Annotated in this window: 112 protein-coding genes and 3 tRNA genes; 43 read left to right on the plus strand and 72 right to left on the minus strand. The window is 64.8% G+C overall.

The window, feature by feature from the left end; all coding sequences use genetic code 11:
- The 9 genes from G3574_RS18860 to G3574_RS18900 form a co-directional block, all read right to left on the minus strand.
- The coding region (locus G3574_RS18860; protein ID WP_233250791.1) for a GTP-binding protein at positions 1-121 on the minus strand (121 nt) is incomplete at its 3' end.
- A 69-nt stretch (positions 122-190) separates the two neighbouring features.
- Positions 191-265, minus strand: a tRNA-Thr gene (locus G3574_RS18865).
- A 35-nt stretch (positions 266-300) separates the two neighbouring features.
- Positions 301-374, minus strand: a tRNA-Gly gene (locus G3574_RS18870).
- A 39-nt stretch (positions 375-413) separates the two neighbouring features.
- Positions 414-499: transfer RNA gene (locus G3574_RS18875), tRNA-Tyr, on the minus strand.
- Positions 500-781: 282 nt separating this feature from the next.
- Positions 782-2,407: a response regulator gene (locus G3574_RS18880; RefSeq protein ID WP_163966654.1), complete on the minus strand. Its 1,626-nt coding sequence runs from the start codon at positions 2,405-2,407 to the stop codon at positions 782-784.
- A 185-nt stretch (positions 2,408-2,592) separates the two neighbouring features.
- A complete protein-coding gene (locus G3574_RS18885) occupies positions 2,593-4,041 on the minus strand; it encodes a DHA2 family efflux MFS transporter permease subunit (RefSeq protein ID WP_163966657.1) in 1,449 nt (482 codons plus the stop codon).
- A gap of 14 nt (positions 4,042-4,055) precedes the next feature.
- Positions 4,056-4,268 (minus strand): DUF2905 domain-containing protein, encoded by a 213-nt coding sequence (locus tag G3574_RS18890; protein ID WP_163966659.1) that lies wholly within the window; start codon positions 4,266-4,268, stop codon positions 4,056-4,058.
- A gap of 22 nt (positions 4,269-4,290) precedes the next feature.
- Positions 4,291-4,488, minus strand: coding sequence for a DUF2905 domain-containing protein (locus tag G3574_RS18895; RefSeq protein WP_163966662.1), 198 nt, complete (start codon positions 4,486-4,488; stop codon positions 4,291-4,293).
- 27 nt (positions 4,489-4,515) lie between these two features.
- Positions 4,516-5,700 carry a class I SAM-dependent methyltransferase gene (locus G3574_RS18900; protein ID WP_163966667.1) on the minus strand — a complete coding sequence of 395 codons (1,185 nt, stop codon included), beginning with the start codon at positions 5,698-5,700 and terminating at the stop codon, positions 4,516-4,518.
- Between the two features lie 86 nt (positions 5,701-5,786).
- Here G3574_RS18900 and G3574_RS18905 point away from each other — a divergent pair, with 86 nt between their 5' ends.
- The 3 genes from G3574_RS18905 to ttcA are packed head-to-tail and all read left to right on the plus strand — an operon-like array spanning position 5,787 to position 7,898.
- Positions 5,787-6,557 (plus strand): SDR family oxidoreductase, encoded by a 771-nt coding sequence (locus G3574_RS18905; protein WP_163966669.1) that lies wholly within the window; start codon positions 5,787-5,789, stop codon positions 6,555-6,557.
- Positions 6,558-6,567: 10 nt separating this feature from the next.
- Positions 6,568-6,960 (plus strand): dihydroneopterin aldolase, encoded by a 393-nt coding sequence (locus G3574_RS18910; protein ID WP_163966672.1) that lies wholly within the window; start codon positions 6,568-6,570, stop codon positions 6,958-6,960.
- A gap of 2 nt (positions 6,961-6,962) precedes the next feature.
- A complete protein-coding gene (gene ttcA / locus G3574_RS18915; protein WP_163966675.1) occupies positions 6,963-7,898 on the plus strand; it encodes a tRNA 2-thiocytidine(32) synthetase TtcA in 936 nt (311 codons plus the stop codon).
- Positions 7,899-7,922: 24 nt separating this feature from the next.
- On the opposite strand, the gene G3574_RS18920 is transcribed toward ttcA, so the two are convergent.
- On the minus strand, positions 7,923-8,801 hold the full coding sequence (locus tag G3574_RS18920; RefSeq protein ID WP_235953519.1) for a DUF6279 family lipoprotein: 879 nt from the start codon (positions 8,799-8,801) through the stop codon (positions 7,923-7,925).
- A 33-nt stretch (positions 8,802-8,834) separates the two neighbouring features.
- Here G3574_RS18920 and glmU point away from each other — a divergent pair, with 33 nt between their 5' ends.
- Positions 8,835-10,193, plus strand: a complete 1,359-nt coding sequence (gene glmU, locus G3574_RS18925; RefSeq protein WP_163966678.1) for a bifunctional UDP-N-acetylglucosamine diphosphorylase/glucosamine-1-phosphate N-acetyltransferase GlmU — start codon at positions 8,835-8,837, stop codon at positions 10,191-10,193.
- A gap of 23 nt (positions 10,194-10,216) precedes the next feature.
- On the opposite strand, the gene G3574_RS18930 is transcribed toward glmU, so the two are convergent.
- Positions 10,217-10,690, minus strand: coding sequence for an Lrp/AsnC family transcriptional regulator (locus G3574_RS18930; protein WP_163966681.1), 474 nt, complete (start codon positions 10,688-10,690; stop codon positions 10,217-10,219).
- A gap of 155 nt (positions 10,691-10,845) precedes the next feature.
- Here G3574_RS18930 and glmS point away from each other — a divergent pair, with 155 nt between their 5' ends.
- Positions 10,846-12,663 (plus strand): glutamine--fructose-6-phosphate transaminase (isomerizing), encoded by a 1,818-nt coding sequence (gene glmS / locus G3574_RS18935; RefSeq protein ID WP_163966683.1) that lies wholly within the window; start codon positions 10,846-10,848, stop codon positions 12,661-12,663.
- Positions 12,664-12,724: 61 nt separating this feature from the next.
- On the opposite strand, the gene G3574_RS18940 is transcribed toward glmS, so the two are convergent.
- Complete coding sequence (locus G3574_RS18940) at positions 12,725-13,531, minus strand: HDOD domain-containing protein (protein WP_163966686.1); 807 nt, start codon at positions 13,529-13,531, stop codon at positions 12,725-12,727.
- Between the two features lie 294 nt (positions 13,532-13,825).
- On the opposite strand from G3574_RS18940, the gene G3574_RS18945 reads away from it, so the two are divergent.
- Positions 13,826-15,448: a response regulator gene (locus tag G3574_RS18945; protein WP_163966689.1), complete on the plus strand. Its 1,623-nt coding sequence runs from the start codon at positions 13,826-13,828 to the stop codon at positions 15,446-15,448.
- Between the two features lie 43 nt (positions 15,449-15,491).
- Here the strand turns inward: G3574_RS18945 and G3574_RS18950 are convergent, their stop codons facing one another.
- The 4 genes from G3574_RS18950 to G3574_RS18965 all read right to left on the minus strand — a co-directional run bounded on the left by G3574_RS18950 (position 15,492) and on the right by G3574_RS18965 (position 19,900).
- Entirely contained in the window at positions 15,492-15,944 is a 453-nt protein-coding gene (locus G3574_RS18950; protein ID WP_163966691.1) for a response regulator, read from the minus strand.
- A 6-nt stretch (positions 15,945-15,950) separates the two neighbouring features.
- A complete protein-coding gene (locus G3574_RS18955) occupies positions 15,951-18,197 on the minus strand; it encodes an ATP-binding protein (protein ID WP_163966693.1) in 2,247 nt (748 codons plus the stop codon).
- Entirely contained in the window at positions 18,188-18,814 is a 627-nt protein-coding gene (locus G3574_RS18960; protein ID WP_163966695.1) for a biliverdin-producing heme oxygenase, read from the minus strand. The genes G3574_RS18955 and G3574_RS18960 overlap by 10 nt, the downstream gene beginning before the upstream one ends.
- A 267-nt stretch (positions 18,815-19,081) precedes the next feature.
- Positions 19,082-19,900 (minus strand): Crp/Fnr family transcriptional regulator, encoded by an 819-nt coding sequence (locus G3574_RS18965; protein WP_163967071.1) that lies wholly within the window; start codon positions 19,898-19,900, stop codon positions 19,082-19,084.
- Positions 19,901-20,467: 567 nt separating this feature from the next.
- On the opposite strand from G3574_RS18965, the gene G3574_RS18970 reads away from it, so the two are divergent.
- Positions 20,468-21,505 carry a GGDEF domain-containing protein gene (locus G3574_RS18970; protein ID WP_163966696.1) on the plus strand — a complete coding sequence of 346 codons (1,038 nt, stop codon included), beginning with the start codon at positions 20,468-20,470 and terminating at the stop codon, positions 21,503-21,505.
- A gap of 21 nt (positions 21,506-21,526) precedes the next feature.
- Here the strand turns inward: G3574_RS18970 and G3574_RS18975 are convergent, their stop codons facing one another.
- Together G3574_RS18975 and G3574_RS18980 are read right to left on the minus strand one after the other, a co-directional pair.
- Positions 21,527-22,285, minus strand: a complete 759-nt coding sequence (locus G3574_RS18975) for a substrate-binding periplasmic protein (RefSeq protein WP_235953520.1) — start codon at positions 22,283-22,285, stop codon at positions 21,527-21,529.
- Between the two features lie 94 nt (positions 22,286-22,379).
- A complete protein-coding gene (locus G3574_RS18980) occupies positions 22,380-23,012 on the minus strand; it encodes a LysE family translocator (protein ID WP_163966698.1) in 633 nt (210 codons plus the stop codon).
- Between the two features lie 125 nt (positions 23,013-23,137).
- Between G3574_RS18980 and G3574_RS18985 the strand changes: the two genes are divergently transcribed.
- From G3574_RS18985 to icmF, 4 genes are all read left to right on the plus strand, one after another.
- Positions 23,138-23,581, plus strand: a complete 444-nt coding sequence (locus tag G3574_RS18985; protein WP_163966701.1) for an Lrp/AsnC family transcriptional regulator — start codon at positions 23,138-23,140, stop codon at positions 23,579-23,581.
- 27 nt (positions 23,582-23,608) lie between these two features.
- Positions 23,609-24,547: a LysR substrate-binding domain-containing protein gene (locus G3574_RS18990; RefSeq protein ID WP_163966704.1), complete on the plus strand. Its 939-nt coding sequence runs from the start codon at positions 23,609-23,611 to the stop codon at positions 24,545-24,547.
- 207 nt (positions 24,548-24,754) lie between these two features.
- Positions 24,755-28,324, plus strand: a complete 3,570-nt coding sequence (locus G3574_RS18995; protein WP_163966707.1) for an indolepyruvate ferredoxin oxidoreductase family protein — start codon at positions 24,755-24,757, stop codon at positions 28,322-28,324.
- A 186-nt stretch (positions 28,325-28,510) separates the two neighbouring features.
- Positions 28,511-31,789, plus strand: coding sequence for a fused isobutyryl-CoA mutase/GTPase IcmF (icmF, locus tag G3574_RS19000; RefSeq protein WP_163966710.1), 3,279 nt, complete (start codon positions 28,511-28,513; stop codon positions 31,787-31,789).
- 46 nt (positions 31,790-31,835) lie between these two features.
- Here the strand turns inward: icmF and G3574_RS19005 are convergent, their stop codons facing one another.
- Entirely contained in the window at positions 31,836-32,537 is a 702-nt protein-coding gene (locus G3574_RS19005) for a Crp/Fnr family transcriptional regulator (protein WP_235953521.1), read from the minus strand.
- A 94-nt stretch (positions 32,538-32,631) separates the two neighbouring features.
- On the opposite strand from G3574_RS19005, the gene rarD reads away from it, so the two are divergent.
- Positions 32,632-33,516: an EamA family transporter RarD gene (gene rarD, locus G3574_RS19010; RefSeq protein WP_163966713.1), complete on the plus strand. Its 885-nt coding sequence runs from the start codon at positions 32,632-32,634 to the stop codon at positions 33,514-33,516.
- A gap of 83 nt (positions 33,517-33,599) precedes the next feature.
- Here rarD and G3574_RS19015 read toward each other — a convergent pair whose 3' ends face one another.
- Positions 33,600-34,217, minus strand: coding sequence for an OmpW/AlkL family protein (locus G3574_RS19015; RefSeq protein ID WP_163966716.1), 618 nt, complete (start codon positions 34,215-34,217; stop codon positions 33,600-33,602).
- A gap of 194 nt (positions 34,218-34,411) precedes the next feature.
- Between G3574_RS19015 and ettA the strand changes: the two genes are divergently transcribed.
- Positions 34,412-36,079, plus strand: coding sequence for an energy-dependent translational throttle protein EttA (ettA, locus tag G3574_RS19020; protein WP_163966718.1), 1,668 nt, complete (start codon positions 34,412-34,414; stop codon positions 36,077-36,079).
- A 79-nt stretch (positions 36,080-36,158) separates the two neighbouring features.
- On the opposite strand, the gene G3574_RS19025 is transcribed toward ettA, so the two are convergent.
- The 3 genes from G3574_RS19025 to G3574_RS19035 all read right to left on the minus strand — a co-directional run bounded on the left by G3574_RS19025 (position 36,159) and on the right by G3574_RS19035 (position 38,197).
- On the minus strand, positions 36,159-36,695 hold the full coding sequence (locus G3574_RS19025) for a superoxide dismutase family protein (RefSeq protein WP_163966721.1): 537 nt from the start codon (positions 36,693-36,695) through the stop codon (positions 36,159-36,161).
- A 123-nt stretch (positions 36,696-36,818) separates the two neighbouring features.
- Positions 36,819-37,625: a DUF4198 domain-containing protein gene (locus G3574_RS19030; RefSeq protein WP_163966723.1), complete on the minus strand. Its 807-nt coding sequence runs from the start codon at positions 37,623-37,625 to the stop codon at positions 36,819-36,821.
- A 74-nt stretch (positions 37,626-37,699) separates the two neighbouring features.
- The gene (locus G3574_RS19035; protein ID WP_163966726.1) at positions 37,700-38,197 is read right to left on the minus strand and encodes a GNAT family N-acetyltransferase; all 498 of its coding nucleotides are present in this window, start codon (positions 38,195-38,197) and stop codon (positions 37,700-37,702) included.
- Positions 38,198-38,475: 278 nt separating this feature from the next.
- On the opposite strand from G3574_RS19035, the gene G3574_RS19040 reads away from it, so the two are divergent.
- On the plus strand, positions 38,476-38,667 hold the full coding sequence (locus G3574_RS19040; RefSeq protein ID WP_163966729.1) for a hypothetical protein: 192 nt from the start codon (positions 38,476-38,478) through the stop codon (positions 38,665-38,667).
- A 273-nt stretch (positions 38,668-38,940) separates the two neighbouring features.
- The gene (locus G3574_RS19045) at positions 38,941-39,255 is read left to right on the plus strand and encodes a hypothetical protein (protein WP_163966732.1); all 315 of its coding nucleotides are present in this window, start codon (positions 38,941-38,943) and stop codon (positions 39,253-39,255) included.
- A gap of 1 nt (position 39,256) precedes the next feature.
- On the opposite strand, the gene G3574_RS19050 is transcribed toward G3574_RS19045, so the two are convergent.
- The 11 genes from G3574_RS19050 to G3574_RS19100 all read right to left on the minus strand — a co-directional run bounded on the left by G3574_RS19050 (position 39,257) and on the right by G3574_RS19100 (position 47,923).
- Entirely contained in the window at positions 39,257-39,682 is a 426-nt protein-coding gene (locus G3574_RS19050) for a response regulator (RefSeq protein WP_163966736.1), read from the minus strand.
- Entirely contained in the window at positions 39,675-40,184 is a 510-nt protein-coding gene (locus G3574_RS19055; protein ID WP_163966739.1) for a GAF domain-containing protein, read from the minus strand. Before G3574_RS19055 ends, G3574_RS19050 begins: the two co-directional genes overlap by 8 nt.
- A gap of 73 nt (positions 40,185-40,257) precedes the next feature.
- The gene (locus G3574_RS19060; protein ID WP_163966742.1) at positions 40,258-41,427 is read right to left on the minus strand and encodes a zinc-dependent alcohol dehydrogenase; all 1,170 of its coding nucleotides are present in this window, start codon (positions 41,425-41,427) and stop codon (positions 40,258-40,260) included.
- Entirely contained in the window at positions 41,424-42,488 is a 1,065-nt protein-coding gene (locus G3574_RS19065) for an SRPBCC family protein (protein WP_163966745.1), read from the minus strand. The genes G3574_RS19060 and G3574_RS19065 overlap by 4 nt, the downstream gene beginning before the upstream one ends.
- 174 nt (positions 42,489-42,662) lie before the next feature.
- Entirely contained in the window at positions 42,663-43,214 is a 552-nt protein-coding gene (gene speG, locus G3574_RS19070; protein ID WP_163966748.1) for a spermidine N1-acetyltransferase, read from the minus strand.
- 151 nt (positions 43,215-43,365) lie between these two features.
- Positions 43,366-43,872, minus strand: coding sequence for a hypothetical protein (locus tag G3574_RS19075; RefSeq protein WP_163966750.1), 507 nt, complete (start codon positions 43,870-43,872; stop codon positions 43,366-43,368).
- A gap of 124 nt (positions 43,873-43,996) precedes the next feature.
- Positions 43,997-44,311: an antibiotic biosynthesis monooxygenase family protein gene (locus tag G3574_RS19080; protein ID WP_163966753.1), complete on the minus strand. Its 315-nt coding sequence runs from the start codon at positions 44,309-44,311 to the stop codon at positions 43,997-43,999.
- A gap of 89 nt (positions 44,312-44,400) precedes the next feature.
- Positions 44,401-45,468 carry a DNA topoisomerase IB gene (locus tag G3574_RS19085; protein ID WP_328804815.1) on the minus strand — a complete coding sequence of 356 codons (1,068 nt, stop codon included), beginning with the start codon at positions 45,466-45,468 and terminating at the stop codon, positions 44,401-44,403.
- 3 nt (positions 45,469-45,471) lie between these two features.
- Positions 45,472-45,669 carry a hypothetical protein gene (locus tag G3574_RS19090; protein WP_163966755.1) on the minus strand — a complete coding sequence of 66 codons (198 nt, stop codon included), beginning with the start codon at positions 45,667-45,669 and terminating at the stop codon, positions 45,472-45,474.
- A 174-nt stretch (positions 45,670-45,843) separates the two neighbouring features.
- The gene (locus G3574_RS19095) at positions 45,844-46,968 is read right to left on the minus strand and encodes a branched-chain amino acid ABC transporter substrate-binding protein (protein ID WP_163966758.1); all 1,125 of its coding nucleotides are present in this window, start codon (positions 46,966-46,968) and stop codon (positions 45,844-45,846) included.
- A 268-nt stretch (positions 46,969-47,236) separates the two neighbouring features.
- A complete protein-coding gene (locus G3574_RS19100) occupies positions 47,237-47,923 on the minus strand; it encodes a FecR domain-containing protein (RefSeq protein ID WP_205609850.1) in 687 nt (228 codons plus the stop codon).
- Between the two features lie 96 nt (positions 47,924-48,019).
- On the opposite strand from G3574_RS19100, the gene G3574_RS19105 reads away from it, so the two are divergent.
- Positions 48,020-48,790 (plus strand): phytanoyl-CoA dioxygenase family protein, encoded by a 771-nt coding sequence (locus G3574_RS19105; protein ID WP_163966761.1) that lies wholly within the window; start codon positions 48,020-48,022, stop codon positions 48,788-48,790.
- Positions 48,791-48,808: 18 nt separating this feature from the next.
- On the opposite strand, the gene G3574_RS19110 is transcribed toward G3574_RS19105, so the two are convergent.
- The 4 genes from G3574_RS19110 to mobA all read right to left on the minus strand — a co-directional run bounded on the left by G3574_RS19110 (position 48,809) and on the right by mobA (position 53,682).
- Positions 48,809-49,123 (minus strand): hypothetical protein, encoded by a 315-nt coding sequence (locus G3574_RS19110; RefSeq protein ID WP_163966764.1) that lies wholly within the window; start codon positions 49,121-49,123, stop codon positions 48,809-48,811.
- Positions 49,124-49,175: 52 nt separating this feature from the next.
- Positions 49,176-51,524: an endopeptidase La gene (gene lon / locus G3574_RS19115; RefSeq protein ID WP_205609853.1), complete on the minus strand. Its 2,349-nt coding sequence runs from the start codon at positions 51,522-51,524 to the stop codon at positions 49,176-49,178.
- A 237-nt stretch (positions 51,525-51,761) separates the two neighbouring features.
- Positions 51,762-53,048: a molybdopterin molybdotransferase MoeA gene (gene moeA, locus G3574_RS19120; RefSeq protein WP_163966769.1), complete on the minus strand. Its 1,287-nt coding sequence runs from the start codon at positions 53,046-53,048 to the stop codon at positions 51,762-51,764.
- 37 nt (positions 53,049-53,085) lie between these two features.
- Positions 53,086-53,682, minus strand: a complete 597-nt coding sequence (gene mobA / locus G3574_RS19125; RefSeq protein ID WP_163966771.1) for a molybdenum cofactor guanylyltransferase MobA — start codon at positions 53,680-53,682, stop codon at positions 53,086-53,088.
- Positions 53,683-53,842: 160 nt separating this feature from the next.
- Between mobA and apbC the strand changes: the two genes are divergently transcribed.
- From apbC to G3574_RS19200, 15 genes are all read left to right on the plus strand, one after another.
- Positions 53,843-54,931 carry an iron-sulfur cluster carrier protein ApbC gene (gene apbC / locus G3574_RS19130; RefSeq protein ID WP_163966774.1) on the plus strand — a complete coding sequence of 363 codons (1,089 nt, stop codon included), beginning with the start codon at positions 53,843-53,845 and terminating at the stop codon, positions 54,929-54,931.
- Between the two features lie 187 nt (positions 54,932-55,118).
- Positions 55,119-55,637, plus strand: a complete 519-nt coding sequence (locus G3574_RS19135; protein ID WP_163966776.1) for a DUF3305 domain-containing protein — start codon at positions 55,119-55,121, stop codon at positions 55,635-55,637.
- Positions 55,627-56,274 carry a DUF3306 domain-containing protein gene (locus G3574_RS19140; RefSeq protein ID WP_163966779.1) on the plus strand — a complete coding sequence of 216 codons (648 nt, stop codon included), beginning with the start codon at positions 55,627-55,629 and terminating at the stop codon, positions 56,272-56,274. The genes G3574_RS19135 and G3574_RS19140 overlap by 11 nt, the downstream gene beginning before the upstream one ends.
- Positions 56,261-58,351 (plus strand): 4Fe-4S binding protein, encoded by a 2,091-nt coding sequence (locus G3574_RS19145; RefSeq protein WP_163966782.1) that lies wholly within the window; start codon positions 56,261-56,263, stop codon positions 58,349-58,351. Before G3574_RS19140 ends, G3574_RS19145 begins: the two co-directional genes overlap by 14 nt.
- A gap of 13 nt (positions 58,352-58,364) precedes the next feature.
- A complete protein-coding gene (locus G3574_RS19150; protein WP_163966785.1) occupies positions 58,365-58,979 on the plus strand; it encodes a TorD/DmsD family molecular chaperone in 615 nt (204 codons plus the stop codon).
- Between the two features lie 231 nt (positions 58,980-59,210).
- Complete coding sequence (locus G3574_RS19155; RefSeq protein ID WP_163966788.1) at positions 59,211-59,414, plus strand: hypothetical protein; 204 nt, start codon at positions 59,211-59,213, stop codon at positions 59,412-59,414.
- A gap of 16 nt (positions 59,415-59,430) precedes the next feature.
- Complete coding sequence (locus G3574_RS19160; RefSeq protein WP_163966791.1) at positions 59,431-62,397, plus strand: formate dehydrogenase subunit alpha; 2,967 nt, start codon at positions 59,431-59,433, stop codon at positions 62,395-62,397.
- A 21-nt stretch (positions 62,398-62,418) separates the two neighbouring features.
- Positions 62,419-63,072 carry a formate dehydrogenase FDH3 subunit beta gene (fdh3B, locus tag G3574_RS19165; RefSeq protein ID WP_163966794.1) on the plus strand — a complete coding sequence of 218 codons (654 nt, stop codon included), beginning with the start codon at positions 62,419-62,421 and terminating at the stop codon, positions 63,070-63,072.
- The gene (locus G3574_RS19170; RefSeq protein WP_163966797.1) at positions 63,069-63,302 is read left to right on the plus strand and encodes a hypothetical protein; all 234 of its coding nucleotides are present in this window, start codon (positions 63,069-63,071) and stop codon (positions 63,300-63,302) included. The genes fdh3B and G3574_RS19170 overlap by 4 nt, the downstream gene beginning before the upstream one ends.
- A 40-nt stretch (positions 63,303-63,342) precedes the next feature.
- A complete protein-coding gene (locus G3574_RS19175; RefSeq protein ID WP_163966800.1) occupies positions 63,343-64,464 on the plus strand; it encodes a formate dehydrogenase subunit gamma in 1,122 nt (373 codons plus the stop codon).
- A 32-nt stretch (positions 64,465-64,496) separates the two neighbouring features.
- The gene (locus tag G3574_RS19180; protein WP_163966803.1) at positions 64,497-64,847 is read left to right on the plus strand and encodes a hypothetical protein; all 351 of its coding nucleotides are present in this window, start codon (positions 64,497-64,499) and stop codon (positions 64,845-64,847) included.
- Between the two features lie 32 nt (positions 64,848-64,879).
- On the plus strand, positions 64,880-65,722 hold the full coding sequence (locus G3574_RS19185) for a formate dehydrogenase accessory sulfurtransferase FdhD (RefSeq protein ID WP_163966806.1): 843 nt from the start codon (positions 64,880-64,882) through the stop codon (positions 65,720-65,722).
- A 19-nt stretch (positions 65,723-65,741) separates the two neighbouring features.
- Positions 65,742-66,665, plus strand: coding sequence for a DMT family transporter (locus G3574_RS19190; RefSeq protein WP_163966808.1), 924 nt, complete (start codon positions 65,742-65,744; stop codon positions 66,663-66,665).
- Between the two features lie 21 nt (positions 66,666-66,686).
- A complete protein-coding gene (locus tag G3574_RS19195; protein WP_163966811.1) occupies positions 66,687-67,394 on the plus strand; it encodes an ABC transporter permease in 708 nt (235 codons plus the stop codon).
- Positions 67,391-68,065: an energy-coupling factor ABC transporter ATP-binding protein gene (locus G3574_RS19200; RefSeq protein WP_163966814.1), complete on the plus strand. Its 675-nt coding sequence runs from the start codon at positions 67,391-67,393 to the stop codon at positions 68,063-68,065. Before G3574_RS19195 ends, G3574_RS19200 begins: the two co-directional genes overlap by 4 nt.
- 36 nt (positions 68,066-68,101) lie before the next feature.
- On the opposite strand, the gene G3574_RS19205 is transcribed toward G3574_RS19200, so the two are convergent.
- Positions 68,102-68,461 (minus strand): hypothetical protein, encoded by a 360-nt coding sequence (locus G3574_RS19205; protein ID WP_163966818.1) that lies wholly within the window; start codon positions 68,459-68,461, stop codon positions 68,102-68,104.
- Positions 68,462-68,672: 211 nt separating this feature from the next.
- Here G3574_RS19205 and G3574_RS19210 point away from each other — a divergent pair, with 211 nt between their 5' ends.
- A complete protein-coding gene (locus tag G3574_RS19210) occupies positions 68,673-69,281 on the plus strand; it encodes a type 1 glutamine amidotransferase domain-containing protein (RefSeq protein WP_163966821.1) in 609 nt (202 codons plus the stop codon).
- 5 nt (positions 69,282-69,286) lie between these two features.
- Here G3574_RS19210 and G3574_RS19215 read toward each other — a convergent pair whose 3' ends face one another.
- Both G3574_RS19215 and G3574_RS19220 read right to left on the minus strand, forming a co-directional pair.
- Positions 69,287-70,051, minus strand: coding sequence for an MgtC/SapB family protein (locus tag G3574_RS19215; protein ID WP_163966824.1), 765 nt, complete (start codon positions 70,049-70,051; stop codon positions 69,287-69,289).
- A gap of 29 nt (positions 70,052-70,080) precedes the next feature.
- A complete protein-coding gene (locus tag G3574_RS19220) occupies positions 70,081-70,767 on the minus strand; it encodes a Crp/Fnr family transcriptional regulator (protein ID WP_163966828.1) in 687 nt (228 codons plus the stop codon).
- 306 nt (positions 70,768-71,073) lie between these two features.
- On the opposite strand from G3574_RS19220, the gene G3574_RS19225 reads away from it, so the two are divergent.
- From G3574_RS19225 to G3574_RS19255, 7 genes are all read left to right on the plus strand, one after another.
- On the plus strand, positions 71,074-73,044 hold the full coding sequence (locus G3574_RS19225) for an AMP-dependent synthetase/ligase (RefSeq protein WP_163966831.1): 1,971 nt from the start codon (positions 71,074-71,076) through the stop codon (positions 73,042-73,044).
- A 1-nt stretch (position 73,045) separates the two neighbouring features.
- Positions 73,046-73,840 (plus strand): ABC transporter ATP-binding protein, encoded by a 795-nt coding sequence (locus tag G3574_RS19230; protein ID WP_163966834.1) that lies wholly within the window; start codon positions 73,046-73,048, stop codon positions 73,838-73,840.
- 228 nt (positions 73,841-74,068) lie between these two features.
- Positions 74,069-74,965 carry a branched-chain amino acid ABC transporter permease gene (locus G3574_RS19235; protein WP_163967081.1) on the plus strand — a complete coding sequence of 299 codons (897 nt, stop codon included), beginning with the start codon at positions 74,069-74,071 and terminating at the stop codon, positions 74,963-74,965.
- A 219-nt stretch (positions 74,966-75,184) separates the two neighbouring features.
- Positions 75,185-76,243 (plus strand): branched-chain amino acid ABC transporter permease, encoded by a 1,059-nt coding sequence (locus G3574_RS19240; protein WP_163966837.1) that lies wholly within the window; start codon positions 75,185-75,187, stop codon positions 76,241-76,243.
- 65 nt (positions 76,244-76,308) lie between these two features.
- Entirely contained in the window at positions 76,309-77,622 is a 1,314-nt protein-coding gene (locus G3574_RS19245) for an ABC transporter substrate-binding protein (RefSeq protein ID WP_163966840.1), read from the plus strand.
- A 240-nt stretch (positions 77,623-77,862) separates the two neighbouring features.
- A complete protein-coding gene (locus G3574_RS19250) occupies positions 77,863-78,708 on the plus strand; it encodes an ABC transporter ATP-binding protein (protein WP_163966843.1) in 846 nt (281 codons plus the stop codon).
- 47 nt (positions 78,709-78,755) lie between these two features.
- The gene (locus G3574_RS19255) at positions 78,756-80,009 is read left to right on the plus strand and encodes a phenylacetate--CoA ligase family protein (protein ID WP_163966846.1); all 1,254 of its coding nucleotides are present in this window, start codon (positions 78,756-78,758) and stop codon (positions 80,007-80,009) included.
- Positions 80,010-80,050: 41 nt separating this feature from the next.
- Here G3574_RS19255 and G3574_RS19260 read toward each other — a convergent pair whose 3' ends face one another.
- Both G3574_RS19260 and G3574_RS19265 read right to left on the minus strand, forming a co-directional pair.
- Positions 80,051-80,338: a hypothetical protein gene (locus G3574_RS19260; RefSeq protein WP_163966850.1), complete on the minus strand. Its 288-nt coding sequence runs from the start codon at positions 80,336-80,338 to the stop codon at positions 80,051-80,053.
- An 85-nt stretch (positions 80,339-80,423) separates the two neighbouring features.
- Positions 80,424-80,726 carry a DUF1330 domain-containing protein gene (locus G3574_RS19265; RefSeq protein WP_163966853.1) on the minus strand — a complete coding sequence of 101 codons (303 nt, stop codon included), beginning with the start codon at positions 80,724-80,726 and terminating at the stop codon, positions 80,424-80,426.
- Positions 80,727-80,902: 176 nt separating this feature from the next.
- Between G3574_RS19265 and G3574_RS19270 the strand changes: the two genes are divergently transcribed.
- Complete coding sequence (locus G3574_RS19270; RefSeq protein WP_163966856.1) at positions 80,903-81,484, plus strand: hypoxanthine-guanine phosphoribosyltransferase; 582 nt, start codon at positions 80,903-80,905, stop codon at positions 81,482-81,484.
- Between the two features lie 8 nt (positions 81,485-81,492).
- Here the strand turns inward: G3574_RS19270 and G3574_RS19275 are convergent, their stop codons facing one another.
- Together G3574_RS19275 and G3574_RS19280 are read right to left on the minus strand one after the other, a co-directional pair.
- Positions 81,493-82,800, minus strand: coding sequence for an MFS transporter (locus tag G3574_RS19275; protein ID WP_163966859.1), 1,308 nt, complete (start codon positions 82,798-82,800; stop codon positions 81,493-81,495).
- Between the two features lie 351 nt (positions 82,801-83,151).
- Positions 83,152-84,123, minus strand: coding sequence for an NAD(P)H-dependent flavin oxidoreductase (locus G3574_RS19280; RefSeq protein ID WP_163966862.1), 972 nt, complete (start codon positions 84,121-84,123; stop codon positions 83,152-83,154).
- 149 nt (positions 84,124-84,272) lie between these two features.
- Here G3574_RS19280 and G3574_RS19285 point away from each other — a divergent pair, with 149 nt between their 5' ends.
- Genes G3574_RS19285 through G3574_RS19295 form a run of 3 tightly spaced genes read left to right on the plus strand, consistent with a single transcriptional unit; the run spans position 84,273 to position 86,732 of the window.
- Complete coding sequence (locus tag G3574_RS19285; RefSeq protein WP_163966864.1) at positions 84,273-84,926, plus strand: TetR/AcrR family transcriptional regulator; 654 nt, start codon at positions 84,273-84,275, stop codon at positions 84,924-84,926.
- 31 nt (positions 84,927-84,957) lie between these two features.
- Positions 84,958-85,815: an enoyl-CoA hydratase-related protein gene (locus G3574_RS19290; protein ID WP_163966866.1), complete on the plus strand. Its 858-nt coding sequence runs from the start codon at positions 84,958-84,960 to the stop codon at positions 85,813-85,815.
- 14 nt (positions 85,816-85,829) lie between these two features.
- Positions 85,830-86,732 carry an SDR family oxidoreductase gene (locus G3574_RS19295; RefSeq protein ID WP_163966869.1) on the plus strand — a complete coding sequence of 301 codons (903 nt, stop codon included), beginning with the start codon at positions 85,830-85,832 and terminating at the stop codon, positions 86,730-86,732.
- A gap of 76 nt (positions 86,733-86,808) precedes the next feature.
- Here G3574_RS19295 and G3574_RS19300 read toward each other — a convergent pair whose 3' ends face one another.
- The 27 genes from G3574_RS19300 to G3574_RS19430 form a co-directional block, all read right to left on the minus strand.
- On the minus strand, positions 86,809-87,549 hold the full coding sequence (locus G3574_RS19300) for a carbonic anhydrase (protein WP_163966872.1): 741 nt from the start codon (positions 87,547-87,549) through the stop codon (positions 86,809-86,811).
- A gap of 218 nt (positions 87,550-87,767) precedes the next feature.
- Positions 87,768-88,751, minus strand: a complete 984-nt coding sequence (locus tag G3574_RS19305; protein ID WP_235953522.1) for a GlxA family transcriptional regulator — start codon at positions 88,749-88,751, stop codon at positions 87,768-87,770.
- The gene (locus G3574_RS19310) at positions 88,654-89,394 is read right to left on the minus strand and encodes a DJ-1/PfpI family protein (RefSeq protein ID WP_163966877.1); all 741 of its coding nucleotides are present in this window, start codon (positions 89,392-89,394) and stop codon (positions 88,654-88,656) included. The genes G3574_RS19305 and G3574_RS19310 overlap by 98 nt, the downstream gene beginning before the upstream one ends.
- Before the next feature lie 116 nt (positions 89,395-89,510).
- Complete coding sequence (locus tag G3574_RS19315; protein WP_163966880.1) at positions 89,511-90,422, minus strand: MBL fold metallo-hydrolase; 912 nt, start codon at positions 90,420-90,422, stop codon at positions 89,511-89,513.
- Positions 90,419-90,868, minus strand: coding sequence for a hypothetical protein (locus G3574_RS19320; protein ID WP_163966883.1), 450 nt, complete (start codon positions 90,866-90,868; stop codon positions 90,419-90,421). The genes G3574_RS19315 and G3574_RS19320 overlap by 4 nt, the downstream gene beginning before the upstream one ends.
- A complete protein-coding gene (locus tag G3574_RS19325) occupies positions 90,865-91,524 on the minus strand; it encodes a 2-hydroxychromene-2-carboxylate isomerase (protein ID WP_163966886.1) in 660 nt (219 codons plus the stop codon). The genes G3574_RS19320 and G3574_RS19325 overlap by 4 nt, the downstream gene beginning before the upstream one ends.
- Before the next feature lie 34 nt (positions 91,525-91,558).
- Positions 91,559-91,762, minus strand: coding sequence for a DUF1289 domain-containing protein (locus G3574_RS19330; protein WP_328804817.1), 204 nt, complete (start codon positions 91,760-91,762; stop codon positions 91,559-91,561).
- Positions 91,759-92,280 (minus strand): DUF1569 domain-containing protein, encoded by a 522-nt coding sequence (locus tag G3574_RS19335; protein WP_163966889.1) that lies wholly within the window; start codon positions 92,278-92,280, stop codon positions 91,759-91,761. The genes G3574_RS19330 and G3574_RS19335 overlap by 4 nt, the downstream gene beginning before the upstream one ends.
- Before the next feature lie 46 nt (positions 92,281-92,326).
- The gene (locus G3574_RS19340; RefSeq protein ID WP_163966893.1) at positions 92,327-92,824 is read right to left on the minus strand and encodes a YbaK/EbsC family protein; all 498 of its coding nucleotides are present in this window, start codon (positions 92,822-92,824) and stop codon (positions 92,327-92,329) included.
- Between the two features lie 42 nt (positions 92,825-92,866).
- Positions 92,867-93,451: a uracil-DNA glycosylase family protein gene (locus G3574_RS19345; RefSeq protein ID WP_163966896.1), complete on the minus strand. Its 585-nt coding sequence runs from the start codon at positions 93,449-93,451 to the stop codon at positions 92,867-92,869.
- A gap of 42 nt (positions 93,452-93,493) precedes the next feature.
- Positions 93,494-94,402 carry a hydroxymethylglutaryl-CoA lyase gene (locus G3574_RS19350; protein ID WP_163966899.1) on the minus strand — a complete coding sequence of 303 codons (909 nt, stop codon included), beginning with the start codon at positions 94,400-94,402 and terminating at the stop codon, positions 93,494-93,496.
- Positions 94,403-94,422: 20 nt separating this feature from the next.
- Positions 94,423-96,441: an acetyl/propionyl/methylcrotonyl-CoA carboxylase subunit alpha gene (locus G3574_RS19355; protein WP_163966901.1), complete on the minus strand. Its 2,019-nt coding sequence runs from the start codon at positions 96,439-96,441 to the stop codon at positions 94,423-94,425.
- 114 nt (positions 96,442-96,555) lie between these two features.
- Entirely contained in the window at positions 96,556-97,587 is a 1,032-nt protein-coding gene (bioB, locus tag G3574_RS19360) for a biotin synthase BioB (protein ID WP_407941686.1), read from the minus strand.
- A 15-nt stretch (positions 97,588-97,602) separates the two neighbouring features.
- Positions 97,603-98,331 (minus strand): dethiobiotin synthase, encoded by a 729-nt coding sequence (bioD, locus tag G3574_RS19365; protein WP_163966903.1) that lies wholly within the window; start codon positions 98,329-98,331, stop codon positions 97,603-97,605.
- Positions 98,328-99,515, minus strand: coding sequence for an 8-amino-7-oxononanoate synthase (gene bioF / locus G3574_RS19370; RefSeq protein ID WP_163967087.1), 1,188 nt, complete (start codon positions 99,513-99,515; stop codon positions 98,328-98,330). The genes bioD and bioF overlap by 4 nt, the downstream gene beginning before the upstream one ends.
- Positions 99,515-100,876, minus strand: a complete 1,362-nt coding sequence (gene bioA / locus G3574_RS19375; protein ID WP_163966906.1) for an adenosylmethionine--8-amino-7-oxononanoate transaminase — start codon at positions 100,874-100,876, stop codon at positions 99,515-99,517. Before bioA ends, bioF begins: the two co-directional genes overlap by 1 nt.
- Positions 100,877-100,922: 46 nt before the next feature.
- A complete protein-coding gene (locus G3574_RS19380; protein ID WP_163966909.1) occupies positions 100,923-101,708 on the minus strand; it encodes an enoyl-CoA hydratase/isomerase family protein in 786 nt (261 codons plus the stop codon).
- Between the two features lie 73 nt (positions 101,709-101,781).
- Complete coding sequence (locus tag G3574_RS19385; RefSeq protein WP_163966912.1) at positions 101,782-103,389, minus strand: carboxyl transferase domain-containing protein; 1,608 nt, start codon at positions 103,387-103,389, stop codon at positions 101,782-101,784.
- Between the two features lie 123 nt (positions 103,390-103,512).
- Complete coding sequence (locus tag G3574_RS19390) at positions 103,513-103,908, minus strand: YchJ family protein (RefSeq protein WP_163966915.1); 396 nt, start codon at positions 103,906-103,908, stop codon at positions 103,513-103,515.
- Positions 103,908-104,561: an HAD family hydrolase gene (locus G3574_RS19395; protein ID WP_163966918.1), complete on the minus strand. Its 654-nt coding sequence runs from the start codon at positions 104,559-104,561 to the stop codon at positions 103,908-103,910. The genes G3574_RS19390 and G3574_RS19395 overlap by 1 nt, the downstream gene beginning before the upstream one ends.
- Entirely contained in the window at positions 104,558-104,959 is a 402-nt protein-coding gene (locus G3574_RS19400; protein WP_163966921.1) for a rhodanese-like domain-containing protein, read from the minus strand. The genes G3574_RS19395 and G3574_RS19400 overlap by 4 nt, the downstream gene beginning before the upstream one ends.
- 18 nt (positions 104,960-104,977) lie before the next feature.
- Positions 104,978-106,108 carry an acyl-CoA dehydrogenase family protein gene (locus G3574_RS19405; protein WP_163966924.1) on the minus strand — a complete coding sequence of 377 codons (1,131 nt, stop codon included), beginning with the start codon at positions 106,106-106,108 and terminating at the stop codon, positions 104,978-104,980.
- Between the two features lie 55 nt (positions 106,109-106,163).
- A complete protein-coding gene (locus tag G3574_RS19410; RefSeq protein WP_163966927.1) occupies positions 106,164-106,832 on the minus strand; it encodes an SDR family oxidoreductase in 669 nt (222 codons plus the stop codon).
- 83 nt (positions 106,833-106,915) lie between these two features.
- Entirely contained in the window at positions 106,916-108,097 is a 1,182-nt protein-coding gene (locus G3574_RS19415; RefSeq protein WP_163966930.1) for an acetyl-CoA C-acetyltransferase, read from the minus strand.
- Positions 108,098-108,126: 29 nt separating this feature from the next.
- Positions 108,127-109,917 (minus strand): bifunctional isocitrate dehydrogenase kinase/phosphatase, encoded by a 1,791-nt coding sequence (aceK, locus tag G3574_RS19420; protein ID WP_163966933.1) that lies wholly within the window; start codon positions 109,915-109,917, stop codon positions 108,127-108,129.
- Between the two features lie 2 nt (positions 109,918-109,919).
- The gene (locus tag G3574_RS19425) at positions 109,920-110,861 is read right to left on the minus strand and encodes a pyridoxal-phosphate dependent enzyme (RefSeq protein WP_163966937.1); all 942 of its coding nucleotides are present in this window, start codon (positions 110,859-110,861) and stop codon (positions 109,920-109,922) included.
- Between the two features lie 6 nt (positions 110,862-110,867).
- Complete coding sequence (locus G3574_RS19430; RefSeq protein ID WP_163966939.1) at positions 110,868-111,311, minus strand: PaaI family thioesterase; 444 nt, start codon at positions 111,309-111,311, stop codon at positions 110,868-110,870.
- Between the last annotated feature and the right edge of the window lie 51 nt (positions 111,312-111,362).

Genomic DNA, 111,362 nt, shown 5'->3' on the forward strand with positions numbered 1-111,362 from the left:
CAAACTTGGCCGACAGCACGGTTGCAATCGCTGCAGTCAGCGTGGTCTTGCCGTGGTCAACGTGACCAATCGTGCCTACGTTCACGTGCGGTTTCGTCCGCTCAAACTTGCCTTTTGCCATTTTGCACTCCTAACGATTTGATGAGAATGTCCAGGCACGTGCCCGACTGTCATGCTGATTCTAGAAACTTGGTGCCCTTGACGTGGATTGAACACGTGGCCTCTCCCTTACCAAGGGAGTGCTCTACCACTGAGCTACAAGGGCAATGTCGTCCGTATAGATACGTCCAACGAAAAACTTGGAGCGGGTGAAGGGAATCGAACCCTCGTCTTAAGCTTGGAAGGCTTCAGCTCTACCATTGAGCTACACCCGCAAGGACCGTCAACTTCAGCCGCTGTTTCAAATTTCCCACTGGTGGAGGGGGCTGGATTCGAACCAGCGTACTCGTAAGAGGGCAGATTTACAGTCTGCTGCCATTAACCACTCGGCCACCCCTCCGGGGAACCTCAAACTATAGTAGAGACCCCCGCCCCCTGTCAACAGAAAATTCTGTTTCGGCGGAAAAATTCGACCCGCCTGAACCTCGAAGTGCCGACCTGCCAATGGCACTTTGCGCGCGTGAAGCATCTGACCTCGCGGTCAAGCTCGTGTTTCTCGGACAGCGCTCAAAATCGTTCGGAACGGGGCGGAAGTCTAGCAGGTCTTGCAGCACCGCGCGAAGGATTTTTCGCGGATAGAAGACTTGATCGGAGAAGATTTCAGAGGAGAAAGAACCGCGGTTCAGGTTCCCGCGGCACTGACGTTGTATTTCTTCAAGATTCCAAGGTAGAGATCGGATAATGGCACCAGCCGGGGGTTGCTTGGATCCAACCGTCGTGCGGACTCGATGTAACCGCGTGCGCGATCACCAAGCCGTTGTTCCCAGCCGACGTTCTCGAGATATTTCAACACTGCAACGGCAGCGTTGAACACGACTTGGGGATTGTCGGGCAACTTGCGCACCGCAGCAGTCATGAGCTCGACCGCGCCCTTGAAATCGCCTTGTTTCGCTTTCTCGGCGCCGGAGGAGACCAGCTCGACCACATGCTTGCGGCTTTCCTTGGCCACGGTTTGCGCGAGCTCGGTGCGCCCCGCCCGCTCGAAAACCTCCATGGCTTTCGCGAAGGCGGCGTCGTCGGCGGCGTTGCTCATGACGTCGCGCATGACCTCCGAGGCACCGTCGTCCATGTTGTGGTCCAGGCAGTTCTTCGCCAGTTCCATCTTCATGTCGTTGGAAATCCCGTCCACGGACCGGCATGCCTCGACAGCGGCGGTGAGGTGGTGCATGGCCTGTTCGGCTTCGCCCTGTTCGGTATGCACCAGGGCCGATGACAAAGCCTTGCAGGCGCCGGTCTTGTCGATGTGCGACAGTGATTTTTCCATGTCGCGGATGACGGTGCCCGCCTGCTTGACATCGCCTTTCTTGACCAGGGTGCGAACCAGCCTGACGTGGTCTTCGGGGTCGCGGAATTCGGAATACTTGGCCTTGCTGACCACCTTTTGGAACGACTTCTCGGCCGTATCGATGTCGCCGGTTTCGAGCGCGACGTCACCCAGATGGCGCAGCCGCCTCACCGCATGCGGGGAAATGCCGACCGCTTCGGTGAGCACGTCCTTGGCCTGGGGCAGGTCGCCCATGGCCTCATGGGTCTTGGCGAGCCAGTCATAGGCGTCCATGTACCTGCTGTTTTCCTCGACCAGCGCCTTCAGCAAGAGTTCGGCCTCGCCGAACTTGTCCTGCATGAACAAGGTCTTGGCGAGCCCCAGCCGGGCCCAGGCGACCGCCTTGGTCTTCATCAGCTCCTGGTATATCTCTTCCGCAGGCGCCGGTTCGCCGAGGATCACATGCAGCTCGGCGCGCAGGCGCATGAAGTCGATGGCGTATTTCCGGTACTTGTCCTGGCCGACCTTGCAGATGTCGATGGCCTCGTTCAGGTTGCCGTGTTCCATCAAGTGGTAGACGGGCAGAAACGCCGTGCGTTTTTCGATGGCGCGCGCGATCCGTTCCAGCAAGGTGTCGGCGGTGAATGGCTTGAGGATGTAGTCGGTGGGGGCCAGCTCGGCGGCGCTCACGACTTTTTCGTAGGCGCGTTCGGCGGTCACGATGATGAAGATGGTCCAGAGCGGGATGAGCTTGTTGTGCCGCAGGTCTTCGAGCAGCTGCTGGCCGTCCTGCCCCTCTCCGAGGTCGTATTCGCACACGATCAGGTCGTAGGACTTGTTCTTGAGCGGGCGGATCGCCGTGCCCGAGCTGACGGCATGGTCGATCTTGTTGATGCCGCACAGGTTGAGCATGTTGTGCAGGTTCGCCCGCATTCCGGATTGCGGCTCGACGATCAGGGCGGTAAGACTACGAAGCGAACTCATCTGGAATTCTGTGCGTGCCAACGGTTTGGGGGCGAGCGGCCGGGATCGCGCATGGATTGGCTGCCATTAGCGCAAAAATACCATTGTCTTCGGGAAATGAAAACCGAAAGCCGTTCAATTCTGCCGCGGGACGGTACGGGTGTCTTGAACGCTTAGGAGGAGTTGCCAATCCTTAACAAATGTTGTCAGACTGCGCTCGCCGCCGGCTTTTCGCCGGCTTTCATGCGCCAGGCGGCGAAGATTGCCAGCGCGCACAGCGTGGCCACGAACAGGAACGTCTCGCTGAAAGGCAGGATCCGCTCCGCGGCGGCATTGCCGCCCGCTCCCAGGCCGACATGGTGCACCGCAAGGCGCCATTCGAGAACGATCCCGGACAGGCTGACGCCGATGGCGCCGCCAAGCTGGCGCAGGAAGTTGATGGTGCTCGATCCTTGGGCCACCATCTCCATGTCGATGCCGCGCATGGCGCCGAGGCTGAGCGAAGGCAATACGAACCCCAGGCCGATGCGGCCGATGATCGCCCATGTCATCAGGTAGAAGTAGCCGCTGACCAGCGAACCGGTCGCCATCAGCGCGAAGGACGCCGCCAGCAGGAACAGGCCGATGGAAACGAGCACGTTGGGGGCATGGCGGTCCGACAGCCTGCCAGCCAGGATGATTGTGACCGACAGCACCGCGCCCGCAGGCAGGAGGAGCAGGCCAGCCTCCGATGGCGCGTAGTGCAGCGCCGTCTGCATGTAGACCGGCACGAGGTAGGTCGAGCCGAACAGCCCCGCCCCGTAGATGAAAGCGACAAGCGCTCCCATCGCGAACTGGCGATGGCTGAACAGCCGCATGTCGACCAGCGGGAAGGGCGTGCGGCGCTGATAAGCAATGAATGCGGCCAGGCTGGTCAACGCGATGGTGATGAGGCTTGCCGCACCGACCCAGCCGTCGTGGAGATGGACGAGGCCGTTGATCAGGCTAATCGTCGACACGCCCGCCAGCAGCAGGCCCTTCCAGTCGAGCGGCTTGGCATCGCCGGCCATGGAGGAATTCACGGGCAGGAGGTAGCGCACCATGACCAGCACCGCCAGGCAAAAGGGCACGACCACGAAGAAGATGGAGCGCCAGCCGAAATGTTCGACCAGGAAGCCGCCCACGCTCGGCCCCACCGCTGGCGCGAACACGACGCCGAAGCCGAAGATGCCCATGGCCTTGCCCTGCTGCTCGCGCTCGAAGGCGCGCAGGATGACGATGGATGGAATCGGCTGCAGGATGCCCGCGGCCAGACCTTCGGCCACGCGCATCGCCAGCAGCATCGGGTAATTGAGGCTGAAGCCGCCGACGACGCCGCCCGCCAGAAGCAGCAGGATGGAGCCGGTATAGGTTCGCCGCAGCCCGAACCGCAGGAGGAACCATGGCGTCGTCAGCATCGACAGCGTCATGGCGAGCATGAAGCCGGCGGACACCCATTGCGCGCGCTCCTGGCCGAGAACGAAGTGATGGCTCAGGTCGGGCACCGCCACATTGACGATCGTTGACGACAGGATGGATGCCATGGTGCCGATCATGACTGTCAGCAGGACCAGCCATTTGTAGCGGTCGCCATGGCGGGCGCGAAGTTGCTCGAGCGTGGGCGGGGTGGAAATCATGGAAGGAAGTGAGATCAGGGCATGGCGGAAAGCTTGACGATTTCCGCGACGATCAGAGCGATGATGGACCACAGCACCGTGGAGCCGAACGGCAGGCAGAACACGATGCCGCGCACCTTGAAGCGTACATCACCCGGGAGCCGGCCGACCCGTAATGCATCAAGCTGCGGCAACAGCGGGTAGAACACGGCCAGGCCAAGGAAGATCACGGCAACCCAGCGGATCATGGCTTTCCTTTCGTGGCGCGGTTCAACGCAGCCATTTTGCGACGACCACCATCAGCATGGACATCAGCAGGGTGGAAGCGAATGGCAGGTGGATCTTCCTGCCGAAGAGGCTGAAGCGGAAATCGCCGGGCAGCCGTCCGATGCCGAGCTTCTCCAGCCAGGGCAGCAAGGTGGAAAAGATGACGAGCGCGATGAAGATGGTGAGAACCCAGCGGATCATGATGATTGCCCGTGTCTGTACAGCCACTCACAGGCGGTGGCTGCGGTCGTTGCGATGGAAGTTCGGCGGCAGGCCGGTCCCCTTGCCCACAACCAGCACCTTGAACAGTTCACCCATTTCAGCCGGTGAAATGAGGCGCTGCACGGCGTTGGCCTGGGGCAGGTAGCGCAGCTTGTCGTCCGGCGAAGTGCGCAGCAATGCCTCGCCGATGCCGGCGTCGAGCAGGAAGGCGGCGTGGCTGGCGTAGCCCAGGACATCTGCCCCTGCTTCGGCGGCGGCCGTCGCCATCGAGCTGAAATTGACGTGCGCGGTGACGTCCTGCAGTCCGGGAAGGTAGAACGCGTCGGGATGGGAATGATGGCGATAATGGCACATCAGGGTGCCCTGGGCGCGCTGCGGATGGTAATACTCCGCCGCCGGGAAACCATAGTCGATCAGGATCGCCGCGGCGCCCTGCCCGCCCTGCCCACTTTCGGCGCCCCTGGCCAGCATGGCGGACAGGCTGCGCATGAAGCCTTCGGCGACGGGATGGATTTCGGTGACGTAGCCGGCCGGCAGGCCGTCGGCATCGGGAATGGATGCCGCGATGTCCCAGGCCGACGGCCGGTCGCCGAAGGCGAACTGGAAGTCCTCCGCGCCCGCCGCTTCGGCCAGCAGCACGCCGCGCTCAAGCCAGCCATGCTCCGTCTTGACGACGAGGCTGACGGGCATGGCATCGAGCACTTCGTTGCCGACCGCCACCCCGGAAAATGCGTCCGGCATCCGTTCCAGCCAGCGTACCTGGGGAAAGGCGCGCAGGGTTTCCTGCTGGCGGGCGCGCAATTCGCCGGACAGGTCGATGATGTCGTAGCGCTCGACGGCCACGCCCAAGGCGGCGCATTCCGTCAGGATGTCGAAGGCCAGCTTGCCGGTGCCGGCGCCGAATTCCATGAGCCGGGGTCCGGTTTCCTGCATCATGGTGGCGACGACGCGCGCGATGGCGGCGCCAAAAAGCGGCGTGATTTCGGGGGCGGTTGTAAAATCTCCGTCTTTTCCCAGTTTGGCGGCGCCGCCGCTGTAGTAGCCGAGGTCCGGCGCGTACAGCAGCAGTTCCATGTAGCGGGAAAACGGGATCCAGCCGCCCTGCCGGCGAATGTCGTCGGCAATCAGCAGCCGGAGCCGGCGCGAGGCGGCCAGCGCGTCGGGCGAGGGAACGGGCAGTTGGAGTTGCATGGCCGTTATTGTAGTTTGTCGCGGCGTCCGGCGTGCGCCATCATGCGGGATGCTTCCCGGCGATCCATCAGGCAAGAGCAAGGCATATGACCCCAGAGACCGGAAAAGGCGTACTCGTGACCGGCGCGGCCAAACGCATCGGCCGCGTCATCGCGCTCGCGCTGGCGCGCCGCGGCTGGCATGTCGCGGTGCATTACCACCGATCCGCCGCCGAAGCGCAGGCGACGGTGGACGAGATCGTCGCGCTGGGCGTGCGCGCCGCGGCCGTCTGCTGCGACCTGGCCGACGAACCTGCCGTCAAGTCGCTCGTTCCCCAGGCGCAGGCGGCGCTCGGCGTGCCGCTGCGCGGCCTGGTCAACAATGCCTCGCTGTTCAGCCAGGACGATCCGGCCGACATGACACTGTCCTCGTTCGATGCCCACATGCATGCCAACGTGGCGGCGCCGGTCTGGCTGGCCCAGGCGCTGCACGCGGCCATCCCCGATGACGGCAGGGGCGCGGTGGTCAACCTGCTGGACCAGAAGCTGTTCAACATGAATCCCGATTTCCTTTCCTATACCTTGTCGAAGGCCGCCCTGCAGACCGCGACCACCATGCTGGCGCAAGCGCTGGCGCCCCGCTTGCGCGTGGTCGGCGTCGCGCCCGGCATCACCCTCGTGTCGGGCGACCAGACCGAGGAAGGCTTCGCGAAGGCGCATGCGAAAACCCCACTCGGCCGCTCCAGCACGCCGGAGGACGTGGCCGAAACGGTGTGTTTCGCCATGGACAATCCGGCAATCACCGGCACCACCATCCTTGTCGATGGCGGCCAGCACCTCATTCCCCTGCAACGCGATGTCATGTTCATCGCCAACTAAACTTACCGTCATGCTTACCGCTCTTTCTCACCCCCGTCTTGCCGATTGCCGGCGTCTTTTCCTGCGCAACTTCGAAGTGATGATCAACATCGGCGTCCATGAATTCGAGAAGAAAGGCGAACAGCGCGTGCTGGTCAATGTCGATCTTTTCATTCCGCTGGCGGAATCGACACCGCAGGAGGACCACCTGCACGAAGTGGTCGACTACGACTTCATGCGCGAAACCATCGCGCGCCGCATGGCGCAGGGGCACATCCACCTGCAGGAAACCCTGTGCGACGACGTGGTGCGCGCGATGCTGGCGCATCCCAAGGTGCGCGCGGTGCGCGTGTCCACCGAGAAGCCGGACGTCTATCCCGACTGCGACAGCGTCGGCGTGGAAGTCTTCCGGATCAAGGAGTAGGCATGGAACCGATGACCCTCGACGCCGCCGCGGCGGCCAAAAAGGCGGAAAAGATCGCCTACGAAAACAACAAGCTGCACAAGCGCCTTTGCCGCCTGGTCGGGCAGGCGATCGGCGACTTCAACATGATCGAGGACGGCGACAAGGTGATGGTCTGCCTGTCGGGCGGCAAGGACAGCTACGGCCTGCTGGACATCCTGCTGACCCTGCGGGAACGCGCGCCCATCCATTTCGACATCGTCGCGGTCAACCTCGACCAGAAGCAGCCGAATTTCCCGGAGCATGTGCTGCCCGATTATCTCGCGAAGATCGGCGTGCCTTTCCACATCGAGAACCAGGACACGTACAGCATCGTCAAGCGACTGATTCCCGAGGGGAAGACCACCTGCTCGCTGTGCTCGCGGCTGCGGCGCGGCATCCTGTACCGCGTGGCGGATGAACTGGGCGCGACCAAGATCGCGCTCGGCCATCATCGCGACGACATCCTCGAAACCTTTTTCCTGAACATGTTCTTCGGCTCGAAGCTCAAGGGCATGCCGCCCAAGCTGCAGTCGGACGACGGCCGGCACGTGGTGATCCGCCCGCTGGCCTACGTGAAGGAAATCGACATGGAACGCTACGCGCAGGTCAAGCAGTTTCCGATCATCCCCTGCGACCTGTGCGGCAGCCAGGAAAACCTGCAGCGCAAGCAGATCAAGGCGATGCTGCGCGAATGGGAAAAGAAACACCCCGGCCGGGTAGAAAACATCTTTTCTTCGCTGTCGACGGTCGTGCCTTCGCACCTCATGGACCGCGACCTGTTCGGTTTCGCCGACCTGAAGGCGGAGGGCATTGCCAGCAAGGATGGCGACATTGCCTTCGACGAGGAACCGTGCGCGCCGCCTTCCAGCGTCATTCGCTTCGGGGCCACGCCGCAGGATCCGGACGAGCAGGACTAACCATGCTCCCGGCACGCCGGGGCGTCACTTGGCCGCGAGCGAGTTGCAGTCGTCGATCAGCTTCTGCAAGCGCTCGGCCGCGTGCTGGCGCTGGGCCGGCGTCGTCATGTTGATCATGCCAGCAACCAGCTTCGCCATGCCGTCGCGGCTGCCATCGAAGAATTCCTTGTGCTCCTTGTAGGTCACGAACTCGAAGAGCGTCGCGGCATGGTTGCGCAGCATGCCCATGGCGGCTTCCTTCGAGGGCTTTTCCTGCTGGATGCGGCGCAGGATGGCGAGCATTTCCTTTTGCCGGGTCATCCGTTCGTTCATCCAGATCTCGTTGTCGAGCGGCCGCCCGTCGGACAGGGCGCGGATTTCCTTTTCCTGTTCGTCGCTGAAGTTGCCGAACCAGTACTCGGCCTGCTTCATGACTTTCTTGAACCGGAACTGTTGACGCTGCTCAAGATCGCCGCGGAGGTAGTCTTTACGATAAGAATCGTTGTTGGACGCAAACTTCTTCTCCAGCTTGCCAAGCTGTTCGGGTTCGAGCGCCAGCGCCAGGTCCGTCAAGTCGGGCAAGGCCTTGTCGATGACAAGCAGGCTCTTCTGCCGGATGATTCCATACTGTTCCAGGACTTCCGCGGCGGTGACCGGCGTCCCCTTCTGCAGGCGTTGCTGAACATGGGCGAACACCTGGGCGTAATCACGCAGCTGCGTCTTGCGATGCCAGTCGAAAAGCGTCCTGATGCGTTCCTTGACCCAGGGCTTCTGGTCATGCTGGAAGTCGACATAACCGTCCAGCCACCAATACACTACGCTTTCCCCGTTCGCATAGCCGACGCGGAGCGCGCTGCATGACATGAGCAGCAGCGCGGCGGCGACGATGAAAACTTTGGTGCATGCGTGGCGGACGGAGAGCATAATGAACTATTGCCTTAATTCAATCGATTATCTATGAACGTCGTGATTCTTGCTGCCGGCATGGGAAAGCGGATGCAATCCGCCCTGCCGAAAGTGCTGCATCCGCTTGCCGGGAAGCCCCTTCTTTCCCATGTGATCGACACTGCCCGGGCGCTGTCGCCCTCCACGCTGTGCGTGATCTACGGGCATGGCGGCGAGGTCGTTCCAGAGCGCGTAGGTGCGCCGGACCTGAAGTTCGCCAGGCAGGAACCCCAGCTTGGCACCGGCCATGCGGTGATGCAGGCCGTCCCTTATCTGAATGATGACGTTCCGACCCTCGTGCTGTACGGAGACGTGCCGCTGACAACCAGGGATTCGCTGCAGCAATTGTTGGACAGCGCCGGACAGGATAAGTTGGCAATTCTTACCGTAAAACTCGACGATCCGACCGGTTACGGTCGCATCGTGCGTGAGAACGGATCCATTACCGGCATCGTCGAGCAAAAGGATGCCAGCGCAGCCCAGCGCGAAATCCGCGAGGTCAACACCGGCATCATGGTCGTGCCGACACCGCGCCTCAAGCACTGGCTTGCCACCCTCTCCAACAACAATGCGCAAAAGGAATATTACCTGACCGACATCGTTGCCCGTGCGGTGGCGGATGGCGTGAGCGTCACTTCCGCCGAGCCGGCCGCCGTCTGGGAGACACTCGGCGTCAACAGCAAGGTGCAGCTTGCCGAACTGGAACGGATCCACCAACGCAACCTTGCAAACGACCTGCTCGAACGCGGTGTCACCCTGGCAGACCCGGCGCGCCTGGACATTCGCGGCACCCTGGACTGCGGACGGGACGTGAGCATCGACGTCAATTGCGTGTTCGAAGGCGCCGTGGTCATCGAGGACGGCGCGACGATCGGCGCGAATTGCGTGATCCGCAACGCGCGCATCGGCCGGGATGCCAGCATCAAGCCGTTCTGCCACATCGAGGAAGCCTCGGTCGGCAGCGCTTCCCAGATCGGGCCCTATGCCCGGCTGCGCCCGGGAACGGAACTCGGCGAGGACGTCCACATCGGCAACTTCGTGGAAGTGAAGAACAGCCAGATCGCCGCACACAGCAAGGCAAACCACCTCGCCTATGTCGGCGACGCGACGGTCGGATCGCGGGTCAACATCGGCGCCGGCACCATCACCTGCAACTACGACGGCGCCAACAAGTTCCGCACCGTGATCGAGGACGACGTTTTCATCGGCAGCGATACCCAGCTCGTCGCGCCGGTCACCGTCCGCAAGGGCGCCACGCTGGGCGCCGGGACCACGCTGACCAAGGAAGCGCCGGAGGGCAAGCTGACGATTTCCCGTGCCAAGCAATTGACCATCGACGGCTGGAAGCGGCCGGTCAAGGTCAAGAAATAAGGGCTTTCCCGCCCCGCATGCCGTCAGAGCGGAATGCGGGTGTCGAACTTGCTGCGATGCACCGAAAAGAAGGCGCGGACATTGCGCACGTTGGCATAGCTGCCAAAGACGCGATGCGCGAACGCATGGTAGGCCTGCATGTCGGCCAGTTGCAGGATGAGGATGAAGTCGGGACCGGGCGACACCCGGTAGCATTGCAGGATCGCCGGTTCCGGCTTCATCATCGCCTCGAATTCCGCGAGGCGTTCTGCCCCCTGGTGGTCGAGGGTGATTTCGACGATGGCGGTGAGCGCGGGGCCGAGCTTTTCCGGCGCCAGGATGGCGACCTGGCGCGAAATCACGCCAAGCTCGGTCAGACGCTTGACCCGGCGCAGGCAGGTCGGCGGCGACGCATGGACCGCTTCGGCAAGCTCGTTGTTGTTGCGTGATGCATCCTGCTGCAAGGCGTTCAGGATGCGCCTGTCCAGTTCATCGAGCTCCACCGTCCCGTTCTTCATGAAATTTTCTTTCAAAAATTTGCCATCCGAGAAATACTAATCCGTTTCTACCTCTGCGCGAAATAATCCTTCATCCAAACCGATATTTCGCAAACTTTTTTCACCTCGCCTCGCCTACGATTGTCCTATCGAAAGTTTTTCAATGGAGGCAGGTCATGTGCGGAATCGTTGGCGCCGTTTCTCAGCGGAATATCACTCCCATCCTGTTGCAAGGCCTGAAGCGGCTGGAATACCGCGGCTATGACTCCTGCGGCGTGGCGCTGCATGTCGATGGCGTCCTGAAGCGCGCGCGCAGCACGTCCCGCGTCGCTGACCTCGAGGAGCAAGTCGACAAATCCGGCCTTGCCGGCTTCACCGGCATTGCCCATACCCGCTGGGCAACGCATGGCGCGCCGGCATCCCACAATGCGCATCCCCACTTCTCCCGCGAACGCATCGCCCTGGTACACAACGGCATCATCGAGAACCATGACGAGTTGCGCGCCGAACTGACCGCCGCCGGCTACCACTTCGAAAGCCAGACCGATACCGAGGTCATCGCCCACCTGATCGACCACATGTACACCGGCGACCTGTTCGAGACGGTGCAGCAGGCGGTGCGCCGCCTGCACGGCGCCTATGCGATCGCCGTCTTCTGCCGCGACGAACCGCATCGCGTGGTCGGGGCGCGCCAGGGATCGCCCCTGATCGTGGGCGTGGGCAAGGGCGAAAACTTCCTGGCCTCGGATGCCATGGCACTGGCCGGCACGACCGACCAGATCATCTACCTCGAGGAAGGCGACGTGGTCGACCTGCAATTGCAGCGCTACTGGATCGTCGATGCCAACGGCACGCCGGCGACCCGGGAAGTGCGGACGGTGCTGGCCCATACCGGCCAGGCGGAACTCGGCCCCTACCGCCACTACATGCAGAAGGAAATCTTCGAGCAGCCGCGCGCCATCGGCGACACCCTGGAAGGCGTCACCGGCATCATGCCCGAACTGTTCGGCGACCAGGCCTACCAGGTGTTCAAGAAGATCGATTCGGTCCTGATCCTCGCCTGCGGCACCAGCTACTACGCTGGCCTCACCGCCAAGTACTGGATCGAATCGATTGCCTGCCTGCCGGTCAACGTCGAGATCGCCAGCGAATACCGCTACCGCGACAGCGTGCCGAATCCAAATTCGCTGGTCGTGACGATCTCACAGAGCGGCGAAACCGCCGACACGCTCGCCGCGCTCAAGCATGCGCGCTCCAAGGACATGGTGAACACGCTCACCATCTGCAATGTCGGCACCAGCGCCATGGTCCGCGAATGCATGCTGTCCTACATCACCCGGGCGGGCGTCGAAGTCGGGGTCGCGTCGACCAAGGCATTCACGACCCAGCTTGCCGCCCTCTTCCTGCTCACGCTGACCCTGGCCCAGGTACGCGGCCTGCTGCCGGAAGAAAAGGAAGTCGAACACCTGAAAGCCATGCGCCACCTGCCTTCCGCGATCAGCGCGGTGCTCGCGCTGGAACCGCAGATCATCGCCTGGGCGGAAGAATTCGCGCGCAAGGAAAACGCCCTCTTCCTCGGACGCGGCCTGCATTACCCGATCGCGCTCGAGGGCGCGCTCAAGCTCAAGGAAATCTCCTACATCCACGCGGAAGCCTATCCAGCCGGCGAGCTCAAGCATGGTCCGCTGGCGCTGGTGACGAATGAAATGCCGGTGGTGACGGTGGCGCCGAAGGACACCTTGCTGGAAAAGCTCAAGTCCAACATGCAGGAAGTGCGCGCCCGCGGCGGCCAGCTCTATGTCTTCGCCGATTCGGATTCCCGCATCGCGCCCAGCGAAGGCGTGCATGTCATCCGCCTGCCGGAGCACTACGGGCAGCTTTCTCCCATCCTGCACGTGGTGCCGCTGCAGCTCCTGGCCTACCACACCGCGCTGGCACGCGGCACGGACGTGGACAAGCCGCGCAACCTGGCGAAGTCGGTCACGGTGGAGTAAAGCACAACGCCGGTCACGCAAGCAGAACGGCCCGCGCGGGCCGTTTTGCTTTTCAGGGCAGTTACAGCGTCGAGATATCGAAAAAGGATTCGGGTTTCGGAAATTTCCGGCGCATCCAGTCCCGGTCCAGGCGCAGCGCATCCACCACGTCCTGCGGCAGGGTATCGAGCGTCGCGGCGTCAGTATCGGGCGTTTCCGCGAGCAGGCAGGCCAGGTGGACGACCGCACCGAGGCGGTTGAAGGGATGACTCTCCATCGGATCGGACGTGGCATTCAGCGCGGCGACGATCTCGGCCGGAAAATTCCAACGGCGCGCCAGTTCGGCGGAAAGATTGGCTTCGGAGAACCCGAGCAGTTCCTGCTCGCGCGACCAGCGGCCGCCCGGCAGATGGGGCTGCATCTCGATTCTTGCCAGCGCCGCCGGCTGGTTCTGGCCGATCAACAGTTCACCGAGGCGTTCCATCATGCCGACCAGCCAGGCTTGTTGTCCGTCGATGCCGAGGCTTGCGGCCAACCAGTTCGCATACCCCGCCGTCACCGTGCTGTTGCGCCAGAATTCCTTGCGGTCCAGTCCCGGGATGACCGGGAAGGCATCCGCCATGCAAGCCGCGAGGCCCAGGGTGCGCACCTGGGAAATGCCGACCACCATGATGGCGTCATCGATGCTGGCGATCGACCGGGTGACCCCGTAGCGCGCGCTGTTGGCGAGGCGGAGCAGCTTGGCGGTCAGGGCGGGATCCTTGGCGATCACACCCCGCAGTTCGCCGGAGGAGACGTCGTCATCGTTGAGCATGCCGATCAGGACATGCGCCACTTCCGACATCACGGGAAGTTTGACGGATTGGAAAAAATCTGCGACTTCGGACATGACGCCTCCCTTTGTAGTTGTTGGGGACTGACGCCTTCAATGTATCGCAAGTGTTTGCGATTGATCAGAAGTATTCAAGAAAGCTAAGCATTCTTTCCTTACATCAGGAATACTGTTGCGTTTTTGTTTTGAAATCATTGAGCTGGCTCATCGCGTGCCGCCAAGCCGGGCGTTACTTTCCTTTCTACCTTAGGTGATCGAAAACGACATACCCAACTTCATTCAAAATGTGCCTGTAAATAGAATTCAGTAAATCAAGTCCCTAAGCGGGCGTATCGAAGCGAACAAAAGAATATGGTTGCAGCGGGACCCAACGTACTACTGATCGATGATGAACGCCTGGCGGCGGAGTTTGTGCAGCATCTCCTGATGACGGAATACGATGTCGCGATCACGCACGAAAGCGAGCCGGAACGCTGCCTGGAAGCGGTTCGGGTGCTGCAGCCGACCATGGTGCTCGTCGACCTGCGCATGCCGACCATCGATGGTTTGGAAGTGATCCGCCGGCTCCGTGCCGACGCCATCGCTTCCCAGTTGCCCATCGTGCTGCTGTCCTCCGAGGACAGCCCGGATGTCAAGGCCCAGGCATTCGCCGCCGGCGCAAACGACTACCTCGTGAAGTGGCCCGACAAGCGCGAACTCATCGCCAGGGTGCGCTATCACTCCAATGCCTACCTGGCGCGGCGCGAGCGCGACGAGGCGTTCGATAGCCTGAGCCGCAGCCAGGCGGAACTCCTGGCCCGCACCCGCGAACTCGAGCAAAGCCGTGCGGCGCTGCATCACGCACAAAAGATGGAAGCGCTGGGCCAGCTGACGGGCGGGGTCGCGCACAACTTCAACAACTTCCTGCAGATCATCAGCAGCAATCTCGAGCTGATCCGCCTGATGTCGGACGGCGACCCTTACCTGGCCCCCCGGCTGGATGCCGCCTCGCTGGGCGTCGAACGCGCCGCCAAGCTGGCATCCCACCTGATGGCCTTCGCCCGCCGCCAGCCGCTGCAGCCTGCCGTGGTCGACGTGCGGCGCGTGATGCGGCTGATGGCCGAGCTGCTGAATTACGCGCTCGGCGACCTGATCGCCCTGGACCTTGAAATCGACGACGGCCTGTGGAACGTCATTGCCGATCCCGGCCAGCTGGAAAACGCCATCCTCAACCTTGCGATCAATGCGCGCGACGCCATGAACGGCCGAGGCAAGCTGCACATTCGCCTGCGCAACCTGCCTGCCGCGGAGCTTGTGGGTGCGCCGCCGGAATCGGCGAAGTCGGATCACGTGCAGATCGAAATCCAGGACAACGGCTGCGGCATTCCGTCCAACATCCTGGAGCGGGTGTTCGATCCCTTCTTCACCACCAAGCCCCTGGGCCAGGGCACGGGGCTGGGGTTGTCGATGGTGTATGGTTTCGTCAAGCAGAGCCAGGGTTTCATGACCATCGACAGCACGCCGGGGGCGGGCACCGCCGTCAAGATCCACCTGCCTCGCACGACCGGCGCGGCCGACGCCCAGTCAGCGATGAACTTGCCGGCCGCCAGGGGAAACCACGAAACGGTGCTCGTGGTGGAAGACGAGATGGAAGTGCGCGCATCTACCGTGGCGCTGCTGACCAGCCTCGGTTATCGCGCATTGCAGGCTGACGGTCCGGAAAGCGCATTGCAGGCGCTCAGGCAAGGCAAGGTCGACCTGCTGTTCTCCGACGTGCTCATGCCGGGCAAGGTGAACGTGTCGACCTTCCTGCAGCAGGCGCGCCTCCTGCATCCGGAGCTGAAGGTGCTCATGACGTCAGGCTTCTTCGAGGATTCAGAACAGGCGCGGCAGATGACACTGGACAACCATCTGCTCCGCAAGCCATATACCGTGGAATCGCTGTCGGCCGCGATCCGCAGGGCGCTGGCCACGGAACCGGCGCAACTCGACTAGAGACCATCCGGCGCCAGATTTCCCTCCGGAGGTCTGGATGCGTTCAGCGTTTCACGTAGCGCATCGAGCCGGGCGGCGGCTCGTTCAGCACCGCCCAGAAGATGCCGAGGTCGGCGATCGCGCGGACGAAGTCCTTGAAGTCGACCGGCTTGACGACATAAGCATTCACGCCCAGCTCATAGCTGCGCAGGAGATCCTGCTCTTCGCTGGACGACGTCAGCATCACCACGGGCATGCTCTTGAGTTTATCCTTGCTGCGGATGTGGCGCAGGACTTCGAGGCCATCCACCTTCGGCAGCTTGAGGTCGAGCAGTACGACCGCCGGATTTCCGGCCGGGCGGTTGAGCCAGTCGCCTTCGCCATTCAGGTAGTCGAGCGCTTCGGCGCCATCCCGCAGAACGATGACCTCATTGGCCAGGTTGCTGCGTTCCAGCGCGATGAGCGTGAGCTCAAGGTCGTTGGGGTTGTCTTCGACGAGAAGAATCGGTTTCAGCATGGCGTGTCAGGCAAATTGAGGTTGTTTCGGAAGGGCGAAGTAAAAGCGGGCGCCTTGTTGAACCGCGCCTTCCGCCCACACGCGTCCGCCATGACGCTCGATGATGCGCCTGACGTTCGCGAGGCCGATGCCGGTTCCCTGAAAATCTTCCATGCGGTGAAGACGCTGGAACACACCGAACAGCTTGTGCGTGTAGTCGGCGTTGAATCCGACGCCGTTGTCTTTCACGCAATAGACGACTTCCTCCGCATGGTCTTCCGCCGACACGCTGATTTCGGCCACCTCGCGGGGGCCGGTGTACTTGACGGCGTTCGACAAAAGATTGTACACGGCAAGCTGCAGGAAAGTTGGATCGGCGGTGATGTCGGGCAGCTCGCCGATGCGCCAGTCGATGCGGCGCGTCCCGGCATCCATGGCCAGCCTGTTGATGCATGAGTTGACCAGGTCCTTCATGTCCACCCGCGCCGGATGCAGCGATGCGCGGCCCATCTGCGAAAAACTCAGAAGGTCGTCCACCAGCTTGCCGGCGAACCGGGCCGAATCCTTGATGTTGCGGAGGAAGCGGGCATCCTTGCCGTCGACCTCGCTGGTTTCGAGGAGCAGGTCGGCATAACCGACGATGTGCCGCATCGGCGCGCGCAGGTCGTGGGACACGGAATACGAAAATGCCTCCAGTTCCTTGTTGGCCCGCGTCAGCTCTTCCGCCAGCGCGGCGACCGCCTCGGCGCGTTCGAGGACGATCTCCAGCAGCGCGCTGCGCAGCTCGAGCGCGGTTTCGACGTCGCTCGCCCGCCACGGCAGGCTGCAGCCGCGCACTTCCTCGTGCCAGGTCTCGAAACTCTTGCGCGGCGTGAGCTGGCCGGCAAAACCGGCTTGCATGACCTTGAGGTGGGGGTTGCCTGCCCAGTCGATGGTCTGGACCGTTTCCGGGCGAAACCAGACCAGGTAGTGGCGGTGCAGCCGCGACAGCGGGATTGCAAGCAAGCCGCTGGCATTCCGGGCGTGGAGCGCCGCATCGGGACACAGCTTGCCGAAGGAATCGGTATGAAAGCTGTCGCCGTGGCTGTTCGCGCCTATCCACTCGATCATCTTTGCCACGTCTTCCTGCGGCGGCGTGTCGCCGAACAGCTCCAGCCTGTCGTCGAACAGCAGCGCCGCCCCGGTCGCGCCGGCGAAACGCAGCAGCTCGGGTTCGACCGCCCGCACGCTTTCGATGAAATTCGGCCCGCGCGACAGCTTCGACAGCAGGCCGACGAGGGAGCGCCGCAGGTCCAGGCGGATGTCGTATTCGTCGACATCCTCCCGGGATTCGATGCGCAGCGCCAGCACCTGGGCGAGATGCTCGCAGGCGGCTCGGGTCTCGAAGGAAACGAAGCGCGGCTCGGCATGATGGCAGGAGATCAGTCCCCAGAGCTTTCCCTTGACGATCAGCGATACCGACATCGATGCCGGCGTGCCCATGTTGCGCATGTATTGCAGATGAATCGGCGAGACGCTGCGCAAGGTGGAATACGTGAGGTCGGTCGGCGCGCCGGACAGCGGATTCAGGCCGGGCACCAGGCGCGACGGCTGGTAATGGGCGTCGGGAATCAGCCGGATCCGGTTATGCAGGTAAAGCTCGCGCGCCTGACGCGGGACGTCCGATGCGGGGAAACGGTGGTTCAGGTAAGTGGCATAGCCCGGATCGCAGGATTCGGCCAGCACGTGGCCGTGGCCGTCGCTGTCGAAACGGTAGACCATGACCCGGCCGAAGCGGGTCAGGTCCTTGATTTCCTCGATGGCGTGCCGGCTCAGGTCTTCCACGTCGTCCTTGTCGGACAGGCGCGACAGGAAGCGGCTGATGAAGGTGTAGAGCAGGCGGAAGTCCGCGCTCTTGCGCGGCACCTGTTCGAAATCGAGGATGAGCAGGCCGTCGTTGCGATGGGCGAGGACGTCGAAGCAATCGCTCTCGCCGATGCTCGTCGTGCACAGGTAGATCACCTGCTGGCCGATGGCCAGCCGCGCCAGTTCGGCATGAACGAGCCGGGAAGCATGGTCGCCGATCGCTTCCGACAGCGGCCGGCCGGAAAGCGCTTCCGCGTCCAGCGCCGTTCCCGTCAGCTCGCCGATGTTGGCGCTGGCCTGCGCGATCTTGTCTGCGTCGTCATGCAAGGCCACCAGGAAACCGTGCTGCTGCACGCTGCCTGGGATGCGTATCGGTTCGCTGTCACAGCGTGACAGGTCCAGTTCCGGCTGGGGATCGGTCACCGCCATGCTGTCGGCCTCATCGTCATGTCATTCCTTCTCGCTTCACGCCGAATGGTGAACCACTCAAGAAGGGATGAAAAAGCCTGGCGGGCGTATTCGGCGGCCGCCTGCCGGGCTTGCGCGCCTTGAAGCTCGGCTTCGGCGCAGGCAACGAAAGTTTTCCACCGCAGGGAGGATTGTTCGCCATACCCCTGCAGCCAGACCGGCTCCCAACCATCCAGCGCCGGAGCCAGGCGCCTGGCGAGGACCCGCACGCCAAGCTGCGCGCCCTCGACCACGTAAGCAATGCCGTAGCGCGCCTCTGCCCGCTCGAAGGACGGGCGGAAATCGGCCACCGGCAGGCGATGTATTTCCTCGGACGACATCCCGGACCACCGGAGGTCGGCCTCGATGCGTTCGAGCTTGCCCGCCCGTTCCCGGGCGGCGACCACCGCCGGCCAGGGCATGTTCCAGAGCGCGGGTTCGACGGCCTTCAGCCAGCCCAGCATATCCTCGAGATAAGACAGGTATTCGTCGCGGCCCGCCCCTTCCCGATTAATGTCGAGCAGATTTTCCAGTTGCTCGTGCAGGCTGGAAGTGGCACGCCGCAGTTCCATCAAGGCGGGTGAGATCGATTCGGACATGAGCGGGGGACGAGCGCAAGGCTCTGGACGACAAGCCCCGTATTCTACGCGTTTCCGGGAAAGTCTTGCATGCCGCGAGACTTGCTGCCGCGGCAGATGCGCCGGCGCGGGCAAATGCGGGGCAATGCGTGGTGGCTTGCGCGGTCACCGCAGCCGCGTGATGCGGCGGCGAGGAAAACGGGATGGGACCGCGAAAGGAAAGGCGCCCGCCGGAAGGCAGGCGCCATGGCGCGGACGCGCCCGCGCGGGCGCGTCCATTCGTGCGGATCAGGCGGCGGCGAACTGCTGGGGAGCTGCGCCGGCTGCAGCGGCGGCCGCGGCAGCCTTGGCCAGCTTTTGCTTGTCGCGGGTGCGCGAAGGCGGCAGGCGGCGCAGGGTCTTCAGGGCATTGAAGTCCTTGATGTCGATGGCGCGCTGGTCCACCGAGATCAGCCCCATTTCATTGAACGCCGACAGCGTGCGGCTCACCGTCTCCAGCGTCAGGCCCAGGTAGCTGCCGATCTCGTGGCGCGTCATGCGCAGGTTGAACTGCTTGCCCGAGTAGCCCAGCTCGGAGAAACGCTCCGACAGGTTCACCAGGAAGCGCGCCACCCGTGCCTCGGCCGACAGCGAACCCAGCATGGTCACCATGGACTGTTCGCGGATGAGTTCGCGGCTCATGACGCCGTAGATGGCGGCTTCGAGCTCGGGATGGGCCTTGCCCAGGGCGGTGAACTTCTTGAACGGCACGAGGATGACGTCGCAGTTGGTCAGGGCAACGGCTTCGGACTCGTAGCGGCGGCCATGGATGCCGTCGACGCCGAACAGATCGCCCTTCATCGGAAAGCTCAGGATCTGTTCGTTGCCGAAGACGTCGATCATGACGGTCTTGAGGAAGCCGGAGTTGACGACGTACAGCACGTCGAAGGGCTGGCCGATGGTGTGGATGCGCTGGCCCGCCTTGAACTGCACGTGCTGGAACAGGGTGTCATGGTCGGCCACGGCGGCGGTCACGGGAATGCGCAGCAGGTCGCAGACTTCCTTGAGGGAGGACCAGAGCTTTCCCGTGCGCTGCCAGCCGGTATCGGTGATCGGACGGGGATCCATCATCGAAGACGTGGCGCGGGCTTCGGGCAAATGATTGTTCAGCAAGATATTCTCCTCTAGCGTAAAGCGTTGGTCGTCACTGTTTTTAAAACTGCTCAATGTCGATTGCGTTCTTTTATTCGTGTGCAATCCATGTCCGGCAGTATGTATTTCCAATGTCAAACCGACTATCCGCAGGAGGCTGAATCTCACCGTCAGAAACCGGGTACGCGTGTAGGAATGTTCCGATTTTGATACACGGAATGGTTTCCGGACCGAATGCCAGGCGCCGAACACCCCTCCTCCCGTACTTGGAACACCCGGCCCGGAAGGATTGTTGCCAGGAATCCTTAAGTCGATGCGCAACGCTTCAATTTCGTGAACCATTCGGGATAGAATAGAACAGAGGCAACAAAAATTAATGCCTGCCCTCCTTTCGATGGGATGACAAGGCATGATCGATCCTGTTTCTAGACGTAACAGTTACTTAACGGCAGAGAGAAACCAGATTTCATCGATCCCGGTCAGGCACCGTGCCCTTGGCACCCGTCCCGACCAGCCACGGTGAGATCGCTCGGATTTACGAACATGCAAGCTCTCCTGAAATGTCTGGTTGATATCACCTGCCAGCGCGATCACGCGTTGCTGGACAGCTCCGTGGTGTCGGCCCTGCATGAACTGGTGGGCGCCCAGCAGGTTCGGGTCCACGAACTGGTTCGCTTCCGCGAGGAATTGTTCGTCCGTCCCCGCGTATGGATCGCCAACGGCAAGATCGAATCCACGGAGGACGGCCTGACTGCCGAGCACCACGGGGAGCCGATAACCAGTTTTCCCGGCCTGGTGGAAAGCATCAGCCAGCGCAAGAACAGCGTGGAACAGGAAACACCGGATGGCCAGCATGTCTTGTGGCTCCCCGTCTGGCTCAACGACAAGGTCAACACCTGCCTCGAGGTGACTCATTCGCGCCCCTTCAACGGCGACATGCTGCGCGTCATCGAGGGCATCCTCTGCGTCTACCGCAATTACCAGAACATCCTCGACTACAGCGAGCGCGACTCGCTGACCGGCCTGCTCAACCGCAAGACCTTCGACGAAAAGTTTTCCCGCCTCCTGTCAAGCGCCGGCGCCGACAGCGCGCCGCAGGAGGAAGGCGACCGCCGGCAGGGTCCGCAGCAGGACATCGGGCAATGGCTGGCGGTGGTCGACATCGACCATTTCAAGCGGGTCAACGACCAGTATGGTCATCTTTACGGCGACGAGGTGCTGATCCTGGTTGCCAACCTGCTGCGGTCCTCGTTCCGTGCGCAGGACCGGGTGTTCCGCTTCGGCGGCGAAGAATTCGTGGTGCTGCTGCGCTCCACCACCCTGGCCGATGCCCACCGCATCTTTGAACGCTTCCGCACCAACGTCGAGAAGCATGTATTCCCGCAGGTCGGCACGGTGACGGTGAGCGTCGGATTCGCCCGCATCTCGATGGAAACGCCGGTGGTGATCCTCGGCCACGCCGACCAGGCGCTTTACTACGCCAAGGCCAACGGCCGCAACCGGGTGTGCCACTATGACGAACTCGTCAGCAGCGGCCAGCTGCATTCCGAGGTATCGAACGATACCGTGGAGTTTTTCTAGGCGCCGCTTGCAGCCCTTGCCTCAGGCGCCCTTCTTCGACTTGTTCATCGCATCGATCGCCTTGTTCAGGCGCTGCATCACGTCACGCGGCACGTCCTTGCTGCAGGTGATGTAGCGGTTCAGGCCCTGCGGCATGTCCGGCAGGTCCAGCTGGATGGTCTTGCGCATGTTGTCGTCGCGTTCGTTGAAGTATTCCCAGTCGGCGCGGTCGATGAACATGTACGACACCCGGCTGACGGCGACGCTGCGCGTCATGAGGGCGGGAGTGACGGTCTTGCGGTCGATCTGGTTCTGCGAGGCCTTGATCATCGCGTCGAGCTCCGGACCATAGGACACGCCATCGACCACGCCAAGCACCAGGTCCTTGTCCTTGAGCAGTGAGGCCAGCGTGCGATGCGCCTTGACCTGGGCCAGCGCGTTCGGCGCCACGAGCACGGTATGCGGCGGGTCGGTATGGAACGCCTCGCTGAACTGCACCATCGCCTCGCGCTCCGGCAGGCGATACCAGCCGATGGAACAATAGGACTGGGCTCCGGCGGCGAAATTGGCCCAGATGCGCTTCGCCGGCTCCTGCACGAATTCCGCCGGAACGCCGGCATTGTCGAAGATCTGCCTGGCGCGCTTGAGGAGGAAACCCTGTTCCACTCCGTTTTCGATGTAGTGATAGGGAGCCTTGTCGCGCCAGGCGACGGTGATCGTCGAGGCGGCAGCGGGCACGGCGGCAATGACCGCGAGGAAAGCGGCAACGACGCTGCACGACAGCATGAATCCGGTTTTCATCTACGGTTCTCCCTGGCAATCTTCACTATAACAGCCAAGAGCTTTTTGTCCATCGGAAAGCAGGCGCCGCTCGCGGCCGTTTTTCGGCTCTTTCTCAGTGCGCGACGCGCTTGACGGTCGCCATCAATGCGCCGGCCAGCATCAGCAGGCTGCCCGATGCACGGTTCCCGTTCCGCACCAGGGAAGCGCTCGCGGTGAAGCGGCGCGTCCGGCTGCCGAGCCAGGCATAGGTGCCATAGGTGATGGTGTCGAGCGCGACCGTGGTGGCGCCGTACACCAGCATCTGCATGCCCACCGGCCGGGACGGATCGACGAATTGTGGCAGCAGCGCGACGAAATACAGCAGAGCCTTCGGATTGGACAATTCCACCACGACGGCTTGCCACATCACGCGCGGGCCGCCGATTGCGCCGCCATCTTCCGCGCTGACCGTCATCGCGCTCGCCCGGCCGAGGAACGCGGACACGCCCAGGTAGAACAGGTAAGCCACGCCTGCCCACTTGATGACCGAGAACAGCGTGCCGCTGGCGACGATCAGAGCGGCGACGCCGGTGGCCGACAAGGCGAAATACGCCGCGTTGGCAATGGCGATGCCGGCGATCGCCCAGGCCGAATGTTGCAGGCCGCCGGAGATGCCCCGCGTGACAACCATCAACGCGGCGGGGCCCGGCGTCATGCAGACGACGGCGGTGGTGACGAAAAAGATGAGGTAGGTATCCCAGTTCATGGCAGGCTCCGCGCGGTTGAAAATGCATGACACAGTCTATGTTTGCCAACCCGGCTTTTGAATGGATAATGCAAGGCAAAACCAACCCGAAACCTTGGGTTTGAAGGAAAAAAGGGAGCTTTGCCATGAAAATCGAATTCGACGTCATGGATGCCCGCATCCTCGACATCCTGCAGGCGGATGCGCGGACCACGCTGGCGGAAATCGGCCGGCGCATCCACATGAGCCAGCCGGCGGTGGCCGAGCGGGTGAGGCGGATGGAAGCGGCCGGCGTCATCACCGGCTACCACGCCAAGGTCAGCCCGGCGGCCCTGGGATATGGCATCACGGCCTTCATCCGCGTGTCCAAGCGCAGCCATGAGACGCCAGTGGAAGTCGTGGCCAGCCAGGTGCCGCAGATCGTCGAATGCCACTCCATCACCGGGGACGACTGCAGCATCGTCAAGGTGGTGGCGGGCTCGGTGGGCGAGCTGGAAAAGGTGATCGTGGAACTGACGCGCTGCGGGGTCACCTCCACCTCGCTGATCTTGTCTTCCTCGATCGAACGCAAGCCGATCAAGCCGGCCTGACGGCCGTCGCATGTATCATTCGCTTCCATGGAACTGCGCCAGCTTCGCTACTTCGTCGCCATCGTCGACCACGGCTCGCTCTCGCGCGCGGCGCGTGCGCTGCACGTCGCGCAGCCGGCGTTGACCCAGCAGATCCGGCAGCTGGAGGAAGAACTCGGCGCCCAGCTGCTGCACCGTTCCGCGCAGGGCGTGGTGTCCACCGATGCCGGCAAGACCTTCCACGAACACGCCCAGGCCATCCTCAAGCAGGTCGAGGACGCGCGCTCCGCGGTCGCCCAGTCGGCGGACAAGCCGGCAGGCACCGTCGCGCTCGGCATCCCGCAAAGCGTCTCCAACGTGCTTGCCCTGCCCATGCTGACCGCGGTAAGGACAAGCTATCCGGACATTTCGCTCCAGATCACCGAAGAACTGACCGGAAACCTGACGGAGCAGCTCAAGTCCGGCCGCATCAATCTCGCCGTGCTGTTCGACGACGGCCAGCTCGGCGCCTTCGCCGGCGCACCGCTGGTGGAAGAGGACATGATGTTCATCACCCGCGCCGGCTCCCGCTTCGCGCCGAAGGGCAGGTCGATCGCCCTGCGCAAGGCGGCTGCCGTGCCCATGATCCTTCCCGGCCTGCAGCATGGCGTGCGTCCGCGCATCGAAAGCATCGTGCGCCGCGCCGGGCTGTCGCTGTCGCAGGTGATCGACATCAATTCCGTGGCCATCCTCAAGTCCGCCCTGCTGGCCGACATCGGCGCGACCATCCTGCCGGTGGCGCCGATGATGTCGGAGATCGAGCATGGCGAACTCCAGGCCTTCCCACTCAACGGCGCGGCAATCTCGCGCACCGTCGTCCTTTGCTGGTCGCGCAACATTCCCCTGACGAACGCGGGCAACGCCCTGAAGAACCTCGTCATGACCGTGTCCGGAGAACTGTGCGCCAGCGGAAGATGGCCGGGCGCGCGCTCCTTGCACGGGGCATAGGGATGGGGGTATAGGTTTTCCTTATACCCCCATCCGCATTCCCTATTTGCACCCCAAGCGCCGAGCCCCTACACTTCATCCATGGCGATTCTTTCAATGAACCGCCGTCAAGGCTGGTACCCCGGCCCTGCTTCCTGGCACGACTCCGCCCTACCCGGCGGCCGACCTGCCAGGCGCTATCTGAAATAACCTTTTGGAGACACCCTGATGACCGACACAGCAGTGGCCACTGCTGGGAAGGCCGATTCCGCATCCAGCGGCGCGCCTGCCCTCGCCCCCGTCAAGCTCGACGACAAGTACACCTCCACCACCGGCAAGATTTTTCTGTCCGGCATCCAGGCGCTGGTCCGCCTTCCCCTGATGCAGCGGCAACGCGACCTCGCGGTCGGCCTGAACACCGCCGGATTCATCTCCGGCTATCGCGGTTCGCCCCTCGGCGGACTCGACGAAACCCTCTGGAAGACGCAGAAGCTGCTTGAGGAAAATCATGTCCGCTTCGTACCGGGCGTGAACGAGGACCTCGCCGCCACCGCCGTCTGGGGAACGCAGACGGTCGACCTGATCGGCCCGGCCAAATACGATGGCGTGTTCGCCATGTGGTACGGCAAGGGCCCGGGCGTGGACCGCTGCGGCGACGTCTTCAAGCACATGAACCACGCCGGCACCGCGAAGCACGGCGGCGTGCTGCTGGTGGCCGGCGACGACCATGGCGCCTATTCATCCACCCTGCCCCACCAGTCCGACCACATCTTCGCCGCCTGCATGATCCCGGTGCTCTACCCGTGCAACGTGCAGGAATACCTCGACCTCGGGCTGCACGCCTGGGCCATGTCGCGCTATTCCGGCTGCGCGGTCGGCTTCAAGGCCCTGGCCGATACCGTCGAATCCACCGCCTCGGTCGACGCCGACCCGTTCCGCCTCCGGATCAGCTACCCCGACGATTTCGTCATGCCGGAAGGCGGCCTGAACACCCGCCTTTCCACCGATACCCTCGGCATCCAGGCGCGCAAGCAGGAAGCGCTGATGCAGGACTACAAGATCTACGCCGCGCTGGCCTATGCCCGCGCCAACAAGCTCAACCACGCCACCATCGACAGCCCGGATGCCCGATTGGGCATCATTGCCTCCGGCAAGTCCTACCTCGATGTGCTCGAAGCCATGGAGGAACTCGGCATCGACGAAACGATGGCGGCCGACATCGGCATCCGCGTCTACAAGGTGGCCATGCCCTGGCCGCTGGAACCGGACGGCGTGCGCGAGTTCGCCCAAGGCCTGGAGGAGATCCTGGTGGTCGAGGAAAAGCGCCAGATCGTCGAGTACCAGCTCAAGGAACAGCTCTACAACTGGCGCGACGACGTGCGCCCGCGCGTGATCGGCAAATTCGACGAGAAAGGCGAATGGGTGCATCCGCGCGGCGACTGGCTGCTGACCTCCAAGGCCGACTTTTCCGTGGCGCAGATCGCCCGGGTGATCTCCCAGCGCATCGCGCGCCTCGGCTTGCCGACGCATACCAGCGACCTGATCAAGGCGCGCCTCGCCTTCCTCGAAGCCAAGGACAAGGTGCTGACCAAGGCGGTCAATACGCCGCCGCGCCCGGCCTACTACTGCTCGGGCTGCCCGCACAACACCTCGACCAAGGTGCCGGAAGGCAGCTTCGCCCTGGCCGGCATCGGCTGCCACGTGATGGCCACGGCGATCTATCCGGAATTCAACAAGCTGACGACCCACATGGGCGGCGAAGGCGCGCCCTGGATCGGCCAGGCGGCGTTCTCCAAGGTGCCGCACGTATTCCAGAACCTGGGTGACGGCACCTATTTCCATTCCGGCTACCTTGCCATCCGGGCTGCCGTTGCCGCCAGGGTCGACATGACCTACAAGATCCTCTACAACGACGCGGTGGCCATGACCGGCGGCCAGCCGGTGGACGGCACGATCTCCGTGCCGATGATCGCGCAGCAGATGGCGGCCGAAGGCGTGCAGCGCATCGCGCTGGTGACGGAAGACCTGTCGCGCTACGCCGACCGTTCCGCCTTGCCGTCCGTCGTTACCTTGCACGACCGCAAGGACATGGACGCGGTGCAGCGCGAGCTGCGCGAGGTCAAGGGCGTGTCGGTGCTGATCTACGACCAGACCTGCGCCGCCGAGAAGCGCCGCCGGCGCAAGAAGGGCGAGTACCCCGACCCGGCCAAGCGCCTGTTCATCAACGACGCGGTGTGCGAAGGCTGCGGCGACTGCGGCGTGCAATCGAACTGCACCTCCATCCTGCCGCTGGAAACCGAATTCGGCCGCAAGCGCGCCATCGACCAGTCCTCGTGCAACAAGGACTATTCCTGCGTGAAGGGTTTCTGCCCCAGCTTCGTCACGGTGGAAGGCGGCACGCTGAAGAAGTCGAAGACCGGTACGGCGAAGGAAGACGATTTCGGCGCCTTGCCCGAACCCGTCATCCCGCCCTGCGACGCGCCCTACAACATCCTGCTCAACGGCATCGGCGGCACCGGCGTGATCACCATCGGCGCGCTGATCGGCATGGCGGCCCACCTCGAAGGCAAGGGCGTGTCGGTGCTCGACATGACCGGCATGTCGCAAAAGAATGGCTCGGTCACCTCGCACATCCGCATTTCCCGCGAACCCGGGCGCATCCGGGCGCAGCGCATCGCCACCGGCGAGGCCGACCTCGTGCTGGGCTGCGACATGCTGACCGCCGGTGCGCAGGACGCCATCGCCAAGATGCGGCCCGGCCGCACCCGGGCGGTGGTGAACACCCACCAGCAACCGACCGGGCACTTCGCGAAGCAACCGGACTGGCAGTTTCCCTTCGATGCCGTGCAGGCATTGATCAATGAATCCGTCGCTGAGCGCGCGGACTACATCGACGCCACCCGGCTTGCGACCGCGCTGATGGGCGACTCGATCGCCACCAACCTGTTCATGCTCGGCTTCGCCTGCCAGAAAGGCGCGCTGCCGGTTTCGGAAGCGGCCTTGCTGCGCGCCATCGAACTCAACGGCGTGGCCATCGAGGCCAACAAGAAAAGCTTCCTGTGGGGCCGCCGCGCGGCGGTCGACCTGGCACGGGTGGAGCGCATCGCCGTGCCGGGCACGCCGGTCGTCATGCACATGCCGGAAACCCTCGGCGGCCTGCTCAAGCGCCGCGTGGCTTTCCTGACGGATTACCAGGATGCCGCCTATGCCGCCCGGTACGCGGAGCTGGTGAACAAGGTCAGCGCCGTGGAAGCGGAGCGCAAGCTCGGCGACAAGCTGTCGAAGGCGGTGGCGAAATCTTATTTCAAGCTGCTGGCCGTCAAGGACGAGTACGAGGTGGCGCGCCTCTATACCGACGGCAAGTTCATGGACAAGCTGAAACAGCAGTTCGAAGGCGACTTCACCCTGAAATTCAACCTCGCCCCGCCGCTGCTGGCGAAGAAGGATGCCCAGGGCCACCTGGTGAAGGCCGAGTACGGGTCATGGATGTGGAAGGCCTTCGGCTTGCTGGCAAGGATGCGCCGGCTGCGCGGCACCGCCCTCGACGTCTTCGGCATGAGCGCCGAACGCCGCATGGAAAGGCGGCTGATCGCCGAATACCGCGACACGGTACTGGGCCTGCTCGACACGCTGTCGGCCGGCAATCATGCGCTCGCGGTCGAGATCGCGGCCTTGCCGGACAAGGTGCGCGGCTTTGGGCACGTCAAGGAGAAGGCGGTGCAAGCCTACCATGCCGAGCTTGCCGTCCTGCAAGCGAAATACCGGGAAGCCGGCGCCGGCCTGCCGCACGCCGCCTGAGCATTGCCCGCCATCAACGCCATCCTTACCGTCTCGCGGGGCGCGGAGGATGGCGTTATCATCTTTGTCGTCCGGATGACGAACTGGCATTTGACGCTGTGCTAGATTGACGTTAACGTAAACGTCATCGCCACCCGCCCCTGGCGCTCCACCATTCCCGAAACGAGACACCGCGAGACACCGCCCATGACCGATCTCTCCGAATCCAAGAAGCTTACCGAGTACAAGCCCGCCAACAAGGTCCGCTTCGTCACCGCCGCCTCGCTGTTCGACGGCCACGACGCCTCGATCAACATCATGCGGCGCATCCTGATGGCCAACGGCGCCGAAGTCATCCACCTCGGCCACAACCGCTCGGTCGACGAGATCGTCACCGCCGCTTTGCAGGAGGACGCGCAGGGCATCGCAATATCGTCCTACCAGGGCGGCCACGTCGAGTATTTCAAGTACATGATCGACCTGCTGCGCCAGCGCGGCGGCGAGCACATCAAGGTCTTCGGCGGCGGCGGCGGCGTGATCGTGCCGGCCGAGATCGCGGACCTGCACGCCTACGGCGTGACCCGCATCTTCAGCCCGGAGGATGGCCAGCGCATGGGCCTAGTGGGCATGATCCTTTCCATGATCGCCGCCTGCGACGTCGACCTGTCCGGCTACGCGCCCACCTCGCTGCAGGCTTTGACCGAGGGCGAGATGGCGCAGCGCCAGCGGCCGCTGGCACAGCTCATCACCGCGCTCGAAAACGACCGCGCCGACGCCGGGCTCAAGAAGGAACTGCACACCGCGGCCGACACACTCCAGACGCCGGTGCTGGGCATCACCGGCACCGGCGGCGCAGGCAAGTCGTCGCTGACCGACGAACTCATCCGCCGCATCCGCCTCGACCAGGACGACGCGCTCAACATCGCGGTGATTTCCATCGACCCGTCACGCCGCAAGTCCGGCGGCGCGCTGCTGGGCGACCGCATCCGCATGAACGCCATCAATCCGTGGAACGGCCAGTCGCGCGTGTTCATGCGTTCGCTCGCCACCCGCGAAGCCGGCTCCGAGATCTCGCAAGCCTTGCCGGACGTCGTTGCCGCCTGCAAGGTGGCGGGCTTCGACCTGGTGATCGTCGAGACTTCCGGCATCGGCCAGGGCGACGCCGCCATCGTGCCGCACGTGGACCTGTCGATGTACGTCATGACGCCGGAGTTCGGCGCGGCCTCGCAGCTCGAAAAGATCGACATGCTGGATTTCGCGGACTTCGTTGCCATCAACAAGTTCGACCGCAAGGGCGCGCAGGATGCGCTGCGCGACGTGGCCAAGCAGTACCAGCGCAACCGCGAGCTATGGAGCAAGCGCCCGGAGGAAATGCCGGTGTTCGGCACGCAGGCCTCGCGCTTCAACGACGACGGCGTGACCGCGCTCTACCAGGGCCTGCTGCCGGCCTTGAAGGAACACGGCCTGAAGGCAAGGCAAGGCAGGCTCGCGCCGGTGGACGTGCGCTACTCGTCGGGCAAGAACGCCATCGTGCCGCCGGCAAGGACGCGCTACCTGGCGGAGATCGCCGACACGGTGCGCGGCTACCACAAGCAGGTGCAGAAGCAGGTGACGCTGGCGCGCGAACGCCAGCAGCTGCAGGAGGCCAGGCGCATGCTGTCCGCCGCGGGCAAGAGCGCCGACTTCGACGACGTGATCGACGAGCGTGACGGCGCGATGGACCCGGCAGCGAAGAAGTTGCTGGCGATGTGGCCTGACATGCAGCAGGCCTATTCCGGCGACGACTACGTGGTGAAGATCCGCGACAAGGAAATCCGCACCCGCCTGACCTACAAAACGCTGTCCGGCAACACCATACGCAAGGTATCCCTGCCGAAGTACGCCGACCATGGCGAAGTGCTGCGCTGGCTGATGCTGGAAAACGTCCCCGGCTCCTTCCCCTACACCGCCGGCGTGTTCGCCTTCAAGCGCGAGAACGAAGACCCCACCCGCATGTTCGCCGGTGAGGGCGACGCCTTCCGCACCAACCGCCGCTTCAAGCTGGTGTCGGCCGGCATGGACGCCAAGCGCCTGTCCACCGCCTTCGATTCGGTGACGCTCTACGGCGCCGATCCGGCCCCGCGCCCGGACATCTACGGCAAGATCGGCAACTCCGGCGTGTCGATCGCCACGCTCGACGACATGAAGGTGCTGTACGACGGCTTCGACCTGTGCCATCCGGCGACCTCGGTATCGATGACCATCAACGGCCCGGCGCCCACCATCCTGGCGATGTTCATGAACACCGCCATCGACCAGCAGATGGAGAAGTTCCGCACCGACAACCACCGCGAGCCGACCGACGACGAAGCCGCCAAGATCCGCGCCTGGGTGCTGCAGAACGTGCGCGGCACGGTGCAGGCCGACATCCTCAAGGAAGACCAGGGCCAGAACACCTGCATCTTCTCCACCGAGTTCTCGCTCAAGGTCATGGGCGACATCCAGGAGTACTTCGTGCATCACCAGGTGCGCAACTTCTACTCGGTGTCGATCTCGGGCTACCACATCGCCGAGGCAGGAGCGAACCCGATCTCGCAGCTTGCCTTCACCTTGTCGAACGGCTTCACCTTCGTGGAGGCATACCTCGCCCGCGGCATGCACATCGATGACTTCGCGCCCAACCTGTCGTTCTTCTTCAGCAACGGCATGGACCCCGAATACACGGTGCTGGGCCGGGTGGCGAGGCGCATCTGGGCGGTGGCGATGCGCGACAAGTACGGCGCCAACGACCGCAGCCAGAAACTGAAGTACCACATCCAGACCTCGGGCCGCTCGCTGCACGCGCAAGAGATCGACTTCAACGACATCCGCACCACCCTGCAGGCGCTCATTGCCATCTACGACAACTGCAACTCGCTGCACACCAATGCGTATGACGAGGCGATCACCACGCCGACCGACGAATCGGTGCGCCGCGCGCTTGCCATCCAGCTCATCATCAACCGCGAGTGGGGGCTGGCGAAGAACGAGAATCCGAACCAGGGTTCGTTCATCATCGAGGAACTGACCGACCTGGTGGAAGAAGCGGTACTGCAGGAATTCGAGCGCATCGCCGAGCGCGGCGGGGTACTGGGAGCGATGGAGACGGGCTACCAGCGCGGCAAGATCCAGGAAGAGTCGATGTACTACGAGCACCTCAAGCATGACGGCACGCTGCCGATCATCGGGGTGAACACCTTCCGCAACCCGAAGGGCGATACGATTCCGCAGCAACTGGAACTGGCACGCTCGACGGAGGACGAGAAGCAGTCGCAGCTCGAGCGCCTTGCCGAATTCCAGGAGCGCAACGCGAAGGCCGCCCCGGCCGTGCTGGAACGCCTGCAGCAGGCCGTCATCAGCAACGGCAACGTGTTCGCGGTGCTGATGGATGCAGTGCGCGTGTGCTCGCTGGGCCAGATCAGCAATGCGCTGTTCGAGGTCGGCGGCCAGTACCGCCGCAACATGTGATCTCCGGCGCAGGGCCTTCGCGGCCCTGCGCTTCCCTCCAGCGCGATCAGCCCGTGAAGGTGCGCAGGCCGTCGAGGTCGAGCACCGTGATGCCGCCGTATTCCAGCCTCAGCAGTCCCGCCTCTTCCAACTTTCTCAATGCCCCGTTCACCCGCTGCCGCGACGCCGCCGCCAGCAGGCCGATCTCTTCCTGTGAAATCTTGAGCGAGAGGCTGATGCCCGGGTTCAGGTGCGGGTTGTAGAGCGCCGCCAGGCAGCGCGCCAGCCGGGCGTCGGTGTCGAGCATGCGGTCGTATTCCACCAGCGAGATGAACATGCCCAGCCTTTCGTTGAGCAGGGTCATGACGAAACGGTTGAAGCCGATGCTGCTGTCGAGCAGCCAGTGGAAGGTGGCGCGCGGCATGAGGGCGAGATGCGAATCGCGCAGGGCGACCACGTCGTACTGGCGCGGCCCCGGCTTCAGCAGCGAGCCTTCGCCGAACCAGGCGCCATCGAGCACACCGGTGAAGGTGATGGGCTTGCCCTCAGGCGAGACGCTGCTCATCTTCAGCAAGCCTTCGATGGTGCCGATCCAGAACTCGACCGGCTCGCCCTTGCGGCACACGGTCGCGCCCGCCGGCACGTGGCGTTCGACCATGTCCTGCTCGACGCGCGCCATCTGGTCGGAGGTGAGCGATTGCGCCCATGCCGACTGGCGGATCATGTTGATCATGGAGAGCGGCGCGGGCTTGGGAGACGTGGCGGTCATGAAAATCGATGTGGTGGAAACAAGTCCCATGCTACCCGAAACGGCCGCAGGGCACGTCGGGCAAGGAAGCGGCAATGCTGGGATAATTCCGCTCATGAACCAAGGCATACTCTTCGCGGCCGGCGCCTACGCGGCATGGGGGCTCTTTCCCCTCTACTTCAAGGCCCTGCAATCCATTCCTCCCGCCCAGATCCTCCTGCACCGCATGTTGTGGTCGCTGGTCTTCCTCGTGATCGTCCTGACGTGGCGCCGCCAATGGGCCTGGCTCGCCGACGTGATGCGCCGGCCCAAGGTGCTGGCAGGCTTCACCGCGAGCGCATTGCTGCTTTCCACCAACTGGTTCATCTACATCTGGGCGGTCAACAACGGCCGCGTGGTGGATTCCAGCCTGGGTTACTTCATCAATCCGCTGGTCAACGTGCTGCTCGGCTTCCTGCTGCTGCGCGAACGGCTGCGTCCGGTACAGTGGTTCGCGGTCGGGCTGGCCGCAGCCGGCGTGGCCTGGCTGACGTGGCAAACCGGCCAGCTGCCATGGGTCGCGCTGTCGCTCGCCGGCAGCTTCGGCCTGTATGGCCTGCTGCGCAAGACCGCGGCTCTGGGCGCGCTCGAAGGGCTTGCCCTGGAAACACTGCTGCTGTTTCCGCTGGCCCTGGGCTACCTGGCGGTGCTGACGATGGATGGAAGCAATGCCTTCCTCGGCGCATCGACGCCGCAGCAACTGCTGATGGCCGCGGCCGGGCCGATCACCGCGATTCCGCTCCTGATGTTTGCCGCCGGCGCGCGCCGCATCCCGCTGTCGCTGCTGGGCATGCTGCAGTACATCGGGCCGACGCTGCAATTGCTGCTGGGAGTGTGGCTGTACCATGAACCATTCGGCGGCGCGCGGCTGGTGGGGTTCGCGCTGATCTGGAGCGCGCTCGCGGTGTATTCGATGGAAGGCGTGTGGCGGACGTGGCGCGGCAGGGCGGGCGCTGCTTGATGGGGTAAGGTGGGAAAAATGGGATCCCCGCCTTCGCGGGGATGACAGAGGTTGACGGGGATGCCAACGCCCCCCGCTATCCATTAGAAGCGGTAGCCGACGCCCAAGCCGACCAGCAACGGATCAACCTTCACCCGGCTGATGGTAGCCCCACCCGAATACACGTCGCTGCGAATCTGCACTTTCTTCACGTCCAGGTTGAGCAACCAGTTCTTGTCGAGCTTGAAATCCACGCCAGCCTGCAGCGCAAGGCCGAAGCTGTGGTTGTCCAGCGTCGCGCCGCCATTGAGCAGGTTCACCTTGGAGATGTTGGTGTAGTTCACGCCGGCGCCGACGTAGGGGCTGAACTGCGCGGCCGGCGCGAAGTGGTATTGCACGGTCAGGGTCGGCGGCAGGTGCTTGAAAGTGCCGATCTTGCTGCCGCTCAGGTACACGTCATGCTCCTGCGGATAGGTCAGGATGAGTTCGGCGGCGATGTTCGGCGTCAGGAAGTAGGAAATGTCGACTTCGGGAATCGCCTTGCTGCTGACGGTGATGGCATTGGCGGGCAGGGCCAGCGGGCCGCCGGCGTCCGACTTGTTGGCCGGGTCGATGTTGACCACGCGGGCGCGCACCAGCCACGGACCCTGCTGCTGGGCCATGGCTTCGCCTGCGAGGGCGCCGAGTGTGGCAAGAACGAGAATGGCTGCGGCTTTCTTCATGGTGTGTCCTTCTTTTTGCTGTCGTTGAAAGTGCAGCAAGGTTAATTTTGCGTCGCAGCAAAATCGTTGATTCAGATCAAAAATTTCCATCCTGCAATCAGGGTTTTAACTTGCCTGGATCGGCGGCCTGAACCGGCATGGAAATCGGGTATCCTTGCACTCTTCCCATTTCCCGACCCATCACCGCATCCCCTATGGCTCAATACGTCTACACCATGAACCGCGTGGGCAAGATCGTCCCGCCCAAGCGCCAGATCCTCAAGGACATTTCGCTGTCGTTCTTTCCCGGCGCGAAGATCGGCGTGCTCGGCCTGAACGGCTCGGGCAAGTCCACGCTGCTGAAGATCATGGCCGGCATCGACAAGGAAATCGAAGGCGAGGCCGTGCCCATGCCGGGCCTCAACATCGGCTACCTGCCGCAGGAACCCCAGCTCGATCCGGAAATGACGGTGCGCCAGGCGGTCGAGTCCGGCCTCGGTGAAGTGGCCGAGGCGCAGTCCAAGCTGGATGCGGTGTACGCCGCCTATGCAGAACCCGACGCCGATTTCGATGCGCTGGCGGCCGAGCAGGCGCGCCTGGAAGCGCTGATCGCCACCGCCGGCGGCGGCAACCTCGACCAGCAGCTGGAACTGGCCGCCGATGCCTTGCGCCTGCCGCCCTGGGACGCGAAGATCGGCGTGCTGTCCGGCGGCGAAAAGCGCCGCGTCGCGCTGTGCAAGCTCTTGCTGTCCAAGCCCGACATGCTGCTGCTCGACGAGCCGACCAACCACCTCGACGCCGAATCGGTGGACTGGCTCGAACAGTTCTTGCAGCGCTTCCCCGGCACGGTGGTCGGCATCACCCACGACCGCTACTTCCTCGACAACGCCGCCGAATGGATCCTCGAACTCGACCGCGGCCACGGCATTCCCTGGAAGGGCAACTACAGTTCCTGGCTGGAGCAGAAGGAAGCCCGCCTGAAGCAGGAAGAGTCCACCGAATCCGCCCGCCAGAAGACCATCCAGAAGGAACTGGAATGGGTGCGCCAGAACCCCAAGGGCCGGCAGGCCAAGAGCAAGGCCCGTCTCGCCCGCTTCAACGAGCTGTCCGAGCACGAATACCAGAAGCGCAACGAAACGCAGGAAATCTTCATTCCGGTGGCCGAGCGCCTGGGCAATGAAGTGATCGAGTTCAAGAACGTGAGCAAGGCCTTCGGCGACCGCCTGCTGATCGACAACCTCAGCTTCAAGATCCCGGCGGGCGCCATCGTCGGCATCATCGGCCCCAACGGCGCGGGCAAATCCACGCTGTTCCGCATGATCGCCGGCCAGGACAAGCCGGACAGCGGCGAGATCGTGATCGGTTCGACGGTGAAGGTCTCGCTGGTCGACCAGTCGCGCGACGACCTGTCCAACAAGAAGACGGTATGGGAAGACGTGTCGAACGGCGCCGACATCCTGACCGTGGGCCGCTTCGAGATGCCGTCGCGCGCCTACCTGGGCCGCTTCAACTTCAAGGGCGGCGACCAGCAGAAGATCGTCGGCAACCTGTCAGGCGGCGAACGCGGCCGCCTGCACCTCGCCAAGACCCTGCTCATGGGCGGCAACGTGCTGCTTCTGGACGAACCCTCGAACGACCTCGACGTGGAAACCCTGCGCGCGCTGGAAGACGCCTTGCTGGAATTCGCGGGCAGCGTGATGGTGATTTCCCACGACCGCTGGTTCCTCGACCGCATCGCGACCCACATCCTCGCCTTCGAGGGCGAGTCCCAGGTGGTGTTCTTCGACGGCAACTACCAGGAGTACGAAGCCGACAAGAAGAAGCGTCTCGGCGAGGAAGGCGCGAAGCCCAAGCGGATCCGCTACAAGCCGATCACGCGCTGAACCGGGCGTACGGCCATGATGCGGAAAGGGGCGCTCGATGCGCCCCTTTTTCTTTGCCCAAGGATGTTTCGAACGCGAATCAGACCGGCTTGACGACGCCGCAGGCCACGCGCTTGCCGGAGTTGCCGGTGGGTTGGGTCTTGTAGTCATCCGGGTCGGCATGCACGATCAGCGCCTTGCCGATGATGCTGTTCGCATCGCCTTCCTTCATGCTGACCTGCTTGCCCGGCAAGGTGACCTGCAGGTTGGCCTTGCCGCTGCCGTCGGCCTCGACGTTGCCCAGGTCGCCGGCATGGTGGTTGTCATGCGAGGGACCGCCATGGTTCATGCTGCCAGGGTTGAAGTGACCGCCGGCGCTCATGCCGTCGGGCGCGCTGCAATCGCCCTTCTCATGCACGTGGAAGCCGTGCTGTCCCGGCGCGAGGCCATCGATGCGGGCATCCACCAGGATCTGGTCGCCCTTCTGGATGAAGCTCACCGTGCCGCCCGCGTTGTTGCCCTGGGTGGGCTTGAGGTCGGCGACGGCGATCGGCTTGGGGCCCGACATGCCGGCGCAGGCGGATAGCAGGATGGCGCTGGCGGCGATGCCGGCGGACGCGGCGAAGCGGATGTTCATGACTCCTCCTTCTGTGGATGCTGTGGATTTCGTTGATGTCGTTGGCCAGGATTCTTGGCATTGCGCCAAGAATGTCGCCGCATCATCGCATGTCCCGGAGGAATCCGTTTGTTCTAGCGCAGCTTATTTTTCCGGCAAGGCGAAGCTGAGGTTGGCCCAGAAGCTGTCCCAGTCCGCTTCCTTCGCCTCGGGGCCGGCCGGCAGCATGTGCACCGCGCTCAGCATCCACATGCCGGCGTAGGGCAGGCTGACGCTGGTCTTTCCCTGGGCATCGGTGGTGGCGCGGATCATGAGCACCTGCCGTTCGTGCCGGTGCCAGGCCTTGAGCAGGACGCCCGAAGCCGGCTTGCCATCGAACAGGAGTTGGAGGTGCAGCGTGCTCCCGGCCGGCAGGGTGGTCGGATCCTCCGCCGGCACGATCTCGAAGCGCTGCCCGGTCCGGGCCGCATGGGTGGTGGATGCCTGGCTGCCCGCGCGCATCATGATCTTGACGTTGCGGCGGTAGTGCTCCCGGCCCGGCTCGTTCTGCTTGCCGTCGGCTTCGCGCTTGCGGATGATGGCGTCGAGTCCTTCGTCATGCAGGTAGGCATGAAACTTTTCCGCGGGCAGGGTGATGCTGCTCGGGTAACTATCGAAGGCCAGCATCCAGGCGCCCTCCGCGGGCAGTGCAAGCTTCATCTCGGGCAGCGCGCGCTCGGCGGGCAATTGCTGGCGTATGTCGAACTCTTCGCCATCGTGGACCAGCTTGAGCATGGCCGCCTGCGGCCTGGCGATCGGAACGACGTCGCCGTTGAAGTATTCCCCGACGCGCAGGCGCACGGCGACCGGCTCGTTTGGTGCCGCGCGGAAGGGTTCGGCCTCGCCCCAGAACTCATGGGCGCCGGCGCTCCCCGCGAGGCAGGCAAGAAAAAGGAAAAGCAATGACTTCATGTGGGGCTCGCATGGACGAAGGGCTCGAAGCTTGTACGCGCGCCGCCGGACCGCGGATTCAGGCAATCGGCCAATCAGGCAGCCGGCGGCGCGCCGGCCATGTCCCGCAGGCTGTCCCCGGTCACCCGGCAGATGCGCCAGTCGGGCAGCACAGTCGCGCCCATGCCTTCGTAGAAGCGGATCGCGTTCACGTTCCAGTCCAGCACGGACCACTCGAAGCGCCCGCACTGGCGCTCGACCGCCAGCTGGGCGAGGCGCCGCAGCATGGCAGTGGCAATGCCTTTGCCGCGATGCGCCGGCTTCACGTACAAGTCTTCCAGGTACAGGCCCTTGCGGCCTAGGAAGGTCGAGAAGTTATGGAAGAACAAGGCGAAGGAAACCGGCGCGCCATCGATCTCGGCGACCAGGCATTCGCAGGACGGCCGCGCGCCGCACAAGGCGTCGCGCAGGCTGTCCTCGGTCGCCACCACGAGATGGGACAGCTGCTCGAAATCGGCAAGCTCGCGGATCATGCCGAAGACCGCGGGCACGTCGCCGGCCTGTGCCGGGCGGATCTGGAAAGGAAGCATCATGGTCACGAAAGATGGAGGTGTCCGATTGTAGCGGAAGGCATCCCTTCCCTCGCTGCCCTTCATGCCATGCAGGCAGTCGCTGCCGCCCGAAACGCGGACAAGAAACGGTAAGCATGGCCCCGCACCGGAACGATTCATCGGCCGCCCCATTCCAGCGCATTGTTTGAGAGCGCTCAACGAACGCCGCAATGCAGCATGGCTGCATTAGTAATCCAGGAACCGCGCCCTATGATGAATGGACTCAGGGGGGCAGTACTTTTTTACTCCAGGAGGCCAACATGAAAACAATCATCATCATCGCAAGCGCATTCCTCATGGCAGCTTGCGCCGGCACGGGCGGACGCACCAGTTCCGGCAGCAACATGGGATACGGCGCGAGCTCTTCCGGCAGCGAAGCGGGCACCAGCATGAGCGGCAACTACTACGGCAACCGGCATGACATGGCCGGCGATCCGTACTTCGGCGGATAAGCATGGTGGCGGGCAAGGCGAACGATTGAACGCATCGCCCGCATGGCCCGCCGCTGCGCGCGATGCACGGCGGCGGGCAGGCACAGCCAGCAACCACTGTGCTTGACTGACCTGCAATGGATATTTTGTCAGCGTTGCGGCAGCACGACTGACTTCCGCGCGATTCCGGTTTTTTTCCACGGCGAACGACAGCCCGGCGATTCCGATCGCTACAATTCCCCTTACTCCCGCTTCCATTCCGCCCGACGGCGGAACGCACCCTGGCTGTCATTCATGGAACACCTGCTCAGCGTCTTGTACGGCATTTCCGGCGTCATCGCGTCCGCCTTGTATATCCCGCAAATCCTTAAGTACCACCACAACCCCGATGCCAGGAAATCGATATCCCTGCTGTCGTGGAGCGGCTGGATCGCGATCGCCGTGGTCAGCATCCTGTATGCGCTGCTGGTGGTGAAGAACATGCTGTTCGCGGGTGTGGTGTCGCTCAACGTCGCCGCCCAGCTGACGGTGCTTGCCTACGGCTTGCGCGCGCGACTGGGATCGCCCGCGGGGCCGGCCGCGGGCGACGCAGCCAGCCAGCCCGCCTGAATCAGGCGGCCAGGGCGTCGCCCGATTGCTCCATGCCGCCGCAGAACTGCGCGAAGGTGTCGAGCAGCGACCGTGCGCGGAACGGCTTGAGGATCACCCGCTGCACGTTCCGCAGCCGCAGCTCATGGAAGAATGCCGCGTCGCAGTGATCGAGCATCACCGCGATGGGAATGTCCGGCTTGCTGGCGGAATCGCCGGTGCGGATATGGTCGAGCAGGGTCAGGTCGTACTGGTCGTATTTGCGGTCGCCGAAGTCGAGGGCCAGGATCACGCCGTCGAAGGCGCGTTCGCGCAGGAGGCGGCTTGCGATGCCGACGCTGCTGGCTTCGTTGATCTGAGCCAGCCCGATCGAGCGCGCGGTCATCACCACCGTGCGGCGCAGGAGCGGATCGGGTTCGAGCAGCAGCATGGCGTTCTGGTCAGACATCGGGCGCCTCCTCCACGGGAGCCGATGCCAACTCCTCCGCGAGCAGGTCGCGCAGGCTGGTCAGGATCGCCATGGACACCGCGTCGAGGCGGCGCGGCCGGGTGTCGATCAGGCACAGCGTGCCGACGGCATGGCCGCCGGGCATGAGCAGCGGCGCGCCGGCATAGAAACGGATGAAGGGATCGCCGGTCACCAGCGGATTGTCGGCGAAACGCGCATCCGCGTGCGCATCTTCCACCACCATGATGTCGGGCTGGAGGATGGCATGGCCGCAGAAGGAAATGTCGCGCCCGGTCTCGCAGGGTTCGAGGCCAACGCGCGCCTTGAACCACTGGCGCCGTTCGTCGACGAGCGAGATCAGGCAGATCGGCACGTCGAATTCCTGGCTGGCGAAAGCCACGATCTTGTCGAAGCGCTGTTCGGGAGGGGTGTCGAGGATGAGCAAGGCGCGCAAGGCTGCGAGGCGCTCGTTGTCATCGTCTGGAATGGGGGCGGCGAGCATGGCCGGACTCCGGATGCATGATGCCTGACACCTTATCATGACCGGAGCCGGAATGCCTATCCGCAAGACTCGCCTATGGCTTCAATACCACCTTGATGCAGTCGTTCTGCTTGTTGCAGAAAATATCATACGCGTAGGGCGCGTCGTCGAGCGAGAAGGTATGCGTGATGACGCAGGTCGGGTCGATCTCGCCGCGCTGTATCCGCTCGAGCAGGGGCTTCATGTAGCGGTGCACATGGGTCTGCCCGGTCTTGATGGTCAGCGACCGGTTCATGATCGAACCGAAGGGGATCTTGTCGAGGAAGCCGCCATAGACGCCGGGGATCGACACCACGCCGCCGTTGCGGCAGGACAGCAGGGCTTCGCGCAGGGCGACCGGCCGGTCGGTTTCCTGCATCATCGCCTGCTTGACCCGGTCATAGACGCCGACCGCGCCGGCGCCGTGCGCTTCCATGCCGACCGCGTCGATGCAGGCGTCCGGGCCGCGCCCGCCGGTCATCTGCTTCAAGGCGTCGATGACGTTCACTTCCTCATAGTCGATCGTTTCCGCCTTCGAGATCTCGCGCGCCATGCGCAGGCGCTCGGGGAAACGGTCGATCGCGATCACGCGCTCCGCGCCGAGCAGCCAGGCGCTCTGGATGGCGAACTGGCCGACCGGGCCGCAGCCCCACACCGCGACCACCGATCCCGGCTTGATGTCGCAGGCCTCGGCGGCCATGTAGCCGGTGGGCAGGATGTCGGACAGGAACAGCACCTGTTCGTCGGTCATGCCGTCGGGGATCTTGATCGGACCGACGTCGGCGAACGGCACGCGGGCGTATTCAGCCTGTCCGCCGGCATAGCCGCCGGTGAGGTGGGAATAGCCGAAGATGCCCGAGGGCGAATGGCCCCACATCTTTTCCGCCATCCAGGCATTCGGATTGGAGTTCTCGCACACCGAGGTCAGCTGTTCCTGGCAGAAGAAGCACTGGCCGCAGGCGATAGGGAACGGCACGACGACCCGGTCTCCGATCTTGAGGTTCTTGACTTCGGAACCGAGCTCAACGACCTCGCCCATGAATTCGTGGCCGATGATGTCGCCCTTCTCCATCGTCGGCACGAAGCCGTTGTACAGGTGCAGGTCGGAGCCGCAGATCGCGGTCGAGGTGATCTTGACGATGGCATCGCGCGGATTGAGGATGGTGGGATCGGGCACGTTCATGATCCGCACATCCTTCTTGCCCATCCAGCAGTTCGCTTTCATCCCGGTGCTCCTTTTCTCCATAACAGTCGGTTAAGAACGCCACGCGGACCGGAGGTCTGGCCGACCGTGGTCGGGATCTCGCCGGTCTCGATGAGCCACTTGAAGCGCCGCAGGTCTTCGTCGACCTGCATCTCGGGTTCCTCGCCGAACAGCTTGGCTACCAGCGCGCCGGCGGCGCCCATCGGCGGCCGGTACTGCAGCTCGACCCGCACCACGGTGCCGCGTCCGCCCGATGCGGGCTCGAAGTGCACCGTGCCTTCGTTGTCGACGTCGGCGCCTTCCAGCGAGCGCCATGCCAGGTAACGCCCCGGCTGGTCGGCGACGAGCTCCGCATCCCAGGCCACCGAGGTGCCGGCCGGTCCCTTGGCCACCCAGTGCATGCGGTTTTCGCCGGTGATCTCTACCGACTGCAGGTGCTTCATGAAGCGCGGGAAATTCTCGAAGTCATGCCAGAAGCGGTAGCACTCTTCCGCCGTGCGGTTGATGGTGATGGTCTTGAAGACATGGACCGCGCCGTCGGCGCTCACCAAAGTCTGGTTCTGCTGCGTATGCTCCACGCTCGTCAGCAGGTCGACGAGGGCGATGCCGGCCACCGCCGCCGCGGCCAGGGCGATGCGGTTGCGCTGCGCATTGCCGGAGCGGGCGGCCGCGCCGAGCAGGGCCAGGTCCATCGCGTCGCCCGCCACCCGCGCCCACAGGAAGCCGGTCGGCTTTTCCTTTTGCAGCAGGCCGACGCCGGCGGCAATCTCACGCGCGCCGAGGGCGCGCATGACCACCGGGCTGTCCGGCACGCCGATGGCCTGCGACAGGCGGCGCGGCACGAGCAGCTGGGCAAGGCCGAGGCCGATGCTGAACCAGCCCAGCGCATTCGCGAACTGGCTGGCGCGTGAAGCTTCCTGGCCTGGCGCGTTATAGGCCACGCCATGCACGGGCGCATGTCTGGGGGAACGGGAATCGGCATGGATGCCGGAAGGAGGGAAAGCGGTTTGCTGGCTGAGGAGCGGCTGGGAATCCGGCCGCCGGATACCTGGCGAGCCAGGGCTTGCTGCATGGTCTTGCATGATCTGTGCCTCCGTAGCGTTGCTGCAACAGGGGTTGGCGAGACGGCATGCCATGGCCTCCATGAATCATGGCGCCACGTAACATGTGTGAGCAAGTTAGTAAGTTATTTGTTGAGCAGGTTCCCCTGCGGGCCGGTATGCGCGGCGCCGCGGGAATGCCCTTCGGGAAGAACGTCAGCGAGAATGCGTGACTGCATGGCGGGCATCGAGGTAGGCCCGCTGGAACATGCACATGCGATAGGCGTCGCGATAGACGCCGTTGACGAAGAACTCGCCGATCAGTTCGCCCTCGCGCTGGAAGCCGCATTTCTCGTAGATGTGGATCGCGGCCTGGTTTTCCTTGTCGACCAGCAAGTAGAGCTTGTAGAGGTTGAGCACCGTGAACGCATACTCGATGGCGAGCTGCGTGGCGCGCTCCGCATAACGCTTTCCCTGCCAAGCGGGCGCGACGATGATCTGGAATTCGGCGCGGCGGTGGATGTAGTTGATCTCCACCAGCTCGACCAGGCCGACGAGGTCGCCGGCGTCGTTCTCGATGATGAAGCGGCGTTCGCTCTGGTCGTGGATGTGGCGGTCGTAGAGCTGCACCAGTTCGACGTAGGCCTCGTAGGGCTCTTCGAACCAGTAACGCATGATGTTGCTGTTGTTGTTGATCTGGTGGACGAAGTGCAGGTCGTTGCGCTCCAGCGGGCGCAGCTTGACATGGGGCTGGGTAAGCGTGGTCATGCCGGTGGCGGGACATGCCGGCGCCGGTCGTGCCGGCTCTTCATGCCCTTGAGTGAATCGTTTCCTCAGATTACGCCGCGCCCGGCAGGCTGGCAACCCGCGGCGGCGCGGGTGTTGCGCGCGGTCACATCACCGGCGCATCCGGAGCGGCTTACTTGCCGTCCTTCTTCAGTTCCTGCTCGAAATGCTCCCAGGAGAGTTCCTCGACGTCCGGCTTGGGAATGTGGCGGTAGTGCTCCAGCCCTTCGTTGATGTAGTCGTCGGAGTTCTGGTCCACCTTGGCTTGCGTGGCATCCTGGCCACCGCTGGCCTGCTTGACCGGGAAGCGCCAGAAGATCTTGTCGAGTTCCAGCCCGCTGCTCTTGCGCACGTGTTCGCGCAGGGTCATTTCGATGATGTGGGAAAGGCGGAACCGCTTCATCGGTTCGGATTCGACCATGGCGACGTAGTGCTCGCCGCCGAGCCGGGTACAGGTCACCGCCACCTCGACGCCGCTGCGGCGGAAATAATCGAGGATGGTGCTCCTGATGGCCTGGATGTTCTGCTTCTCGCGTCCGGCCCGCAGCTTGACGGCGACCGCGAAGGCAATGATCCCGGCCACGGTCAGGGCCAGCAGGACGAGGAGCGCCAGGACGACGGCATCAGCACTGAAAGACATGGATAAATGACCTCACTCCGGGTTGGGCGCATTGGGCAAGACGGAGGCAATGACAGCCCGCATCTTGCCATCCTTCAACATCATAACACTGCCGTCCCCCCGTCTGTCCAATGCCGTCAAGCCGTCAATCCGGTTTTTCCGCCGATTTCGCCAGCAGGGTGAAGTGCTCCACGCTCGGCGGCGACGCGAAGAAAGGCCCGACGATGGCGCGCCACTCGGTGAACGCGGGCGACTGGCGGAAATCGACGGTGTGGTTTTCCAGCGTTTCCCAGAAGATCATCAGGACGTAGCGCTCGGGCGACTCGATGCCCTTGTTGACCTTGTAGCCACAAAAGCCCTTGGCCTTGGAAATCACTTCCTCCACGCCGCGCTGGATGGCGGCGTCGAATTCGGCTTGCTTGCCCGGATGGATGCGGATGTCGGCGAGTTCTAGGATCATTGCGTCGTTTCCATGGTGGGGGGAAACCGGGATTATTGCATCTTCCCGGGCTGATATGGAAACGACAAGCCATCGGGCAGCGTCCCCCGTCAGGCGGCCAGCCTTTCCTGCAGCAAGGCGACGACCGCGGCCTCCTCGGGCCGCAGCGCATGCAGGTCGTTCTCCATTTCTTCCCGCGCCCGGCGGCGCAGGGCTTCGAGCATGGTGCCGTCCATGTAGGACTCGATCACCGCCGGATGCACATAGCATTTGCGGCAGATGCTGGGCGTGTTGCCGAGGCGCTCGGCGACGCTTTCGATGGCCCGCACGACGTTCTTCTTGGCCTGGGCTTCCGAATCGAACTTTTCATATTCCTGCAGGGCCAGCGCGGCCAGCAGGGTGCCGGACCAGGTGCGGAAATCCTTGGCGGTGAAATCCTCGCCGCTGATCTCGCGCAGGTAGTCGTTGACGTCGGACGAGCCGACCGTGCGCTGTTCGCCGTCGTCGTCGATGTACTGGAACAGTTCCTGCCCCGGCAGGTCGCGGGTGCTGCGCACGATGCGCGCCAAGCGCGGGTCGTCGAGCTTGATCGAATGGTAGACGCCGCTCTTGCCGCGGAAGCGGAATTCCACTTCGCTGCCATCGATGCGGACGTGCCTGTCGCGCAGCGTGGTCAATCCGAACGACTTGTTCTTGCGCGCGTATTCCTCGTTGCCGATGCGCATCATGGTGGCCTGCAGCAGGTAGACGATGGTGGCCAGCACCTTCTCGCGCGGCAGTCCGCGGCGCTTGAGGTCTTCCTCGACGCGCTTGCGCATCCCGGGCAGCGCCTTGCCGAACGCCACCATGCGGCCATACTTGGCTTCGTCGCGCACCATGCGCCACTTGGCGTGGTAGCGGTATTGCTTGCGTCCGCGGGCATCGCGCCCGGTGGCCTGGATGTGGCCCTTGTCGTGGGCGCAGATCCAGACCTCGGTCCAGGCCGGCGGAATGGCCAGCGCCTTGATGCGGGCCAGCGTCGCCTCGTCCCTGACCGGCTTGCCGTCGGCGTCGGCATAGCGGAAGCCGCTGCCCGCCGCCTGCCGCCGGATGCCATTCATGCTGTCGTTCACGTAACGCAGGCCGACCTGGCGCGCGGCGGCGCGGGCATCGTCGGCGGCGAGATCGGCGGCGGCCACCGGCTATTCCTTGACCACGCTGAGTTGCCCGCTCGGCCAGGCGACGAAGCGGTGCATCTTCACCTCGTCCAGCGCGGAGGCCTTTACCATGAAGCGCCGCTTGCCGGCCCCGGTGAGGAGCAGCGTGTAGATGAAGACGACGCAGGCGCGCAGCGCCATCTGCGCGGTGAGGTCTTGTCGGCGGCGGTCCGCGCCAGGCATGGAAATGATCCAGTCAATGGCATCCATCCTTCAGCATGGAGGAAATGAAAGATGGATCCAGCGTAGCGCGCCGGTTTGGCGGCGTCGTGACTCAACGCAAGGAGCGCGCCCCCTCCCCTTGCCCCCTGACAGGAAGGGGGCGGGGGTGGGGCGGCTGGAACGGAGGGGTGCGGCTTAGTAGCTGGTCAGCGGAACCGGCTGGCCGTTCTTGAAGGTGAAGATCGTCACCGGGGATTGCTGCATGTTGCCCTTCTCGTCGAAGGCATAGGTGCCGGCCACGCCCTTGTAGCTGTTCTTGGCGACTTCGGCACCCACCTTGGCGGGCTCGACCGAACCGGCCTTCTTCATGGCGTCGGCGTAGAGCATCACGCCGTCATAGAAGGAAGCGGCATAGACGTCCGGGTCCTGGCCGAAGCGCTTCTTGTACTTGGCCTTGAAGTCGGCGCCGCTGGCGGCCTTGTCGAGGATGGCGCCGCCCTGGGCGCACAGCACGTTCTCGCCCACGGCGTCGCCGCCGAGCTTGCCCATTTCCGGCGCGCAGATGGTGTCGCCGCCGAGCAGCTTGGCGTTCAGGCCGAGCTGCTTCATCTGGCGCGCCATCGGGCCGCCCTGGGGAGCGTAGCCGCCGAAGAAGATGGCATCGACCTTCTTGGCCTTCAGGTTGGTCAGGATCGGGGTGAAGTCAGAAGCCTTGTCGTTGGTGAATTCATGGCCGGCAACGGTCAGTCCGGAAACGCGCGCCTGCTTCTTGAATTCCTCGGCAACGCCCTGGCCGAAGGCGGTGCGGTCATCGACGACCGCCACGTTCTTGAGCTTGAGTTCCTTCGCGGCGTACAGCGCCATCTTGCCGCCGAGCTGCGTGTCGCTGGCATTGATGCGGTAGAGGTTCTTGTAGCCTTGCTCGGTGATCTTCGGATTGGAGCCGACGGTGGCGACCACCGCGCCGGCCTCGCTGTAGACGCGCGAGGCGGGGATGGCCACGCCGGAGTTGTAGGGGCCGACGATGAACTTCACGCCGCCGTCGACCAGCTTCTGCGCCACGCTCACGCCGGACTTCGGATCGCCCTGGTCGTCCTCGGAGACGAGTTCGAACTTGAGCTTCTTGCCGCCGACGGTGATCGGCTTGGCGTTGAGTTCCTCGACGGCGAGGCGCGCGCCGTTTTCATTGTCCTTGCCGGCGAAGGACTGGGAGCCCGACAGGGGGCCGCTGTGGCCGATGCGGACGACGGTTTCCTGGGCGCAGGCGGCGGCGGCCATGCCCATCAGGGCGGCGGCGCCGATCAGTTTGTTCAGTTGCATGCAGCTTCCTTTTGAGAGAGGTGGCCGGGCATGCTCATGGCAGGCGGCGGCCGTTGAACCCGTGACGCGGGAATGATTGAATCGATGGATCAATGGATCACGGGGCTGCATTATGAACAACTTGCCGCAAAATATTCTTGCGTTGTTGGCGTGATTTGGCGCATTCCCGTTCGGTCCGCGCCCCGCCGCGGCGCGGCGTTCGAATTTAATTCGGCATTCCCGGAATCGGGCACGGCCCGGCGGCTGCGCAAGGGCACCCTCGCGGGCATCAGTACCGTTCGCGCCTGCCTTTCCTGCCGCTTGCCGTAAAGGGCGGCACGCGGCCGGCCAGGGCTTCGAGCATCACCAGTTCGTCATCGCGGTGGTTGTCGACCGCGGCCTTGCTGTACGGCGCCTGCGCGTCGGCGCCGATGTAGAGCGGACTTTCATGGTGCCGGGTGCGTATCGTGCGCTGCTTCGACGGCGCATGGACCGGCGTGATCGCAGCGGTGCCGTAGCAGAGGCAGAAATAGGTGTTGTGTTCCCCGGCCTCGATGTAGCAGGCGGTGCCGCGGATGCCGATGGTCGCGGTCGGCGTGATCAGCCGCTTGCGGCCCTTGCCGAAGACGCTGAGCACGCGGCCGGTGAGGTAGCGCAGGACCGTCACGCCGGCGCCCTGCTCGATGCGCATCGCGCTGTCGCCGCGCAGCAGGAAGGCATGGCTGTCGTGCACCAGCACGGCTTCGCTTTCGGGGCCGGTCTCGATCTTCTGGCCCATGCGCAGGCGCTGTCCGGAGGCGGCGGGCTCGCCATCGATGCGAACGTCTCCCTTGATCGTGTGCAGGCCCTGCGGCGCGGCGGCGAGCGCGTCGGTGAGCAGCGCCGCCATGCCGCCCATGCCCAGCGCCCCGCCCGCGGCGAGCCGCGCCAGTCTGGCCAGGGCGCGGCGCCGTGCCAGGTCAGTGAAATCGTCCATGCCAGTACGCCGGAAAAATGCGATGCGTCATTGTAAGTCGGCATGCAGGCAGGGGCAATTTGCGTTAACGTATGCGAATACCACACCCTCACCGCCATGACGCTCTCCGACATCGAACTCGAACAATTCCAGCGCGACGGCTTCCTCGTCTTCCGCAAGATGGCCACGCCCGTGGCGTGCGACCTGATGCGCGCGGTGACGCGCGAACAGCTCAAGGCGGGCAAGGAACCGCTGGAATACGAGGCGGTGCTCGGCTATCCGGGCGCGCCGGCGTCGCTGGACGCGCCAGGCGGCCGGACCATCCGCCGCCTGAAGGATGCCTACCACCGCCATCCCTGCTATCGTGCCTGGGCGGAGGACGAGCGCATCGCCGGCCGCGTGCGGCAGATAGTAGGCGAAACGCCCCGGCTGGTCCTGGCGCATCACAACTGCGTCATGACCAAGCATCCCGGCTATGGCACCGCAACCGGCTGGCACCGCGACATCCGCTACTGGTCCTTTGCCCGCAATGCGCTCGTTACCGTGTGGCTGGCGCTCGGCGACGAGACCGCGGCCAATGGCGCGCTGCATGTCATCCCCGGCTCGCACCGCATCGAGATCGCGCGGCACCGGCTCGACGAGCTCGATTTCCTGCGACCCGAGGTGCCGGAGAACCAGGAGCTGATCGCGCAGGAAACGGTGGTGGAGCTGGAGAAAGGCGACGTGCTGTTCTTCCACAGCGGCCTGTTCCATGCCGCCGGGCGCAACGAGGGCAATACGGTGAAGATGTCGGTGGCCTTCGCCTACCGCGGGGAAAGCAACCTTCCGGGCGCGGGCTCGCGCTCCGCGGCGGCGGGGGACGTCGCCCTGCCGGCAGCACGCACCTGATCCGGACCTGATTCCTGCCTACCTGCGCCAGCCGCCGAAAGGCAGGCTCCACAGGCTCAGCACGCTTTCCACCTGGCGCGCGAACAGTCGCTGGTTTTCCTCGACCATGCGTTCCCAGGCCGCCGGGTCCAGCGTGCCCTCGCATTCTTCCCTTACCAGCCTGCCGTCCTCGTAGCGCGCTTCGTGGTGCCGCACGTGCGCCTGGCCGCCACGGGCGACGATTTCCGTACGCGCATAACGAAACTGGAACGACGACTGCACCGGCCGGACTTGCGCGTCCTGTTCCGGCGCTTGCCGCTGCGCATCGTCCATCGCGCTCAACCAGGCATTCATGAATTGCTGAAGTGCACCGCCCAAGGCATCCTCCGTCAGGTCATCGTGTCGGTCAGCGCGGGCCGCCGACGGCCGCGCTCAATGCATCTTCGACCCGCTCCAGCCAGATGAATTCCAGCGCGTTGCGCACCTCTTCCGGGATCTCTTCCATTTCCTTGCGGTTGCGCGCGGGCAGCATGACGCGCCGGATGCCGGCGCGCATCGCGGCCAGCACCTTCTCCTTGACGCCGCCCACCGGCAGCACCATGCCGCGCAGGCTGATCTCGCCGGTCATGGCGCAATCGTTGGCCACCGGCCTGCCGGTCAGCAGCGAGCAGAGCGCGACATGGATCGCCACGCCGGCGCTGGGCCCGTCCTTGGGCATGGCGCCGGCCGGCACGTGAACGTGGACATCGTTGTCTTCGAATACCCGGGCATCGATGCCCAGCGTTTCGCATTGGGCCTTGACCAGGGTGAAGGCCGCCTGCGCGCTCTCCTTCATGATGTCGCCCAGCTTGCCGGTAAGGATGAGCTTGCCGTGGCCCGGCGTGCGGCTGGCCTCGATGAACAGGATGTCGCCACCCACGGGGGTCCACGCCAGGCCGGTGGCGACGCCCGGCAAGGCGGTGCGCAGCGCGAGCTCGTTCTCGAACCGGCGCGGCCCGAGGATTGCGGGAAGCGTCGCGGCATCGATGGCGATCGGCCCGGCTTCGCCCTCGGCGATGCGCATCGCCACGTGGCGGAAGACGTTGCCGATCTCGCGCTCGAGCTGGCGCACGCCGGCTTCGCGGGTGTAGTCGCCGATCAGCGCATGGATGACGTCGCCGGCAAGCTCGCATTGCGCGGCGCTCAGGCCTGCCGTTTCCCGCTGGCGCGGCACCAGGTAACGCCAGGCGATCTGCGTCTTTTCTTCCTCGGTGTACCCAGGCAGGCGGATGATTTCCATGCGGTCGAGCAGGGGACCGGACAGGGCGTCGAGCATGTTCGCGGTGGCGATGAACATCACGTCCGACAGGTCGAAGGGTTCGCCGAGGTAATGATCGCGGAAGGTGGCGTTCTGCGCCGGGTCCAGCACCTCGAGCAGCGCGGCGGCGGGATCGCCGTGGCCGCCGGCGCCGAGCTTGTCGATTTCGTCGAGCAGCATCACGCAGTTGCGCGTGCCGGCGCGGCGCAGGCTCTGGATGATGTTGCCCGGCATCGCGCCCACGTAGGTGCGCCGGTGGCCGCGGATCTCGGCTTCGTCATGCACGCCGCCGAGGCTCACGCGCACGAACTTGCGGCCGGTGGCGCGGGCGATGCTCTCGCCGAGCGAAGTCTTGCCCACGCCGGGCGGGCCGACGAGGCACATCAGCGGGCTCTTGCCATGCGGATTGAGTTTGCGCACCGCGAGATGTTCGAGGATGCGCCGCTTGACCTTGTCGAGCCCGAAGTGATCGCCGTCCAGGATGCGGCGCGCATGGCCGATGTCGATGTTCTCCTCGCTGCGCGCCGACCACGGCAGGCTGGTCATCCACTCCAGCCAGGACAGCAGCATCGCGTATTCCGCCGCCGCTTCCGGCATGCGTTCCAGCCGCTGCAGTTCCTTGCGGACATGGGTATCGGCCTCTTCCGACATGCCGGCCTTGAGCAGGGCGGCCTGCAGCCGTTCGGCGTCGGCGCCGCCTTCGCTTTCGCCGAGTTCCTTCTGGATGGTCTTGAGCTGTTCGCGCAGCAGGTACTCGCGCTGGCGGTCGTCCATGCGCTCCTTGGTCTGGGCGGTGATTTCATGCGACAGCCGCAGCACCTCGATGCGCGACCCGACAAGCTCGAGGATCTTGTCGAGCCGCCGCCGCAGGTCGCCCGTTTCCAGCAGGTCCTGCTTCTGCTCGAGGTTGAGGTCGAGCAGGCCGGCAACGAAATCCCCAAGGGCGGAAGCGGAATCGACGTTCTGCGTGGCGGCGCTCAGTTCGGCGCTCGCCTGCGGCAGCAGCTCCACGATCTCGGCCGTGCGCTGGCGCAACTGCAGCATTCGCGCCTGGATGTCGGGCGCGCTTTCATCTTCCTCGCCGAGCCGTTCGATACGCGCCACGAAGAAGGGATAGCCGTCGAGGAACTCCTTCACGCGAAAGCGCTGCTCGCCCTGGCACACCATGTAGTGACTGCCTTCCTCCGAGGTGATGTAGCGCAGCACGCCGGCCAGGGTGCCGACCTGGAACAACTGGTCGGCGGACGGCTTCTCCAGGTCAGAGTCTTGCTGCAGCAGCAAGCCGATCGGGCATTCGGCGCGCACCGCTTCCTGCGCGGCGGCGATCGACGCTTCGCGCCCGAGGCTGATCGGCACGATGGTGCCCGGGAAGAGCACGAGGTAACGCACGGGAATGACGGCGATGGCATCGGCAGGGATGCGCGGCGCCGTGCTGGGGCTCTCCTTGATTTCCTGCATCGAGATCGCGCTGTCCTGTTCCAGCGCGATCTCGAGCAGCTGTCGTTGTTCCGCCTTGTTCATGTTCGCAACCTTCGATTGGCAATGCGGCGCGCATTGCATCGCCGCATGATGTTTCGGAGGTTGGACAGGGAGGGACGAAATGCCGTTCCTGTCAAAACGACATTTCGTTGCCGGGCATGGAGCGGCGCAAGCGCGCGCCCGCGGGATTGCGCCAGCGCCAGACCGGCGCGGGCGTCAGACGAGGCCGTCGAAGAGAATGACGTCGACCTCGTCGCCGGCCTGCACGCCGGACTGCTCGTGATGCAGCACCACCATGCAGTTGGCTTCCGACATCGAGCGCAGGATGCCCGATCCCTGCGAGCCGGTAATGCGCACTTCTTGCCGCCCGTCCTCGGCCACGCTCAGGATGCCGCGCTGGTACTCGGTGCGCCCGGGTTTCTTGCGGATCGCCGCCTGCGAACGCACCCGCAGCAGGGGCAGCGGCGCGGCCTGCGCGCCCATCATGCGCAGCAGGGCATCGCGCGCGAAGAAGTAGAAGGTCACCATCACCGCCACCGGGTTGCCGGGCAGGCCGAACAGCACCGCGCTCTTGCCTCCGGAGGCAATCTTGCCGAACGCCATCGGGCGGCCCGGGCGCATGCCGATTTTCCAGAAGGCGACGTCGCCGAGCGTCGCCATCATCTGCTTGGTGTAATCCGCCTCGCCGACCGACACGCCGCCGGAAGTGATGACGGCGTCGGCGTTCTCGCAGGCGCTGCGAAACGCCGCCTCGAGCGAGGCCGGGTCATCCTTCACCACGCCCATGTCGAGCACGTCGCATCCCAGTCGGGAAAGCATGCCGTGCAAGGTATAGCGGTTGCTGTCGTAAACGCAGCCGGGGTCGAGCGGTTCGCCGATGGAGCGCAATTCGTCGCCCGTCGAGAAGAAGGCTACCCGCAGGCGCCGCCGCACCGGCACCTCGGCGATGCCGAGCGAGGCCAGCAGGCCCAGGTCGGCCGGCCGGAGGATGCGGCCCTGCGCCAGCGCCGGCTTGCCGGCCTGCAGGTCTTCACCCTGCAGGCGGCGGTTGTCTCCCGGCTTCACCGCGCCCGCCGGGACGCTTACCTGGCCGCTTCCGGCATCGCGCGTGAATTCCTGCGGCACCACGGTGTCGCAGCCGGGCGGCATCGGCGCGCCGGTCATGATGCGCACGCACTCGCCCGTCGCGACCGGGGCCGCCGGCGCGCCGCCCGCCAGCACCGTGCCGGCGATGCGGAAGGTGGCGGCATCCTGCGCGGGCAGGTCGGCACCGCGCAGCGCGTAGCCATCCATGGCGGAGTTGTCATGCTGCGGCACGTCGATGGAAGAGATGACATCCTCGGCAAGCACGCGGCCGAGCGCGCTGCGCAGGGCGAGCTTCTCGACGGCGTCCACCGGCGCGGCGAGCGCATGGATGATCTGCTGGGCCTGCGCCACCGGCACGGCGTCGGGGTCGTAGCCGGACAGGCAGCTGATGATTTCGGCAAGGCTGGAACGGGACATGTTTCCGGGCTGGGCTGGAGTGGTTAGGCGGGAACGGTCAGGATTCGAACTGCCGCAATTCCTCGAGGGTATTGATGTTGCGGAACGCGGACTCGTCGGGAAAATGCACTTCGACGAAAGGCAGGGAACGGTACCAGCGGTCGATCTTGCGCCCGCCTTCCTGCAGGAACAGGTTCAGGCTGGGCAGCACGCCCGCATTCATCAGGCAGAACACCGGATGGGGCTGGACCGCATCGCCGCTGCCGGTCACCGCCACGGCGAGGTCGGCATTGCGCGAGAGCAGGGCCTCGCCGAGGCGCTCGACCAGGTCGTGCGGCAGGAAGGGCGAGTCGCATGGCGCCGTCACCAGGTAGTCGGTGTCGCAATGCGACAGCCCGGTCTGCAATCCGGCCAGCGGGCCCTCGAAGCCGCCCAGCTGGTCCGGCCAGACCGGAAAGCCGAAGCCTTCGTAGGGAGCGATGTTCTGGTTGGCGTTGATCATGAGCGCGCCGACCTGCGGCTGCAGGCGCATGATGGCATGCAGCACCATGGGCGCGCCGCGGAAGGGCTGCAGCCCCTTGTCCACGTGTCCCATGCGCGAGCCGCGGCCGCCGGCGAGGATCAGGCCCGTGATGTGTTGGGGAGAAATGGTCATGGCGTCGTCTTGGCTAACACGCCGGCTATTGTACCCGGGTCCCCGCCAGCCGGAACGCGCCGCGACGGCAGCATCAACCTTGCTGGCGGTGGGGATAATCAGGGGGCAATGGCGGGCAAACTGGTTTAGACTTGTGCGGTTCCCAGAAAGAGGTATGCACATGTCTTTATCGGTAGATGCAGTCAAGGCCGCCCTGTCCAGCGTGATCGATCCCAATACGGGCAAGGACCTGGTGTCTTCCAAGTCCGCGAAGAACATCCGTCTCGACGGCGCCGACGTGGTGCTCGACGTCGAGCTCGGCTATCCGGCGAAGAGCCAGATCGATCCCATCCGCAAGCTGGTGGTGGCCGCGGTGCGCGGCGTGGAAGGCGCGGGCAACGTCAGCGTCAACGTCTATTCCAAGATCATCGCCCACGCGGTGCAGCGCGGCGTGAAGCTGATGCCCAACGTCAAGAACATCATCGCCGTCGCCTCGGGCAAGGGCGGCGTCGGCAAGTCGACCACCGCCGTGAACCTGGCCCTGGCCCTGGCGGCCGAGGGCGCGCAGGTCGGCATCCTCGACGCCGACATCTATGGTCCTTCCCAGCCGATGATGATGGGCATCAACGCCCGTCCCGAGTCGGTGGACGGCAAGACCATGGAGCCCCTCGAGAACCACGGCCTGCAGGTCTCCAGCATCGGCTTCATGATCGATCCCGACGAGCCGATGGTCTGGCGCGGCCCGATCGTCACACAGGCCCTGCAGCAGCTGCTGGAACAGACCAACTGGCGCGACCTCGACTACCTCGTCGTCGACATGCCTCCCGGCACCGGCGACGTGCAGCTCACCCTGTCGCAGAAGGTGCCGGTCACCGGCGCGGTCATCGTGACCACGCCCCAGGACATCGCCCTGCTGGACGCGCGCAAGGGCCTGAAGATGTTCGAGAAGGTCGGCATTCCCATCCTCGGCATCGTGGAAAACATGAGCGTCCACATCTGCTCCAACTGCGGCCACGCGGAGCCGATCTTCGGCCAGGGCGGCGGGGAAAAGATGTGCGCGGACTACGGCGTGGAATTCCTCGGCGCCCTGCCGCTGACGATGTCCATCCGCGAGCAGGCCGACTCCGGCAAGCCGACCGTGGTGGCGGATCCGGACGGGCAGGTGGCCGCGATCTACAGGTCGATCGCCAGGAAGGTGGCGATCAAGGTGGCGGAGAAGGCCAAGGACATGACGAGCAAGTTTCCTTCGATCGTCATCAAGAACGATTGATCTCCCGGTCCTGACTGCCTCTTTCACCGCCTGCCAACCCGTCATTCCCGCCCGCGCGGGAATGACAACCCGGGCGGATGCACCGCCCGCCACCTTGAAGCCGCAAGACAACACGCAAGTGCAAATTCTCCGGTTTTAGCGCAAACTATCCTCCCGTCACCTTGCGCATCTCCCCCGCCTTATCAACATGGAAACCGACGCCATCAACGCCGCAGTCGTGATGCAGCGCCTCCCGCTCGCCAGCCGCTGGCAATCCTGGCAATGGAAGCCGGTCGAAGTCGACGTTCCCACCCTGCTGCCCGCCGCGCCGCCGCGCTGCCTGCGCAACGATGAATCCGACGCGCGCTGGCTGTTCACCGGCTTCGAAGTGCGTTTGTACACCGACGAGGCGGAGGGCTATTTCCTGAACGTCGATTCGCCGGCGCCCTGCTGGTTTGTCATGTGGCGCCTGGAAGACATCGACGGCGAGGAGGTGGCGGTGCCCAAGGCGCTCACACTTTCCTACAACGAGGCGGCGCGCCTGATGGACGGCGGCGAACGCGTCGACACCGTGCCGGCGCCGGCGGAAGTCATCGAACAGCTGCGCGCGTTCGCGCTGGAGCATTACCGGCCGGAGCCGAAGAAGAAGCGGCGCAAGCCTTCCTTCGAGGGCGGCGCCGGCGTGGAGCAGATGGCGCGCGCCGAGGGAGGCAGCCATGGAAGCTGAGAGCTTTTTCTCGCGCTGGTCGCGGCGCAAGTCCGAGGCGCGCGAGCAGGAAGCGCCCGCCGCGCCGGGCACGGAGAACCCGCCGGCGCAGCAGTCCGCGGAACAGCCTGCTCCCGCGCCGACCATGGAGGACGTGGCCAAGCTCACGCCGGACTCGGACTTCACCCGCTTCGTCGCGGGAGGCGTCGACGAAACCGTGCGCCGCTCCGCGCTCAAGAAGCTGTTCGCCGATCCGCATTTCAACGTGATGGATGGCCTGGACGTCTATATCGAGGACTTCAACAAGTTCGATCCGATCCCCCCCGCCATGCTGGCCGCCCTCAATCACGCCAAGTCGGTGCTGAATCCGCTAGACCATCTCGGCAAGCCGGTCATGGCCATGCTTGACGCGGAACCCAAAGAAGCTGAACATCCGGCTGACCAGGAACCGGCCGCCGCCGAACACCATGCCGAGGCGGACGCGGCGCGCGAGCAGCCCGGCTTGCAAGAAGCGCACGAAGCGCAACTACCGGCACAAGCGGAGCCGGAAGCCCTCAACGCCAGCAAGACGGACGTTGCCAGCGATGATGCGGCGCTCCCCGGCCAGAACACACCGATCACACCGCTTTCTACAGAATCACCTCATGACCCAATTTAAAGTTTGCAGCTGCAACCGCACCATGCCGCTCGACGCGGCCGCGGGCGCCAGCCTGGGCGCGGCGCTGGGAAGCGGTCCGCTGCCCATGCATTCGCAGTTATGCCGGCGCGAGGTCGGCAGCATGCTCGAGGCCCTCGACGGCGTGGACCAGGTGGTCGTCGCCTGCACCCAGGAACGCGGCCTGTTCAGCGAGCTCGCCGAGCAAAAGACCAGCGTGGCGCCGCTGCGCTTCGTCAACATCCGCGAAACCGGCGGCTGGGGCAAGGAGGGCCGCCAGGCCCTGCCCAAGATGGCCGCCTTGCTTGCCGCCGCGGCATTGCCCGATCCGGAGCCGGTACCCGAAGTGGAATATGCCTCCGGCGGGAACGTCCTGCTGATCGGCCCGTCTTCCCGCGTGCTGCCCTGGGCGAAGAAGCTCGGCGGCCAGCTCGACGTCAGCATGCTGCTGACCTCCGGGCATGGCGGCGAGGCGCTGCTGGAGCGGGTTCATCCGAGTTTTTCCGGCGGCAACGTTCGCGTTGATGGCTGGCTGGGCGCGTTCAAGGTGAACTGGGAGCAGCAGAACCCGATCGACCTGGAATTGTGCACCCGCTGCAATGCCTGCATCCAGGCTTGCCCGGAAGGCGCCATCGACCTCAGCTACCAGATCAACCTCGATGCCTGCACCCGTCACGGCGACTGCGTCAAGGCCTGCGGACCGATCGGCGCCATCGATTTCGGCCGCGCCGCGACCGAGCGCAGCGGCGAATTCGACCTTGTCTTCGACCTGCAGGATACGCCGGCGATCCGCCTGCACCAGCCGCCGCAGGGCTACTTTGCCCCCGGCGCGGACGCGGCCAGGCAGGCGGCCATGGCGCTCGAGCTGGCCCAACTGGTCGGCGAATTCAGCAAGCCGAAGTTCTTCGTCTACAAGGAAAAGATCTGCGCGCATGGCCGCAACCGCAAGACCGGCTGCAATGCCTGCGTCGAGATCTGCTCCGCCGGCGCCATCAGCCATGATGGCGACCGCATCAAGGTCACGCCCCAGCTGTGCGCGGGATGCGGCGCCTGCACCACGGTCTGCCCTTCCGGCGCCCTCACCTATGCCTATCCGCGGCCGGACGACCTCGGCCTGCGGATCAAGACCCTGCTCGACACCTACGCCCGGGCCGGCGGCAAGGCGCCTGCCTTGCTGTTCCATCACCACGAGGACGGCGCGGCCTTGCTCCTCGAACTCGGACGCCTGGCCGGCGCGGGCAGCCTGGACGGCATGCCGGCGCGGGTCATCCCGGTCAGCCTGCAGCACGTCGCGAGCGCGGGCATCGACGTCTGGCTGAGCGCGATCGCCTTCGGCGCGAGCAACGTCGCGGTGCTGGCGACCGGCGCGGAAGCGCCGCAGTACCTCGAGGCGCTCGAACACCAGATGCAGATCGCGCAGACCATCCTGACGGCGCTGGGCTACGCCGGCCGCCACCTCGAACTGCTGCGCGCCGCGGATGCCATGGCGCTCGAGGCCGAGCTGCGCCGCCTCCAGCCGGCGCAGGGCGTGCCGCAGCGCGCCACCTACCGCATCACCCAGGAAAAGCGCACCACCCTGGATTTTGCCTTCGAGCACCTGCTCAAGCACGCGCCCGCCCCGCAGGAAACGATTCCCTTGCCGGCACCGGCGCCCTTCGGCAAGGTCGACGTCGACACCGCCGCCTGCACGCTGTGCATGTCCTGCGTCGGCGCCTGCCCGGAAAAGGCCCTGGCCGACAATCCGAACCTGCCGCAGCTGCGCTTCATCGAGAGCAACTGCGTGCAGTGCGGCCTGTGCGAGAAGACCTGTCCGGAGAATGCGATCACGCTGACGCCGCGCCTGCTGCTCACGCCCGCGGCCAAGCAGCCGGCGGTGCTCAACGAAACCCAGCCCTATCATTGCATCCGCTGCAGCAAGCCCTTCGGCACCCTGCAGATGATCGAAAACATGGTGGCAAAGCTGTCGATGCACGGCGCCTTCGCGGGCAACATCGACCGCATCCGCATGTGCGGGGATTGCCGCGTGGTCGACATGATGCAGAATAAATCGGAATCATCCATCCTGGACCTCAAGCGCTGACCTGATTATCACGATGACAAGCACACAGACGCTCCGCTTCGAAGCACCCGACCAGGGCGAGGAAACCGCGCGCGCCGACCTCTACGGCCTGCTCGCCTCGCTGTTCTACGCGCCCGCCAGCAAGGACCTCATCGACCGCATCGCCGCCAGCGGGCAGGACGGCGACGGCGTGCTGGAGCAGGCATGGTCCGGCCTAGTGGACGCGTGCAAGCGCGCCAGCGCGGACGAGGTCCGCGACGAATACGAGTCGCTCTTCATCGGCGTCGGCAAGCCCGACGTCATGCTGTACGGTTCCTACTACCTGTCCGGCTTCCTCATGGAGAAGCCGCTGGCCGCCCTGCGCGACGACCTCGGGAAACTCGGCTTGCAGCGCGACGAGGCGGTGCCGGAAAGCGAGGATCACATCGCTACCCTGTGCGAGGTGATGCGTTACCTGATCGCGTCCGACGATTCTTTGCACGCCAATGTCGCAACGCAAAAAAACTTTTTCGCCACCCACATCCAGCCTTGGGCGGACACCATGTGCGAAGCCGTCATCCAGCATCCGGCCGCCCGGTTTCATGCATCGGTCGCGCGCCTCGCGTCGGCATTCTTCGCGGTCGAGGCCCAGGCCTTCGACATGGCTTGAATGACAGCCCAGGGCCTTGTCGTAAGCTTGCCGTAAGTTTCGCGTAAGTGAGCCGTAAGCTTTGTCGCGATCGCGAGACTGTTTCAACACCTATTCAATTTTGTCCAATCAAATTGATCAAAACCATCGTGCAATTTGCGCGGGGACGCACTATTATGGTTCGATGACAAAGTCTGCCCACAAGCAGACACGACCGCGCTGAACCGCGTCCGCTAGGAAGGAGAGACCACCATGGCAGAAAAAATGAAGACCGCAAGACGCAGCTTTTTCACCGGGCTCGGCCTGGTCGCGGCAGCCGGCGTCGCTGCGAAGATCACGTCCAAGACCACCGTTCCGCAAATCGCCGACCTCGCGCCCGAAGCGGCCGATCCCGGCGACGACGGCTACCGCCTGACGGAACACATCCAGAAATACTACCGCACCACTAAAATCTGACCCCCGGGGGATGACCATGCTCTTGACTCGCAAAGGCCAGTCAGGCCAGCGTTCGGCTCAACGCTTTTCTTCCAGCCTGACCGACAGCCTGTCGCGCGCGCTGCCTACCATGGACCGGCGCACCTTTCTCAAACGTTCCGGCATCGGCATCGGCGCCGGCATCGCCGCCTCGCAGCTGAACCTGATCCAGCGCGCCCGCGCCGCGGACGGTGCGGACAAGGCCGGCGGCAACGGCAAGATCGAGGTGCGCCGCACCGTCTGCACCCACTGCTCCGTGGGCTGCGCGGTGGACGCGGTGGTCGAGAACGGCGTCTGGGTGCGCCAGGAACCGGTGTTCGATTCGCCGATCAACCTCGGCGCGCACTGCGCCAAGGGCGCGGCGCTGCGCGAGCATGGCCATGGCGAATACCGCCTGAAGTATCCGATGAAGCTGGTCAACGGCAAGTACCAGCGCATCTCCTGGGACCAGGCGCTGCAGGAAGTCTCCGCCAAGCTGCTCGAGATCAAGAAGGCAACTGGACCGGATTCGGTGTTCTTCGTCGGCTCGTCCAAGCACAACAACGAGCAGTCCCAGCTGCTGCGCAAGTTCGTGTCCTTCTTCGGCACGAACAACTGTGACCACCAGGCCCGCATCTGCCACTCCACCACCGTGGCGGGCGTCGCGAACACCTGGGGCTACGGCGCCATGACGAACAGCTACAACGACATGCAGAATTCGAAGGCGATCATGTACATCGGCTCGAATGCGGCGGAAGCCCACCCGGTGTCGATGCTGCACATGCTGCATGCAAAGGAAAGCGGCACCAAGGTCATCGTGGTCGACCCGCGCTTCACCCGCACCGCGGCCAAGTCCGACCAGTACGTGCGCATCCGCTCGGGCTCTGACATTCCCTACCTGTACGGCATGCTGTACCACATCTTCAAGAACGGCTGGGAAGACAAGAAATACATCAACGACCGCGTCTATGGCATGGAGAAGGTCCGCGAGGAAGTCATGAAGTGGACGCCGGACAAGGTGGAAGAAGCCTGCGGCGTGCCCGAGGCGGAAGTGTTCAAGGCCGCCGAGACCATGGCCAAGAACCGTCCCTCCACCGTGGTCTGGTGCATGGGCCAGACCCAGCACAGCATCGGCAACGCCATGGTCCGCGCCTCTTGCATCCTGCAGCTCGCGCTCGGCAACGTCGGCGTCTCTGGCGGCGGCACCAACATCTTCCGCGGCCACGACAACGTGCAGGGCGCGACCGACGTCGGCCCCAACCCCGACTCCCTGCCGGGCTACTATGGCCTGGCGACCGGCGCCTGGAAGCACTGGGCGAACGTGTGGGGCGTCGACTATGAATGGGTCAAGAAGCAGTACGCCTCGCAGGCGATGATGGAAAAGTCCGGCACCACGGTGTCGCGCTGGGTCGACGCCGTGCTGGAAAAGAATGAATTCATCGACCAGGACAACAACGTGCGCGGCATGGTGTTCTGGGGCCATGCGCCGAACTCGCAGACGCGCGGCCTTGACATGAAGAAGGCGCTCGACAAGCTCGACCTGCTGGTGGTGATCGACCCCTACCCGTCCGCCACCGCGGCGATGGCGGCGATGAAGGTGGACGGCCAGGAACTCAACCCGAACCGCGCGGTGTACCTGCTGCCGGCGGCGACGCAGTTCGAGACCTCGGGCTCGGTGACCGCGTCCAACCGCTCCATCCAGTGGCGCGAAAAAGTGATCGAGCCGCTGTTCGAATCGCGCACCGACCACATGATCATGTACCAGCTCGCCGAGAAGCTCGGCTTCGGCAAGGAACTGGTTGCCAAGCTGAAGCTCGTTCCCGGCAAGGGCGGCATGATGGAACCCGAACCGGAGTCCATGCTGCGCGAAATCAATCGCGGCAACTGGACCATTGGCTACACCGGCCAGTCGCCCGAGCGCCTCAAGGCGCACATGCGCAACATGCACCTGTTCGACGTCAAGACCCTGCGCTGCAAGGGCGGCAAGGACGCGGCCAGCGGCTACGACATGACGGGCGACTACTTCGGCCTGCCCTGGCCGTGCTACGGCACGCCGGAGCTCAAGCATCCCGGCTCGCCGAACCTGTACGACAACACGCGCCACGTGATGGACGGCGGCGGCAACTTCCGCGCCAACTTCGGCGTGGAGCGCGAGGGCGTGAACCTGCTGGCGGAAGACGGCTCGCATTCCGTCGGCGCCGACATCACGACCGGCTATCCGGAGTTCGACCACGTCCTGCTCAAGAAGCTTGGCTGGTGGGATGACCTCACCGAGGAAGAAAAGAAGGCCGCCGAGGGCAAGAACTGGAAGACCGACCTGTCCGGCGGCATCCAGCGCGTCTGCCTCAAGGTGCACGGCGTGCATCCCTTCGGCAACGCCAAGGCCCGCGCGGTGGTGTGGAACTTCCCCGACCCGGTGCCGCTGCATCGCGAACCGATCTACGGCACCAAGCCGGACCTGGTGGCCAAGTACCCGACGCACGACGACAAGAAGGCCTTCTGGCGCCTGCCCACGCTGTACAAGTCGATCCAGCAGAAGAACGTGGAAGCGAAGCTCTACGAGAAATTCCCCATCATCCTGACCTCGGGACGCCTGGTGGAATACGAAGGGGGCGGCGAAGAGACGCGTTCCAATCCCTGGCTGGCGGAGCTGCAGCAGGACAACTTCGTCGAAATCAACCCGAAGGCGGCATCCGACCGCGGCATCCGCGACGGCGAGTACGTGATCGTATCCACGCCGACCGGGGCACGCATCAAGGTCAAGGCCCTGGTGACGCCGCGCGTGGGTCCGGACACCGCGTTCATTCCCTTCCACTTCTCCGGATGGTGGCAGGGCAAGGACATGCTGGAGTACTACCCGGAAGGCGCGGCCCCGGTGGTGCGCGGCGAGGCGGTCAACACCGCCACCACGTACGGATATGACTCGGTGACCATGATGCAGGAAACCAAGACCACCATCTGCAACATCGAGCGCTACACAGCCTAAGGCCTGAGCCAGGAGACGACAATGGCACGAATGAAATTCATCTGCGATTCGGAGCGTTGCATCGAGTGCAACAGCTGCGCGACCGCCTGCAAGAACGAGCATGAAGTACCCTGGGGCGTGAACCGCCGCCGCGTGGTCACCATCAACGACGGCGTGATCGGCCAGGAAAAGACCATCTCGGTGGCATGCATGCATTGCTCCGACGCGCCATGCATGGCGGTGTGCCCGGTGGACTGCTTCTACCGCACCGACGAAGGCGTGGTGCTGCACAACAAGGACACCTGCATCGGCTGCGGCTACTGCTCCTACGCCTGCCCCTTCGGCGCGCCGCAGTTCCCGTCCAACGGCACCTTCGGCCTGCGCGGCAAGATGGACAAGTGCACCTTCTGCGCCGGCGGCCCGGAAGAGAACGGCTCCAAGGCGGAATTCGACAAGTACGGCCGCAACCGCCTCGCCGAAGGCAAGCTGCCGGCCTGCGCTGAAATGTGCTCGACCAAGGCATTGCTCGGCGGCGACGGCGATGCGATCGCCGACATCTTCCGCACCCGCGTCATCCGCCGCGGCAAGGGCAGCGAAGTCTGGGGCTGGGGCACCGCCTACGGCAAGTCCCCGAACCCGGACGCCAAGGCGCCCACGCCGAACGCCAAGGTGCCGGAAGGAGGAAAGGTATCATGAGGACAACCCTGCCCTGCCTGATGCTGGTCCTGGCCGCCGCCCTTGCCGGCTGCGCCGAGCGAGACCAGAACAAGAGCGCCTCCAACACCAACCGCGATGATGCGGCGCCCTTCTCCGGCGCCAAGAATTCCTTCGTTGCCGCCGGCTGGAAGCCCGGTGAAAAGGGCGACTGGGAAGCGCAGATGCGCCGCCGCGTGATGACGCAGAACGAGTACAACAAGACGAACTGATTGCCGCCTCCCTGGCGGAGGAAGCAACGAGGGAAACATCATGAAGAGATTGTTTGCCGTCATCGCCCTGGGCATTTCGCTGGCTGCGGTATCGGGCGCGCAGGCGCAGGCGCAAGACCCGGGCAAGCCGGCCGCGGCCGCCGCGCCGAACGTCGAGTCCATCGACATCCTCAAGCAGAACCAGGCCGAGCGCACCCGCGACCAGCCCGGCAACAATGCGCCGACCTGGCGCATCGTCAAGGAAGGCACACAGAACTACAGCAGCCTGCCCTACAAGGAAGCCGGCATTCTGATCCAGCCGAAGGCGCAGTTTCCCGGGCAGGAACACGCCACCACCGCCGGCGAGGCCTGGCGGCGCTACCGCAACGGCCCGCTGATCACCTTCGGCGGCTGGCTGCTGATCGCTGCCCTGGCGGCGCTGCTGGCGATCTATGTCGTCAAGGGTCCGGCGCGCAACAGCATCCCGCCGACCGGCCGCCTGATCGAGCGCTTCACGCCAACCGAGCGCTTCGTGCACTGGAGCGTGGCCATCAGCTTCAGCCTGCTCGGCCTGTCCGGCCTGGTCATGGCCTTCGGCAGGCATGTGCTGATGCCGCTGTTCGGCCATACGCTGTTCGGCTGGCTGGCCTACCTGTGCAAGAACATCCATAACTTCGTCGGCCCGGTCTTCCTGGTGTCGACGGTGGTGTTCTTCGCCGTCTACGTGCGCGACAACCTCCCCGGCAAGAGCGACCTGCACTGGCTGTCCCGGCTGGGCGGCGTACTGGGCAAGGACAAGCATGCGAGCTCCGGGCGCTTCAACGCCGGCGAGAAGATCTGGTTCTGGGGCGGCCTGACGGTGCTCGGCCTGGTGGTAAGCGCCAGCGGCTTCGTGCTCGACAAGCTCGTGCCCGGCATGCCCTACCTGCGCGGCGACATGCAGGTGGCGCACGTGATCCACCTGATCGGCGCGGTGCTGTTCATTGCCGGCGCGTTCGGACACATCTACATGGGCACGCTGGGCAGCGAAGGCGCCTACAAGGGCATGCGCGAAGGCTACGTCGACGACGCCTGGGCCATGGAGCACCATGATCTCTGGTATGAACAAATCCAGCGTGGCGACATCCCACGCATAAGGTCCCGCGAGGAGCGCCCGGAAACCGGCGCGCCGGCCAAGGCATGATCCCTGCCATGGCAGGGTTAAGGAGAGGAAAGATGAAGAACTGGTTGATTGCGATCGTTTCCCTGGCTGCCGCCGGCGCCGCCGTTGCCAAGCTGCCGCCCCCGAGCGAGGAAGCCAAGACCGCGGCCGAACTGGCGAAGGCTAAGGCTGCCTGGAGCGACAAGGTTGCCGCCTATCAGTTGTGCAAGGCGCAGGACAAGCTGGCCGATCGTTACCACAAGGAAAAGGGCGGCAAGAAGTCCGCAGACACGCCGGCCTGCGCCGATCCGGGGGCCTTCGTGCCGCCCACCGCTGCCGCACCGGCCGCTGCAGCACCGGCCGCACCCGCAGCGGCTGCGCCGGCCGCCCAGGCGACGGCCCAGGCAGCTCCCGCAAAGAAATAACCGCCCAGCGACATAACCGTTCAAGCGCTCCCATGTCTCATCGCCCCCTGTTGTCGAATGCTTCGGTGCCACTGACCAAGGAAGTGGAGGTGATGGACGAGCGCGGCCGGCTCTCGACCATCTCGATCCCGGCCGAACGTCCCCTCACCCTGTACATCGACAAGCGTGAACTCGTCACGCTGATGACCCTCGGCGGCGCCCCGGAATCGCTGATCCTCGGCTACCTGCGCAACCAGCGGCTGGTGAAGGCTATCGAGGACATCGAAGCCATCCAGGTGGACTGGGAAGTGGAAGCCGCCGCCATCACCACCCGCAATGGCATTGCCGACCTCGCCGAGCGCACCTCCAAGCGCGTCGTGACCACCGGCTGCGGCCAGGGCTCGGTGTTCGGCGGACTGATGGACGAAGTGGACAAGATCACCTTGCCGGCGGACGCACGCCTGCGGCAAGGCACTTTGTACAAGATCGTCGACACCATCCGCACCCAGCAGTCCATCTACAAGCAGGCCGGCTCGGTGCATGGCTGCGCGCTGTTCTCCGGCGACGGCGAGATGCTGTATTTCGTGGAGGACGTCGGCCGCCACAATGCCGTGGACTCGATCGCCGGCCGCATGTGGCTCGACGGCGTGCGCGGCGAGGACAAGGTGTTCTACACCACCGGCCGCCTGACCTCGGAAATGGTGATCAAGGGTGCGCAGATGGGCATTCCCTTCCTGCTGTCGCGCTCGGGCACCACCCAGATGGGCCACATGGTGGCCGAGAAGCTGGGCATGACGCTGCTGGCGCGCTGCACCGGCAAGCATTTCCTCGCCCTCACCGGCAAGGAAAGGCTGATCATGGAACCGCACCTGGCGGACGTGCTGCGCGTGGCCTGATGCCTCCATTCCGAAAAGCATGACGGGCCTTCCGGCAGCCTGCCGGAATGCGCCTTATACTTCCTGCATGATTCCCCGCTCGCGGCTCGACGCCTTCTACGCCTGGTTCTTCGTGCTCATCTGGGGCTCCGGCTATCTCGCCTCCAAGACCGGGATGCAGTACGCCCCGCCTTTCACCTTCCTGGCCCTGCGCTACAGTTTCGGCGTGCTTTGCCTCCTTGCATGGGTGGGATGGTCGAAGCCGCAATGGCCGGCGAGCCGAACCGAATTCTTCCATGTCTGCGTTGCCGGCCTGCTGATGCATGCGGTCAACCTCGGCGGCAGCCATTACGCCCAGTACCTCGGCATGTCCGCCGGCGTGACGGCGCTGCTGCTCGCCACCCAGCCGCTGCTGACCGCCGTCTATGCCCACCACCGCCTAGGCGAACGCCTCGACCGCCTGCAATGGCTGGGCGTGCTGCTCGGCCTGTGCGGCGTGGCGCTCGTGGTCTGGCACAAGATCAACCTGAAGGCAGTCACCGCCGGCAGCCTGGTGGCGGTAACGATATCGCTGCTGGCGATCACCAGCGGCACGCTCTACCAGCGGCGCTACTGCAAGTCGGTGGACCTGCGCAGCGCCTCGCTGATCCAGTTCGGGGCATCGCTGCTGGTGGTGGCGCCGCTCGGCTGGGCGGTGGAAGGATTCCCCGTGCGCTGGAGCTGGCCGCTGGTGATATCGATCTTCTTCCTGGTCATCTTCGCGTCCATCCTGGCCGTCAATGTCCTCAACACCATGATGCGGCAGGGCCACGCCGCCAAGGTGACCAGCCTGCTCTTCCTCACGCCCATCGTGGCGGTGCTGCTGGAATGGCTGATGTTCGGGGTGGTGCCGACCGGCGCCAGCGTGGCCGGCATCGTGGTGACCTGCCTCGGCGTTGCGATGGTCAGCCGGCGCAAGGCCTAGCTCTCTGGCAAACTACGTTCCATGCATCTTCTCGACGCCATCCGCGACGCTTTCCTGCTGCTGCTTTCCGGCGACGCCGCGCTCTGGCGCACCATTGCCGTTTCGGTAAGGACGACCCTGCTGGCGCTGCTGATCGCCGCGCCCTGCTCCGTGGCGCTCGGCTACCTGATGGCGACGCACCGCTTCCCGGGCCGCCGGCTGATGATCTGGCTCACCCAGGCAGCGCTGTCCCTGCCCACCGTGCTCATCGGCCTGCTGCTCTACCTGATGCTGTCGCGGCGCGGGCCGCTGGGCGACCTGCAATGGCTTTTCACGCAATCCGGCATCGTCGCCGGGCAGGTGCTGATCGCGCTGCCGGTCCTCACCGCGTTCTCGCTCGCCGCGATCCAGGCGGCCGACCCCCGGCTCGCCGAAACCGCGCTGACCCTCGGCGCTTCCCCGTGGCGCTTGATGTGGACGGTCTTGCGGGAAGTCCGGTTCGGCGTGATGGCTGCGATCATCCACGGCTTCGGCCGGGTGATTTCGGAGGTGGGCTGCGCCATCATGGTGGGCGGCAACATCGCCGGCGAGACGCGCACCATCACCACCGCGATCGCGCTCGAAACCAGCAAGGGGGAATTCGCGCAAGGCATCGCGCTGGGCATGGTGCTGGTAGCCATCGCCCTGGCCATCAACGCGCTGCTGTTCATGCTGCAGGGCGATCCGCGCGTCGCCAGGGGAACGGCATGACGCTGCTTGCCATCCACGGCCTGCGCAAGCAGTTCGGCGAGCGCCTTCTGTTCGACATCGAGGCGCTGGAACTGCGCAAGGCCACGGCCTACGTCCTGACCGGCCTGAACGGAGCCGGGAAAAGTACCCTGCTGCGCATCCTGGCCGGCCTGGAGCAAGCGGACGCCGCCTCCTGCACCTACCTCGGCATGCCGGTCGCGCTCTCACCGTATCCGCCGGCGATGCGCGGCAGCATCGTGTACGTGCACCAGCATCCGGTGCTGTTTTCCACCAGCGTCTGCAAGAACATCGGCTATGGGCTTGCCGCGTGCGGCATGCCGCAGGCAGATGCGGCCGAACGCGTCGAAGCGGCGATGGCGTGGGCGGGCGTGACCCACCTGCGCGACCGCCTGCCGCATGGCTTGTCGGGCGGCGAAAAGCAGCGCATCGCTCTGGCCCGCGCGAAGGTGCTCGAACCGCGCCTGCTGCTGCTCGACGAACCCACCTCGAACCTCGACGGCGCGGCCAGGGAACAGGTCATCGCGCTGATTCCCTCGCTGACCGCGGCGGGCAGCAGCGTGGTGATGGCTTGCCATGACCGCGACCTGATCGCCCTGCCCGGCGTGCAGCGCCTGAAGCTGCGCGACGGCCGCCTGCAGGCGCGCCAGCAGCGCGCGCGCCTCGTGAAATAGGCAAGCTTTCCGGAAGAGATTCGCCCTGCTTGAGGCTTACTGCGTCTTGTCCGGCGGCGTGGTATTGGGCGGCGAATAGTTGTTCGTCTGGCCGTTGAGCGGCATCGACGACTGCTCCTGCTCCTTGCTCAGCTGTTCCGGCCGCACCTGTGATGGCGTGCCAGAATCGCCGCTGCTGGTGGCGCCCGCGCCGGCCTTCGGCGACATGCTTGCGTCCGAGGGCGGCAGCTTGTCCTTGGGCAGGGCGACCGACTGGTCGGAGGTTTTCGCCAGCGGCACGTCGGCGTTCACCGACGGCTTGGCGGCGTCCGAGGTCTTCGGCTCGGGCGTCTTCTGGCAGCCGGCGGCCAGCAAGGCGCCAGCCAGCATCGGCATGATCAGGATCGTTCTGTTCATCTCGGCCTCTCGTCATGAGTATTCGGTGGCAGGAAGCAAGGCGCGCGGCGGCCCCTCATTTCCATGATTCCTTGCCTTTCGACCAATTCGTTGCGTTGCGGTTCGTCCGGGGCGGCTTGATCCATGTCTTGCTCCCGCGCCAGTCCCCCGGCCCGCCAGAACTTCCCTCATTCAAAGCCGCCAAACCTTCTTTGCATGAAGGAGCATGAACATGGAACTTACCCTCACAGGGATCAACGTCGCCGTCCTGCTGACGGATGGTTTTGAACAGGTCGAATACACCGGGCCGCGCGACGCGCTCGAACAGCAAGGCGCCGCGCTGAAGGTGATTTCACTCCGGAAAGGCGAGGTGCAGGGCATGCACCACCACGACCAGGGCGACATGTTCCGCGTCGACCTGCTGTTTAGCGAGGCCGATCCGAAATCCTTCGACATGCTGCTGTTGCCCGGCGGCGAGCAGAACGGCGCGACGCTGCGCGATTCGCCCGAGGCCCAGGCTTTCGTGCATGCCTTCGAGGAAGACGGCAAGCCGATCGCGGCGATCTGCCATGGCGGCTGGGTGCTGGCCGCGGCGGGCCTGGTGCAGGGCCGCAGGATGACGAGCTGGGAATCGCTGCAGGACGACTTCCGCAAGGCGGGCGCCAACTGGGTCGATGAAGAAGTCGTGGTCGACGGCAACCTCGTCACCAGCCGCAAGCCGGACGACATTCCCGCCTTCAACAAGAAGATGGTCGACGTGATGTTCCAGCGCCTCGCCGCCCATACCGCCGGCACGAGCGAAGACCGGCGCCACCGTTCCAGCGTGGGCTTCGGCGGCTGACGTCTCTAGTTGCGCGCGTGCGCCAGGTTGAAGCTTTCCACGCCTTCGAACTTGCCGAGTTCCTGCGCCAGTTCGCTGATCGGGATGCCGCTGCTCTTGTCGAAGGCCACCGCGACGAAGTGCCAGACCACCTTGCCGTTCGTCATTGAGATCGCGATCGAGCCGCGCGCGATCTCGTAGCCCCGCTTGATCGCGGCGGCGCGCAATTCATCCTCCGACGGCGCCCAGCCTTCCCTGAAGCGCAGGTCGATGGCGATCGCGGTGCGCGACGGCAGCGACGCCGCGATCCGCGGCACGCCGACCATGCAGAAGGCGGACATCAGCGACAGCAGGATGGCCGCCAGGTAAAAGCCCACGCCGACCAGGATGCCGATCACCGCCGCCGCCCAGATCGAGGCGGCGGTCGTGAGGCCGCTGATGTTGAAGCCGTCGCGCGAGATCACGCCCGCCCCGAGGAAGCCGATCCCGGTCACGATGCCCTGGATGACGCGGGTCGGATCAGCGCCCAGGCCGATTGTGGCCTGCCCTCCATACCAGTCGCCGGGATAGCCGACGATCACCGTCAGCGCCGCCGACGCCATGCACACCAGCCCGTAGGTCCGCATGCCGGCCGCCCGTCCGCGGTAGGAACGCTCGTATCCGACGAGCAGACCGAGCAGCAAGGCGCCGAACAGGCTGAAGAAGACCAGCAGGTTGCTGGTGACCACCGACGCCGACCAGAATGCCGACAGGTCTTCGATGGAGGGGAAATCCGAAAGCAGGTTAGCCATGCATCATGCCTTTTTGCAATCCGCGCGTCTCATGCGCGGAAACGTCGCAGTCCGTCCAGATCGAGGATCTGGATGCCGCCGTAATCCACCTTCAGCAAGCCTTCCTTTTCCAGCACCTGCAGCGCCTGGTTGGCGCGCTGGCGCGACGATCCGGAAAGATAGCCGATCTCTTCCTGCGAAATCTGCAGCAGGGTATCGGTGCCGGGATAGAGATGAGTGTTGAACAGGGCGGCGAGGCAGCGCGCCACGCGCGTGTCGACGTCCAGCAGGCGGTCGAACTCGACCATGCCGATGAACTGCCCCAGCCGTTCATTGAGCTGCATCAAAAGAAATCGCGTGAAGGGAAGGCTATTATCGAGCAGCCACATGAAGGTCTTGGCCGGCATGCGCGCGATGCGGCTGTCCCGCAGCGCCACCACGTCGTACTTGCGCGGCTCCTGCTTGAGCAGCGTGCCTTCGCCGAACCAGCCGCCGCGCGGCACGCCTGTGAAGGTCACCGACTTGCCCTCGGGCGAAAGGTTGTTCATCTTGACCAGCCCGTCGATCACGCCGATCCATGCTTCGCAAGGTTCGCCCTTGCGGCATACATACCCACCCTTGGGAATGGTCTGCTCGTACGTATCCGCTTCCACCCGGGCCATCTGTTCCGGCGTCAGCCCGTTTGCCCAGATGGTCTGGCGCAGCAATTCCTTGAGCGAGGTTTTTTCGACTGTCATTGTGCAGCGCACCAGGCGCGCGAATAAATTTTTTGTTTGCGAAGTAGATTGTCAGCCGGACGACAGCACACGACAATCCCGCTGGCTAGTATGCTGACAACAAATGCTCCAGCGTGATGTGGCTGCGCGCTTCGCGACACCAACGCTGCCTGGAGACAAAAATTACTAACGGAGACATTGTAAGCCCAGACTCACGCCACGCGATACTGTTGGCGCAAGTCTTGGATGCAATCGCCCGCATGGCTGCCCGCATGCAGGCGCTCCGGCCCCTTCAGAACGGTTCGAACTGTGAGAGAGAGTGGGACGATGGCAGAGACAACTCACGACGCCGGCGGCACGACCTTTCCGCGCCTGCTGTTGAAGCATGCGCAGGAGCGCCCCGGCAAGCCGGCCTTCCGCGAGAAGGACCTCGGCATCTGGCAAACCTGGACCTGGTCGGAGGTCGGCGCCGAAGTGCGGGCCTTCGCCTGCGGCCTCGCCGCCATGGGATTTTCGCGCGGCATGAACCTGGCCATCATCGGCGACAACCGCCCGCGCCTCTACTGGGCCATGGCCGCGGCGCAATGCCTCGGCGGCGTCGCGGTCCCGCTCTACCAGGACGCGCCCGCAGCCGACATGGCCTACGTGCTGCAGGACGCCGGCATCGACTTCGCCATCGTCGAAGACCAGGAACAGGTCGACAAGCTGTTCGAGATCAAGCAGGGCGTGCTGCGCGACGGCGGCCTGCTCTCGCACATCATCTACGACGACCCGCGCGGCATGCGCAACTACAAGCAGCCGGAACTGGCCTCGCTCGACACGGTGATCGAACTTGGCCGCGCCTATGACAGGCAGCATCCCGATTTCTTCCAGGCGCAAGTCGGCGCCGGCCGGTCCGACGACGTGGCGGTGATGCTTTATACCTCGGGCACCACCGGCAAGCCGAAGGGCGTCTGCCAGACGCACGCTTCCTTCATCCATGCCGCGTCCGGCGGCTGCGGCTTCGACCGGCTGACGGCGGACGAAGACATTCTTTCCTACCTGCCCATGGCGTGGGTGGGCGACCACCTGTTTTCCTATGCGCAGGCGATGCTGGCGGGCTTTACCGTCAACTGTCCCGAATCCGGCGACACCGTGCTGACGGACCTGCGCGAGATCGGCCCGACGTATTACTTCGCGCCGCCGCGCGTGTTCGAGAACATGCTGACGACGGTGATGATCCGCATGGAGGACGCCGGCGCAATCAAGCGAAGGATGTTCCATCACTACATGGAAGTGGCGCGCCGGGTGGGTGCCGACATCCTCGATGGCAAGCCGGTCGGCATGGTGGAACGGCTGCAGTATGCGCTCGGCAAGTTCTTCGTCTACGGTCCGCTCAAGAACGTGCTCGGCCTGTCGCGCGTGCGCGTGGCCTACACCGCCGGCGCGGCGATCGGCCCGGACCTGTTCCGCTTCTACCGCTCCATCGGCGTCAACCTCAAGCAGCTCTACGGCGCCACCGAGACCTGCGCCTACGTCTGCCTCCAGCCGGACGGCAACATCAAGTTCGACAGCGTGGGCCTGCCCGCGCCCGGCGTGGAAGTGAAGCTGGCGCCGAACGGCGAGGTGCTGGTGAAGTCCGGCTCCATGCTCAAGGAATACTACAAGCGCCCGGACGCCACCGCCGAAGTGATCGACGCGGACGGCTACTTCCATACGGGCGACGCCGGCATCTTCGACGAGCAGGGCCACCTCAAGATCATCGACCGCGCCGCCGACGTCGGCCGCCTGACCAGCGGCGAGATGTTCGCGCCGAACTACATCGAGAACAAGCTGAAGTTCTTCCCCTTCATCAAGGAAGCGGTCGCCTTCGGCAACGAACGCGCCATGGTCTGCGCCTTCATCAACATCGACATGGAAGCCGTCGGCAACTGGGCGGAGCGGCGCGGCATTCCCTATTCCGGCTATACCGACCTGGCGGCCAAGAAGGAAACCTACGACCTGGTGAAGGAATGCGTGGAAAAGGTCAACGCCGACCTCGCGAGCGAAGCCATGATGGCCGGCACGCAGATCCACCGCTTCCTGGTGCTGCACAAGGAGCTCGACCCGGATGACGACGAGCTGACCCGTACCCGCAAGGTGCGCCGCCGCTTCGTCGCCGAGAAATACCGGGTGCTGATCGACGCCCTCTACACCGGCAAGCCGTCGCAGTACATCGAGACGCAGGTGAAGTTCGAGGACGGCAGGCAGGGCAAGGTCGCCGCCGACCTGCGCATCGTCGACGTGAACACTTTTTCCACCTTGAAGAAGGCGGCCTGACATGCCCTTCGTTGACAACCGCAAGATCGGCGACGTCATTCTCGACCTGAAGAACATTTCCCTGTCCTTCGGCGGCGTGAAGGCGCTCACCGACATTTCCTTCAACGTGCGCGAGCACGAGATCCGCGCCATCATCGGCCCCAATGGCGCGGGCAAGAGCTCGATGCTCAACGTGATCAATGGCGTCTACCGGCCGCAGCAGGGCGAGATCACCTACCGCGGCCAGGTGCGCCGGGACATGAACACCTATGCGGCAGCCAAGAGCGGCATCGCGCGCACCTTCCAGAACATCGCGCTGTTCAAGGGCATGTCGGTGCTGGACAACATCATGACCGGCCGCAACCTGAAGATGCAGACCAACTTCCTGCTGCAGGCGCTCTACTGGGGCCCGGCGCAGAAGGAAGAGATCGCCCACCGCAAAAAGGTGGAAGAAATCATCGACTTCCTGGAAATCCAGCACATCCGCAAGACGCCGGTATCGCGCCTGCCCTACGGCCTGCAGAAGCGCGTCGAACTCGGCCGCGCGCTCGCCGCCGAGCCGGAGATCCTGCTGCTCGACGAGCCGATGGCCGGCATGAACGTGGAAGAGAAGCAGGACATGTGCCGCTTCATCCTCGACGTCAACGACCAGTTCGGCGCCACCATCGTGCTGATCGAGCATGACATGGGCGTGGTGATGGATATCTCGGACCGGGTCGTGGTGCTGGATTACGGCAAGAAGATCGGCGATGGCACGCCGGACGAGGTGCGGAGCAACCAGGATGTGATCAATGCGTATCTGGGTGTGGCGCATTGATGGTGCTGCTGCCGTCCTTGGCGCCTTTCAGGCTCCCTCCCCTTCAAGGGGAGGGTTGGGGTGGGGATGGGGTTCGGTCGCAAGCAAAGTACAGCATTCGGTTCACTTTCGTTGTTAAGGCTGTTCTTCGATCACAATCGAAACCCATCCCCACCCTAGCCCTCCCCTTGAAAGGGAGGGGACGAATGGTGCTAGCGCAAGAGTAAAAATCGGAGACAACCAATGGAATTGACCTTCATCCTCGAAGTCTTCATCGGCGGCCTGCTGGCCGGGGTGATGTATGCGCTGGTGGCGCTGGGCTTCGTGCTGATCTACAAGGCATCGGGCGTGTTCAACTTCGCCCAGGGCGCGATGGTGTTCTTCGCCGCGCTCACCACCGTCGGCATCTCGAGCAAGTTCGGCGTCTCGCTGTGGCTTGCCGTGCCGCTGGCGATGGCGGCGATGGTGCTGCTGGGCCTGGCCACCGAGCGCATCGTGCTGCGGCCGCTGGTGAACCAGCCGGAAATCACGCTCTTCATGGCAACCATCGGCCTGACTTTCTTCGTCGAGGGCCTGGCCCAGCTGATGTGGGGCTCCGAGGTGCGGCAGCTCAACATCGGCATCGAGGACGTGCCCATCCAGGTGCTGCTCGACAAGTTCAACATCTCGGTGTCGCAGTTCGACGTGACTTCCGCCGGCATCTGCGCGGTGCTGGTCACCAGCCTGGCGCTGTTCTTTTCCAAGACCAAGATCGGACGCGCCCTGCGCGCGGTGGCGGACGACCACCAGGCCGCGCTGGCCGTGGGCATCCCGCTGCAGCAGATCTGGGGCATCGTCTGGGCCGTCGCCGGTTTCGTGGCGCTGGTCGCCGGCCTGCTCTGGGGCGCGCGCAACGGCGTGCAGTTCGCGCTGACCTTCGTGGCGCTGAAGGCCCTGCCGGTGCTGATCCTCGGCGGCTTCACCTCGGTGCCGGGCGCCATCGTCGGCGGCCTGATCATCGGCGCCTCGGAAAAGCTGGCGGAAGTGTTCATCGGCCCCATGGTCGGCGGCGGCATCGAGGGCTGGTTCCCCTACGTGCTGGCCTTGCTGTTCCTGCTGGTGCGGCCGGAAGGCTTGTTTGGCGAGAAGATCATTCGACGGATTTGAAGAATCACAGCTCTTTCAAGTACAGAGAAAGCTCCTTCCCCTTCAAGGGGGAGGTTGGGTGGGGGATGGGTTTCCGACGCAAGCAAAGAACAGCATCCAGTTCATTGTCGAAGTTAATGCTGTTCTTTGCTTGCTGCCGAAACCCATCCCCACCCCGGCCCTCCCCTTGAAGGGGAGGGTGAGAACGGGGCGCTTAGCGCCAAATATAAGGATGCCACCATGTTCTACCGCGAAGCTGGTCAATTCAAAGTCACCTACCAGGCCGACGGGCAGGTCTTTCCGATCCGCCAGGACCGCATCGGCATTGCCGCGCTGCTGGCCGTGGCCTTTCTGGTCGTGCCTTTCGTCGCCTCGCCCTACGTCTTTTCCGCGATCCTGATTCCCTTCCTGATCTTCGCGCTCGCTGCGCTGGGCCTGAACATCCTGACCGGCTACGCCGGCCAGCTGTCGCTGGGAACGGCGGCCTTCATGGCGGTCGGGGCGTTTGCCGCCTACAACTTCATCCTGCGCATTCCCGGCATGCCGGTGCTGCTGGCCTTCATCCTCGGCGGGCTGTGCGCCGCCATGGTGGGCATCGTGTTCGGCCTGCCCTCGCTGCGCATCCGCGGCTTCTACCTTGCCGCCGCCACGCTGGCCACGCAGTTCTTCGTGGTGTGGTGCCTGACCAAGATCCAGTGGTTCACCAACTACAGCAGCTCGGGCGTGATTACCGCACAGAAGATCAGCATGTTCGGCTACACCTTCGACACGCCGGCCAGCAAGTACCTGCTGGTGCTGGCCATCGTCTGCGTCATGGCGCTGATGGTGAAGAACATGGTGCGCTCCAACGTCGGGCGCTCCTGGATGGCGGTGCGCGACATGGACGTTGCCGCGGAGGTGATCGGCTTCCGCCTGATGCGCACCAAGCTGCTGGCCTTCGCCGTGAGCTCCTTCTACTGCGGCGTGGCGGGCGCGCTGTATGCCTATGCCTACCTCGGCACGGTGGAGCCGGAAGCCTACAGCCTGGACCTGTCCTTCCGCATCCTGTTCATGATCATCATCGGCGGCGTGGGTTCCATCATCGGCGCCTTCTTCGGCTCGGCCTTCATCGTGCTGCTGCCCATCCTGCTGAACATCATCGCGCACGGCCTGCAGCTGCCGACGTCGGTGGCGTCCAACCTGGAGCTGATGGTGTTCGGCGCGCTGATCATCTTCTTCCTCATCGTCGAGCCGCACGGGCTCGCGCGGTTGTGGCAGATCGCCAAGGAAAAGCTTCGCTTGTGGCCTTTCCCGCATTAAAACAAACAAGCAAAGAGGGTTGAAAAGATTCCACTTTCAGCATCCAAATCAATAGGAGGAGCACAATGAAGTCACTTAAATCCGTCATGCTGGGCGCCGTGATGGCAGCCACCATGGGCACGATGGGCGCGGCCGTCGCCCAGGAGCAGTACATTCCCATCCTGTCCTACCGCGTCGGTCCCTACGCCGCGGGCGGCTCCGGCTTCTTCGGCGGCACCATCGACTACATGAACCTGGTCAACGCCAACGGCGGCATCAATGGCGTGAAGCTGAAGTGGGAAGAATGCGAAACCGAATACAACCCCTCGCGCGGCGTGGAGTGCTATGAGCGCCTGAAGTCGAAGAACGGCGGCGCATCGCTGGTCGAACCGCTCGCCACCGGCATCGCCTACGGCATCCTCGACCGCGTCGCGACCGACAAGATCCCGATGACGACCCTGGGCTATGGCCGCTCCGACGCCGCCAACGGCAAGGTCTTCCCTTATGTCTTCCCGCTGATCACCAGCTACTGGAACCAGGCCACGGCCATGGTGGCCTACCTTGGCAGCAAGGCGGGCGGCGTGGACAAGCTCAAGGGCAAGAAGATCGTCCACCTCTACCATGATTCCGCGTTCGGCAAGGAGCCGATGCCGGTGCTGGATGCCGAAGCGCAGAAGTATGGCTTCGAGCTGATCAAGATCCCCGTCGCCCATCCCGGCAACGAGCAGCAGTCGCAATGGCTGCAGATCCGCCAGGCCAAGCCGGATTACGTGATCCTGTGGGGCTGGGGCGTGATGAACGCGGTGGCGATCAAGACCGCGCAGCGCAACGGCTTCCCGCGCGAGAAGATCCTCGGCGTCTGGTGGGCAGGCTCGGAAGAGGACACCATCCCGGCCGGCGAAGCCGCCAAGGGCTACACCACCATGACCTTCAACACGCCGGGCAACTACCCGGTGCTCGACGAGATCCGCAAGAAAGTTTATGACGCCGGCAAGGGCAACCTCGACGACAAGACCCGCGTCGGCTCGGTCTACCACATGCGCGGCGTGACCGCGGCCATCCTGTGGGTGGAAGCGATCCGCAAGGCGCAGGAAAAGTTCGGCAAGGGCAAGGTAATGACCGGCGAGCAGGTGCGCTGGGGCTTCGAGAACCTCGACGTGAACGAAGCGCGACAGAAGGAACTCGGCGCGCTCGGCATGTTCCCGCCGGTGAAGACCTCCTGCGACGACCACGAAGGCTCGGGCGCGGTGAAGGTGCAGCAGTGGAACGGCTCGAAGTGGGTGCCGATCACGCCGAACTGGGTGACCGGCGACAAGGCCCTGACGCGCAAGCTGCTGGAAGAGTCCTCGGCGAAGTATGCGGCGGAGAAGAACATCAAGGCGGCCTGTTTGGGGTCTTGATTCGTTTATCCGGATCTTCTCGTTTCACGTCAGGCACCCTCCCTTTCAAGGGGAGGGCTGGGGTGGGGATGGGGTTCGGCAGCAAGAAAAGAACAGCATCCAGTTCATTGTCGAAATCAACACTGTTCTTTGCCTGCATGGGAAACCCATCCCCACCCCTACCCTCCCCTTGAAAGGGAGGGAGTTGAACGGACGCCCTTCCCTGGAGGGCGGAAGTATTACTCAGAACCGACAACCCACATGAACACACCGACCGCCAGCATCGCTCCCGCCGCATCACCGTCGGCGCCTTATCTTTCCGTGAACAACATCGAGGTCATCTACGACCACGTGATCCTGGTCCTGAAGGGCGTGTCGCTGCAGGTGCCGCAGGGGAAGATCGTGGCCCTGCTCGGCGCGAACGGCGCGGGCAAGTCGACCACCATGAAGTCGATCTCTACCTTGCTGCGGGGCGAGCGCGGCGACGTCACCAAGGGCAGCGTCGAATTCAAGGGCGAGCGCGTCGACCAGCTCACGCCCAACGAACTCGTGAAGCGCGGCCTGTCGCAGGTGATGGAAGGCCGCCATTGCTTCGGCCACCTGACCATCGAGGAAAACCTGCTGACCGGCGCCTACACCCGCAGCCTGTCGCGCGCGGCGCTCAAGGAGTCGCTCGACATGGTGTATCACTACTTTCCGCGACTGAAGGAACGCCGCGCCTCGCAGGCCGGCTATACCTCGGGCGGCGAGCAGCAGATGTGCGCCATCGGCCGCTCGCTCATGGCCAAGCCGTCGATGATCCTGCTGGACGAACCCTCGATGGGCCTGGCGCCGCAAATCGTCGAGGAAATCTTCGAGATCGTGCAAGACCTGAACAAGAAGGAAAACGTGTCCTTCCTCGTGGCCGAGCAGAACACCATGGTGGCGCTGCGCTACGCCGACTTCGGCTACATCCTGGAAAACGGCCGCGTGGTGATGGAAGGCGAGGCCAGCGGCCTGGCCGCCAACGAAGACGTGAAAGAGTTTTACCTGGGCGTCTCCGGCGCGGAGCGCAAGAGCTTCCGCGACATGAAGTTCTACCGCCGCCGCAAGCGCTGGCTGGCCTGAACGCACGACACCTCTCCCGAACCAAGACATCCCGCGAAAGACCCGCCATGGCCGACTATTTCGATGCCCTTGAAACCCGCGACCCGCAGGTTCGCGAACGCGACCTCATGGCGCGACTGCCGCAACTCGTTGCCCGCGCCGCCGCCGCGCCGGGATGGGGACGCATCCTGGAAGGCGTGAACCCGGCAGACATCACCTCGCGCTCGGCGCTCGCGCAGTTGCCGGTCACGCGAAAGTCCGACCTCAAGGACCTGCAGAAGGACGCCATGCCCTTCGGCGGACTGACGACCACCGACCCGCGGGCGCTGCGCCGGTTGTTCATGTCGCCCGGCCCGATCTTCGATCCGGAAGGCAAGGACGCGGACTGGTGGCGCTTCGCCCGGCCCATGGCAGCGATCGGCTTGAAGGCGGGGCACATCGTGCAGAACTGCTTTTCCTATCATTTCACGCCGGCGGCCTTCATGGCCGAAGGCGGCGCGGCGCGCATCGGCTGCCCGGTGATCCCGGCCGGCATCGGCCAGACCGAGATGCAGGTGCAGGCGATGAACCTGCTGAGGCCAGACGCCTATGTCGGCACGCCGTCCTTCCTGAAGATCATCATCGAGAAGGCGCGCGAGATGAATGCCGACATTGGCAGCGTGCAGCGCGCGCTGGTGGGCGCCGAGGCGCTGCCGCCGTCGCTGCGCGCCTGGCTGAAGGACAACGGTGTGGCAACGGTGCTGCAGATGTACGGCTCGGCCGACATCGGCAACATCGCCTATGAAACGATGAGCAACGGCGAGGTGAATCCCGGCATGGTGATCGACGAGGAACTGATCGTCGAGATCGTGCGCCCGGGCACCGGCGATACGGTTGCAGACGGCGAGGTGGGCGAAGTCGTGGTGACCTCGTTCAACCCGGACTACCCGCTGGTGCGCTTCGGCACCGGCGACCTGTCCGCCGTGCTCGCGGGCGCATCGCCGTGCGGACGGACCAATGTCCGCATCAAGGGCTGGATGGGACGGGCGGACCAGACGTCGAAGGTGCGCGGCATGTTCGTGCATCCGGGGCAGGTGGCCGAGGTGGTCAAGCGCCATCCGGAGATCGCCAAGGCGCGTCTCGTCATCACCGGGGAGATGGCGAACGACGTCATGACCCTGCACTGCGAAACCGAAGGCGGCGCACTGCCCGACGCGACGGTGGCGGCGATCGTGGACACGATGCGCGACATCACCAAGCTGCGCGGCGGCGTTGCCTTGCAGCCGCGCGGCGCCTTGCCGAACGACGGCAAGGTGATCGAGGACGCGCGGACCTACGAGTAAGCCGGCGTCCCTCCCGAACCTGGCAGGCCGCCCGGGCCTGCCTACCAGTTCTTCTTTATCACCTTGTCGGGCGACTTGCCCGGCCGGTCGTTGACGACCTCGTCCACTCCGCCGGTTTCCCGCAGGTCGGTATCGACCATGCCGGCCTGCAGGTCCTTGTAGGCTTGCTTGATATCGTCGCGCGGCTGCTCCTCGGGAAGCTCGTCGCGTTCGTCGCGCTCGTGCGGCTCCAGCGGCGTGGGCGACGCGTTGTTGTGCTGCGAGGTCTTGATGTGGTGTTCCTTGTGGGCGGACTTCATGTGCCCGGTAGTCGATCTTGGGGTTTTCATTGCGGCTCCATGCTGTTCTTGCAATACCCGTTCGAACGCGGTGGCCGGCAAAGATTCCCCAAGGAAGAGCCTGGGATGATGCTGTTCAGACACCTTCGACGATGAACAGGCGGCCGGTGGAATTGGCCTGCCGGATCTTCCTGGCATGCTCGTACTCGACCGAGTCGTACCATTTCCGCGCCTGCTCCAGTGAGGGAAACTCGACGATGACCGTGCGCAATCCGGCATGATGGGAAGCGTCCTCGCCTTCGCGCTGTTCGCGGCTGCCGCCGCGGACGATGAACTGGCCGCCATGTTGCGCGACCGACTGGGTGGAAAGCGTGCGGTAGGGCTCGTATCCCGCGGCATCTGTCACCGCGATCTCGGCAACGACATAGGCTTTCTTCATGACAGCGTCTCCTCGCTTGTTGAACCAGCAAGCATTGTAAGACGTCGCGGCCGTGCGCGCCGGGCCCGAACTGCGGTGCGCCGGCGGGTTCCAAGGAGGGCGAGGCAGGCACGCCGGGCAAGGTCCGATATGGTATCGTCTTGCCCGCGTTGAATAATTGCACCGAGGACTTGCGAATGACTTACATCGATTCCGAATACCATCGCGACAAGGCTCGCAAGCTGCTTGCCGACGGCGAACTGATCTTTGACGCCAAGGCCGTGCAGGACGCGGTCGACCGGGTGGCGGACCAGCTCAACAAGCGGTTCAATGAAGACGACAGCGCGCCCTTCCCGCTGGTGCTCGGCGTGATGGGCGGCGCGGTGGTGTTCTGCGGCCAGCTGCTGACCCGGTTGAAGTTCCCCCTTGAATTCGACTACATGCACGTCACCCGCTATGGCAGCAAGGACCAGGGCGGCAAGATCGAGTGGAAGGTGATCCCGCGCTCGAACGTCGAGGGCCGCACGGTGGTGGTGCTCGACGACATCCTCGACGAAGGCGAGACGCTGGCGCACGTCAAGGAGCGCCTGCTCGACATGGGCGCGGCGGAAGTGGTGCTGGCGGTCTTCGCCGACAAGGACATCGGCAAGGTCAAGCCGGTCAAGGCCGATTACGTCGGCCTGACCCTGCCGAACAAGTTCGTCGTCGGCTACGGCATGGATGCCTACGGCTACTGGCGCAACCTGGCCGAGATCTGGGCGATCAAGACGGAATCCTGAATCCCGGCTCAGCCGGCGGCGGCCTGCCCCGCCTCGCTCTCCACGCCGCTCCGCAGCAGCGTGCCGAAGCCTCCCGCCAGGGCGATGCCCAGCACGCCGAGCAGCGCGTAGGTCGGCCGCATGCCGACGTGGTCGGCCACCCAGCCGAAGCCGAATCCGCCGAGCGGCGCGGCGCTGAAGGCGACGAAGCGCGAGGTCGAGGTGATGCGCCCCAGCAGCGCGGGCGGCGCGGCAAGCTGGCGTATCGACACGAACAAGATGCTGTACGACGTGATCATCATGTCGAAGGCGAACACCGCCGGCGCGAACAGCACCACCGTGTAGGAAGCGGCCGGCATCGCGGCAAAGACCAGCCAGATGGCAGCCAGCGCCAGCACCGAACCCACCATCAATCGCCGTTCGCCGACGCGGCGCGCCAGCCGCACCGTCAGCAGCGACGCCGCCAGCGCGCCCAGCCCGCCGAACATCATCGCCATTCCGAACCAGCCGGCGGACAAGCCGAGTGTGCGCGTGGCGAGCAGCACGTGCAGCGCGAGATGGCCATGGAAGAGAACATGGAACATCGCCGCCGACACCGTCAGCAGGCGCAGCATGGGGTCGGCCCACAACAGCCGCCAGCCGGCCAGGAAATCCGCCAGCATCGACGCCGCCCGGCCGTGCTCGCCAGCGCCGGCGCCGGGCTGGTCGGGGTTGGGCAGCAGCACCAGCATCGAGATCGCGATGCACAGGCCGTCAATCGAGATCGCCCAGGCCGGGGTCAGCAGCGCCACCAGCCAGCCGGCGAGCCCGGGGCCGATCAGGCCGGCGATGGAATCGCAACCGAAGATCAGGCTGTTGGATTCGATGGCGCGTTCCGTTCCGGCGATGCGCGCCGCATACACCTGGCCGGCAGCGACGATGAGCGCCAGGCCCAGGCCAATCAGCAATTCCATGACGTACAGCCATTCCACCCGCAGCACGCCGAGCGCGTGCCCGGCCGGCACGCTCAGCAGCGCGGCGAACACCAGGGACTGCCCGCCCAGCAGCACCCGTTTCGGCGAAAAGCGGTCGGCCAGCACGCCGGCCAGCAGCGACGAGACGCCGAACGCGCCGGCATGGCACGCCACCATGATGCCGGATTCGAAGGGCCCGGCGTGCAGCTCGGTGATGGCGAGCAACGGCAAGGCAACGATGGAAATGCGGGCGCCGATCTCGGCGATGAAGAAATTGCACCAGAGGCGCCGGTACTGCGGCAGGCCGAGCAGGGAATGCCTGAGGCGCTGCACGAGCTGCTGCATGAACAGCCGCACGGGAGGCGGATTGAACGATTGAAGCATGACACACCATGTCAAGGCTGCGCAGCGGCTGTGATGGGCAGATGCGCCGGTTGGCTTCCGGTCGAAGCACACGGCCAGGCATTGCCTCATGCAATGCGCAACCCGCCGGCGGATCGCGCCCGCGGAAATGGCCACTCGATGGACTGCGTGGACTGCGGATGAAACGGGGTACTGCCGGGGCGATGCCGTCGTGGCACGGGAATGATGTTCTTGTCGGCCCGTGCGGTGCATGCGATGAACGGGTCCATCGCGGTTAGAGGGAGATGGAAACTGTAGCGCGGGAAGGGAAGGCGGTCAAGGCGGGCAGTCATGGCGCTGCCCGCCCGCGTGTGTCACGCCTGCGTTACGGCATCAGAGCGCGAGGCGCTGGCGCGCGGCGTCGTATTCCGCCTTCAGGCGCTCGACGAGTTCGGCGACCGCCGGCACGTCGTGCATCAGGCCGACGCCCTGGCCGGCGCCCCAGATGTCGCGCCAGGCCTTGGCCTTGCTGCCGCCGCCGGAACCGAAGTTCATCTTCGTCTTGTCGGCCTGCGGCAGGTCGTCCGGGTCCAGCCCGGCGGACACGATGGACTTCCTCAGGTAGTTGCCATGCACGCCGGTGAACAGGTTGGTGTAGACGATGTCGGCGGCGCTGGATTCGACGATGGTGTCGCGATAGGCCTGGTCCACGTTCGATTCCTTGGTGGCCAGCCAGCGCGTGCCGATGTAGGCGAAATCCGCGCCCATGGCCTGGGCGGCGAGGATGGCGTCGCCGCTGGCGATCGAACCCGACAGGGCGATCGGTCCCTTGAAGAATTTACGCACCTCGCCCACCAGCGCGAACGGCGACAGCGTGCCGGCATGGCCGCCGGCGCCGGCCGCCACCAGGATGAGGCCGTCCACGCCCGCTTCCAGCGCCTTCTGCGCGTGGCGCACGGAAATCACGTCGTGCAGCACGATGCCGCCATAGCTGTGGACCGCGTCCAGCATTTCCTTCGGCGGCGCGCGCAGGCTGGAAATGATGATCGGCACCTGGTGCTTCACGCAAACCTCGACGTCATGCTCCAGCCTGTCGTTGGACTGGTGAACGATCTGGTTGACGGCAAAGGGCGCGACCTTCGCCTGCGGATTGGCTTCCTGGTAGGCCTTGAGTTCCTGCTGGATGTCGGTCAGCCAGACATCCAGCTGTTCCGCCGGGCGCGCGTTGAGCGCCGGAAAGGCGCCGACGATGCCGGCCTTGCATTGCGCCTTGACGAGCGCCGGGCCGCTGGCGATGAACATGGGCGAGCCGATCACCGGCAGGGACAGGTTCCGCAGCACGGGGGGCAGATGGGACTGGGTCATGGGTTCTCCTTGAATCGACATGCATCGACAGCGGTTTGATGAAACGCCCTGTTGCGCGGATTCTTGCACCGGCGGCATTGCGTTTTCGTGAAGGTCGTTTATGATGTTACCAGAAAAAACAGTGTTTTTTCAAACGACCGTTCGCTTTCATGACCAGACAAAAAACACCCGCGGCACCCGTCGTGAATTTCCGCCAGGCCCAGGAAGACCTGCGGCAAACCTTGCGCCAGGGCATGCTCGACGCCGCCACCCGCCTGCTGACCGAGGAGGGTCCGTCGGCATTGACTGTGCGCCGCGTCGCCGACGCCGTCAACTGTTCCACCACCCTGCTCTATTCGCTGTTCGGCGGCAAGGACGGGCTTGCCAACGAGCTTTACCTCGAAGGCTTCGCGCGCCTCAAGGCGGAGTTCGCCGCGGCAACGACGGGCGCCGTGGCAGGCACGAGCGGCCTCGAACCGCTGCGCCTGTATGCGCGGGTCTATCATCAGTATGCCCGCAACAATCCCAGCTACTACATGGTGATGTTCGGCGACGCCATCGCCGGCTTCGTGCCGCCGGTGGAATCGCGCAACACCGCCTGGGAATCGCTCGCCGTGCTGATCGACGCCTTCGGCGACTGCATGAAGGACGGCGCCTTGCCGCCGTCCAACCCGACGGCGGCGGCGCGCCTGCTGTGGGCGGCGATGCACGGCGCGGTGAGCCTCGAGCTCAAGGGCTACTACCTCAAGACCGAACGGGCCGACGAATTGTTCGACGCGGCGGTCAACGCGGTGCTGAAGTCGCTGCGCACGCCGGATGCATGACACCACCAACGACACCACAGGAGACAGCCCAATGCACTACCAATCCATCGACCTGGCGATCGAAGACAAGATCGCCCACCTGAAGCTGAACCGCCCCGCCAGCCTGAACACCATGCATCCGGTGCTGTGGCGAGAACTGACCCATGCGCTCGACATGCTGCAGAACGAAGCGCCTGCCCGCGCGCTGGTCATTTCCTCCACCGGCAAGCATTTCACCGCCGGCATGGCGCTCGACGTCTTCGGCCGCGAAGGCGGCGTGACGCTCGACGAGCGCAGCGCGGGCGGCCGCGCCAACATCGTGCCGCAGCTGCTCGACATGCAGCAGGCCTTCGGCAAGATCGAGGCGCTGCGCATGCCGGTCATCGCCGCCATCCAGGGCGGCTGCATCGGCGGCGGCGTGGACATGGTCAGCGCCTGCGACATCCGCCTGGCCACCAGCGACGCCTTTTTCTGCATCCAGGAAATCAACATCGGCATGACCGCCGACCTGGGCACGCTGCAGCGCCTGCCGAAGCTGATCCCGGAAGGCATCGTGCACGAACTCGCCTACACCGGCCGGCGCCTGCCGGCGCAGCGCGCGCTGGCGGTAGGCCTGGTGAACGAGGTATTCGACAGCCAGGAGGCGATGCTGGAGGCCGCGCTGCAGATGGCGCAGGAAATCGCCGAGAAGCCGCCGGTGGCGATCTGGGGCAGCAAGCAGGCGATCCACTATGCGCGCGACCATGCCACGCATGACGCCTTGCAGCAGATGGGCTGGCTGCAATCCGGCATCTGGCAGACCGGCAACCTGGTGGAGGCCTTCACCGCGAAGCAGCAGGGCCGCAAGCCGCAATTCGATGATCTGCCAGCACTGCATTCTTTCAAGGATGCGGACTATCCACTGAAGTGAACGAGGAGACCGACATGTTTCAACCGAATCTGATGAAGGGCAAACGCATCCTGGTAACGGGCGGCGGCACCGGCCTGGGCCGCGCGATGGCGGAAAAGTATCTCGAACTCGGCGCGGACATCTACATCTGCGGCCGGCGCAAGCAGGTCTGCGACGAAACCGCGAAGGAACTGATGGCGGCGCATGGCGGCAGCGTCAAGACCTTCGGCCTGGACATCCGCGATGCGGCCGCGGTCGACGACATGGTGGAGCAGATCTTCGCCGAAGGACCGCTCACCGGCCTCGTCAACAATGCCGCCGGCAACTTCATCTCTCCCACCTCTGCCCTTTCCTCGCGCGGCTTCGACGCGGTGGCGAACATCGTCATGCATGGCACCTTCTACGTGACGCATGCCGTCGGCAGGCGCTGGGTCGAGATGGCGATGAAGGGCCAGTGGAAGCCGGAGGATGGCTACCGCAGCGTGATTTCCATCATCGTCACCTGGGTGCTCAACGGCGGTCCCTTCGTGGTGCCGTCGGCGATGAGCAAGTCGGCCATCCATGCCATGACCTTGTCGCTGGCAACCGAGTGGGCGCAATACGGCGTGCGGCTGAACGCCATCGGACCGGGCGAGATTCCGACCGAGGGCATGAGCAAGCGCCTCAATCCCGGCGAGGAACCGGGTGCGCGTTCGGCCAAGACCAACCCCATGGGGCGCGCCGGCAAGATGGCGGAACTGCAGAACCTCTCCACCTTCCTGATGGCCGACGGCTGCGACTGGCTGACCGGCCAGGCGATCATGATGGATGGCGGCAACCATCTCGCTACCGGCGGCAATTTCTACGAGCTGCGTTCCTGGTCGCAGGACCAGTGGAAGGAAGCGCGCGACCGCATCGAGGAACAGAACAAGAAGGACCGCGCGCAGCGCACGAACTGACGGCATTGCCTCGCTTGCCGGCGTGGACAAGCGAGGCAGTTCGCGCGCTCAGTTCTAACTCGTTTCTAGTTTTGTTCTAGCTTTGTTCGAGCGCGCGTCCGTTGAGCGGCTGCAGCGGACGCGCATTCATCTTGTAGAGCTTCTGGAAGGCCTCGATCTGCGCCTTCGAGGCTTCGATCGGCGTCTTGAGCACTTGCCAGCGCACACCCTCGCTGCATGGCGGCGTGGTGAGCGAGCCCATGTATTTGTAGTAGCCCTTGTCGACGGGCAGCATGTCGGCGACATTGAAGCCGGCGTCAAGCGCCTGCTTCTCTCCTGCATGCGCGGGCAGGTGGCCGAAGACGCCGTTCAGCGCCGCATTGGCCTTGCCCTGCTTGATCATCACGCCGACGACGGCCAGCTTGCCTTCCGCGTTCTTGTGGACGAGGTGGGCCACCAGCGGAAAAGCCTTGCCGCCGATGCGTTCCTCGCTCGGCGTGTGAAAGTGAAATTGCACCAGCTTGTAAGGCGAACCATCCAGCGTGAGGTCGCCGGCATCGGCAAGGTTGACCTGGATGGTGTGGCCGTTATTGACCACCTCGGCGCCGCTCGCCTTGTACGTGAGCGAGAGCGGCGCGAGTCCGGCCTTCTTCGCGGAGCGGATGTCGATCGGCGACTGCTCCTTGCCCAGCTTGCACTCGGCGAACCCGTGATCGAGATCGCCCCATGCCTTGGGTCCCGTCTTTCCCTCGTATTCCCAATGCGGCGCGTCGCCGCTCGCGAACGCGTTGCATGCGAACGGAATGATCGCTGCCGCGATGAGGTGCTTCAATGTCATTGCCTGCTCCCAGAATTTGGAAATGTTCTTGATGTGTCGAGGTGCAGCCGCCGCAAGCGCGAGCCTGTCTTTTCGGGTGCTGCCCTCGATTGCAGTATAGGGTCGTGAAAGCGGCATCCTTCATCGAAGGACGCGCGGCAACGATGAAAAGAGGGGCAGCGCGGCATGGCTGCAACAAAGCGTTTTCGGTAATGGGAAAACGATCCCGGATCGGGATGTCAGATCGACTTCGCCGCCTGCTGGCGGGCTTCGCCCGGAGGAAGGGAATCGAATTTCTTCCACACCCGGCGCAGCTGCCGGCTGGACTGGAAGCCGGCGCGTTCGGCGATGCGTTCCATGTCGAGACGCGATTGCGTGACGAGGTCGCGCGCGAGCGCGATGCGGATGCGATGCAGGTAATCGACGATGCCGGTGCCGGCGTGTTCGCGGAACAGGCGTGTGAGATGGCGTTCGCTGGTGCAGGCGATGCCGGCCAGCGCCGCGTTGCTCCAGTCGCGCGCGGGATCGGCGATGATCGCGTCCTGCACGCGATGGATGGCCGGATGCAGGTGATTGCGGTGCGCCAGCCAGGGCGAGAACTGCGGATCGCTGCCGCTGCGGCGCATGTAGATCACCATGGCGCGCGCGACGGCCGCGGCAAAGGGATGGCCGGCAGTTTCCGCGACGAGATGCAGCGCCAGGTCGATGCCGGCCGTCACGCCGGCGCTGGTATAGACGTTCCCGTCCTGCACGTAGATGCGGTTCTCCAGCACGCGGGCGCGCGGCGCGATCTCGCGCAGGCTGTCGCAATGGCTGTGATGCGTGGTGCATTGCCGGTCATCGAGCAATCCCGCATGTCCGGCCAGCAGCGATCCGGTGCAGATGCCGAGCAGGCGGTGCGCCGGCGTCACGCGCTGCTTGAGCCATGCGGCGGCGGCCTGCGCGGCCGGCGTGCCGAAGTCATCGTCGGCGCCCGCGCAGCCGACCAGCATGACGGCGGCATCGTCTTCCAGCGCCGCGGGCAGCGGACCGAAGCCGGCCAGTTCCAATCCCACCGAGGTAGCGATGCGGGTTTCCGCGCTGATGTAGCGCAGCGCGAAGAGCGCCGCCTGTCCTTCGGCTTCTCTAAGCCGGTTCGCGAATCGGAGCACTTCCGCCGGACCGGCCAGGTCGAGCATCAGCACGTCCCGCCGCAAGAGAAGATAGACGGGAATGGTTCGCATCGTTTGCATCGTCGGCATCGTTGATGTTGCAAAAGTCATGGTTGCCATTGCGGTTCCACCGGTATTCCATCTGGCGCGCCGTGGCTTCCGCGAGCTGGCGGCCGGCGAGGCGCTCGACCAGGTGCAGGCTCATGTCGATGCCCGCGGAAATGCCGCCGGAGCTCACCACTTTACCGCAGTCCACCCAGGATACGCCGCGGCGCACGCGCAAGGCGGGAAACTCGCGTTCCAGGTCGTCGCAGTCTTCCCAATGCGTGGTCGCCTCGCGGCCGTCCAGCAATCCCGCCTCGGCGAGCAGGAAGGCGCCGGTGCAGATGGAGGCCACGAGGTCGGCGTGGCGGGCCTGTTCCGCAATCCAGGCGATGGTTGCGGCGTCGCGCCTTGCGGCGGAAACCTCGCCGCCGGGCACGATCAGCACGTCGATGCTGCCGGCCGGCGGAAGGGCCTGCTCCGGCAAAACCAGCATGCCGCCGCGCGAGCGCACCGGGTGCATGGAAGGCGCCACCAGCATGCAGTCGAAGCGGCGGCCCGCTTCGGCATGCAGACGCCGCCGTACGCGTTCGGCGGTGGTGAACACTTCATAGGGACCGGAAAAGTCGAGTATCTCGACATCGTCGAATACCAGGATACCGATGGTCTGCATGCTTTCTCCTCATCACGTCGATGGCTCGATGTTAGGAGAGCGCCGCCGCGCGCGACAGCCGCCCGGCGGACAGGATGCGGACAAAAACGGTCATTCACGGCCGCTTCCCGCCGGCGTCAGAATTCCTTGTTCAGCAGGAAACCGTTGTCGATGCGGGCGGCGCCGGCGCGCCGCAGCTGCTGCACCGCCCAGTCGGCAAGCTCGGCATCCGGCAGCTGGAAATAGCGGTTGTTGGCTTCGTGGAAAAGCTTCATGCCGGCGAGCGTGGGCAGCACGTCCGCCAGCGGCATGCTTTGGCGGTCGAGCAGCAGGAATTTCAGCAGGACCTTGATGGCGTTCTGCGCGTTGCGGGCAGGATCGGCCATGAAGAAGTCGATGCGGGAGAAGGCGGTGCCGAGCGCCTTCCTGACGTCGGTGAAGGGCGCGCCGTGGCCGGGAATGACGAGGCGCACGTCGAGCCCGGCGATCAGTTCCAGCGTGGCCTTGACGTCGTCGAAGCCGGGTTCGCCTTCCAGTTCGGGGAAGACCACGCCGAAGCCGTTTTCCCATAGGGCGTCGGCCGAGATGAGGATGCCCTCGCGCTCGCAGTACAGGATCAGCGAATGCGGATCATGTCCCGGCGCGCCCAGGGCCTGCCAGGACATGCCGCCCAGCGCCAGCACCTGGCCTGGGGCGAGGGTATCGTCGAAGCGGAACGGCGGGCAGAACTGGCCGGTCGCCTTGTAGGTCAGCGCTTCCTCGTTCCATCCCTTGACCTTCTCGGCCTCGCTGGCCGGGATGGTGGTATGGCAGCCGTAGGCCGCCTGCAGCGCGGCGTTGCCGCCGCAATGATCGGAGTGCAGGTGGGTATTGATGATGCGGTCGAGCGCCCTGCCTTCCAGGGCATGCCGCACCAGCGCCAGCGTCTGCTCGGCATGGGTGGCGTAGCCGGTGTCGACCAGCGCGGTGCCATCGTCGCCGATGAAGAGCACGTTGTTCGACGAGAGCCAGCCGCGCTCGAAGACGCGCATCGAGTCAGGCAGCTTCATTTCTTCATCTGGTACGCCAGGGAAATCTTGGCGAACTCCACGAGGATGTCCCTTGAGCCGCCGTTGAAGGGGACGAAGGCATTGCCCGTGCGGACGATCAGCCGCGGCGGAAAGATGCCGCTGAGGAAGGGAATGCCGATCATCTTGGCGCTGCGGATGTCGCGCCATTCCACCTTGCGGTCGTACATCCAGCGCTGGCGGATGCCGTGCTCGTCGATGGTGACGGTGGACTTGAGGAACCAGTAATAGCTCACGCCCAGCATCAGCGCCGATCCGGCCAGCAGGGCCTTGACGCCGAAGCCGTAATCAAGCAGCGGGAAGCGCAGCGCCACCTGGATGCCGTAGGCGGCGAGCCCGATGGTGACGATGGTGGCGAATACCTTGAACAGGCTGCTGTAGGCCGGCCCGGTGACCGGCCGCTCGGGAGCATAGAACGATGGTGTCATGTCAATGTCTTGCGATGGGTGCCTTGCGGCAGGGTTTGGGCTTGCCTGAGCAGTTCGGAGCCGAAGAACGGGTCGCCGCCGAGATAGGCAACCAGCATGTCGGTGGCGTCGAGTCCCCAGAAGCAGCGCTGGTCCACGACCGCCGTCGGCACGCCGAATACGCCGGCGGCAATGGCCTGCTCGCCATTATTGCGCAATTGCAGCTTGACGTCAGGCGAATCCAGCATCTGCGTAGTGGCACGTAGCTCCGCGAGCAACGCTTGCCAGTGCGCCTCCTCGGCGGGCAGATGGCCCTCGCGCCAGACGAAGCGGAACAGCCGTCGCACTACCTCGGCCGAGGAGCCGAGGGCGATGCACAGCCGCAGCAGCGGCAAGGGATTGAAGGGATGATGGGCGGGCGGCCGCATCGGGATGCCATGCTTGTGCGCCAGCCAGGCGCAATGCTCGAAGGTCCACAGCCGCTTGGGCGCGATCTCCGCCGGTCCCTTGTTGTCCCAGTGGTTCAGCAGGCCGGCGAACAGCACCGGCTTGTAGTCGATGCGCACGTCTTGCGGCAGCGTGGGCAGAAGCTCGCTCTGGAGGTAGGAGAACGGCGAGATGAAATCGAAGTACCAGGCTATGGTCCGGTCCTGCGTCGTCCGGCTGTTGGCTTCCATGCTGTTGCTCCCCGAAGTTTGTCGCTGCTGCGCTTCAAAACAAGGCCTGCTGCCGCCGTTCGATTTCGGCCCAGACCGCCTTCTTCTTGTCGTTGTCCGCCGTGCCCCACATGACGATCTCGTCGATGGTGCGCCAGCATCCTTCGCACAACCCTGTTTGCGGATTCATCCTGCAGACATTGATGCACGGCGACGGCACGGTGCCGCCCTCTTCCGGCGGAAAGGGAATGCGGGTCACGTCCGGATTTCCTCCAGGTGATTGTGCACGTGCAATACCAGCGCCGCCTCGTAGTCCCGCTTCTCGAGCGCGCCGTAGGCGAAGTGCGGCTGCAGGCTACCCTGGTGCGCCGAGAAGGCCAGCAACGATTGCCGCAAACGGGCGATGCCTTGCGCCGCCGTGCCGGCGCCGGGCAGCGCCGGCGCGCCCTCGATCGGTTCGGCCAGGCCATGCTTCATGGCGCGGCGCACGGAAAAGGCGGCGAAGGCGGTCTTGCCCACGCTGTCCTGGAACAGCTTCGATTTCTGAACCGGGAAGCCGGTGAGGGCATATTCCGCCGTCTGCGCGCAATGGGAAAAGATCTGGAATGGGGTCCAGGCGCCGGTGCTGCGGACCGGCGCGGCGGCCAGCGCGTCGAGCTGCGGCAGCAGGGCAACGATGGTCAGCGCCTGCGCGTCGCGCCGCGGCCAGAGCAGGGCCACGCCGGCGGCGGCAACGATGCCGCCAGCCAGGCCTGTGATGAGGGTGCGTCGCTGCATGCTTGTCTCCCGTTGATGTCTCTCGCCAGATCGCGCAGGGCTACGCTCAGGCGCGCAGCGCGACGTCCGCCACCGGCGCGCCGGTCATGTCGAGCAGCTGGCGCGGCGTCAGGTTGAACACCGCGTGCGGATGGCCGGCGGCCGCCCAGACATTGTCCAGCTTGAGCAGGTCTTCGTCCACCAGCATCACCGTTTTCTGCACGTGGCCGATCGGGCAGACGCCGCCGATCGCGTAGCCGATGCGCTCCTTGACGAATTTCGCATCGGCCTTGCCGAGCGCGCCGACGAGCGCCGCGACCTTGCCCTCGTCGACGCGGTTCGCGCCGCTGGCAACGATCATCACCGCGGCATCGTCGGACAGGCGGCGGAACACGATGGACTTGGCGATCTGGGCGATGTCGCAACCCAGGCCGGCGGCGGCTTCCGCCGAGGTCTTGCCGGTCGCGGGCAGCATGACCACCTGCCTGTCGTGGCCCATCGCGGCCAGCAGGTCGGCCACGCGCCGAGCGGTGTCTGGCAGTCGGGTATCGGTTTCGTCTTGCATGCGTTCAAACACTCCTTGAATGGGATGGCGGCCTAGCTGGGATCACGCGTCCCCGGACGCCAGGGCGCGCCCGACTTCGCGGCGCAGCGCGGGCAGCACGTCCTGCTCGAACCAGGGATTGCGCGCCAGCCAGAGGCGATTGCGCGGACTGGGATGCGGCAGCGGAAAATAGCGCGGCAGGACATCCTCGAAATGCCTGACGTTGTCCGTCAGGCTGGCCTTGCCATTCTCGCGCAGATAGTACTTTTGCGCATGCGCGCCGATCAGCAGCGTCAGCCGCACGCCGGGCATGGCGTCGAGCAAGCGGCGATGCCACAGCGGCGCGCACTCCGGGCGCGGCGGCAGGTCGCCGCTGCGCCCGGTGCCGGGAAAACAGAAGCCGGTGGGCACGATGGCCACCTGGCGCGCATCGTAGAACACCTCTGGCGTCATCTGCAGCCATTGCCGCAGGCGCTCGCCGGACGCGTCGTTCCAGGGAATGCCGGTTTCATGCACGATGCGCCCCGGCGCCTGCCCGACGATGAGCAGGCGCGCCGTCCGGCCCGCCTGCACCACCGGCCTGACGCCATGCGGCAGGTGCGCGGCGCAAGCCTGGCAGGCGCGGATTTCCTTGAGCAGCAATTTCACGGCGGCTTGCGCTCCCGGGTATCCGGGAGCCGGTGATGTCGTTCAGGCGGCCCGCTTGGCGGCGATGGCGTTGCCCGCCCGGCTCACCGCCTTGCGGCCGAGGTGGGCCGAGATGAACTGCCCGGCGTCGACCACCTTGTCGAGGTCGATGCCGGTCTCGATGCCCAGGCCCTTCATCATGTACAGCACGTCCTCGGTCGAGACGTTGCCGGTCGCGCCCTTGGCATACGGGCATCCGCCGAGGCCCGCGGTGGACGAGTGAAAGATTTCCACGTTCATTTCCAGCGCGGCGTAGATGTTCGCCAGCGCCTGGCCATAGGTGTCGTGGAAATGCCCCGCCAGCCGGGCGATCGGAAACTCGCGGCCCGCGGCCTCGAACACCGCCTTGACCTTGTTCGGCGTGGCGACGCCGATGGTGTCGGCGATGTCGATTTCGTCGCAGCCCAGGTCGCGCAGGCGCCTGACCACGTCTGCCGTGTTTTCGGGCGGCACCTCGCCCTGGTAAGGACAGCCCATGGTGCAGCTGATGCTGCCGCGCAGGCGGATGTTGTGCTGCTTGGCGGCGGCGGCCACGTCGCGGAAGCGCTCAATGGATTCGGCGATGGAGCAGTTGATGTTCCGCTGCGAGAACGCCTCGGAGGCCGCGCCGAAGATCACCACCTCGTCGGCCTTCGCTTCCAAGGCCGCCTCGAAGCCTTTCATGTTCGGCACCAGCACGGAATAAATCACGCCGGGCTTGCGGCGGATTCTTGCCATGACTTCGGCCGAGGTGGCCATCTGCGGCACCCACTTCGGCGAGACGAAGGAGGCGGCTTCGATGTTGACGAAGCCGGCGTCGGTCAGGCGGTCCACCAGCTCGACCTTCACCTCAACCGGGATCGTTTCCTTTTCGTTCTGCAGGCCGTCGCGCGGGCCGACGTCGATGATCTTGACTTTGCGGGGCAAACCCATGATGTTCCCTTCTTGCAATGTTATGCCGCCTTGAAGGCGAGCAGTTGCGCGCCTTCGGCGACCTGGTCGCCAACGAGGTACAGCAGGTCCTCGACGGTGCCGTTCGCCGGCGCGGCGATGGTGTGCTCCATTTTCATGGCTTCCATGATGAGCAATGGTGCGCCTTTTTCGACTTCCTTGCCTTTTTCGACCAGCACCGCCACGATCTTGCCGGGCATGGGCGCGGTCAGGCGTCCGCCTTCCGCTTCCGCTTCGCCGGCGTGCGCCAGGGGATCGTTGTAGTTGAGCGCATGATGCGCGCCGCCGGTGAACACGTGGAAGGTCTCGCCGTCGCGCACCACGGTGCCGCGCACCGTCGAGCCGTCGAGCTTGATCACCAGGCGCTTGCTCTGCTGCTCCACCAGCGTCATGAGGGCGCCGCGCCCGCCGGCCTCGACCTTCCAGCCGGCATTCGCGTATTCCACCGCCAGCGGCGACCGGCCGGACTCGTCGCCGTAGTCCAGCACGCGCCTGAGCGCGGCGTTCATGCGCCAGCCGCTGGTATCGGCCCAGGGTTTGCGAGCATCGTTGGCGGCGCCCTGCCTTTCCGATGCCAGCAGCGAAGCGGCCGCCAGCGCCAGCACTTCCAATGTGGCGCCGGCCGCCTGCGGAAACAAGGCCGCATGGTTGCGCTCGATGAGGCCGGTGTCGAGGTCGGCGGACGCGAACGGCTGGCTTTCCACCAGGCGCTTGAGGAAGGCGATGTTCGTTGCCAGGCCGACCACCTGGTATTCCGACAAGGCTTGCGCCATGTGCGCGAGCGCTTCCTCCCTGTCCTTGCCCCAGACGATGAGCTTGGCGATCATCGGGTCGTAGAAGGGCGAGATTGCATCGCCTTCGCGCACGCCGGAGTCGATGCGAACTGCGGCCGGATCGCCGCCGATTGCACCCTTGCCGAGTTCGAAGTTGACCGCCGCCGGGGTATGCATGTGGCGCAGCGTGCCGATGGAAGGAAGGAAGCCCTTTTCCGGATTCTCGGCATACACCCGCGCCTCGAGCGCATGGCCATGGATCGCCAGCTCATGCTGCTGCTTCGGCAAGGCTTCGCCGAAGGCCACGCGCAGTTGCCATTCCACCAGGTCCATGCCGGTGATCATTTCCGTGACCGGATGCTCCACCTGCAGGCGGGTGTTCATTTCCATGAAGTAGAAGCTGCCGTCCTGGTTGGCGATGAATTCCACCGTGCCCGCGCCGACGTAGCCCACCGCCTTGGCGGCGGCCACGGCCGCCTCGCCCATGGCCTGGCGTCGCTCAGGCGTCATGCCCGGCGCCGGCGCTTCCTCCAGCACCTTCTGGTGGCGGCGCTGCACCGAGCAGTCGCGCTCGAACAGGTAGACGCACTCGCCCTTCGTGTCGGCGAAGACCTGGATCTCGATGTGGCGCGGACGGGTGAGGTATTTCTCGACCAGCACCTTGTCGTCGCCGAAGCTGTTGATGGCTTCGCGCTTGCACGATTCGAGCGCAGCCTTGAAGTCGGCGCTCTTCTCGACGATGCGCATGCCCTTTCCGCCGCCGCCGGCGGAGGCCTTGAGCAGCACCGGGTAGCCGATGCGGTCTGCCTGCTCCTGCAGGAAGGATGCATCCTGGTTATCGCCGTGGTAGCCGGGAACGAGCGGCACGCTGGCGGTTTCCATCAAGGCCTTCGCTGCCGACTTTGAGCCCATGGCGCGGATGGCCGAGGCCGGCGGGCCGATGAAGGCGATGCCAGCCTTGGCGCAGGCGTCGGCGAAGTCTTCGTTTTCCGACAGGAAGCCGTAGCCGGGATGGATGGCCTGCGCGCCGGTCGCCTTGGCGACCTCGATGATCTTGTCCGCGCGCAGGTAGCTTTCCTTGGCCGGCGCCGGACCGATGAGCACCGACTCGTCGCAGACGGCGACATGCTTGGCATTGGCGTCGGCCTCGGAGTAAACGGCGACGGTCTTGATGCCCATGCGGTGGGCGGTGGCGGCGACGCGGCAGGCGATTTCGCCGCGGTTGGCAATCAGGATCTTGGTGAACATGCTGACGACTCCTTTGGGGGTGCCCGTCTGCCTTGTGGGCGCGGGGCGTTTTTTTTCTCTCCCCTTGAAGGGGAGCCCATATGCTCCCTCCTCTTCAAGGGGAGGGAGTCTTATTCATCCTTCATGCGCCAGCTTGGCATTCACTTCCACGTGCGTCGTGCGCATGCCGAGCTTTTCCAGCAACTGGCGATCGGCTTCCACGTCCGGGTTGCCGGTGGTCAGCAGCTTGTCGCCGTAGAAAATCGAATTCGCGCCAGCAGCGAAGCAGAGCGCCTGCACCGCCTCGCCGAGTTCGCGCCGCCCCGCGGACAATCGTACCCGAGCCTTCGGCATGGTGATGCGCGCCACCGCGATGGTGCGCACGAATTCCAGCGGATCGAGCTTGTCCTGCCCGTACAGCGGCGTGCCCTTGACCTGCACCAGGTGGTTGATCGGCACCGACTCGGGATACGGCTCGAGGTTCGCCACCTGCGCCACGAGGCCTGCGCGCTGGCGGCGCGACTCGCCCATGCCGACGATGCCGCCGCAGCAGACCTTGATGCCGGCGCCGCGCACCTTGTCCAGCGTATCGAGACGGTCTTCGTACTGGCGGGTGGAAATGATGTCGTTGTAGAACTCGGGCGCGGTGTCGAGGTTGTGGTTGTAGTAGTCCAGGCCGGCGGCGGCGAGGCGCTCGGCCTGGCCGTCTTCCAGCATGCCCAGCGTGGCGCAGGCTTCGAGGCCAAGCGCCTTGACGCCGCGCACCATGGCTTCGACGTGTTCCAGGTCGCGGTCCTTGGGGCTGCGCCAGGCGGCGCCCATGCAGAAGCGGGTGGCGCCATGCTCCTTGGCGGCGCGCGCGGCATTCAGGACCGTTTCGAGCTCAAGCAGCTTTTGCGCGGTGACGCCGGTGTCGTAGCGCGCGGCCTGCGGGCAGTAGCCGCAGTCTTCCGGGCAGCCGCCGGTCTTGATGGACAGCAGCGTGGCCAGCTCGACCTCGGTGGGGTCGAAGTGCTGGCGGTGCACCTGCTGCGCGCGGTACATCAGCTCGTTGAACGGCAGCTCGAACAGTTCGAGCACCTTGTCCACCGGCCAGCGCTGGGCCGCCATGGCGCGCTTTTCGGCTGGAGTCGGCAGGGGGTGGAAGGTGACGGATGGCAGCGACATGGCAACGATCTCTTTTCAGGCAGGTTGGACGGGTCTTGCGCGTGCCGGGGACGGCGCAGGCCATCCCGGCAGGCTGGAAAAATCGAGGTGTTCCGCCGCGAAGGGCGGCAGCGGCGACGGCAGGCGCGGGACGCAACCCAGCAGCGGCGCATCGAGGCCGGCGGCCAGGGTTTCGATGTTGGCGACACCGTGCCGCATGGCCGGGTCGACCAGGTTGGCAACCCAGCCGGCCAGCGTCAGGCCACGCGCGGCGATGGCTTCCGCCGTCAGCAGGGCATGGTTGAGGCAGCCGAGGCGCAGGCCCACCACGAGCACCACCGGCAGGCCGAGCGCCTGCGCCAGGTCGGCCGTGCTCTTGCCGTTGCCGAGCGGAACGCGGAAGCCGCCGACGCCCTCCACCACCATTGCATCGGTTTGCGCCGCGACGTCGCGGTAGCAGCCGAGGATGTGCGGAATGGACAAGTCGACGTCTTCCTGTGCGGCGGCGATGTGGGGTGCGGTGGCGTCGCGAAGCAGATAGGGCGTGGTCAGCTGGCGCGGCAGGCTGATGTTGGAGGCGGCGGCCAGCATGTCGACGTCTTCGTTGCGCCAGACGCCATGGCGCTGTTCGGCGCCGGCGGCGATGGGCTTCATGCCGATCGCGCGCACGCCGGACCTGCCGAACGCATGCAGCATGGCACTGGCAATCAGCGTCTTGCCGATCTCGGTATCGGTCCCGGTCACGAAATAATGCATGGCATTCATTCGGCGATCTCCCTTTCCATGGCATTGAGCGCATCCGCCAGGCGCGCGACGTCGTCGTGGGTATGCGAGGCGGACAGGGTCACCCGCAGGCGGGCGGTGCCGGCGGGAACGGTCGGCGGCCGGATCGCAGGCACCCAGATGCCCTGCTCCTGAAGATGCGCTGCCGCCCGCAGGACGACGCGGTTGTCGCCGACGATGATGGGCTGGATGGCGGTCTCCGACGCGAACAAGGTCCACCGCTGCAGCCTGAGGCGGTTCTTGAGTTCGCCGACGAGGCTGCGCAGATGGGCGCGGCGTTCCATGCCTTCGTCGCCGCCCATGAGTTCGAGCGACTCCAGCAAGGCATGCGCGAGCGCCGGCGGCGCGGCGGTCGTGTAGATGTAGGGCCGCGCCCGCTGCACCAGCCAGTCGATCACGGTGCGGTGCGCCGCGACGAAGGCGCCGCCCACGCCGGCCGCCTTGCCGAGCGTGCCCATGTAGACGATGTGCGGCGACGACAGTCCGAGGTGTTCCAGCACGCCCCGGCCATGCTTGCCGAGGACGCCGAATCCATGCGCGTCGTCGATCACCAGCCAGGCGCCATGCCGCTCGCACAAGGCCGCCAGCGCATGCAGCGGCGCGATGTCGCCGTCCATGCTGAACACGCTGTCGGTCACGACCAGCTTGGTGGCAGCCTTGCTTGCGGCAAGCAGGCGTTGCAGGGTGGCGGTGTCGCCATGCGGATAGACCTGCACCGCCGCGCGCGACAGCCGTGCGCCGTCGATCAGCGACGCGTGGTTCAGGGCTTCGGAAAAGATTTCGCCGTCCGTTCCGGCCAGCGCGGTCAGGATCGCCAGGTTGGCCATGTAGCCGGTGCAGAAGCTCAGCGCGTCCGCCTCGCCGATATGCGGCGCCATGCATCCGGCAAGCTTTTCCTCCAGCAGCGCGTGCGCCCGGGAGTGACCGCTGATGAGATGCGACGCGCCGCTGCCCGCTCCGTAGCGCAGGGCGCCCTCGCGCAAGGCCTGCACGATGCGCGGGTGCGCGGCGAGGCCGAGATAGTCGTTGCTGCAGAAGGCGAGCATGGGGCGGCCATCGACCGTCACGTGCGGCGCGCAAGGCGTCTCGGCGATGCGGCGGCGGCGGCGCAGGTGCTGCTCGTCGAGTTGCGCCAGGCGGCGCTCCAGGGATGCCAGCAATTCCATCATCGGCCTCCCATGACGGCATCGAAGACGCTGCGGGTGCGCGACGCCAGCAGGTGGATTTCCTCTTCGTCGAGGATGTAGGGCGGCATGAGGTAGACCGTGCGGCCGATGGGCCGCAGCAGCAGTTCCTGGCGCAAGCCCTCGGTGAAGAAGCGCCGGGAAAAGCTGGCGGCCTGCTGCGGATCGTCGATCACCGCATCGAAGGCCCAGATCATTCCCTGCTGTCGGAAATGCGCCACGCGAGGATCTTCGGCGATTGGCTGGAGTGCCTCGCGCATCGCGGCGGCCTTCACGCGGTTGCGTTCCAGCACCTTGTCTTCCTCGAAGATCTGCAGGGTAGCGAGCGCCGCGCGGCAGGCGAGCGGATTGCCCGTATAGGAATGCGAATGCAGGAAGCCGCGCCGGACATCGGCGTCGTAGAAGGCCTGGTAGATGTCGTCGCGCGTCATGACGAGCGACAGCGGCAGGTAGCCGCCGCTGATGCCCTTGGACAGGCAGACGAAGTCCGGCCAGATGCCGGCCTGTTCGCAGGCGAAGAAGCTGCCGGTGCGGCCGCAGCCCACGGCGATCTCGTCGGCGATGAGGTGCACGCCATGGCGGTCGCAGAGCGCGCGCAGACGGCGCAGGTACTGCGGGTCGTGCATCGCCATGCCGGCGGCGCACTGCACCAGCGGCTCGACGATGACCGCGGCGATGCGGCCGGCGCGTTCCCGGAGCAGGGCATCGAGTTCGTCCGCCGCCGCGTCGGCAACGTCGGCCGCGCTCTGGCCGTCGCGCGCGCCGCGCGCGTCGGGCGATGCCACGACATGCGCGCGCTGCAGCAAGGGGCCATAGGCATCGCGGAACAATGCCACGTCGGTAACGCCAAGCGCGCCCACCGTCTCGCCATGGTAGCTGCCGCGCAGGCAGACGAATTCCTGCTTGTCGGCCTGGCCGGAGTTGCGCCAGTAATGGAAGCTCATCTTCAGCGCGATCTCGGTGGCCGAGGCGCCGTCGGAGGCGTAGAAGCAATGTCCGAGGCGGCCGCCGGCAAGCGCCGACAGCTTCTCCGACAAGGTAATGACCGGCTCATGGGTGAAGCCGGCGAGCATCGCATGCTCGAGCATGTCGAGCTGTTCCTTGAGGGCGGCATTGATGCGCTGGTTGGCATGGCCGAACAGGTTGACCCACCACGAGCTGATCGCATCGAGGTAGCGCCCGCCGTCGGCGCCATAGAGCCAGGCGCCGCGGCCGTGGCTCACCGGCACCAGCGGCACGCTTTCATGGTGCTGCATCTGCGTGCATGGATGCCACACGCTCCTGAGGCTGCGGCTGATCCAGTCGGCATTCGACGGCTGCGCGAATTGTGTTGCTTGATTCAAGCTTGCTGCTCCTGTGATGCTGTCGCTCTCTTCGTGGCGCAAATGCTCAAGGCTGCTGCAGCCAGTCCGGCTTGCGTTTCTCGAGGAAGGAGCGGACGCCTTCCTTGCCTTCTTCCGAACTGCGGATGTCGGCAATGCGTCCGGCGGTATCGGCGATGAGTTCCAGCGTCAGGGGGCGGCCGGCGACATCCTGCACCAGTCGCTTGGCTTCCTTGACCGCGTTCGGGCTGTTGTTCGCGATCGCCTTGACGATATCGCTCGTCACGGCGTCCAGGTCGGCCGCGCCGGCCAGGGCATGCACGAAGCCGATGCGCTGCGCTTCCTGCGCCGTGAAGCGTTCGGCGGTAATGAAATACCGGCGGGCGGCGCTCTCGCCCATGGCCTTGATGACGTAGGGGGAAATGGTGGCGGGGATCAGGCCGAGCTTGACTTCGCTGAGGCAGAAACCGGCGCTGTCGGCGGCGACGGCGATGTCGCAGGCGGCGACCAGCCCCATGCCGCCGGCATAGCAGTCGCCCTGCACCTTCGCCACCACCGGCTTGGGGCAGGCATAGATGGTGCGGAGCATGTCGGCGAGCTGGGCGGCGTCCGCGAGGTTTTCCTCATGGGTGTAGCCGGCCATCTTCTTCATCCAGTTCAGGTCGGCGCCGGCGCAGAAAGCCGGCCCGCGCGCGGCGAGGACGATGACGCGCACGCCGGCCTGGGCGCCCAGGTCGCGGAAGGCCTGGGTGATCTCGGCGATGCTGGTTTCATTGAAGGCGTTGCGCATGTCCGGCCGGTTGAGCCACACGGTGGCGACCGGGCCGCTGTGTTCTATTTCAATGGTTTGCATGATTCTTTCCGTTTCCTGAAAGTCGGCGGAATACGTCGGAGGGCGCATTGTAGCCGAGCGCCGCCCTCCCCCATCACATGCGGAAGACGCCGAACCGGGTGTCCGCGATTTCCGCGTTCAGCGCGGCCGACAAGCCCAGGCCCAGCACCATGCGGGTGTCGGCCGGATCGATGATGCCGTCGTCCCACAGGCGCGCCGAGGCGTAATAGGGATGCCCCTGGTGCTCGTACTGTTCCTTGATGGGCTGCTTGAACGCCTCTTCCTCTTCGCGGCTCCAGCTGCCGCCCTTGCCTTCGATGCCGTCGCGCTTGACGGTCGCCAGCACGCTGGCCGCCTGCTCGCCGCCCATGACCGAGATGCGCGCGTTGGGCCACATCCAGAGGAAACGCGGCGAATACGCCCTGCCGCACATGCCGTAGTTGCCGGCGCCGAAGCTGCCGCCGATGATCACGGTGAACTTCGGCACCGCCGCCGTCGCCACCGCCGTCACCATCTTCGCGCCGTTGCGGGCGATGCCTTCGTTTTCGTACTTGCGTCCCACCATGAAGCCGGTGATGTTCTGCAGGAACACCAGCGGGATCTTGCGCTGGCAGCACAGTTCGATGAAGTGGGTGCCCTTGAGCGCCGACTCGGAGAACAGGATGCCGTTGTTGGCGATGATGCCGACCGGCATGCCGAAGATGTGGGCGAAACCGCACACCAGCGTGGTGCCGTAGCGTGCCTTGAACTCGTCGAACTCGCTGCCGTCGACGATGCGGGCGATGACCTCGCGCACGTCGAAGGGCTTGCGGGTGTCCGTGGGAATCACGCCGTAGAGTTCGCGGCCGTCGTATTTCGGCTCGACCGGTTCGCGCAGCACCAGCTGCCGGGGTTTTTGGCGGTTGAGGTTGGAAACGATGGTGCGCGCCAGCGAGAGCGCGTGCATGTCGTTCTGCGCCAGGTGGTCGACCACGCCCGACAGCCGGGTATGCACGTCGCCGCCGCCGAGGTCTTCCGCGCTCACCACTTCGCCGGTGGCCGCCTTCACCAGCGGCGGGCCGCCGAGGAAGATGGTGCCCTGTTCCTTGACGATGATGGATTCATCGCTCATGGCCGGCACGTAGGCGCCGCCGGCGGTGCAGGAACCCATCACCACCGCGATCTGCGGGATGCCCTTGGCCGACATGTTGGCCTGGTTGAAGAAGATGCGGCCGAAGTGGTCGCGGTCGGGGAAGACGTCATCCTGGTTGGGCAGGTTGGCGCCGCCGGAGTCCACGAGGTAGATGCAGGGCAGGTTGTTCTGGTCGGCGATTTCCTGTGCCCGCAAGTGTTTCTTTACCGTCATCGGGTAGTAGGTTCCGCCCTTGACGGTGGCGTCGTTGCAGACGATCACGCATTCCTGGCCGGCCACGCGGCCGATGCCGGTGATGACGCCCGCGGCAGGCGCGGCGTTGTCGTACATGTCGAACGCCGCCATCTGGGAAAACTCCAGGAAAGGCGTGCCGGGATCGAGCAGCATCTGCACCCGGTCGCGCGGCAGCAGCTTGCCGCGGGCGGTGTGCTTCCTGCGGGCGTCGTCGCCGCCGCCGAGCATGATTTTTTCCACCTTGTCGCGCAGGTCGTCCACGACCTGCTGCATGGCAGCGGCATTGGCCTTGAACTCGTCGCCGCGGGGATTGAGCTTGCTTTCGATGATCGGCATGTTTGTGTACCTTGTTCTCGTTGTATCTAGTTTCTGGTTTCTTGTGTCTCTAGTCTTGTGTTTTGTGGCTTTCAGCTAGTCATCCGAAATGGGATTCCCGCCTGCGCGGGAATGACAAGGGAATCACCCGCCCTTCTCCGGAAAACTGCCATCCACGTAGTACCACCTGCCGTCCTCTCGGACGAAGCTGCTCACTTCATGCAAACGCTGCGCGCGTCCGCCGCTCTTGCAGCGGGCAACGAATTCCACCGTGGCACGGTCGCCGTCCGGCACATGCCGGCGCACTTCCAGCCCCAGCCACTTGAGGCCCTCGTCCGCGACCAGATTGTCGGCGGGACGAGTGCTCGGGTGCCAGGTTGCCTTCAGGTAGGCATCGTCGCGCAGGACATAGGCGGTGTACCGCGAGCGCATCAATTCCTCTGCCGTCCCCGCAAGTTGTCCGCCTTCGATGAAGCGCCCGCAGCAGCCTGCATAATCCTTGCCGCCACAGGGACAGGCCGAAGTGGTCTTGCCCCCCATCACCGCACCAGCCCGGGCAGGTGCGCCATGTCGTCGAACACCAGCGCGGCGCCGGCATCGAGCAGCGCTTGCGCGGGCATGCGCTCGGCATAGCCGAACACCGTCATGCCAGCCGCGACGCCGGCGGTGACGCCGGTCGGCGTATCCTCGACCACCACGCAGCGGGACGGATGCACGCCCATGGTCTGCGCGGCGAGCAGGTAGACGTCTGGCGCCGGCTTGGTGCGCGGCACTTCCATGCCGCTGAACAGCTTGCCGTCGAAGTAAGGCAGCAGGCCGGTCTTGCCGAGCGTGAGGCGCATCTTCGCGCGGTCCGCGCCGGAAGCGACGCAAAACGCGGTGTCGTGCCTGACCAGGTCCTCCACCGCCAGGTGGATGTTCCTTACCGGCTCGATGCCCGCTTCCAGCGCGGCATTGCGGCGGGCGACGAATTCGGGATAGAAGGAATCCGGCACCGGCTTCGCGGCATGGCGGGCGATCATGGGCAGTTCGTCGCGCACCAGCCTGCCGACGAACAGGCGCATCGTTTCCTCGAGGCCGACTTGCCAGCCAAGTTCGTTGAGCATGTCGGAAAGCACGCCGCAGGTGACGGGCTCGCTGTCGACGAGCACGCCGTCGCAGTCGAAGGCCACCAGGTCGAACTTCTTCGTCATGCCTTTTTCGCCTTGTCTTCCACCGGAGCGCCCGCCTTCTTCCAGGCGCCGAAGCCGCCGTCGATGTGCGCGACGTTGTCCATGCCCATGTCCTGCACGGTCTTGGTGGTCAGGGCGCTGCGCCAGCCGGCGGCGCAAAAGAAGATGTATTCCTTCTTGCCCTGGAAGACCGGCTTGAAGTACGGCGAATCCGGATCCACCCAGAATTCGATCATTCCCCGCGGCGCGGAATAGGCACCGGGGATGACGCCTTCGCGCTCGAGTTCGCGGACGTCGCGGATGTCGACGAACTGCACTTCCGGATCGGTCATCCTGGCGAGCGCTTCATCCACGCTGTAGGTCTTCACCTGCGCCATGGCTTCGTCGACGAGCTGGCGGTATCCTTTTTTCAATGGCATGACTTTCTCCCTTTTCGTTCAGGCCAGCGCGCGGCCGATGAGGATTTTCTGGATGTCGCTGGTGCCTTCGTAGATCTGGCAGACGCGCACGTCGCGATAGATGCGCTCCACCGGGAAGTCGCTGACGTAGCCGTAGCCGCCGTGCACCTGGATGGCGTCGGAGCAGACGCGCTCGGCCATCTCGGTGGCAAACAGCTTGGCCATCGCGGCTTCCTTGAGGCAGGGCTTGCCCGCGTCCTTCAGGCTGGCCGCGTGCAGGATGAGCTGGCGCGCCGCCTCGATCTGCGTGGCCATCTCGGACAGCCTGAACTGCACCGCCTGGTGCTGGAACAGCGCCTGGCCGAAGCTGGTGCGTTCCTTGGCGTATTGCAGCGCGGCGTCGAAGGCGGCGCGCGCCATGCCGACCGCTTGCGAGGCGATGCCGATGCGCCCGCCCTCCAGGCCGGACAGCGCGATCTTGTAGCCCATGCCTTCCTCGCCGATCAGGTACGAGGCGGGAATGCGGCAATTCTCGAACAGGATCTGCGCGGTGTCGGAGGAATGCTGGCCCATCTTTTCTTCCAGCCGCGCCACGACGTAGCCGGGCGTGGAGGTCGGCACCCAGAAGGCGCTGATGCCGCGCTTGCCTGCAGTCTTGTCGGTGACCGCCATGACGATGGCCACGTCGGCATGCTTGCCGCTGGTGATGAATTGCTTGACGCCGTTGAGCACGTAATGGTCGCCGTCGCGCGTGGCGGTGGTGCGCAGCGCGGAGGCGTCGCTGCCGACATGCGGCTCGGTGAGGCAGAAGGCGCCGAGCATGTCGCCGCGCGCGAGCGGCTTGAGGAATTGTTCCTTCTGCGCGTCGCTGGCATACATCATCGCGATGCTGCACACCGGGCAGTTGTTGACCGAAATGATGGTGGAGGTGCCGCCGTCACCCGCCGCGATTTCTTCCAGCACGAGGGCGAGCGAGGTGTAGTCGAGCCCGGCGCCGCCGAGCTCCTCGGGCACCGCCACGCCGAAGGCGCCGAGCTGGGCGAGGCCCTTGAGCTCTTCCTTCGGGAAGTGGTGTTCCTTGTCCCAGCGCGCGGCGTTGGGCGCCAGGCGCTCCTGCGAGAAGGTTCGCAGGGCGTCGCGGATCATTTCATGCTGTTCGGATAGCACCATGTGCTGGCTTCCTTGTCTTGTCGTTGTCCGGGGTCGTTGCTGACGTTCTGGCGGGTCACCACGGCATGGTCTTGCCGGCGTAGTTCCGGTAGGCGCCCGATTCTTCCGGCTTCAGGCCGGCGATGACGTCCAGCATGCCGGCCACGCTTTCACTGGCTTCCAGCGGCGCGTTCTCGCCGCCCATGTCGGTGCGGACCCAGCCCGGGCTGAGCACCGCGAAGGTGGCGCCGGGATAATCGCTGGCGGCGCTCCTGACCGCCATGTTCAGCGCCGCCTTGGAACTGCGGTAGATCCAGCCGTAGCTGGACGAGGCGTCGGCGATGCTGGCCATGTCGCTGCTGATGAAGACCAGCTTTCCCTTCGCCGCCTCGACCATCGGCGCGACCAGCAGCAAGGCCTGCATCGCGCCGAGCACGTTGGTATGCATCACCAGGTCGAAATCCTGGCGGGTCGGCGCGCTCTTCGCCCCTTCGCGCGGACCGAACACGCCGGCCACGTAGATCGCCAGGTCGAAGGATTCGCCGTCGAGCTGCCAGCCGAGGCCGGCCAGCGACTCCGGCCTGGCAACGTCGAGCTTGCAGGCATGCGCGCCCACGCCGCGCAGCTCTTCGAGCGCCGCGTCGTTGCGTGCGGTGGCGAATACCTTCCACCCTTGGCCGGCAAGCTGCCGCACGAACTCGTGGCCGAGACCGCGGGAAGCGCCGATGATGAGTGCATTGGGCATGATGCGTATCCTGGAAAGTTGGTGCGCTGCCTTCTCTCCGTCGCCGCGCGGCGAGGGAGAGAAGGATCGGGGCGGTTGCTGCCTTAGAGCAGCTCGATCGCCATCGCGGTGCCTTCGCCGCCGCCGATGCAGAGCGAGGCCACGCCCAGCTTGCCGCCGGTTTTCTTCAGCGCGCCGAGCAGGGTCACGAGGATGCGCGCGCCGGAGGCGCCGATCGGGTGGCCGAGGGCGCAGGCGCCGCCGTGGATGTTGATCTTGTCATGCGGGATGCCGAGGTCGCGCATCGCCGCCATCGGCACCGCCGCGAAGGCCTCGTTGATCTCGAACAGGTCGACGTCCTTGGTGGTCAGGTTGAGCTTCTTGTAGAGCTTCTCGATGGCGCCGATCGGCGCGGTGGTGAACCAGTTCGGTTCCTGTGCGTGGGTGCTGTGGCCGAGGATGCGCGCGATCGGCGTGCAGCCGAGCTTCTTCGCGGTGGATTCGCGCATGATCACCAGCGCGGCCGCGCCGTCGTTGATGGACGAGGAGGACGCGGCGGTGATGGTGCCGTCCTTCTTGAATGCCGGCTTGAGCGAGGGAATCTTTTCCGGCTTGGCCTTCACGGGGCCTTCGTCCTTGTCGATCACCACGTCGCCCGCCTTGCCCGGCACGGTGACGGCGGCGATCTCCCACTTGAAGGAGCCGTCATTGGTGGCGGCCTGGGCGCGCTTGACCGAGGCCACGGCGTAGGCATCCTGCTCTTCACGGGTGAACTGGTACTTGGCGGCGCACTCCTCGGCGAAGGTGCCCATGGAACGGCCGCGCTCGTAGGCGTCTTCCAGGCCGTCGAGCATCATGTGGTCATACATCATGGCGTGGCCGATGCGGTAGCCGCCGCGCGCCTTGGGAATGAGGTAGGGCGCATTGGTCATGGATTCCATGCCGCCGGCGACCACGACCTCGTTGCTGCCGGCGATGAGCGAGTCGAAGCCCATCATCGTCGTCTTCATGGCCGAACCGCACATCTTGGAGAGCGTGACCGCGCCGGCCGAGACGGGAATGCCTGCCTTGATGGCAGCCTGGCGAGCGGGCGCCTGTCCCTGGCCCGCCATCAGGCAGTTGCCGAACAGGACTTCATCGACGAACTTCGGCTCGAGGCCGGCGCGCTCGACCGCCGCGCGGATCGCAACCGCGCCGAGGTCCGAGGCGGACAGGCCGGAAAAGTCGCCCTGGAACGCGCCCATGGGGGTGCGGGCTGCGCCGACAATGACAATTGGATCGTTCATGGTGGATCTCCGTTGGGGGTGTGTTCTTCCTAGGCCGCCTGGGCCGTCGGGCTGAATGGCTTGTAGCTGAACCGCAGTTCCTGCGGATAGGGAAAGACGTCCTCGATGTGGCCGTCGAGGATGCGCTGCTTCGCGCGCTGCCAATAGTCCGGCGCGAGCAGGTCGGCGTGGTGTTTCAGGAAGTACTTGCGCACTTCGAGATTGCCGAGCAGGAAGGTGCCGAACTGCTCGGGAAAGACATCATTCTTGGCAACCGGATACCAGGGTTCGCTGGCCATCTCGTCTTCCTCGTTGCGCGGCGCGGGAATCGCGCGGAAATTGCAGTCGGTGATGTATTCGATCTCGTCGTAGTCGTAGAACACCACGCGTCCATGCTTGGTGACGCCGAAGTTCTTGTACAACATGTCGCCGGGGAAGATGTTGACGCCGACCATGTCCTTGATGGCATTGCCGTACTCGATGATGGCGTGCTCGATGGCGGCGTGGTCGCCGCGCTTTTCCGCCTCGGAGATCCAGATGTTCAGCGGCGTCATGCGGCGCTCGATGTAGACGTGCCGGATGATGATCTGGTCGTCTTCTTCCTCGACGATGGAGGGCGCGACCGACTTCAGCTCGGCCAGGAGCTCCTCGGAAAAGCGCAGGCGCGGGAAGGCGACGTTGGAATACTCCAGGGTGTCGGCCATGCGCCCGACCCGGTCGTGGTTCTTCACCAGCAGGTATTTCTCCTTGACCAGCGCGCGGGTCGTTTCCTTCGGCGGCGGGAAATGGTCCTTGATGACCTTGAAGACGTAGGGGAAGGACGGCAGCGCGAACACTACCATCACCAGGCCGCGGATGCCGGGCGCGGACTCGAAGCAGTCCGACGAGTGGTGCAGGTGATGCAGGAAGTCGCGGTAGAAGGCGCCCTTGCCCTGCTTCTGCAGGCCGAGGATGGTGTAGATCTCGCTGCGCGGCTTGTACGGCATGAGCGTGCGCAGGAAATGCACGTAGCCCGAGGGCACTTCCATGTCCACCAGGAAGTAGGCCCGGGTGAAGGAAAACAGCACGGTGATCAGGGTGGGGTCGAACAGCACCGTGTCGAGCACCAGCTGTCCCTTGCGGTTGTACAGGATGGGCACGACGAAGGGATAGATGCGGTTGCCGTTGATGCCCTTGCCGACGATGTAGGCGCCCTTGTTGCGGTAGAACAGGTTGGCCAGCACCTGGATCTGGTGGTTCGGCTCCAGCAGGTCGTTGCCGAACATGGCCCGCATGCGGTCCTCGACGAGGCCGACGTCGCGGTCGAGGTCGGCGAACGGCGTGGAAAGCTGGAAGTTGGTCACGATGCGCTTGAGGGTGAAGCGCAGGCCGTCGGTCGCGGGGTAATACACGCGGTAGGTCGGCTTGGCTTCTTCCGGCTCGATGTACTCGGTGGAGACCGCCGGGCGCACGAAGATGAAGTCGTTGTGGAAATAGGTCCGGTGCAGGATGTTGCAGCAGACCGAATTGAAGAAGGTTTCGGCCAGCTCCGGCTGCTTGTGGTCGATCAGCAGGCCGATGTAATGGAGCTTCACCTCGCGCCAGACTTCATCGCTGATTTCCGCCTGGTCGTATTCGTCTTCGAGAGTCTGCACGCATTCCGCCACCCGCCTGTCGTAGTAGGAAATGCGTTCCCGCGCGGCGGTTTGCGCGGTTTTCCAGTCGCCCTGCTCGAAGTAACGCTTGGCGTCGTGGGTCGCGGCGCGGAACAGACGGTAGTGCTTGTCGAAGCCGTCGAGGATGGTGCGCGCGATGTCGTACGCGATCTGGGACTTGAGAAGCTTGGGAAAGGCGTAGCGCATGGTCAGAGATTGAATTGATTCTTCCAGCTCGCTAGTTTAGCCAAATCGACGCCGATGCCGCCGCAAACGACCACCAGGGGGCGGCGGAAAGGCGCGATCACCTCAAGATTCTCATAGGCAACGGCAAGCGCCGCGCCGCAGGCGGGTTCCACGACGATGCGCATGTCGTCCGCGAAACCCAGGCAGGCGTCGACGGCCTGCGCGTCGCTGACGATGACGGAATGCACCGGGTGGCGGCGCGTCCAGTCGAAGGCGGCGCTGGCGACGCGCTTGGCGCCGAGGGTGGACGCAATGCTGCGGATGGCAGGCAGCGTGACCAGCGCGCCGGCATTCATTGCCGCGTTGAGCGACGCCGCGCCTTCGGTTTCGACGGCAACGACCGGCACATGGGCAAGGCCGTTGCGGTGCAGGCCTTCCAGCACGCCGCACAGCAGGCCGCCGCCGCCCACGGAACAGATCACCGCGTCGAAGTCATGACCGGCTTGCCGGCACTGGGCGGCCGCTTCGTCGACCAGGGTGGCATTGCCGTCCCAGATGTCGGGATGGTCGAAGGGCGGAATGTAGATCACGCCGGGCGCCTCGCACAGGCGCAGGGCTTCGTGATTGGTCTCATCCCAGACGTCGCCGGCGACGATGACCTGCGCACCGATGTCGCGTATGCGCTGGCGCACGGATTCCGGCGTGGTCTGCGGCACGAGGATGGTTGTGCGGATGCCAAGGCGCGATCCGGCGACCGCGGCGGCGAAGCCGGCATTGCCGCCGGAAGGGCAGACGAAATGCACCGCGCCCCGCTGCGCCGCGCGCTGGCACATGAGGCCGATGCCGCGCAGCTTGAAGGAGCCTGACGGCTGCAGGTTCTCCAGCTTCAGGAGCACATCCTTGCCGAGCGCGGCCGACAGCGCGTCATGGCGGAGGATGGGCGTGGCGGAATGCAGCGTCGTCATGGGCGCTCACGCTTCCGCGGACGGCCGCGCAAGCACGGCCATGGTGGCGACCAGCTTGCTGACCAGGGTGCGCTTGCCGTCGTCCAGCGCGTAGACCTGAGACTCCACCACGTGGAAATGCCGGCCTGGCTTGAGTACCTCGGCGCGGCAGAACAGCGACTCGCCCTTGCCCGGGCGCAGCAGGTGGATCTTGAATTCGACGGTGAGGATGTATTCGTGGGCCGGAGTGAGCGACATCGCCGCGGCGCCGGCGGTATGGTCGGCGATCGTCGACTGCACGCCGGCATGGATGATGCCGGTGTGCTGCAGATGGCGCCGCGCGACGGGCAGGACGGTCTCGCACCAGCCGGGGCCGACGTCGTGCAGGCGAATGCCGAGGTCGGACAGGAACGCGGCTTCCTGGAAGCTGCGCTCGACGACCTGGCGGTAATCCGGATCGGGTGGAGTCATCGTGCTGGCCTTGCCCTTGGTGGCTGCGCCGCCCGTCCGCTGGAACTGGCG

Source organism: Noviherbaspirillum galbum, assembly GCF_010974945.1.
Lineage (GTDB): Bacteria > Pseudomonadota > Gammaproteobacteria > Burkholderiales > Burkholderiaceae_D > Noviherbaspirillum > Noviherbaspirillum galbum.

Bases quoted from the DNA above. Each gene is read 5' to 3' on its own strand.
- G3574_RS18880 (WP_163966654.1), bottom strand. From the start codon at position 2,407: ATGAGTTCGCTTCGTAGTCTTACCGCCCTGATCGTCGAGCCGCAATCC.
- G3574_RS18885 (WP_163966657.1), bottom strand. From the start codon at position 4,041: ATGATTTCCACCCCGCCCACGCTCGAGCAACTTCGCGCCCGCCATGGC.
- G3574_RS18890 (WP_163966659.1), bottom strand. From the start codon at position 4,268: ATGATCCGCTGGGTTGCCGTGATCTTCCTTGGCCTGGCCGTGTTCTAC.
- G3574_RS18895 (WP_163966662.1), bottom strand. From the start codon at position 4,488: ATGATCCGCTGGGTTCTCACCATCTTCATCGCGCTCGTCATCTTTTCC.
- G3574_RS18900 (WP_163966667.1), bottom strand. From the start codon at position 5,700: ATGCAACTCCAACTGCCCGTTCCCTCGCCCGACGCGCTGGCCGCCTCG.
- G3574_RS18905 (WP_163966669.1), top strand. From the start codon at position 5,787: ATGACCCCAGAGACCGGAAAAGGCGTACTCGTGACCGGCGCGGCCAAA.
- G3574_RS18910 (WP_163966672.1), top strand. From the start codon at position 6,568: ATGCTTACCGCTCTTTCTCACCCCCGTCTTGCCGATTGCCGGCGTCTT.
- ttcA (WP_163966675.1), top strand. From the start codon at position 6,963: ATGGAACCGATGACCCTCGACGCCGCCGCGGCGGCCAAAAAGGCGGAA.
- G3574_RS18920 (WP_235953519.1), bottom strand. From the start codon at position 8,801: ATGCTCTCCGTCCGCCACGCATGCACCAAAGTTTTCATCGTCGCCGCC.
- glmU (WP_163966678.1), top strand. From the start codon at position 8,835: ATGAACGTCGTGATTCTTGCTGCCGGCATGGGAAAGCGGATGCAATCC.
- G3574_RS18930 (WP_163966681.1), bottom strand. From the start codon at position 10,690: ATGAAGAACGGGACGGTGGAGCTCGATGAACTGGACAGGCGCATCCTG.
- glmS (WP_163966683.1), top strand. From the start codon at position 10,846: ATGTGCGGAATCGTTGGCGCCGTTTCTCAGCGGAATATCACTCCCATC.
- G3574_RS18940 (WP_163966686.1), bottom strand. From the start codon at position 13,531: ATGTCCGAAGTCGCAGATTTTTTCCAATCCGTCAAACTTCCCGTGATG.
- G3574_RS18945 (WP_163966689.1), top strand. From the start codon at position 13,826: ATGGTTGCAGCGGGACCCAACGTACTACTGATCGATGATGAACGCCTG.
- G3574_RS18950 (WP_163966691.1), bottom strand. From the start codon at position 15,944: ATGCTGAAACCGATTCTTCTCGTCGAAGACAACCCCAACGACCTTGAG.
- G3574_RS18955 (WP_163966693.1), bottom strand. From the start codon at position 18,197: ATGGCGGTGACCGATCCCCAGCCGGAACTGGACCTGTCACGCTGTGAC.
- G3574_RS18960 (WP_163966695.1), bottom strand. From the start codon at position 18,814: ATGTCCGAATCGATCTCACCCGCCTTGATGGAACTGCGGCGTGCCACT.
- G3574_RS18965 (WP_163967071.1), bottom strand. From the start codon at position 19,900: ATGGATCCCCGTCCGATCACCGATACCGGCTGGCAGCGCACGGGAAAG.
- G3574_RS18970 (WP_163966696.1), top strand. From the start codon at position 20,468: ATGCAAGCTCTCCTGAAATGTCTGGTTGATATCACCTGCCAGCGCGAT.
- G3574_RS18975 (WP_235953520.1), bottom strand. From the start codon at position 22,285: ATGAAAACCGGATTCATGCTGTCGTGCAGCGTCGTTGCCGCTTTCCTC.
- G3574_RS18980 (WP_163966698.1), bottom strand. From the start codon at position 23,012: ATGAACTGGGATACCTACCTCATCTTTTTCGTCACCACCGCCGTCGTC.
- G3574_RS18985 (WP_163966701.1), top strand. From the start codon at position 23,138: ATGAAAATCGAATTCGACGTCATGGATGCCCGCATCCTCGACATCCTG.
- G3574_RS18990 (WP_163966704.1), top strand. From the start codon at position 23,609: ATGGAACTGCGCCAGCTTCGCTACTTCGTCGCCATCGTCGACCACGGC.
- G3574_RS18995 (WP_163966707.1), top strand. From the start codon at position 24,755: ATGACCGACACAGCAGTGGCCACTGCTGGGAAGGCCGATTCCGCATCC.
- icmF (WP_163966710.1), top strand. From the start codon at position 28,511: ATGACCGATCTCTCCGAATCCAAGAAGCTTACCGAGTACAAGCCCGCC.
- G3574_RS19005 (WP_235953521.1), bottom strand. From the start codon at position 32,537: ATGACCGCCACGTCTCCCAAGCCCGCGCCGCTCTCCATGATCAACATG.
- rarD (WP_163966713.1), top strand. From the start codon at position 32,632: ATGAACCAAGGCATACTCTTCGCGGCCGGCGCCTACGCGGCATGGGGG.
- G3574_RS19015 (WP_163966716.1), bottom strand. From the start codon at position 34,217: ATGAAGAAAGCCGCAGCCATTCTCGTTCTTGCCACACTCGGCGCCCTC.
- ettA (WP_163966718.1), top strand. From the start codon at position 34,412: ATGGCTCAATACGTCTACACCATGAACCGCGTGGGCAAGATCGTCCCG.
- G3574_RS19025 (WP_163966721.1), bottom strand. From the start codon at position 36,695: ATGAACATCCGCTTCGCCGCGTCCGCCGGCATCGCCGCCAGCGCCATC.
- G3574_RS19030 (WP_163966723.1), bottom strand. From the start codon at position 37,625: ATGAAGTCATTGCTTTTCCTTTTTCTTGCCTGCCTCGCGGGGAGCGCC.
- G3574_RS19035 (WP_163966726.1), bottom strand. From the start codon at position 38,197: ATGATGCTTCCTTTCCAGATCCGCCCGGCACAGGCCGGCGACGTGCCC.
- G3574_RS19040 (WP_163966729.1), top strand. From the start codon at position 38,476: ATGAAAACAATCATCATCATCGCAAGCGCATTCCTCATGGCAGCTTGC.
- G3574_RS19045 (WP_163966732.1), top strand. From the start codon at position 38,941: ATGGAACACCTGCTCAGCGTCTTGTACGGCATTTCCGGCGTCATCGCG.
- G3574_RS19050 (WP_163966736.1), bottom strand. From the start codon at position 39,682: ATGTCTGACCAGAACGCCATGCTGCTGCTCGAACCCGATCCGCTCCTG.
- G3574_RS19055 (WP_163966739.1), bottom strand. From the start codon at position 40,184: ATGCTCGCCGCCCCCATTCCAGACGATGACAACGAGCGCCTCGCAGCC.
- G3574_RS19060 (WP_163966742.1), bottom strand. From the start codon at position 41,427: ATGAAAGCGAACTGCTGGATGGGCAAGAAGGATGTGCGGATCATGAAC.
- G3574_RS19065 (WP_163966745.1), bottom strand. From the start codon at position 42,488: ATGCAAGACCATGCAGCAAGCCCTGGCTCGCCAGGTATCCGGCGGCCG.
- speG (WP_163966748.1), bottom strand. From the start codon at position 43,214: ATGACCACGCTTACCCAGCCCCATGTCAAGCTGCGCCCGCTGGAGCGC.
- G3574_RS19075 (WP_163966750.1), bottom strand. From the start codon at position 43,872: ATGTCTTTCAGTGCTGATGCCGTCGTCCTGGCGCTCCTCGTCCTGCTG.
- G3574_RS19080 (WP_163966753.1), bottom strand. From the start codon at position 44,311: ATGATCCTAGAACTCGCCGACATCCGCATCCATCCGGGCAAGCAAGCC.
- G3574_RS19090 (WP_163966755.1), bottom strand. From the start codon at position 45,669: ATGCCTGGCGCGGACCGCCGCCGACAAGACCTCACCGCGCAGATGGCG.
- G3574_RS19095 (WP_163966758.1), bottom strand. From the start codon at position 46,968: ATGCAACTGAACAAACTGATCGGCGCCGCCGCCCTGATGGGCATGGCC.
- G3574_RS19100 (WP_205609850.1), bottom strand. From the start codon at position 47,923: ATGGACGATTTCACTGACCTGGCACGGCGCCGCGCCCTGGCCAGACTG.
- G3574_RS19105 (WP_163966761.1), top strand. From the start codon at position 48,020: ATGACGCTCTCCGACATCGAACTCGAACAATTCCAGCGCGACGGCTTC.
- G3574_RS19110 (WP_163966764.1), bottom strand. From the start codon at position 49,123: ATGAATGCCTGGTTGAGCGCGATGGACGATGCGCAGCGGCAAGCGCCG.
- lon (WP_205609853.1), bottom strand. From the start codon at position 51,524: ATGCAGGAAATCAAGGAGAGCCCCAGCACGGCGCCGCGCATCCCTGCC.
- moeA (WP_163966769.1), bottom strand. From the start codon at position 53,048: ATGTCCCGTTCCAGCCTTGCCGAAATCATCAGCTGCCTGTCCGGCTAC.
- mobA (WP_163966771.1), bottom strand. From the start codon at position 53,682: ATGACCATTTCTCCCCAACACATCACGGGCCTGATCCTCGCCGGCGGC.
- apbC (WP_163966774.1), top strand. From the start codon at position 53,843: ATGTCTTTATCGGTAGATGCAGTCAAGGCCGCCCTGTCCAGCGTGATC.
- G3574_RS19135 (WP_163966776.1), top strand. From the start codon at position 55,119: ATGGAAACCGACGCCATCAACGCCGCAGTCGTGATGCAGCGCCTCCCG.
- G3574_RS19140 (WP_163966779.1), top strand. From the start codon at position 55,627: ATGGAAGCTGAGAGCTTTTTCTCGCGCTGGTCGCGGCGCAAGTCCGAG.
- G3574_RS19145 (WP_163966782.1), top strand. From the start codon at position 56,261: ATGACCCAATTTAAAGTTTGCAGCTGCAACCGCACCATGCCGCTCGAC.
- G3574_RS19150 (WP_163966785.1), top strand. From the start codon at position 58,365: ATGACAAGCACACAGACGCTCCGCTTCGAAGCACCCGACCAGGGCGAG.
- G3574_RS19155 (WP_163966788.1), top strand. From the start codon at position 59,211: ATGGCAGAAAAAATGAAGACCGCAAGACGCAGCTTTTTCACCGGGCTC.
- G3574_RS19160 (WP_163966791.1), top strand. From the start codon at position 59,431: ATGCTCTTGACTCGCAAAGGCCAGTCAGGCCAGCGTTCGGCTCAACGC.
- fdh3B (WP_163966794.1), top strand. From the start codon at position 62,419: ATGGCACGAATGAAATTCATCTGCGATTCGGAGCGTTGCATCGAGTGC.
- G3574_RS19170 (WP_163966797.1), top strand. From the start codon at position 63,069: ATGAGGACAACCCTGCCCTGCCTGATGCTGGTCCTGGCCGCCGCCCTT.
- G3574_RS19175 (WP_163966800.1), top strand. From the start codon at position 63,343: ATGAAGAGATTGTTTGCCGTCATCGCCCTGGGCATTTCGCTGGCTGCG.
- G3574_RS19180 (WP_163966803.1), top strand. From the start codon at position 64,497: ATGAAGAACTGGTTGATTGCGATCGTTTCCCTGGCTGCCGCCGGCGCC.
- G3574_RS19185 (WP_163966806.1), top strand. From the start codon at position 64,880: ATGTCTCATCGCCCCCTGTTGTCGAATGCTTCGGTGCCACTGACCAAG.
- G3574_RS19190 (WP_163966808.1), top strand. From the start codon at position 65,742: ATGACGGGCCTTCCGGCAGCCTGCCGGAATGCGCCTTATACTTCCTGC.
- G3574_RS19195 (WP_163966811.1), top strand. From the start codon at position 66,687: ATGCATCTTCTCGACGCCATCCGCGACGCTTTCCTGCTGCTGCTTTCC.
- G3574_RS19200 (WP_163966814.1), top strand. From the start codon at position 67,391: ATGACGCTGCTTGCCATCCACGGCCTGCGCAAGCAGTTCGGCGAGCGC.
- G3574_RS19205 (WP_163966818.1), bottom strand. From the start codon at position 68,461: ATGAACAGAACGATCCTGATCATGCCGATGCTGGCTGGCGCCTTGCTG.
- G3574_RS19210 (WP_163966821.1), top strand. From the start codon at position 68,673: ATGGAACTTACCCTCACAGGGATCAACGTCGCCGTCCTGCTGACGGAT.
- G3574_RS19215 (WP_163966824.1), bottom strand. From the start codon at position 70,051: ATGGCTAACCTGCTTTCGGATTTCCCCTCCATCGAAGACCTGTCGGCA.
- G3574_RS19220 (WP_163966828.1), bottom strand. From the start codon at position 70,767: ATGACAGTCGAAAAAACCTCGCTCAAGGAATTGCTGCGCCAGACCATC.
- G3574_RS19225 (WP_163966831.1), top strand. From the start codon at position 71,074: ATGGCAGAGACAACTCACGACGCCGGCGGCACGACCTTTCCGCGCCTG.
- G3574_RS19230 (WP_163966834.1), top strand. From the start codon at position 73,046: ATGCCCTTCGTTGACAACCGCAAGATCGGCGACGTCATTCTCGACCTG.
- G3574_RS19240 (WP_163966837.1), top strand. From the start codon at position 75,185: ATGTTCTACCGCGAAGCTGGTCAATTCAAAGTCACCTACCAGGCCGAC.
- G3574_RS19245 (WP_163966840.1), top strand. From the start codon at position 76,309: ATGAAGTCACTTAAATCCGTCATGCTGGGCGCCGTGATGGCAGCCACC.
- G3574_RS19250 (WP_163966843.1), top strand. From the start codon at position 77,863: ATGAACACACCGACCGCCAGCATCGCTCCCGCCGCATCACCGTCGGCG.
- G3574_RS19255 (WP_163966846.1), top strand. From the start codon at position 78,756: ATGGCCGACTATTTCGATGCCCTTGAAACCCGCGACCCGCAGGTTCGC.
- G3574_RS19260 (WP_163966850.1), bottom strand. From the start codon at position 80,338: ATGAAAACCCCAAGATCGACTACCGGGCACATGAAGTCCGCCCACAAG.
- G3574_RS19265 (WP_163966853.1), bottom strand. From the start codon at position 80,726: ATGAAGAAAGCCTATGTCGTTGCCGAGATCGCGGTGACAGATGCCGCG.
- G3574_RS19270 (WP_163966856.1), top strand. From the start codon at position 80,903: ATGACTTACATCGATTCCGAATACCATCGCGACAAGGCTCGCAAGCTG.
- G3574_RS19275 (WP_163966859.1), bottom strand. From the start codon at position 82,800: ATGCTTCAATCGTTCAATCCGCCTCCCGTGCGGCTGTTCATGCAGCAG.
- G3574_RS19280 (WP_163966862.1), bottom strand. From the start codon at position 84,123: ATGACCCAGTCCCATCTGCCCCCCGTGCTGCGGAACCTGTCCCTGCCG.
- G3574_RS19285 (WP_163966864.1), top strand. From the start codon at position 84,273: ATGACCAGACAAAAAACACCCGCGGCACCCGTCGTGAATTTCCGCCAG.
- G3574_RS19290 (WP_163966866.1), top strand. From the start codon at position 84,958: ATGCACTACCAATCCATCGACCTGGCGATCGAAGACAAGATCGCCCAC.
- G3574_RS19295 (WP_163966869.1), top strand. From the start codon at position 85,830: ATGTTTCAACCGAATCTGATGAAGGGCAAACGCATCCTGGTAACGGGC.
- G3574_RS19300 (WP_163966872.1), bottom strand. From the start codon at position 87,549: ATGACATTGAAGCACCTCATCGCGGCAGCGATCATTCCGTTCGCATGC.
- G3574_RS19305 (WP_235953522.1), bottom strand. From the start codon at position 88,751: ATGCGAACCATTCCCGTCTATCTTCTCTTGCGGCGGGACGTGCTGATG.
- G3574_RS19310 (WP_163966877.1), bottom strand. From the start codon at position 89,394: ATGCAGACCATCGGTATCCTGGTATTCGACGATGTCGAGATACTCGAC.
- G3574_RS19315 (WP_163966880.1), bottom strand. From the start codon at position 90,422: ATGAAGCTGCCTGACTCGATGCGCGTCTTCGAGCGCGGCTGGCTCTCG.
- G3574_RS19320 (WP_163966883.1), bottom strand. From the start codon at position 90,868: ATGACACCATCGTTCTATGCTCCCGAGCGGCCGGTCACCGGGCCGGCC.
- G3574_RS19325 (WP_163966886.1), bottom strand. From the start codon at position 91,524: ATGGAAGCCAACAGCCGGACGACGCAGGACCGGACCATAGCCTGGTAC.
- G3574_RS19335 (WP_163966889.1), bottom strand. From the start codon at position 92,280: ATGCAGCGACGCACCCTCATCACAGGCCTGGCTGGCGGCATCGTTGCC.
- G3574_RS19340 (WP_163966893.1), bottom strand. From the start codon at position 92,824: ATGCAAGACGAAACCGATACCCGACTGCCAGACACCGCTCGGCGCGTG.
- G3574_RS19350 (WP_163966899.1), bottom strand. From the start codon at position 94,402: ATGGGTTTGCCCCGCAAAGTCAAGATCATCGACGTCGGCCCGCGCGAC.
- G3574_RS19355 (WP_163966901.1), bottom strand. From the start codon at position 96,441: ATGTTCACCAAGATCCTGATTGCCAACCGCGGCGAAATCGCCTGCCGC.
- bioB (WP_407941686.1), bottom strand. From the start codon at position 97,587: ATGTCGCTGCCATCCGTCACCTTCCACCCCCTGCCGACTCCAGCCGAA.
- bioD (WP_163966903.1), bottom strand. From the start codon at position 98,331: ATGAATGCCATGCATTATTTCGTGACCGGGACCGATACCGAGATCGGC.
- bioF (WP_163967087.1), bottom strand. From the start codon at position 99,515: ATGGAATTGCTGGCATCCCTGGAGCGCCGCCTGGCGCAACTCGACGAG.
- G3574_RS19380 (WP_163966909.1), bottom strand. From the start codon at position 101,708: ATGCAAACCATTGAAATAGAACACAGCGGCCCGGTCGCCACCGTGTGG.
- G3574_RS19385 (WP_163966912.1), bottom strand. From the start codon at position 103,389: ATGCCGATCATCGAAAGCAAGCTCAATCCCCGCGGCGACGAGTTCAAG.
- G3574_RS19390 (WP_163966915.1), bottom strand. From the start codon at position 103,908: ATGGGGGGCAAGACCACTTCGGCCTGTCCCTGTGGCGGCAAGGATTAT.
- G3574_RS19395 (WP_163966918.1), bottom strand. From the start codon at position 104,561: ATGACGAAGAAGTTCGACCTGGTGGCCTTCGACTGCGACGGCGTGCTC.
- G3574_RS19400 (WP_163966921.1), bottom strand. From the start codon at position 104,959: ATGCCATTGAAAAAAGGATACCGCCAGCTCGTCGACGAAGCCATGGCG.
- G3574_RS19405 (WP_163966924.1), bottom strand. From the start codon at position 106,108: ATGGTGCTATCCGAACAGCATGAAATGATCCGCGACGCCCTGCGAACC.
- G3574_RS19410 (WP_163966927.1), bottom strand. From the start codon at position 106,832: ATGCCCAATGCACTCATCATCGGCGCTTCCCGCGGTCTCGGCCACGAG.
- G3574_RS19415 (WP_163966930.1), bottom strand. From the start codon at position 108,097: ATGAACGATCCAATTGTCATTGTCGGCGCAGCCCGCACCCCCATGGGC.
- aceK (WP_163966933.1), bottom strand. From the start codon at position 109,917: ATGCGCTACGCCTTTCCCAAGCTTCTCAAGTCCCAGATCGCGTACGAC.
- G3574_RS19425 (WP_163966937.1), bottom strand. From the start codon at position 110,861: ATGACGACGCTGCATTCCGCCACGCCCATCCTCCGCCATGACGCGCTG.
- G3574_RS19430 (WP_163966939.1), bottom strand. From the start codon at position 111,311: ATGACTCCACCCGATCCGGATTACCGCCAGGTCGTCGAGCGCAGCTTC.